A 115,343-nucleotide genomic window follows, 5' to 3' on the forward strand; every position below is an offset into this window, starting at 1 on the left:
CGGCTCCCAATGGCGCGCACTTTCCTCTCCGACACGCGTGAGAGGCATTTCAAGCCGAAACATATCAGGGCGATAAAGACCTGAAAGAAATTCAACTCCATTGTCATTTACATCGCGCACGACGCGTCGAAGCGAAAGCAAAGCAGACCCAACTGCTATGCCCAGCGCTTCGGCGACTTCAGGCCCGGCCAAAGTTGCGGAAACAGATTGGTGTGCATCCTTGATATGGACACCGCTTAGCTCAAGAAGTTTGAAGAGGGGCGTTGTTGCGAGATCGTTTTCAGAATAGTTGCTTGCAATTGCGGCCGGTACATAGGTAGTCAGGTGTGAGAAGGGTATTTCATCAGCGCTCCGCACACGAGTTGCAATTTGAACCTGTTCCTTCGGATCCAGTCTGAGAGCAGTGGCAACGAATTCTGGTGCGGCGCCATACGAAAAAGACAACAAACGCGCCGTTGTAGATTGTCCCATTTCGACGAGCTGGGGCATCAACGTTGCCAGGTTCATGGCCATCGGTTTTCCCGATTTGCCGGATGTGCTGACCGTCGTTCCGCTACCAGCGCGCCGGACGATCAGTTCGGCTGCGGCCAATGCATCAAGTGCTCTTCGAATTGTTACCCGTGAAACGGCATAAATCTGGGCTAGCTTTTGCTCAGGGGGCAGGTTTTCGCCATCTTCAAGGCGGCCGTCCGCGATTTGATCGCGCAGCGACAAATAGACCTGACGCGCTTTGGCTCCGTCGGGAAGCAGCGATTTTTCAGGTTTGTTCACGCCCTAAAGTCCTCCTTGCAACGCATTTAATGTGACAGCTGGTTTTAAAAAGATCAAGCTTCTGTACGTTCGGAGAGAAATTTTCTGTATTAACAAGAGAAAAAAATCTGTATTATAGATAGTACAAATTAGTTGCGGAGGCAGTATGCCAATTGTCGAGCTGCATGTCCTGGAAGGTTACGGTCCTGACGAAAAGCGTCGGTTGCACGAGGCATTGACCGACGCTGTTCGGCTCGTTGTTCCAGCCAATCCCGATGCCATCACCGTTATGATCCACGAATTGACCCCTGCGAACTATTCACGTGGCGGCAAACATCGAAAGGGTGCGCCTGCACTTGGTGATGCGGGGGAGATAGTGAGAGCGTTCCTTCAAGCAATGGAAGCCCGTGAAATTGAAACCGCCAGGGCGTTTCTGGCAGAACAATTTGCCATGTATTTCCCTGGTGCTCAGCCGATGTTTGACCTTGAAGCGCTGATAGAGTGGGCAAAGCAACGCTACCGTTTTGTCAAAAAAACTTATCTGGGCTTCGATGTAATGCAGAGTTCCGGACCTGAAGTCCTGGTCTATTGCCACGGGACGCTCTCTGGGGAATGGCTCGGCGGAACGTCGTTTGAAAGCATTCGTTTTATTGATCGGTTCGAGCTGGTGGATGGCAAAATCTACCGCCAGGACGTTTGGAATGACATTGCTGAAGTGAAGGCAGGTTTATGAGTGAGATTGACCCCATCACCTTGTCGGTTCTGGCTGGGCGCATGGAACAGATTGCTGACGAAATGGACGCAACGCTGTTCAGAGCGGCTTTCAACCCGATTATTGCCGAGGCACATGATGCAAGTCATGGCCTCTACCATTCCGTCACTGGCGACACATTGGTTCAAGGAAAGTCGGGTTTGCCGATTTTTGTTGGTGTGATGTCCTTCGCAGTCAAGGCGGTCATCGAAAAAGCGGCCGATGAGGGGGACTTGCAGGACGGGGACATTTTCATCTTCAATGATGCGCATATCGGTGGAACACATCTGTCTGATATGCGTCTCGTCCGGCCGTATTTCCGGGACGGTGAGTTGTTTTGTTATCTAGCTTCGGTCGGCCACTGGCATGACGTCGGAGGTGCCGTGCCAGGCAACTACAACCCTGCGGCCACCGAGGTATTTCAAGAAGCCTTCGTGCTTCCTCCGGTTCGGTTTGCTCGTGCTGGTGTCGTCAACCAGGACATCATAGACATCCTTCTTCGCAATACCCGCCTACCTCAATCCGCAATGGGCGATTTGAACGGCCAGCTCAGTGCGCTTGATCTCGGCATTAAACGCATGGATGAACTGATGGAAGAATATGGTGCCGAGACAGTTGGTTCGGCGCTTGATGCCCTGGGTCATCGCGCAGAAGCGCTCATGCGGTCTGAATTGAAGGAGTTACCAAACGGGTGCTGGGAAGCTGAAGACTATCTCGACAATGATGGCATTACGGATGAGCCGCTGGCTATTCGTGTTGCGCTTCAGATCAGCGACGACAGAATGACGCTCGATTTCACTGGTTCAGCGGACAAGTGCGCGGGACCGGTGAACATTGCGTTGCCAACCACTGTTGCGACTGCCTATGTCGCGATCAAGCATATTTTTCCAGAACTGCCGGCAAACGCAGGGGTGATGCGGCCCATCGACGTGATCGTTCCAGAAGGGTCGCTGCTTTCAGCCGAGTTCCCCAGCCCGACGGGTGGATATACCGAAACAATTCTGAGAATGATTGATGTCATTTTCTCGGCCTTTGCAAAGGCTGCGCCGGACCGTGTTGTCGCTAATGCCTATGGCACTATCAATGCCCTGTCGATCGCCGGAAAGAGAAGCAATGGACAGCCTTGGGTCATGTTCAGCTTTTACGGAGGGGGACATGGCGGGTCGCCGGAGGGTGATGGTCTCAATCATGGCAATGCACCAATTTCGACCGCGACCATCCCACCGATGGAAATCCTTGAAGCCGCTTACCCGGTGATGTTTCGAAAGTGGGCACTGCGACCGGACAGCTCCGGGGCTGGCAAACACAGAGGTGGTATGGGGGCTGTCTATGAGATCGAAGTCCTGGAAGAAAACGGCGCAGAGGCTTTCCTGTTTGGCGAAAGGGGACGTTTTGCACCCAAAGGAATAGCCGATGGCCAAGACGCAGCATTGAATAGGTTTTCCTTCGAGCAGGATAAGGTTTGGGACACACCGCCTTTGGCATCCAAGATGCGTGGCATCAAATTGCGCCAGGGCCAGGGCGTTCGCCTGGAAACCCCGGGCGGTGGGGGTTACGGAAATGCCTCGGAGCGCGCTGCGGAAAATGTCGCCCGCGATGTTGCCCGTGGCCTTGTAAATGCAGAAGCAGCCGACCGCGTCTACGGAGTTGCCTGGCGGGAGATCTCCCTATGAGTGCACGCATGATAGGCGTCGATGTTGGCGGGACCTTTACAGACGTTTTCGTCTTGAACGAAACGGATGGCAGTGCATCTGTCGCCAAGGTGCCGACAACGCGTCCGGATCAGTCTGGTGGTTTTCTTGACGGTATCGCCCGTCAGGTTACAGACCTTGCCGGGATATCTGTCGTGGTTCACGGTACAACGGCAGGGACAAATGCCTTGCTCGAGCGCAAGGGCGCAACGACTGGGGTCATATGTACCGAAGGTCTCCGGGATGTTCTGGAAATGCGTCGCCGAGACCGACCCCGTACCTGGGGTTTGCGTGGAGATTTCGAACCTGTTGTGGATCGGCGCAACCGATTGGAAGTGCCGGAAAGGACGCTGGCCGACGGTTCAATTCGCACATCGGTTGATCTTGATGCGGTCAGAGCCGCTGCGAAGCAACTGAAGGAACAGGGGTGTGAAGCGGTTGCCATCCTGTTTGCCAATGCATATGCAAATCCGCAAAATGAAACCGCCGCAGTCAACGCCGTTCGCGAAATCTGGCCGAACCCGCATGTCTCGGCATCTTCGGAAATTCTACCCGAGATCCGCGAGTTCGAGCGGTTTTCAACGACTGCCTTGAATGCCTATCTTCAGCCCGAAGTTTCCGGGTATCTGGATCGCCTGGAGAGTGCGCTCAAGTCCGGTGGTTTCGACGGCGAATTCATGATTGTGCAATCCAATGGCGGGGTCATGGCGGTGGATACAGCTTGCCGTCTGCCGGTGCGCACCGCTCTGTCGGGTCCTGCTGCAGGAGTGATCGCGGCTGGCTACATTGCGTCTTCAGCCGGGTTTGACAATGTGATCACGGGAGATATGGGCGGAACCAGTTTCGATGTGTCCCTGATCTCACAAGGCCAATCAATGCTGTCACCGCAAACCGCCATTGATTTCGGGATGGTGGTCCGCACTCCGATGATCGAAATTACGACCATCGGCGCAGGTGGGGGGTCGATTGCCTGGGTCGATAAGGGAGGGTTGCTCAATATCGGGCCGGAAAGCGCAGGCTCTGACCCTGGACCGGTCGCCTATGGCTTGGGAAACACGCGGCCAACGGTAACGGATGCTAACGTCGTTCTTGGGCGGATCGACCCTCAAAATCCAATTGGCGGCAAGCTTGCCAGGCTTGATGTAGACGCGGCGGAAAAGGCCATCGACAAACATGTCGGAAAGCCGCTTGGCCTTGACCCACTCGCGGCTGCCGAAGCCATTCTTCGCGTCGCCAATTCGCGCATGGCGGGCGCCATCCGGTTGGTGAGCATCGAACGGGGTTTTGATCCGAAACACTTCGCATTTATGCCATTTGGCGGTGGCGGGGCGTTGCATGCAGGAGCAATGCTCGCCGATGTCGGGATCGCCAAAGCCATTGTGCCCCGGTATCCGGGGGTGACGTCGGCCATGGGGTGCGTCATTGCGGATATGCGCCAGGACTTTGTTCAGACAATTAACTCCCTGGTTTCAGCGCTGGACAAGGATGCGCTCGGCCAGTTCATGCAGGCGCATTCCGATCGCGGACTGGCAATGCTTGAAGCAGCACGCACCAAATTCGAGGCCCGAGAATTCAACTTTGAGCTGGATATGGCTTATGTCGGCCAAACACACACGGTCTCTGTGCCGCTGGACGTTCAAGTCAAAAACGGGGTAATCACGCCGCCAACGCGGCTTGAAATTGAGTCAGCTTTCGATCGCGCTTATGCAGCCACTTTCGGAAGATTGTTGAAGAACGGTATTCGCCGGATTCTCAACCTGCGCAGCTCAATCACAGGCAAGCGCCCCAAGTTCGACCTGAAAACGCTTGCTCCGCCAGCTGAAGGGACCGTTTCTCCCAAAAGCAGCCGGCAAGTTCACTTTGACGACGCGTGGCATGATACGCAGATTTACGACCGACTTGCGCTTCCCGTTGGTGCCGTGGTCCATGGACCAGCCATTTTGGAGCAGCCCGACACAACAGTTTTGGTTGAGCCAAACCTTCAGGCCCGCGTCGATGCATTTGGAAACACCATTATCGAACCTACGGAGTCCCAATCGTGAATGAGCCGACAAACTGGGATCCGGTCAGAACGGCAATCCTGACGATTGATCTGCAGAACGACTTTCTTCATCCGGAAGGCGCTTATGGTCGTGCCGGTCAACGAGCGGACGCCATCGCCGCGCTTCCGGCGCGTATTGCCCCACTGGTCAAAGCATTGCGCGCGCGTGGAGGGCACTATATCTCGGCGCAGTTCACTCTTGTGCCTGATGCGCACGGCGAACCGCTCATCGCGCCTCACTTGAAGAAACTGCGTCCTTTCCTCGGCAAAGCAGATTTTGCGCCGGGCAGTTTTGGCAACACCTTAGTAGACGAGCTCTTCCCAGCGGATTTCGTCGTGGAGAAGGTGGCTTACTCGGCATTTTATCAAACCAGGCTTGAGTACATCATGCGAGCTGTCGGTATCGATAACCTTATTGTCGGCGGTATTGTTACCAACGGAGGCGTTGCTTCGACTTTGCGAGATGCGCATTTGCGCAATATCGACACGGTTCTTCTGACCGATGGAAGTGCGGCATTCAAGGATGACGTACACCAGGCAACGCTCTTGTCGCTTGAAACTGTCACGAGTCAGATGAGCTGCAAAGATGCGTTGGCTTGGTTGGAGGCATTGTCATGAGCCTCAAAACCCGACTGCAGCAAAGCAATATCCTCGTCGCTCCCGGCGTCTATGACGGTCTCACGGCTTCCCTGGCGGCCGCCGCAGGCTTTGAAGCGCTTTATTTGAGCGGTGCTGCTGTTTCCTATACCCGTCTCGGTCGACCGGACATCGGTCTGACGGCAGTCACTGAAATGGCTGACACCATGGCGTTGATCGCCGACCGGACGGAATTGCCGGTGATCATCGATGCGGACACCGGGTTTGGGAATGCGTTGAATGCGCAACGCACCATGCGCCTTTATGAGCGTGCCGGGGCGTCCGCGCTGCAGGTAGAGGACCAGACATACCCGAAACGGTGTGGCCACTTGGCAGACAAATCCCTGATACCGGCGGATGAGATGGCGGGTAAGGTGAGGGCGATGGCGGATGCCCGCAGCTCTCAAGAGACGCTCATAATTGCGCGTACCGATGCAATTGCAGTTGAGGGTTTCCAGGCGGCGATCGATCGCGCTGAAGAGTACCTTGAGTCCGGTGCGGATGTGCTCTTCATCGAGGCTCCGCAATCACAGGAACAGCTGACGGAAATCGCACGGATTTTTGCTGGTCGCGTTCCCTTGCTTGCCAACATGGTAGAAGGCGGAGCAACGCCGATCACCGGAGCTGACGATCTGGAAGCGAAAGGCTATTCGATCGTGATTTTTCCGGGGGGTATCGTACGCGCGATTGGCCGGACGGCAGTTGAGTACTATGAAAGTCTTCGACAAAACGGCAGCAACCGGCCCTTTGCGGACAGGATGTTCGATTTCAACGGGTTGAATGACGTGATCGGCACGGCTGACATGCTTGCAAAGGGTGTGGCCTATGACCGAAATGACAGTTGATGTCACCGCAGCGCCTGACGTCCTCGACCTTACCTGCGAGACCTTGATTGTCGGTGCTGGTGCAGGTGGATTGATCGCTGCTCTCGCAGCACATGAAACCGGACAATCGGTTTTGGTTGTCGAAGCCGACGTTGTACCCAGCGGTTCAACGGCGCTTTCCGCAGGTCTCGTTCCAGCCGCTGGTACCAAGGCACAAGCGTCCGAAGGGATAGACGATGATGCAGGGCTTTTTGCGTCCGACATTCAAACCAAGGCGAAACATCAGAATGAGCAGCAATTGGTTGAGCTGCTCACACAAAACGCAGGGCCCGCTATCGACTGGCTGAGTGAAAAATATCATTTACCGTTTTCAGTCATAACCAACTTTGATTATCCCGGACACAGCCGTCGCCGCATGCACGGGTTGCCGACACGATCCGGAGCAGAATTGATCGACGCTTTGAGGTCAACCTGCGAAGACAGCGAAATCGATATTATCTGCGAGCGCCGGGCAACGCGTCTTTTCTATGAAAACGGAAAGATTCAAGGCATTGCGGTCACACGTCCCGATGGCGGGACAGAAACAATCGGCTGCGAAAAGCTGATCCTTGCGTGCAATGGTTTCGGCGGAAATCGGGACCTGGTTCAACGGTTTCTGCCAGATATTGAGAGCGGACTCTGGTTCGGCCATGACGGAAACCGTGGGGAAGCGCTCCTTTGGGGGCAGGCAATCGGCGCTGAGCTAAACCACCTGGGAGCTTATCAGGGGCACGGCAATGTTGCCCACCCGCATGGCATTTTGATCACGTGGGCTGTGATTACCCAGGGCGGGATCCAGGTCAATCGCGGTGGTTCGCGGTTCTGGAATGAGGCGCAAGGCTACTCTGAAGCTGCTCGTGCGGTACTGGCGCAGCCGGAAGGAATTGCCTTCACGATATTTGACGGTCGTATTGCTTCAATTGCCAGGCAGTTTGAAGATTTCAAGCAGGCAGAGGCTGTTGGAGCGATCAAGGTAAGCGAAACGCTGGAAGGACTGGCACAAGATCTTGGTTTGCCCGTTGAGCCGTTTTTGCAAACGATGGCAGCACTTCCTGCAAGTGGGAAGGACGAATTCGATCGTGAATTCGCATCACAAAAACTTTCCGCTCCATTTTGCGGAGTACGGGTCACAGGTGCTTTGTTTCATACACAGGGAGGCCTGCGAACGGATGACGACGCACGTGTATACCGGACCGATGGAACAGTGTTTCCCAACCTTCATGCCTGTGGTGGCGCGGCCTGTGGTGTTTCCGGCCAGTCTGACAGTGGCTACCTTTCTGGAAACGGATTGTTGAGCGCTGTTGTCCTCGGTCGGCTCGCGGGGCAATCAGTCAGACACCGACTTTGAATCGACGAGCACGGCTTCGGCTTCAATTTCGACCCTGTGATCTCCAATAAGACCGGCAACAACGACGAGCGTATTGGCAGGTTTGATATCGGAAAACACACGGCCGTGTGCTTTTGATATGTCGAGGACATCGTCCTCGTCGACGATGTAGATACGGGTGCGGACAACGTCTTTTGCAGACGCCCCCAAGGCTGAAAGAGCAGCAAGGATCTTGTCGAGAATATAGGTTGCTTGAGCTGCCGCATCGCTAGGTGCAACTGCACGAGACAAGCCTGCAACAGCCGTGGTGCCAGAAACCAGAATTCGATCTCCGACCTTGTGCGCGCGGCAATAGCCAGCAATTTCCTCCCAGTCCGACCCGGTTAGAACGCGGATTGCACCGGGCCGGTGGTCAACGGGAGTTGCATCATGTGCCAAGGGCATATCCGCCAAATGATGGCTCAGATCACCTGACGCCGTTAAGAAAGGCGGGCGTCGGTATTCGTCGCCACAATCGCCGGGAACGTTCTGAGTGGTCCTGAATGCCTGATCGAGACGCCTTTGGTCTTCCACGTCCAGCGAGAAGGAAAACAGTTTGGCGTTGTCGGCAATGTGTTCACTTTCGCCAAGTCGGGCACCAACAATTACGCCTGCGACCGCGGGCTGCTCAAGTACCCAACGTGTGGCGACGTTTGCTAATGAAACTTGGTGTTTGCTTGCAACTTCTGCAGCTGCATCAAGAATACGTTGGAAACCGGCCCAGCCCCCGGTGGCGTCGATGAACCGTTTGTATTTCATCTTCGACCAATCCGTCAGATCCCGAGGTTCTTCCTTCCCTAGCCAGCGATCTGACAGGAAACCACCGCACAAGGTGCCGTAAGCCAGGAGCTTTACGTCTGAAGAAGCACAAAGTTCCGAAAGCTGGCCCAGCGCACGGCGATCGACCATCGAGAAGGAAACCTGATTTGTCGCGAGCGGGATGCCGTCAGCCAGAGCAAGTCGCAAATGTGCTGCGTCGAAATTCGTAACGCCGAGGGACCTTATCAAGCCTTCTTCTTTTAACCTGGTCATTTCGTGAAGCGCATCGAGCCATGCGGGGTGTTCGAAACTCCACCAGTGAAACTGCAACAGATCTACACAATCCGTTCCAAGCCGATCAAGCCGTTCCTGAACGCCTGTGCGAACGATTTCCGCGGTCATAGGACCGGGTTCCGGACACCATTTTGTGCAAATCTGCGGTCTGCGAGCGTTCTGGTGGCGGGCGAGCAGGCGGCCCGAAATAATTTCCGCACTGCCGTAGTGATCGGCCATGTCAAATGTCGAAAACCCAGCATTGAAATAGGTCTCAAGGTGGTCGGCAGCTTTTTCCGGATCCAGCAGGTCACCGTTCTTTTCGATATCGGCGACTTGCCACAGCCCGGTCACAAGACGGCTGATTTCCAGCTCATTCGAAATGGCATGGCGCAGCGGCGCAGCAGTCATTGAAATTCCTTTAGTTTTCCGGAAGCAGCAATTTGAAGCTTCGTTCAATATCCAGGGCGAGGGCCTTCTGTGCTGCCTTGCGGTCATTTTTGCGCAGGGCGGCAATGATCTCTTCGTGATGAATGTGTTCCGGTATCTCGTTGGCGGCCTTTTCCTTTACCACCAGGTTCAGGAAGGCTCCGTATTGCAGCCACAGTGCTTCGACCAGCGGCAGGATCACTCTTGACCCGGATTGCCGGTAGAGGCTGAAATGAAAGTCATAGTTTTGCTTTAGATCAGGCATGTCATCTGCTGATCTTGGAGCAACAAGAATGCGTTCAAGCGCGTCGATGGCGTCGTCGTTCAGGCGGTCCATTGCTTCTTCCAGCAAAAGAGCCTCTAGCGCCATGCGTGCCGATTTGAGTTCGCGCATTCTGTCTGCGTCAAAAGGGGGAACCTCCAGGGTCCGGCTTGGCGTATCAACGAGTGCGCCTTCGGCAACCAGGCGGCGGACAGCTTCACGAACCGGCGTCATGGAGGTGCCCAGTTGATCGGCAAGCGTTCTCAGACTCACCGTTTCCCCGGGTGCAAAAGCGCCGCGCGTGAAGGCTTCGTGCAAGGCTTCATAAGCGCTTTCCCTCAGTTTCGATTGATCGATCCGCGCGATTTTGGGTTGGCTCATCCCTGTTCCTTCGACCCTTGACGAGTTTCTTAACTTGACAACTTTGATTTGAGATATGGTATAAAATATCACAGATCACACGCAAGATGCCAAAACAAAAAAGTGAGGGGCGCGGTGACGGACGAAGGCGCCGACAAAAACGAATTGAAGACTGGTGGTGAGGCTGGCTTTTGGCTTTATGACCTGAAAGTCGAAACAGTTCTCGACGGTCGCACACCTGTCTGTCGTCACATTGAAGGCGAGAGTTTCAGCGTTGAGGGGGAGGCGCTCGTATTTTCAGAAGGGCAACACGTTTCCATGTACGCGCTTGCCGCCGTCCTCCCGCTTCTGCCAGCCAAGCAACGTGAAACCGATGCCAACGATTGGATGAGCACCGACGCAGAGGTGGCTTGTCCCGACCCACATTGTGGCGGCCGTTTTCGGATCAGCCGGACAAATAGAAGGTGGTTTAGCCATTCCGGAACCACGGGATTGCCGGATAGCCGCAGCACGCCGTATTGGCAAAAGGACAAGGCCAAATGACGGTCGAAACTGCAGAACTTCGTCCAGGTTACTCTATCTCGCGCGTCATCAAGGGCGGATGGCAACTGGCTGGAGATCATGGACCTGTCGTGACTGCCTCGGCTGTCGCAGACATGGAAGCTTTTCTCGACAACGGCATAACAAGTTTTGACTGCGCAGATATCTATACTGGCGTGGAAGAAATGATTGGGTCTTTCATCGCTGATGTGCGTCGACGCCGAGGGTCGGATGTTGCCGATCTTGTCCATGTGCATACGAAGTTGGTTCCGGATCTAGAAAGACTGGCAAGTCTTGCCCCCCATGAGATCGAAGCAATCGTCGATAGGTCACTCCAGAGACTGCAAATAGAACGGCTGCATTTGGTGCAATTCTATTGGTGGGACAGGAGCCTCGGGTCGCCGGTGCAGGCGATGGAGGTTTTGAAGCATTGCCAGGAAAAGGGCAAGATTGCTCATCTCGGCGTCACCAATTGGGATGTTGAAGAAACCGGCCCTTACCTTGACGCTGGTATCGATATTGTATCGACACAGGTCCAGTATTCCCTGCTTGACCGGCGGCCCTCAGTTGAGCTGTCTCCCTGGTGTGCCGCGCACGATATTAAACTCTTGTGTTACGGAACACTGGCAGGCGGGTTCCTGACCGATCGATGGCTTGGAGAGCCAGATCCCGGCTTCTCATTTGAAAACAGATCCCTGGTCAAATATCGCCTGATTATCGATGAATTTGGATCCTGGTCGACGTTTCAGAAGCTCCTTGGCTTGTTGAAGGACATTGGTGAGCGTCATGACACAACCATCAGCTCGGTGGCCACGCGGTGGGTCCTGCAGCAGCCACAGGTCGCCGCAGCGATCGTTGGTGCCCGATATGCACGGCATTTGCCGCAAACGCTTGAAGTGTTTCGATTCAAATTGGATGACGAGGATCTGAAGAGACTTTCGGAGTTTCTTCTACAAGCGCCAGGTCCGCAAGGCCCGGTATTTGCCCTCGAGCGCGATCGAAACGGAAGGCACGGTCGCATCATGAAATACAATCTCAATCATCGACCGAATGACGCTGTGATGGGTGCCGCAAATGGCTGAAGCAATTTTAAGCCTAGCGGAGATCAGTCGTTCCTTCGGCGACTTCAAGGCAGTTGATAACGTTGCGCTCGAAATTGAGACCGGATCCATCACTGGATTGATTGGTCCGAACGGTGCCGGAAAATCGACACTGTTCAATGTTGTTGCAGGAGAACTGACCCCGACTTCCGGTTCGATCGAGTTGTTCGGGAAGGATGTTACCAGACTGCACCCCGATCAACGTTTTGCGCTCGGCCTTGGGCGAACCTTCCAGATCCCCAGACCTTTCAAACGTATGAGCGTTCTGGAGAACGTCATGCTTGCACCGACAGGGCAGACAGGTGAGACGCTCTGGGGGGCAGTATTCGCCCGCGGACGTATCCAGACGCAAGAGCAACGCATTCGCAAAAAGGCGCTGGAAGTCTTGGACTTTCTGACGCTCAGACACTTGGCTGATCAGCCGGCAGGGAAGATTTCTGGTGGCCAGATGAAACTGCTTGAGCTGGCGCGGGTGCTGATGGGAGACCCGAAATTGATCCTGCTGGATGAGCCTGCAGCAGGTGTCAATCCCGTACTGACCGAAACGCTGATTGAAAAAATCGAAGAGCTGAACCGGGGCGGCAAGACCTTTCTCATCATTGAGCACGACATGGACTTTGTCATGCGCCACTGTGATCCGGTCGTTGCCATGGCCGAAGGAAAGATCGTCTTCAAAGGTACATCTTCCGAGGCGCAGACCAATCCGGTACTTCTCGATGCTTATCTGGGAGCGCCGGTCGATGCCTGAGGCTCTCCTGGATATCACTGCTGTGACCGCAGGTTACGTACCGGATCTGCCGATACTGAGAGAGGTGTCTCTTCTTGCTCACGAGGGCAAGCTGACAGTGATCATTGGACCAAATGGTGCAGGGAAATCGACCCTTATCAAAGCGGTTGCCGGATTGCTGAATGTGGACACCGGACGAATTTGCTTCGAGGGCAGGGACGTTACGGGCTTGTCGCCGGACCAGCTCACACGAAACGGCATCGCCTATGTGCCCCAGACGGACAACGTCTTTCGCACAATGACCATTCAACAAAATCTTGAGCTTGCGTTGTCAGCGCATCGCGACCCATTGGACAGGGTTACAGTTTTGTTCGACCGCTTTCCTGTACTCAAGGACAAAAGGCGCGAAAAGGCGGGATCATTGTCCGGCGGTCAACGTCAATTCCTTGCGGTTGCCATGGCGCTTGCCGTTGAGCCGCGTTTGATCCTTATGGACGAGCCTTCCGCCGGATTGTCTCCCAAGGCTTCAGAAGAAGTGCTGGATCACGTAAAGGGACTTACCCAACGAGGAGTTTCGGTGCTGCTTGTCGAACAGAATGTGAAACAGGCATTGAAACGCGGCGATCATTGTTACGTTCTGGCGGAAGGGCGCAACCAGATAGATGGACCTGCCCAAGATCTTCTTGAAGATCCGGCTCTTGGACGGATCTACCTTGGCGGTGAAAGGAGAGGGGCGGCATGATTCAGCATCTTGTCGACGGCATCCTGGTGGGTTCATTTCTTTCCCTGGGCGCCATTGGCCTGACCATGGTTATGCACATCTTGCGCTTCGCGAACTTTTCGCACGCAGAGTTGCTGTCGATCGGTGCCTATTGTGCGCTTGTCTTCGACAAACTTTTCGAAAGCCTGTCGCCTTTTTTGGCCGCCAAAATCGGCCCACTTTCGATGACAGCGGCGCTGGCCCTGTCGATCCTTGTTTCCATGGCATTGACTGGATTGAGTGCTGTCGTCATTGACCGTCTCGTCTTCAGACGTGTTCGAGAAAAGGGCGGCGAACTCTCCATGGTGTTTGCGTCCTTCGGCATGTCGCTTGTTATTCGAAACGTCATCGGGTTGATCTTCGGACTGTCCAGCGAGCTCTATTCACGTGACATCGCGTTTGCGATGGTGATTTCGCGCGACCCATTGTTGTTGGTGAAACCAGATCAGGTTTTTGTCCTGATCGCGGCGCTGCTCATCATGTTCGCGCTTTATCTGGTTCTGTCGAGAACGAGGTTCGGCTTCGCCTTGCGCGCTATTGCCGAAAACCCGAACCTTGCACAGGTGCACGGTGTGAACCTCAAACGCATGATCGTTGCGGTTTGGCTCATCGGTGGTTCGCTTGGTGCGATCGCGGGTGTATTCTATGGCCTCAGCTATCAAATCACACCCGTGATGGGGCGTGATCTGGTGTTGCCTATTTTCGCCGCGACAATTGTTGGTGGAATTGGCAGTGTTTATGGCGCAGTGCTTGGCGGGTTCATCGTCGGCGTCGCGTCAAACCTGGCGCTCGTTATACTTCCCTCCGGGTACAGCCCCTCAGTTCCGTTCCTGATGATATTGCTTGTACTTCTGATCCGTCCAAATGGTCTTTTTGGGGAGGCGCGCGCGTGATCGGTGTAGTTTCCTATCTTGTTTTTTTCACAACGGTAGCCGCCATTTTGGGCATTGCGGTCATGGGCTTGAATTTGCAGTGGGGCAACACGGGCCTGTTCAACGGCGGGGTCGTCGCGTCTTTCGGAGCAGGCGCATACGCGACGCTTATGCTTGGTGGTCCGCCGCAAGATGGGCATGTCGGAGGATTCGGCCTTGTCTATCCGCTTGCGTTGGCTGGTGGCATGCTTGCTGCTGGCATACTTGCCTGGATTGTCGGCAAGTTGACCTTGCGACTGCGCCACGACTATCTGGCGATTGCGACCTTCGGCGTAGCGGTTGCATTTGAAAACGTGATGCGAAATGCGACCACGATCACCGGTGGGGCGCAGGGCATACGGGGTTTCGAACGCCCTTTGCGGGCGATGCTGGGCGACGGATTTACCTATAATGTGGTGTTCCTGGTGGGCGTGCTTGTCACGCTTGTTCTGGTCTATGTGTTTTTAGAGCGATTGACCGTGTCACCCTTCGGACGAATGTTGCGTGCAATTCGGGAAGATGAAACTGCCGCGAGGTCCCTCGGCAAGGCACCGGACCGTATCCGTCTGATTTCATTTGTGACCGGTTCGGTGATCATCGGGCTTGCAGGAGGGCTCTATGGCACCTTTTACGCTTTTGTCAGTCCGCAGGATGTTCTTCCCATTCTGACTTTCCAAATTTGGGCAATGCTGATCGTGGGTGGTGCGGGAAACACCAAAGGGGCATTGGCCGGAGCGTTCATAATTTGGGGTGCTTGGACATTTTCGGGCTGGGCGTTGTCGCGCTTCGCACCCATCGAGGCACAGCTTTACACCGGATCGATCCAGTTTGTGCTGATCGGCCTGGTTATCGTCGGCATGCTGCTCTGGAGACCACAAGGTCTCTTCCCCGAGCGGCTGGTCGTTTCTCAACCCGGTCAGAACCGGGAAAAGACACAAGCAGAGGGGTTCACATGAAAAAGCTACTAACCTTAGCGGCGTTCGCGGCCGGCATGTCGGGTCTGAGTGTCAGTGCTCATGCACAGGACTGCACAACCAAGGTCGGTGCGGTGCTGCCGACTTCGGTTGATTGGGGACGACCCATTGCCGAAGTGGCACAATTTGCGGTCGACCAGGTCAATGAAGCCGGTGGAGCCGCCGGCTGCAAGATCGAGATGGTGTTGCGCGACACCCAGGTCGACCCGAAAGTCGGCGTGGACGCTGCCAAGGCCCTTGTCGACCTTGAAGGCGTGAATGTTTTGCTTGGCGCCGTTTCCTCCGGCGTTTCCATGCCGATCCTGACGTCTGTGACAGCCCCTGGCGGCGTTATGCAAATGTCCTGTTGCTCCTCCTCCACTGCATTCACCAAGCTCTCGGAAGAAGGCAAGACAAACGGCCTTTGGTTTCGGACCTTTGCAACTACCGCGGTCCAGTCCGCCATGGGGGCGAAGGTTGCTTCCGACAAAGGCTACAAGTCAGTCGCCATTCTTTATAAGAACGATGACTGGGGACAGGATATGGCACGATTGATCGCCGCTGATTTTGCAGCTGCCGGCATCGAAGTCACCGGGTCCGTTGCGATCAACGACGCTCAACCCTCTTATCGGGCTGAAGTTACCGAAGCCCTGGGTGGTTCTCCGGATGCTATTTATCTGGCTCTCTATCCGAACGAAGGTACTTCAGCGGTTCGTGAATGGATTTCGCTCGGCGGAACTCAAAACATGATCCTGGCGAATTCACTGAAATCGGATGAATTCAGGGACAATGTCGGGCTGCAATATCTTGAAAACGCACTTGGAACCGATACCGCATCGCCACGTGTAGCCAGCGCAGATGCTTTCAAGGCTGCTTATGTCGAAAAGTTCGGTTCCGAACCTAATGGGCCTGGCCTTGCAAACAGCTTTGATGCCGCGATGATCGCGCTTCTCGCCATGGAAGCAGCTGGTGCCAATGCATCAGGTGCTGATATTGCCGCAGCTGTGGCAAAGGTCACGGACCCCGATGGCGCACCCATAACGGCTGACGTTGCCGGCGTTACAGCGGCTAAGGAAACGCTTGCAGGCGGTGGAACGGTGAAATACCAGGGTGCAACGGGTGACGTCAGGTTCGATGCAAACGGTGACGTGTCTGCTCCTGCCGTAATCTGGAAGTTTACCGACAGTGGCACCGACGAGGTGGAATACCTCTCTCTTGGCGAAGTAGACGCTTTCATAGCATCGTTGAAAAAATAGAAAACGCGGCAGAACGCCCGGCGGATTGACGCCGGGTATTCTCTGTCCAGGTTTCGCTGGCAATTTCGAACTTGTCTTCCAAAAAAGAACCCGGCCAACAGGCCGGGTTTCAGTTGGCTGCTACAATAAGCAGCTTCCGGTTGGGGAGGAAGATCGCAAGAGAGCTAGTGAGTGAGTACTTGCTCCAGAAACAGTTTCGTTCTCGGATTTGTGGGATTTTCGAAGAATGAAATCGGATCGGCTTCTTCAACAATCTGTCCCGCATCCATGAAGATAACGCGGTCCGCGACACGCTTGGCAAAGCCCATTTCGTGTGTCACGCAGATCATGGTCATGCCCTCTTTTGCAAGAGTTTCCATGACATCCAGAACTTCGCCGATCATTTCGGGATCAAGCGCAGAAGTGGGTTCGTCGAACAAGAGAATGTCCGGCTTCATGCAAAGGGCTCTTGCGATTGCAACACGCTGCTGTTGCCCCCCGGACAATTGACCGGGGTACTTTTGAGCCTGATCCGCTATCCGCACTTTTTCAAGATATTGCATGGCATGTGCTTCTGCCTCAGCCTGACTTTCTTTGCGCGCAAGTACCGGAGCTAGCGTGCAGTTTTCAAGAATGGTCATGTGAGGAAACAGATTGAAATGCTGGAAAACCATGCCGACGTCACGGCGGAGCAATTCAATGTTGTGTGCGTCCGCGTATATCTCGTCGCCATGGATCAGGATCTCTCCCGATTGATGCTCTTCAAGCTGATTGATCGTTCTGATCATTGTCGATTTGCCAGAGCCGGACGGGCCGCAAACAACAATTTTTTCGCCTTTCGTGACCGATAGGTCGATATCTTTCAAGGCATGGAAACTTCCGTAGTATTTGTTCACATGCCGGAGTTCGACTGCAGGCATTTCCATTTTACGATTCCTCCTTGATGGCGGCGGTCACGATGATTTCGACTTTCAATACGTCCCTGGCAAGACGTGCTTCTCCGCATGCTCGAGCTGGTGCATGGCCTTCCGGCACCCATTCGTCCCAAACCGCGTTCATTTCCGAAAAGTCGGCCATATCTGCGAGCCAGACGATGGCTTGCAGGATGTGCTGCCGATCCGACCCTGCTTCGATGAGCAGGGCGTCGACTCGAGACAGACAATCACGTGTCTGGTCAGCAACCGTTTCGCCGGCACCGACTTGTCCGCACAGATAGGCAACACCGTTGTGCTTGACGATCTTGCTCATGCGCACGCCCGTATGAAGCCGTTCAATCATGTAGAAGCCTTTCTGTATCCGCGATTGGCGAGGACACCTGAAATTTCGTCCAGGATAGCTGGATCATCGATCGCAGCCGGCATCTTGAATGCCTCATTGTCGGCAAGCTTCTGCATGGTTCCACGCAAAACTTTGCCCGATCGGGTTTTCGGCAATCGTTCGACTTCCATTGCCGTCTTGAAGGCCGCAACCGCCCCGATCTTTTCCCTGACAAGAGCGACGAGCTCTCGCTCCAGCTCTCCGGGATCTCTGCCCGCACCATCGTTTTGGACAAAGAAGCCGATAGGCAGTTGCCCTTTGAGCGTGTCGGCTGCTCCAACGACAGCGCACTCGGCGATGTCTTTGTGAGCGGCGATGACTTCCTCCATTGCACCCGTCGAGAGGCGGTGGCCGGCGACATTGATGATGTCGTCTGTGCGAGCCATGATGAAAACGTATCCGTCTTCATCGACAATTCCGGCATCCGACGTGGCGTAGTAGCCCGGAAAGTCTTCCAGATAAGCTTTGTGGAAACGCTCTTCCGCATTCCAAAGAGTTGGTGTTCCTGATGGGGGCAACGGCAGTTTGCAGACAATGTTGCCAAGCATTCCAGCTGGTAACTGGCGCCCCTCATCATCCAAAACTTCAATTTTGTAACCGGGCATGGGGACGCCGGGTGAACCGGGTTTGACGGGAAGGGTGCCGAGGCCGACTGGATTTCCGGACATGGGCCAGCCAGTTTCCGTCTGCCACCAATGGTCGATTACGGGACGGCTCAATTTCTGCTGTGCCCATTCGATTGTTGCCGGATCTGAGCGTTCACCGGCAAGAAACAGGGTGCGGAAATGACTGAGATCGTATCGGTCAATCAGCGCACCGGAAGGGTCTTCTTTGCGTATCGCCCGAAAGGCCGTCGGCGCGGTAAAAAGAGCGACGACCTTGTGATCCTCAATAACCCTCCAGAAGGCTCCAGCGTCAGGTGTTCCAACCGGTTTTCCTTCATAGACAACCGTTGCACACCCATGGAGGAGAGGGGCGTAACAAATATAGGAGTGACCTACGACCCAACCGACATCCGATGCAGCCCAGAACACTTCGCCCGGATTTACGTCGTAGTGGTGTTCCATGGACCATTTCATCGCGACCATATGGCCGCCGGTGTCGCGAACAACGCCTTTGGGTTGTCCAGTGGTGCCGGATGTATAGAGAATATAGGCAGGGTCGGTTGCCTGGACCGGAACACACTCCGGCAACGTGCCTATTGTTGCGCGAACTTCCGTTGAATAATCGAGGTCCCGCCCATCAATCATATCGGCGGCCAACGCATCACGCTGCAATATGATGCATTTTTCAGGCTTGTCTTCGGACATCGCAATGGCGGCGTCAAGAAGTGGTTTGTAGGCAACGATCCGGTTTGGTTCTATGCCGCAAGAGGCCGAGATCATAACCTTGGGCTTCGCGTCTTCGATCCGCGTTGCCAATTCGGCAGCTGCAAATCCGCCGAAAACGACAGAGTGAATTGCACCCAGTCGCGCGCACGCCAGCATCGAAAAGATGGCTTCCGGAACCATCGGCATATAGATGATGACCCTGTCACCTTTTTCGACGCCGTTTGCCCGAAGAACTTCAGCCAGCGCTCCAATCTCTGCCTGAAGCTCAAGAAAAGTAAAACGCTTTACGGTTTGCGTGACGGGACTGTCATAGACCAAAGCAAGCCGATCACCGTGTCCGGCGGCAACATGCCTGTCGACCGCGTTCCAGCAGGTGTTGCAGACACCATCCGGAAACCAGCGGCCGTAGGCTCCCATTTCCGGGTCAAACGCCGTTTCAGGTGCCTTTATCCAGTCGATGTTCTGTGCCGCATTCATCCAGAAACTTTCCGGATTGGTGGACCAGTCAGCGTAGGTTTGCTTGTAACGGCTCATGAGATCAGACCGTATAGTTCAAGCCAAGGCGACCACCGTCGACATAGATTGTCTCCCCGGTGATGTAGCTTGCTTTGTCAGATGCAAGGAATGCGACAGTGTCGCCAATTTCACGAGCTGTACCGACACGGCCAATCGGCGTTCGAGACATGACCTTTGCGAGCGCTTCAGGATTGGCGTTTACACCGGCCATCATTTCAGTATCGATCGATCCTGGACCGACAGCGTTGACCCTGATGCCATGCGGCGCGAGGGAAAGCGCGGCAGCCTTGGTCAATTGCATGACGCCGCCCTTGGAGGCGCAATAAGCCGGAATTGCGGGGATTGCGACCTGTGCGTTGATAGAGGACATGTTCACGATTGCGCCACGAAGGCCTTTGTCGACCATCGTCTTTGCAGCACGTTGCATTGCGTAGAACACGCCGACAAGGTTGACGTCGATGACCTTGTTGAAGTCCTCAAGAGTGTATTTCAGAAAATCTCCAGGAAGCGCTATTCCAGCGTTGTTGACCAGCACCGAAATCGGTCCAACCTCGGCTTCTATTTTGTCGAACATGGCAGCAATCTGGGATGTGTCTCCCATGTCGCAGAGGTGGCCGTGGCCACCAAGTTTGGCGGCAGCTTCATGCACGCTTTCCTGGATGTCGGCCAGCACCACCTTGCAACCGTCTTCTACCAACGCCTCAGCGCAGGCAAAACCGATGCCCTGTGCCGCGCCAGTGATGAGGGCGATCTTCTCGCTCATGAATTTTCTCCAGAATATCCGTAGTCTTGCTTGGCCTGCGCTGCGGAAATCATTTCCGCTTCAACGTCGGCCGCAATTTGTGCTTTGTCCCGTTTTGAGGGATCGCCGTAACCGCCGCCACCTGGCAAACTGAGGCGCAGCCGTTGCCCGTTTCGGACTTGCTGTCTGCCTTTGGATTGCAGCTGGGTGCCATCTGTCAGCTCCACGCGACCGGCTGCGCCCGGTTGGCCGCCGTCGCGTCCCCGCGCTGGATTTTTGACGCGGTCAAACATGGCATTGAACCAGAAGTCATAACCCTCGCGCGCTTCGATCTCGATAACCTGACCGAGGCCGCCACGGGTTGCGCCGGCGCCACCTGAATCTTCTCGAAGATCCTTGCGCCAGACCGTAATTGGGCCGACATGCTCTGTTGCCTCGACGCTCATTGTCGAAACACCGGACGGGAATGCTGTCGCCGACAGGCCATCCACCTTGGGACGGGCGCCTGTTCCACCAGAATTGAACATCAGGATTTCGGCGTTTTCCAAGCCACTTTCCGGATTGGAAGAACGCGCTGAAATCTGAATGTTCCAAAGCGCCGAAGCACCTTCGGATGGCACCACTCCGGGCATTGCCTGATGAAGGGCTCCCAAAACGACGTCGGGTACGAGATGTCCCAGAACGTGCCTTACCGAAACCGGCGCAGGGCGTTTTGCTGCCAAAATGCAGCCTTCAGGAGCAGATATTTCAAAAGGCTCCAGAGACCCGGTATTGTTGGGTACGGCAGGAGCGATCGCACACTTTAACCCATAGCAGGCATAGGCTCTGGTATAGACTTCAGGAACGTTGACACCGAAGGCGCTCATACCGCTTGTTCCGGAGAAGTCAGCGGTAAGTCGATCTCCCTCAACCTTGAGCGTCACAACCATCTCTACCGGATTGTCATAACCGTCGACGGTCATGGCGTGTTGATAGGTGCCATCGGGCACTTTTTCGATGGCCTCTCTGGTCGCTTTTCGGCTTGCCTCCATCAGGAATTCGGACAATCCGTCAAGATCATCGATCGCGAACTCGTCAAGCATTGCCTGCAGGCGTCTGTCGCCAGCCTCATTGCATGCGGCCAGAGAATACATGTCCCCGACCGTTTGGTCCGGCGTGCGTACATTGGCTCTGATGAGCGAAATCAGAAGCGGATTGACTGTGCCGCGCTCGGCAAACTTCGTGATCGGTATGAGAAGACCCTCTTCAAAGACTTCTCCGGCATCCGGGCCGAAGCCACGCCCGCCAATGTCGACAACATGCGCCGTGCAGGCAAAAAAACCGATGTGAAGACCCTTTCGAAACACCGGTGTCACAACCGTGATGTCATGAAGATGACCTGTCCCGAGCCATGGGTCGTTGGTAATGAAGACATCTCCTTCGAAGATGTTTTGCATGCCGATTTCCCGAACGAAATGTGTAACGCTTTCCGCCATGGCGTTAACGTGTCCAGGCGTACCTGTGACCGCCTGTGCCATCATTCGTCCGTGGCGATCGAACAACCCGGCCGAAAGGTCACCAGCCTCGCGAACGGAGGTTGAGAAAGCCGTCCTGATGAGCGTGGTGGCCTGTTCTTCGACAACTGCGATCAAGCGATTCCACATGATCTGATAGTCAATTGCGCTCGTCATTATTTGACATCCTTCCGGATCAACAAGAGACAACCGTCGGATTGACCAACAGCCCTATAGGCCGAGGTCACAATCGTTGAAGTCTCCGCTTCGATGATGACTGCGGGTCCTTCCACTATGTGTCCCGTACTCATCGCGGTCCGTTTGACTTCTTTGGCCTCGACATCCTTGCGCAACGCGGCGTCAAATATCGTCCGTGTCCGAGAAATGTCCGCTTGAGCAGAACCCTCTTGCCGATGAACGGCATCAGGTTCAGGCAAGAGGGATTCAACAATCAGTGACCAGTTGGTAATTTCCGGGGCAAGACCGTCGATTGTACGGCCGAAAAGCGTGCGGTAGGCATCTTCAAAAGCGGCGAGGATTGCCGGTTCATCGCCCGCGGCGAATGGCTTGTGCGGCAACGGAACCGGTATTTCCCACCCCTGACCCGAATAGCGCATGAAAGCTGTCAGTTTGGTCGTTGTTTGTCCGCCCTGAATTCCGGCCTCTACAAAGTCCCTGGCTTCAACTTCCATGGCACTCAGTGCAGTGTTGACAGCTTCGGCATCGAACTCGGACAATGTTTGAAACAGGCCGCGCGTTGCCTCATAGCTGAACGGCGCACGCAAGAACCCGATCGCGGAGCCGACACCGGCTCCGGGCGGAACCAGCAAGGCTCTGATACCGAGTTTTTCGCAAAGCCGGCAGGCATGCAGAGGCGCGCCGCCACCAAAGGCAATCATTGTGAAATGCTCAATGTCACGCCCGTTCTCAACCGTATGAACACGTGCGGCGTTGGCCATGTTTTCATCGACCATTTCCGTTACACCGAAGGCTGCTTCGGCAACCGAAATACCCTGTGAACCGGCAATACGGTCAAAAAGTGCATTTTGGGCATTGGCCAATGACAGAGGAATTGCGCCGCCCGCGAAATTGTCGGGATCCAACCTGCCGAGGACGAGGTTTGAATCCGTCACCGTTGGCTCAACTCCACCGCGCTGATAGCAGGCGGGACCAGGTTCGGAGGCAGCCGAACGTGGGCCCACCTGAATGCGTCCCATTGTGTCGATGGAAGCGATTGAGCCGCCTCCCGCACCGATTTCGACCATTTCCACCACGGGGGTGGATACGGTCATGCCGGAGCCCTTCTTGAAACGATAGGTGCGTGCCACTTCGAAGGTGTTTGCCGTTTTCGGGGAGCCGTCTTCAATGAGACAGATCTTTGCGGTTGTCCCGCCCATGTCGAACGACATGACTTTGTCGATCCCATGAGCGCGCGCGAACTCGGCGGCAAAGATTGCTCCGCCCGCAGGACCAGACTCCAAAAGCCGAACGGGTTGCTCCGAAGCGGTCTCGACGGAAATCAGACCACCGCCGGAATGCAGCATGAACACTGGAGCTTCTATGCTGCTGGCCCGTAACTTTGAGACAAGCCGGTTCAGATATGCGGACACCTGAGGCTGGACGTAAGCATTTGCAATGACAGTGTTGAAACGGGGCAATTCGCGCATCTGCGGTGAAATGACAGACGACAGCGAGATGGATAGATCCGGCGCAAGCTCTTCAAGGGCTTCAGCCATCATGGTTTCGTGAGAATTGTTGGCGTAAGCGTGCATGAGACCCACGGCAACGGCCTCAAAACCACCGGCAACAATCCGTTCCGCCATTGCTCTGGCTTCCAGGCGATCGAGTGCCAGCAGGACTTCTCCCTGAGGTCCCAACCGTTCGTTCAATGTGAAACGATGTTTTCGGGGCACAAGAGGTTTGGGCAGTTCAAGGTTCAGGTCGTATTGCTCGAAACGGTTTTCTGAACGCATCTCGATGACATCGCGGAACCCTTCGGTGGTTATAAAGGCTGTCTTAGCACCGCGGCGTTCGATCAACGCATTGGTGACCAGTGTGGTCCCGTGAATAACCTGACCGATGTCTGACAGCGCGACGTTTGCCTTTTGCGCGGCAGTCTCGATACCTTGTAAAATCGCGCGTTCGGGTTCGGCGTAGTCGGTCAACACCTTACAGGTGGCCATGCCCCCGGCATGGTCGAGAGCGACATCGGTGAACGTACCGCCGATGTCCACGCCAACGCGAATGTCGGACATGTTCATACTATTCAGAACCCTTTGATGAATTGGTTGGCCGTGAAGGCAATATTGTAAAAGCGCGACATCAGTGGCGCGCTCGTAACCGCTGCAACATCTGTCATTGGAAGGGGCAGCTCCGCCGGGTCCATCCCAGTCAACAAGCCTGCAATGCCTTGTCCAAAGATGGTGCCTGTTGTAATTCCGCGGCCGTTGTATCCGATGGGGGTGTAAAGCCCTTCGTCAAGCACGTGAATTCTTGGCAGGTGGTCCGGGGTCATGGCAATCTGGCCATGCCAGGCTTCGACGAATTTGATGTCGCCAAGATCAGGAAAAAGTCGAGACAACTGCTTTCTTGCCCATCGCTGGGAAAGACCGCTGGACTTGTCGCCAAGGACTTTCCCCATCGACCCGATGATCAATCGGTCCTCATTGTCCTTTCTGAGTGAGAACATAACGGGCGCCGTGTCCCACAGGCCTTGCCGTTCCGGCAAAATGTGCGCCGCGCGCTCACCAAGAGGTTCGCTTGCCAGTTGGAAGTAGTGGATCATCGTGAAGGTTTGCTTCAAACCAGGCCACAGATCGTCTGTGTAGGCGTTGGTGCCAAGAACCACGGCTTTGGCGTGCAGGTTTCCCTTGTCGGTCAGAACGCTCCATCCGCTGCCGGATTTTGCAAGCGATGTTACTTTGACACCTGTAGATATCGTCGCGCCTGCTGCGGTGGCGGCCCGTGCAAGGCCACGGCAGTATCCCATCGGGTTGACCGTACCTGCACGATGATCGACAAGGCCGCCGTGAAATACGTGTGTTCCGATTTTTTCCGAGATTTCTTCCCGGCCTAGCAAATCGACCGGTTCACCCAATGAATTCCATTCTTTCCATCTGGCTTCCAGATCGCGAAAACCGGATGGCGCGTGTGCTGCGTGAATGGTGCCGTTGCGTGTTGCTTCACACCGTATTTGATATTTTTCGATCAGGTCGAAAACCATTGAAGGACCATCGCCAAACCGCTGCAAGAAGCGTGGTCCATAGGTTGCGCCAAGCTTTTCGCGCACTTGCGTTGGAGGCAGCCAGATGCCGGCATTGACGAGACCGACATTGCGTCCCGACCCGCCGAAGCCAACATGATTGGCCTCGATAACACAGGCGGACAGTCCAGCCTCAGCACAATGAAGCGCTGTTGAGAGCCCGGTGAATCCACCCCCTACAATGACAACATCGAATGTTTCGCCGTCCGGCAGGCGGCCTTCCAGGTCGCGCTCCTCGGCAGATACATCCCAAAGGGAAATCGGCATTGTCCGTGTCACAGCAATCGTCTCCTGTTTACGGCGACACAAAAATTTGCGCCTATAGGATTACTTGCAAACAACAATGCTGCGTGTCAATATAAGAAATAAATGTTTTATATACCGGAACAGTGAGTGAGATGAAAAAGCTTTCCAAAAATTCCGCCAGCATGGTCGCCGAAGCCCGTTCCCGCATTGAAGAAATCGAAATTCAAGACCTGATCAACATGCTGGACGACCCAAATGTCGTTGTGGTCGACATACGCGATGTGCGTGAGCGCCAACGGTCTGGATTCATTCCCGGAAGTGTACATGCACCCAGAGGAATGGTCGAATTCTGGGTCGATCCGGAAAGCCCGTATTTCAAGGAAGTTTTTGGAGAGGACAAGAAATTTGTCTTCCATTGTGCCTCCGGTTGGCGGTCAGCGCTGACAGTCGCCACGCTTCAGGACATGGGATTTGAAGCATCTCATTTGCGGGAAGGCTTCTCACAATGGGTAAAGCAAGAAGGTCCCGTCGAAATGCCTGAACCCAAATCTTGAATTGAAATTCAATTCAGACTTTCAAATTCGACGGAATAGGGCAGCGACCGGCAAAATGTCGGTCTCCTGTTCACGGGATAAACCTTAGAGAAACTGTAACTGTCAGACGCGCGTGAGCTTGCGAGAAACGGCCTCGGCAGCGTGCGCTGAAAGAGCGCCAAAGCGTTCCTCACCGTCATCGGGAAGATTGACGTTTGGTACCGAAATGCCGATTGCGGCGACCGCTTCGCCATCGGGCAGTTTGATTGCGGCCCCGAAACTCAAAATCCGGTCACGAAATTCTCCGGTATCATAAGCATAGCCGCGCATTCTCGTTGCTTCGATGTCTTCGTCCAGCTGGCTCAGGGTTGTCATCGTTCGACCGGTGAAGCCGGGCAGTGGCTCGGACAGCTTTTCTCGCAATCTTTCATAGTTGGCAGCCAGAATAGCTTTGCCTGTGCCAACGCAATGGATTGGCGCAGAACCGCCAATCGGATTCCAGGAGCGTATCGGCTTCTTGCTTTCAATCTTGTCGATGTAGACGACATTGAACTGTTCAGGCACGGCGAGATAGATGGTTTCACCGGTTTCATCGGCGAGATAGGCCATCTCCGGCGCGGCGAGTTCTCTAAGATTGAGACTGTCGACGGTCGAACGTCCGACTTGCCACATCTTGAGTGTGACAGCATACGCTCCGTCCTCTCTTTGAGTGACGTAGCCGAGCCGTGAAAGCGTCTGTAGAAGTCGAAAAGTGTTCGACTTGGTCAAATCCAGCGAACGTGAGATTTCAGTAACGCCGAGTGCGCTACGGGCTTCTGCCAGCTTTTCAAGTATCGCCAAGCCTTTGGAAAGTGTGGAATCTACTTTTGCTTCAGTCGCTTTTTTTTCTGACATTTTCACGTTTCGCTGGTCATTTTCGGCACTGTAGCCGACGCATCTGCAAAGGTAAATCGCGGTGGAGCGTGTGCTTCAACGTCAGGTGCCTGTCCTTCAATTGGCATGATTTCGACATATGCGGAGTGAGCAGCAGGGCTTTGAGTGAGTGAGGACGTCCTAAGATCATGGGTGAGGACATTGGGATTGCCGTGGCGGTCGCGATGGTGTGGGTGTTTGAACTCCGGATCATACCAGGCGCCAGTCCACAGGAAGGCGCAGCCCTGTCGAATGTCATCCGTGATCCTGGCCCCGGCCAGACACTTCCCACGGTCATTTCGCAATTCGACAATGTCTCCATCCTTGATTTGCCGCTTTGCAGCGTCTTCCGGATGAAGCAGGACCGGCTCGCGGCCATCTATTTTTGCAGCAAGGCTGGTCGCGCCGTTGTCAAGCTGGCTATGCAGCCGCGTGCCAGGTTGGCCGGAAAGGAGTGATAGCGGGTAGCGATCGTTCAATCCCACTTCTTTGTCTCTTGGTTCAAACCAGCTGGCGTGACCAGGACAATCCGGCAAATTCATTTCAGCAATTGCGTGTGAAAACAACTCAATCAGACCTGATGGCGTCGGCAGTGCATTGTCTTGAGGGTTCTCGCGAAACTCTGCCAGAAAAACCTGCTCGGGTGACGGGTCCGGCAATGTAACGATATCTCCGTCCAGAAAAGTGTTCCAGTCGGGTAGGTCAATGCCATTCTCAGTAGCTGCTTTTCTGGTTTCGTCCCAAAGACGCATCAGCCATCCTGCTTCATCAAGCCCCTCGGAAAAGTTCTGGTGATTTCCCAGCCGTTTTGAAAGGGTGCAAAAGATCTCATATTCAGTGAGAGCTTCTCCTGGCGGCGAAACAGCTGCCGGCATTGGAATTAGGGCGTTGTCAGATTTGCCCGCACCGAAGTCGTTTCTTTCCTGAGGTGCTGCAACTGGTAAAACGATGTCCGCATGCCGGGCAGTCGCAGTCCAGTTCATCTCATTGACGATTATTGTCTCAGGTCGTGAAAAGGCCTTGCGGAGCCTGTTGAGATCCTGGTGGTGGTGGAATGGGTTGCCGCCAGCCCACCAAACCAGTTTGATATCCGGGAATGTCCGCGTCTCGCCAAGGTACTTATACTGCCCAAGTGGATTGAGAAGCATTTCCGATATCATGGCGACTGGAATGCAGTCTGACACCGCGGATCGTCCCTGCGGCAGGGCGCCCGGTCGAAAGGGGCGTTCCATATTGCCGATATTGCCGTTCACGCCATATCCGATTGTGAAACCTCCGCCCGGCAGTCCAATCTGTCCAAGCATCGCCGCCAGAGAAATTGTCATCCAAAGCGGTTGTTCTCCAAAATCGGCACGCTGCAAGCTTGCAGCACAAGAAATCATGGTGCGTTTCGACGCCATCTCTCGAGCAAGGTTGCGCAAGCTTTCAGATGGAATGCCTGAAATGCCCGCTGCCCAACTAGCCGACTTTGCAACGCCATCCATTTCTCCAACCAGGTAGGCTGCGAGCCTGTCAAAGCCAGTTGTGTATTTGTCAAGAAATTCCCTGTCGTGAAGGTTTTCAGTCAAAAGCGTATGGGCAATTCCCATCATGACCGCGACATCTGTTCCTGGAAGCGGGGCGAGCCACTCGGCGGGAATGTCTGACGAAAGATCACTGCGTAACGGGCTGAAATTCACAAATCGGACACCTGCGTCTGCACAGGACTTAAGGTTTATCTTTATCCGGTGTCGGGATATGCCGCCGTCGCTGACTTGGGTGTTGCGCGTTGCGAGGCCGCCGAACAGCACCACAAGTTCGCTGTGTTTTGCCACAACGGTCCAACGCGTCGCCTGGGCGACGTGTTTGCGATAGTCGCCCAGAATAAACGGCATCAAGCTTAATGCAGCATTATAGCTGTAGTTGCCTTCGGATCGGACAAAACCGCCTAGCGTGTTCAGGAACCGCTTCAATTGGCTTTGCGCATGATGGAACCGGCCAGCGCTCGACCAGCCATATGAACCGGCAAAAATGGCATTGTTGCCATAGGTGCTCTTAACCCGACTGATCTCACCTGCCAGCAGGTCAATCATTTCGGGCCAGGAGAGTTCGACAAAGGCATCTTCGCCGCGCGCTGCGGAGCCTGGGCCATTCTCTAGCCAGCCTTTTCGCACAGCAGGTTTCAGCACACGCGCGCGACCGTTCAGGCTTTGGGCGATGTTTCCAGAAATTTGAGAAGGATTCGGATCGTCAGGGTGAGGAAGAACCGAGACAATGCGGCCGTCGGCGACATTAACGTAGCCTGGACCCCAATGATTTGACGTCAATTTCATATTGTTTCGCTAATCAGAACGAATTTTCCGTATATTGACACACATAATGTCGGGTGTCATCATTTCAACACGACACAATTTCTGGAGCCACCCAAAATGACAAAAACAAACCTGGCGGATGCCCTGGTGCATGGCGCCCGGCCAGGCGGGCCTGTCGGAAAACAAGTGAATTGGCCGGTCGAACTCGGTTCAACGGTGGTTTTCAGCACTCTTGAGGAATTTGAGATTGCAAAGGAGGCGCGATATGAAAACGGGACACCCTATTACGGCCGATATGGAAATAATGCCACGTTTTCGCTTGAGCGCCTACTCGCCGAGTTGGACGAGGCTCACGGGGCAACGCTGACGTCATCAGGCGTCTCGGCCATCACGTCGACACTGCTTGCTCTCGCCAGGCCCGGGGATCACCTCCTGGTGGCAGAAAATCTCTATGGCAATACACGAGCGTTCTGCGACGGCTTGTTGAGGTCAATGAACATTGACATCGAACCCTTTGATCCGATGGAAGCTATTGGTGAGAAGATCCGGCCCGGTACCTGCGCCATCATGGCTGAGGCTCCAGGTTCTGGAACTTTCGAAGTCTGCGATCTGCCGGAGATCGGGCGTCAGGCCAAAGCAAGAGGGGTACCGGTTGTCTTTGACAACACCTGGGGATCGCCGGTTTTCTGCAATCCACTAACCCTCGGTGCGGATGTCGTTGTCTATTCCGGATCGAAACACCTTTGTGGACATTCTGACGCGATGCTCGGTGTTATCGCGGCCACGGAGAAATACCACAGCAGAATACGCCGAACAGTCATGTCGCTCGGGGACAAGCCCGGCGCACAGGAGGTTTTCCTGGCGCTTAGAGGGCTGAGAACGCTCAAGATGCGTATGGAACATCAAAACAAAGCCGGCATTGAGATGGCTTCATGGCTTGCCGGCTTGCCAGAAGTGGATCGCATACTGCACCCGGCTTTTGAGAGCTGCCCCGGTCATCAGATTTGGAAAAGAGACTTTTCTGGTGCTGCGGGACTGTTTTCGGTCATTTTCAGGCCGTGTCCGGAAGTCCGGTTCCGTGCCTTTGTCGACGCGTTGACATGTTTCGGGATAGGCGTCAGCTGGGGCGGATATGAAAGCCTTGTTCTTCCCATGACAAGCGAACGTAGCCGCAAACTGGGGCAGGGTCCTCTGCTGCGGTTCAATATTGGTTTCGATGATCTTGAGACCCTGAAGGCAGATGTCACTCAGGCTTTAAAATTTCTCCAAGGATAGTTTAAAACATGCAAAACAAAATCGACCATATCGCTATTGGGTGCAAAGACCTCGACAGCGGCGCGGATGCGATGGAGACCATCCTCGATGTTGCGGTGCCGCTTGGCGGAAAACATGCGGCCATGAGTACGCACAACCGCGTTATGCAAGCAGGCAATGAAAGCTTTTTCGAGCTGATTTCAATCGACCCTGAGGCGCCAGAACCTGGACGTGTTCGCTGGTTTTCGCTGGACGACGCGAACACACAGCGCAGGCTGAACGAACGCCCACGTGCATTGACCTGGGTTGTGAACACCAGCGACCTTGATGCCGTCGTTGCAGGCAGTCCGGTCGATCTTGGTGACGTCGTCGACTTTGCCCGGGGCGACAGAACCTGGCGCTTAACGGTTCCAGAAGATGGAAGCTTGCCGGGAGAAGGGCTGCTACCTGCCTTTATCGAATGGTCTCCCGGACCGCATCCATCGACCGGGCAGCAGGATCTCGGAATTCGGCTTAAAACCGTCAGACTGTCACATCCCGAGCCCGAACAGTTGGTGTCTCTGCTAAAGGCGCTGAATATTGATCATCTTGCTGAGGTGGTCAAAGGAGAGCCGGGCCTCTCATTCGTTCTGAAAACACCCAATGGTACCGTCGAGCTAGACTAGATCCAGACTCGGACACAGCAACTTATCCATAATTCAAGTTTTGGGTGGGGCGCTCGCCCGCCTAAAGCTCGTTGACTGGAACCTTCAAAAAAGTACGGCCGGTGTCGTCCGAAGGCGGCAGTCGTCCGGCGCGCATGTTGACCTGCAAAGAGGGAATGATCAGTTTTGGCATTGCCAACTGGGCGTCCCGTTCGGTCCGGAACTTGACAAACTCTTCTTTGCTTTTGCCGCCGCCGACATGGATGTTGTGTTCTTTTTCCTCGCCGACAGTCGTCTCCCACTGGATCTCGCGGCCGTTCTGTCCATAGTCGTGGCACATGAAGAGGCGCATATCATCCGGAAGGGCAAGAACCTTCTGAATTGAATCATAGAGTGTTGCCGCATCCCCTCCGGGAAAGTCAGCCCGGGCGGACCCGCTGTCGGGCATAAATAGCGTGTCACCTGTAAAAGTGGCGTTCCCCATGACGTGAACCATGCAAGCGGGTGTGTGACCGGGTGTGCACATGATCATGGCGGTCATCTCACCGATCTTATAGGTGTCACCGTCCTTGAAAAGCATGTCAAACTGACTGCCATCGCGCTGAAACTCCGTACCTTCATTGAAGATCTTGCCAAAAGTTTCCTGGATGACGGTGATCTTTTCGCCAATGCCAAGTTTGCCGCCAAGCTGTTTTTGAATGTAGGGCGCACCTGAAAGGTGGTCGGCATGGACATGGGTCTCGATCAGCCATTCTAGCTCGAGCTCGTTGTCGCGGATGTGGGCAATGATCTCATCGGCATGATCATATGTGATGCGTCCTGCCGCGTAGTCGATGTCCATGACACTGTCGACCACGGCACAGGCTAAAGACGAGGGGTCCTTGACGACATAACTGATTGTATTCGTCGCCGGATCAAAGAAGGCTTTCACCTCTGGTTTGACGCTCAAGTCGACCGGGTAATTTGAACCGCTCATTCATGTCTCCTCATATGCCATTGCGCCAAGTGTGCGTTCCGGAACCCGCAGCGATCAAGTCTTGAACACGCGGAAATTCCAAATTTCTTCAGGGGCCGGTTTGCCTTCACCGCTTTCGGCGGTCATTCGATCACACCCTAAATCGGGTGGCCTGGATCAGTTTCAACCGCCCCTGCATGCCTAGTAATCATGCGTTCGTTCCAATTTTTGCTCATTTCCCCGCCAGTTTCGCAGAATTTCGATCAGTTTTTCCGCGATTTGGAGAATTCACTTGACTCATTTTTGAGTGTTCGTAACCTACTAAATGGAACAAGTGTTCTGATATATAAAACAGGGAACAGCTAAAATGGCAACCAGTATTGCAAAAATCGCCTGCGCGGTTGCGTTCGCAGCAGGTGTTGCAGCCCCGGTTACGGCGTTTTCGAAAAGCGCGACGGTGACGGAGATCGAAGAGCGGGGCACGCTCCTGTGCAGCGGCCACAACGGCAGCTACTTCGGGTTTGTGGAGGTGAACGACAAAAACGAATGGAAAGGGCTGGACATCGACATGTGCCGAGCCCTCACGACAGCGATCCTGGGGGATCCTGACAAGGCTCAAATCGTTCCCTTGAGCTGGGCCCAAAGGTTCCCCGCGCTGCAATCCGGGGATGTCGACGTCATCATCAAGGCAACCGGCTGGACCATGGGTCGCGACACTGAAGTCGGCTTGCAGTTCAGTTTGCCGTACTTCTTCGGTGGCACACAATTCATGGCACATGGCGACCTTGGCATAACCGAGGCCAAGGAACTTGACGGCGGGACGATCTGCGTTGAAGCCGGCACCACTATTGAAAGGCTCGCAGGCAACTATCTGAAAACCATCGGTGTCGAACACACTATGGTGTCCTACGAAAAGGCATCGGAACTGCGCGCAGCTTACCTCGCAAACCGCTGCGACGCCTTTGCTGCCTGGGGTCCGTTCCTGGCTGTTTTGCGTGCAACTGAGCTGGAAAAGCCCGATGCACACATCATCTTGTCAGACCAGCTCTCCAACGAACCGATTGCTGCTGCAATGCGCCAGGGCGACGAGGAATTCGTCGACATGGTCAACTGGATGATCGCAGCATTGCTGATTGCCGAAGAAGAAGGGGTGACTTCCGCCAATGTGGAAGAAATGGCTGCCAATCCGCCGAACCCGAAAATCGCACGGCTTTTGGGCGTCGACCCTGGCATGGGCGAACGTCTCGGCATCCGGGATACCTGGGCACGTGAAATGATTGCAGCCACAGGAAACTTTGGAGAAATCTACGATCGCAACCTGGGTGAGGGATCTCCTTACAAACTTGACCGTGGTCTGAACAACCTCTGGAGCCATGGCGGCGTACTTTACGCGCCTATTCTCGACTGATCCGTGTTCGCAAGACGGCAAGGCATTTTGTCTTGCCGCCTTTCTATTGTGTTGCGGCAAGGAGGATCCCGGAATGGATGCTGCGGCTCTCAAGACCAGGCGGAAACGCCGTGAACTTATTTTGCAGACCTTGCTGGTTGTTGCAGTTGCCCTGATCGTATGGGCCGCGATTTCAACGGCTCAGACGAAGCTGGACGAGCTCAACATGACGAGCGGTTTCGGATTTCTGGAGCGGGCTACTGGTTGGGCTTACTCGTTTTCACTGATCGACCGATCAATTGACGACAGTTACTCCAGAACGCTGTTGATTGGTTTCATGAACACATTGTTCCTCGGACTGATTTGCATCGTGCTGTCCACCATCCTCGGGTTTGCCATCGGCACTGCCAGGGACGCGCGGCAACTGGGCCTCAACGCGGTCGCAACCGTCTATATTCAGCTCTTCCGAAACTTGCCGCTGATATTGCAGCTTGTCTTTTGGTACGCGGTACTGATCCATATGCCGGGACCTCGGCAGGCATATTCGCTGGGTGACGCGTTATTTCTCTCAAACAGGGGAATGATGCTGCCTGCACTGAATGTTTCGCCGTTAGTAGTCCTCGGAATTTTCGCCTGCCTGGTTCTGCTCGGGTTCGCCATCTTTCGAATAAAGAGCCTTCAATTCCTTCACAAGCTTGGTCTCTGGCTGGTCGCCAGTATTGGTTTGACGTTGACCCTGGCATCCATGTTTGCACCGGCGGAATCTTCCATGTTCTCCCTTCCGGTGCAGAAGGGCCTGAGATTTCAGGGGGGGCTGACCGTTTCAATTGAACTTGTCGCAATGATCCTTGCGATCACGCTTTACGGGTCTGCCTATATTGCCGAAGTGGTTCGTGGAGGACTGCACGAAGTGCCGAGCGGATTGACCGAAGCCGGCAAGGCTCTCGGCCTCTCGTCTCGCTCTATCTGGTTTCACGTCAAGATTCCAATGGCGTTGCGCACGATCATGCCCCCGCTCGGCAATCAGTGGATCTTCATCATGAAGGCAACGACGCTCGGTGTCGCGATTGGATTCAGTGATCTCTTCTATATCGTGTCGACGTCAATCACCCAGTCTGGACAAACGCTTGAGCTGATGGGGTTGTTGATGCTGTTCTTCCTGCTAATCAACTATTCACTGGCTCAGATCGTCAACTTCATCAATGCGCGCCTTGCGCTGAAAGGGCACTGACATGGCGATTGCGAGCGAATACACCGGTTCTTCGGACAGGTGGGGCCAACTTGCCAAAACTCTGAAGAAACGAGCGTTTCGAAGCCCAAGCGACACGTTGACCAGCGTCTTCATTTTCGGGCTGATGCTTTATATGGCCTGGATGCTGGTTGACTGGGCGCTCTTCAGTGCTGTCTGGCGGGCTGAAGACGTTGAGCACTGTGCCGAAGCAGGGGGAGCGTGTTGGTCGGTTATTGCGGCGCGTCACCGATTGATACTGTTTGGACTTTATCCCTATGACCTTCATTGGCGCTCAACGCTGGCATGCATAGCAATCGTGGCAACGGTTGTTCTGTCTTGCCTGCCACACTTCTGGAGCACCAGCAAACTGGTTACCCTCTGGATTGTCGGTTTTGGAACCTACGTCCTGCTGATGGATGGCAGCCTTCTGGGCCAGGCTCAGGTTACCACCGATCAATGGGGCGGGTTGGCACTCACCCTTTTCATGTTTTCTGCAGTTGTTCTGCTTGGCATGCCGATGGGGCTTTTGCTGGCGCTTGCAAGGCGATCTCGATTGCCGGCTGTCAAGGGAGCGGCTTCTCTGCTGATCGATTTCATTCGCTCGCTGCCTTTGCTGACAACTCTTTTTGCTGCTGCTGTCGTGATACCACTTCTTCTGCCCGACTGGCTGAACGGCGACAAGATCTGGCGGGTCATCGTCGGTTTCGCGTTGTTTTTCGCGTGTTATCAGGCTGAGGTGTTTCGCGGTGGCTTCCAGGCGATCCCAAAAGGGCAATTTGAGGCTGGTAGAGCGCTGGGGCTGACATCGTTCCAGATCCTGTCCCGCATCGTGATGCCGCAAGTATTCCGGCATGCATTGCCGTCAACGATCAACATGGTTGTGGTTACGTTCAAAGAGACTGCGATCGTGATCATCATCGGTTTCTTTGATGTTCTCGCTTCCGCGAATGCCGCCTTCGGTACCGTGGAGTGGGCACCGTATTACATCGAGGTTTATGCGTTCGTCGGCGCGATCTACTGGATCTTCATCTTTTCGCTCAGCCAGTATGGCGAGTATTTGAAGGGGCGCATGTCAGTCGCCAAGCGTTAGTTCGGGACGCGGCATTGTTCCAATTGCGGACCGCAAACAGGCAGGGGCCGGTCAATCGACCCTTGCCGTTTCAGCCTGAACATACTCGCGCTTATGTGCACCGCTCAGACTGTGTTCGACGCGTGCATCAGAGCAGGAACTCTGGTTCGCACGGCAATCATAGTGGGCATTTAGACGCCCTTCGACGCCGCAAGATTGAAAGAGACCCATGCATTCGTCGCGCATGTTGCGTAGGTCTGCCTGAATTGGCGTTAAGGGGATCCCAGCGATTTCAAGAAGAGTAACACCAAGAAACTGCAGGTCCAGGCGTTCGAAAGACGGCACTGGTGCGGCAAGGTCCGTCTTGAGGGGCTGAACTTGGAAGGACGTCATGTAAGCGCCGGACTCTTTGTTGGCGAGCGGGGCCGGACCTTCGCGGCGACGCCAGTAATCCAAGGTCAGACCGGGTTGATGATCGCCGAATTCAAGAACGACCGTCGGTTGGCTGAGGGCTTCCACCTGGTTGGTGAATTCTTCCAGATCTTCACGGCTTATGGCAAGGCGTCTGAAATACTCATTGATTTCGCTGTCCGTGCTGAAAGGCTCTCCGGCGACTGTCCGGTCCGGCTCCATCCTGTAGTTCCAGGGTGAGTGGGCGGACATGGTCAGTACGAACATGAAGACCGGGCGGTCGTCGTTCTGCCGATGTTCCTTAAGAACGCTGAGCGCATTGTTATAGTAAAATGAGTCGGATTCTTGCGTCGACGGTGCCTTCATATCGTGCTGATCGATAAATGTTTCAAAGCCGATCGACTCCATAAAACGACCTTCATTGACGAAGGAGTAGTGGAGTGGTGACAGGAAAACCGTGTGGTATCCGCAGTCGGAAAGATACTGTACTAAAGACTGCCGGATTCGCCCTTCCAGAATGAAGTTTGAGTAGCTGGTCAACCAGCCAAGATCCGCTATCGGCAAGCCGGAAACGAAACCAGCAGTCGTAATCCAGGTCCCACCTGAAAAAGTCTCGACTTTAAGGGGCCTAAGCGTCTCGTCCGGACCATTGAACGCTCCCTCCAATTCTTTGGGAATTTCTCCATCGTAGAAAATTTCAGGCGGAACAATCGATTCTGCCTGAACAACGACAATATCGGGCTTCGACACGAGTTGTTTGCAAACTCCGTGCGTTTCCACGTCGCCATCCAAGGAGGCAACTTCCCGGTCTAGAAGTTCCAGAAGTGGAATAGGGTCTCTCAGATTTGCCAGGTGCTTCATAGATGTGAACACGGAGGTGATGTAGCGGAAGCTCATCAGGTCTTCGACACCGCTGAACGAGCGCGGTTGAAATGCAATTGCAAGCGCGACGCACAAGGGGAACGCAATGAGTGCTCTCCATCTGCTTTTCGAAGACGGTGTTTCGTACCAGCCAAAAACGAAAAGCGCTGCCAACGCCCCCAGAAACAACACGATCACGCCGACTACAAGCGGCAGGAAACCATCGAGTAGGAACGCCAATGTCCCGGGATTAAATGCAAAATAATAGATGTCCACGATGTTCGGAGCGACCGACATCCATTTGATTTTTGCGTAAGAGACAAATGCGATCAGCGCTACGACGGCCAGGCCGAAATAGATTGAAGTCTTGATCCGCCCAGTCAGCACTACTGATAAGGCAATTACGGCAAAAGTGATGAAATACGCCATTGGCAGGGTTACGACCATGCGTTCCGCCAACGCAACGCCTGCGATCCCGAAGAGCAACGTAAGACCAATAATTCTTCGGTCAAAAAAGAAATCTACCAGCCGCCGCATCTCATCCTCTGCAGGTGTTTTTCGTGGTTTTGTTAGCCTGCTAATCGCAAGCCTTGACTTATCTTGATTGGTTGATTTTTCAATGCCCGCGTCGGTTCAATGTTTCCTTAAGGTTAACCGGAGCACGTCAGCTTAATCGCCTGCCAAGTGCTTCACATACCAATTTGTTCGATGGAAAGTCTACGTGATACATGTATTAAATTTTGTTAATTAAGAACTCGTCAAAACAGGAAAACAAGAAAAATCAGTAAGATTTCGAATGACGGAAATTAATACTTTGAGCGATCAAAAAAATATATTCTGAGAACTGTCTCTGCATGACACAAACACCGCGTGTTCGCAACTTAAACGCATCTAATGGCACAGGTCCTGTTTTCCGGTTGTTCCTGTCATGTTTGAATAGAACGGCATCTAAGCAGCCAAAATTTTTTCGCGCGACAAGATGTACCCATCGGCAGGCATGTCTACATCCAAATAAGTCGGAAACAACTGCTCATCGAATGATCGCAAATCTGCCTTTGCGCGAGGTGGCACAACTTTAATGCCATCCGTTCCCGTCGCATGCTGCGAGGCAAAATCAAATATTTTCAGGAAGAAGGTGGATGGCTCCCCAGGCCGGACTCGAACCAGCGACCCAGCGATTAACAGTCGCTTGCTCTACCAACTGAGCTACTGGGGATCACCACGCTCGGGGCCAGCAGCGCTGCCCCGTCGATGGAGAAGCGTATATCAAAGGCTTGCTCCGTTTGCCAAGCCCCAAAGGCCTATTTTTTCATCGAGCCGTCATTTTTTTGTTTCTGGTGTGGAAAACCTCATATTTATCAGATGAGTAGTCGCAATAGCCACTTTTCATATTTCAGCCATTGACTGCCTGGCATCGTCATATTGGTTCAGCAAGGCCAACGATGTTCAAGAAGGTTGAGATATATGATGTCACGCCGGCTGGATTTGCTCATTTTGCGGAAGCGCCAACACCAGTGCTTGTGCCTTGAACAGGATAAGGCTAGGAAGGATCTGACGGTTCCGGAGAAGGTCAGGCCTGATCCGGATGAAACGGGAATCCGGTGCCGGCTATCTGCCTTAAACCGGAGCTGCCCCCGCAACTGTAAGCGGTGAGCGTTAGCGCGAAGATCCACTGGTGAAGAGACCGGGAAGGGGCGCAAAACGCGTTTAACCGCGAGCCAGGAGACCGGCCGTCAATGCTGCAACCCTTTGGCGCTGTCGGGCGGACGGCTGGGAGACTGGATTGACGAACAAAAGTATTTCCCGGGCCACCCTTGTCCTTGGCGGAGCACGCTCCGGAAAAAGCCGGTTTGCCGAGCAACTGGTTGCCGGAACCGGCATGGATAAGGTTTACATCGCAACCGGGGCAGCGTTCGATGCTGAAATGGAAAACCGGATCGCTGCCCATCGTGATCAGCGCGGACCATTGTGGAGGACGATAGAAGAACAAACGGATCTGACGTCCGTGCTTCAACGCGAAAGCCTGGCGAACACGGTTGTCCTCGTGGATTGTCTGACGCTTTGGCTTTCCAACCTCTATTTCGCTGAAAAAGACATTGTCGCCGAAACAGCATGTTTGTGCGAAGCCGTCGCGTCGCTGCAGGGACCGTGCGTTTTTGTGTCAAACGAAGTTGGCATGGGAATTGTGCCGGAGAACCGACTTTCCAGGTCGTTTCGCGATGCACAGGGACGTCTTAATCAGGATATTGCGAAAGTCTGTGAAAAGGTCGTTTTCGTAGCGGCCGGCCTGCCAATGGTATTGAAACCCAACTCTCAACCGGACATCAAACTATGACCACTTCCTTTGGAACTCCGGGCGCAAAAATCCCGGCCACAATCGTCACCGGGTTTCTGGGGGCCGGGAAAACCACGCTTATTCGAAATCTGTTGCAGAACGCCGGAGGCAAGCGAATTGCACTGATCGTCAATGAGTTTGGCGACATGGGTTTTGACGGTTCGCTGGTGAATGGCTGTGCGGATCCTGAATGCGCGGCTGATGAAGTGGTTGAACTGACCAATGGATGTATTTGCTGCACAGTTGCAGACGACTTCCTGCCCACAATGGAAATGTTGCTTGCGCGGGAAACGCCGCCCGAGCACATCGTCATTGAAACTTCCGGCCTGGCGTTGCCTCAACCGCTGGTGCGGGCGTTTTCCTGGCCAAGCGTCAAACCAAAGGTGACCGTCGACGGTGTTGTCACAGTGCTTGATGCTGCGGCCCTGGCAGAAGGACGAATCTCGCTTGACGAAGAAGCTCTGGAGGCGCAGCGCGCGGCTGACGAGGCCCTGGATCACGAGAGCCCGGTTGAAGAACTCTTTCATGATCAGTTGCGTTGCGCAGATCTGGTTGTGCTCAACAAGGCCGACCTTGTTTCTGAAACTGCACTTAACGACGTGCTTGATCGAATTTCGGAAGACGTGCGCCCGGCGGTTCACATCGTATCGTCTGAGAAAGGAACTCTTCCGATTGAAGTTCTTCTTGGACGTGGATCTGCTGCCGAAGATGACCTGTCAGACAGGCATGAGCATCACCACCACCACGACCACGACGACCATGACCATGACCATGAAGATGAGGATCACCATCATCACGATCATCACCACCATGATGATTTCGAAAGTCATGTCCTGTCGGTATCCACGTTCGGCAGTTTGAAGCAAGCTGAAGACCGAGTTTTGGAAGCAATGTCGCTGAAGGGGGTTCTCAGGATCAAAGGTGCCGTCGCAATTGAGGGCAAAGCAGCACCTGCCATGGTTCAAGCCGTGGGACCGAGGGTTGAAACCTGGTTCGCTGCTGGAGCCGAGAGTTCCGGGCGCCTTGTCGTGATCGGTCTGAAGGGGTTGGACTTTGATGCTGTCAGATCTGTTCTCGGCGGTTTGAAGGCCGCCGCTTAAGAGCCAAGAAAGTACGGGCCAGCCAAAAGAAATGCATATCCTAGCCAGCCAGACGCGCCGGATTGACGACGGTGGAGACGCGGTCGACCTTGGTCAGTCTCCAGCCGATATTCTTTTTCTTTCCGCGGCGGACACGGAATTGGGCAGTTTTGCTGCCGCTCATGCGCAGCTAAGTGCCGACAGGGCGACACTGAGGCTGGCGAACCTGATGGCGCTGTCGCATCCGTATTCGGTTGACCTATATGCGGAACAAACAGTGCGCGGGGCGCGCCTGGTCGTCTTGCGGGTTTTAGGCGGTGTCGAATACTGGCGCTACGGCCTTGAAAGATTTGAGGAAGAAACACGCTCGAGCGGCATAGAATTGATTGTCGTTCCCGGTGACGACAAGTGGGATGCCGATCTCAGCGGGCGGTCAACAAGACCTGTCGAGGACGTTTATCGGTTTTGGCGCTACTGCGTTGAGGGTGGCTCTGAGAACTATGCCAATGCCCTCCGCTATTGTGCGTTTCTCATTGGAAGGGCTGAGGAACCTGCGCAGCCGGTTCCTCTTCCGCGTGCCGGTCTCTATCTTCCAGGACACGCAACCCCGGACTTAGGCACCTTGAAGTCAACCTGGCATGATCAGGCCAGACCGTTGGCAGCCATTACGTTCTATCGCGCCCTTGTTCAGGGCGCTCAGACCGCTCCGGTTGATGCCTTGGTTGATGCTCTGGACAAAGCGGGCCTCAACGCGATGCCGGTTTTCGTTTCGAGCCTCAAGGAAGCGGAGTCCGTTGCTGTACTGGGCAGCCTGTTCAGTGAAGGGCGACCGGACGTTGTTCTAAATGGAACTGCTTTCGCAGTTTCGAAGGCTGGTGCTGCACATCAGTCCACGCCATTGGATCAACCTGGCAAGCCTGTCTTGCAGGTTGTTTTCTCGTCTTCTTCAAAGGAGGGATGGGATGAAAGCGATCAGGGTCTTTCAATACGTGATCTCGCCATGCATGTGGTTTTGCCGGAAATAGATGGACGAATCCTGAGCCGCGCTGTGTCTTTCAAGGAAGAAGGCATTTTCGACGAGGCGACGCAATCCACACCTGTCAAGTTCACACCTGTGCCCGATCGCATGACCTTTGTTGCAAACCTGGCAGCAAATTGGGCGAAGCTTGGCAAAATACCTGAAGCGGCGAAAAAGACCGCGCTGATCCTGGCAAACTATCCCAACAAGGACGGACGGCTTGCTAATGGCGTTGGCCTCGACACACCTGCGTCTTGCGTCACGGTTTTGGAAGCACTGAACATCGCTGGGTTTGATACAGGTAAAGCCCCAAAAAGCTCTGCTGCCCTTATGGAGACGCTGACGAGCGGGGTCACGAATTCGCTTGATAAACGTTCTGAAAGGGCAGGATTTCAGGAATTCGACCTGAGCAACTACCAATCGGCCTTCGCGGGGCTGCCTGATGACGTGAGGCGTTCAGTTCTGGACCGTTGGGGGCAACCTGAAGACGACCCGCATGTAATTGACGGCAAGTTTCGTTTGGGCTTGCACAGGTTCGGCAACCAGGTGGTCGGCATTCAACCGGCGCGCGGTTACAACATTGACCCAAAGGAAACCTATCACGATCCGAATCTTGTTCCACCGCATCACTATTTCGCTTTTTACTTCTGGCTGCGATGCTCTTTTGGAGCCGATGCGGTTATTCATCTGGGCAAACACGGAAACCTGGAATGGCTGCCTGGAAAGGCGCTTGCCCTCTCGGAAAACTGCTTTCCTGAGGCTGTGCTTGGGCCGGTTCCAAACATCTATCCTTTCATTGTCAACGATCCGGGTGAGGGCGCGCAAGCAAAGAGGCGGACATCTGCGGTCATTGTCGATCATTTGACACCACCTCTGACCCGGGCTGAAAGCCATGGCGCCGCGGAAGAGATGGAGACACTCCTTGATGAGTACTATCTCGCCAGTGGTGTGGATCCGCGTCGCTTGAAAGCGCTGACTGGAGACATTCTGGATGCCGCTGCTCGTCACGGTCTGGACAAGGACATCGGCCTTACCGACGAATTGGACGAAGAAACGCGTTTGGCGCGTTTAGACGCGCATTTGTGCGACCTGAAAGAGTTGCAAATCCGTGACGGGCTTCACATTCTCGGGGTGAGCCCGGTTGGAGAACAGTTAACGGATCTCCTCGCAGCTCTCGCCAGGGTTCCCCGCGGCACCAGCCCCGCCGATGAGAGCCTTCAACGTGCCATCGCCAAAGACCTCGGGTTTGGTAACTTCGATCCGCTTGATTGCGATTTTTCAGAAACCTGGAACGACAAAAAGCCCAATCTCCTGCAAGAATTGCAAGCATCTGCCTGGCGTTCCAACGGCGATACTGTCGAACGGATTGAGCTGCTTGCCCAACGCTTGATTTCCGGCGGTTCGGATGTGCCGGAAGACTGGACATCTACGCGCGCAGCTCTTCTTGAGGTCAACGAAACCCTTCGACCTTCTGTTTGCGGGTCTGGCAAAGCCGAAATTGCCGCTGTGTTAACGTCTCTCGCTGGAGGTTTCGTGGAGCCTGGACCGTCTGGTGCTCCTTCAAGAGGCCGGCCGGACGTTTTACCGACAGGCAGGAACTTCTATTCTGTTGATGTCCGCGCCGTGCCGACCGAAACGGCTTGGCGTCTTGGTCAGAAGTCCGCTCATCTGATTGCGGAACGGTATTTTCAGGAAGAAGGCGATTGGCCCACGTCCATGGTGCTGACCTGTTGGGGCACCGCGAACATGCGCACCGGTGGAGACGACATCGCACAGGCACTGGCATTGATTGGTGCAAGACCTGTGTGGGAAACCGGGTCGGGTCGCGTAACTGGATTTGAAATTTTGAAACTGTCAGAGCTCGGGCGTCCGCGTATCGATGTGACGTTAAGAGTTTCGGGCTTCTTTCGAGACGCGTTTCCGCACCAGATGGATCTGTTTGACAGTGCGGTTCGTGCTGTTGGCGCGCTCAATGAACCGGAGACCGCGAACCCAATCGCTTTGCGCATGAAGGATGAGACCAGACGCCTCCTTGAAGAAGGCCTCGACGAAGGTGCGGCGGCTCAAAGAGCGGGCTTCAGAGTGTTCGGGTCCAAACCAGGGGCCTATGGTGCTGGTCTTCAGGCACTGATTGATGAAGGCATCTGGCAGGAACGCGCAGATTTCGCAGACGTGTTTCTGAGCTGGGGCGGCTATGCTTATGGCGGCGGCGCGGAAGGAACAGGCGCACGCACAGATTTGGAAAAGCGCCTGCGATCCGTTGATGCCGTTCTTCACAATCAAGACAACCGGGAACACGATTTGCTCGACAGCGATGATTACTATCAGTTTGAAGGTGGCCTGGCAGCGACGGTTGAAACGCTTTCTCAAAAAGACCCCAAGATCTATCACAACGATCATTCGCGGCCCGAACGTCCGGTGGTTCGTTCATTGACGGAAGAATTGGGCCGTGTCGTGCGGGCCCGTGCCGCAAACCCGAAATGGATCCGCGGTGTCATGCGCCATGGCTACAAAGGGGCATTTGAGATGGTTGCCACGCTCGACTATCTCTTCGCGTTCGCAGCCACAACACATGCTGTTGGGGATCATCATTTTGATCAGCTTTACGACGCATACCTAGACGACGAAACCGTTCGAGATTTCCTTAAAGACGCCAATCCTGCAGGTTTCAATGAAATGCTCGACCGTTTTCAGGATGCAATTGAGCGCGGCCTCTGGACGCCGCGGCGCAATTCGACCCATTCTGCCTTGAGCGACATGAAATCCAATCTCGTGGAGACACCAGCACCGTGACTGAAGAAAACGACAAGCCAGGTCTGACCGAAGAAGAACTGAATGCCCGTCACGCCGAAAAGATGCGCAAGAAGAAGGCGGCGCGCGACAAGATCATGGCGACCAAGACCATCGAAAAGGGTCTGCTGATCGTGCATACAGGCAAGGGAAAGGGCAAATCCACCGCAGGTTTCGGTATGGTTTTTCGCTCGCTTGGTCATGGTCACAAAGTTGGCGTTGTGCAGTTTGTCAAGGGACGTATCGAAACCGGTGAACGTGCAGCACTCGAGCGATTTTCAGATCTGGTGACCATAAAGCGCATGGGCGAAGGTTTTACCTGGGAAACACAAGACAGACAGCGCGACATAGACGCCGCCCAACAAGCGTGGGATGCGGCCAAAGAGATGATCACATCCGGTGATTTCCGGCTGATCCTTTGCGACGAACTCAACATCGTTCTGCGCTACGATTATCTCGACATTGCTGAAGTGGTCGATTTTCTGAAAAACCAGAAGCCGGCTGATGTGCACGTTGTCATCACTGGTCGAAATGCCAAAGACGAACTGATTGAGATTGCCGATCTTGTGACCGAGATGACACAAATCAAGCATCCGTTCCGCTCAGGCGTGAAGCCACAAGAGGGCATCGAGTTCTAAAAGTGAGTTCGGGTGCAGGGTTCATGTGTCGTGACATCGGCTCAAGCTGATGATGCTGAAGAGATTGCAGAGGTTCTGAGACGTTCAATCGCGGAACTCTGTGTTGCCGATCATTTCGGAGAAGCTTCGAAACTCGAACCGTGGCTGGCCAACAAAACGGCGAGGAATGTGCTTCTATGGATTGAAGGACCGGACCTGGTCGTGACCGCTCACCGACAATCAAAAAACGCCAGTTTCATAGCTGGTGTCGGGATGGCATCGGCGACGGGCGAGGTTTTGTTGAATTATGTGCATCCGGACGCCCGGCTGACTGGTGTTAGCAAGGTGATCATGCTCTCGCTGGAGGACCATCTTAGAAAGCTCGGTCTTGCGAAGGCGCGATTGACGAGCACGGTTACCGCTGAACGGTTTTATAGATCGATTGGCTATATCGAGACTGGCGATGCCAGGTCGCACAGGGGTGTCGTCGTGCGGGATTTTGAGAAGGTGTTTTGATGATGAGCAGGCTCTTTGACCATTCGCTGCGGTCAGCCTCGGCAGATCACGCCGAGATTGTCCGCAAATATGAACTTTATCGAACCATTGTTGAATTCCTGGCGGCGGTGTTGTTCGTCATTGGCAGTATTTTTTTCTTCTATGAGCGTCTTGTATTTGCAGGCACCTGGTTGTTCCTGATCGGTTCAGTGTTCTTCGCTGTCCGTCCCACCATTCGGCTGCTGCTCGAACTTCGGCTTGCGAATCTTCCGGTACCAAAGGAATTCCGACCTTATGGAGCTGCTCCAGTGTCGGAAGAAACCTCGCCATGATTGAAACCAAGGTCGCCAGGAATTGCCCGGCGATAATGGTGCAGGGAACGGGCTCCAATGTGGGCAAAAGCCTGATCGTGGCAGGCTTATGCCGTTTGTTCGCCAATCGAGGCATTTCAGTAAACCCGTTCAAACCGCAAAACATGTCCAACAATGCGGCTGTGACCGTCGATGGCGGCGAAATCGGCAGGGCGCAAGCTCTTCAGGCTTTGGGAAGCCGGGTACCACCGACAGTGCACATGAACCCCGTACTGCTTAAACCCGAAACCGACACCGGCGCACAGGTTATCGTACAGGGAACCAGATACGGCACGATGCGGGCACGCGAATATGGAAAGCAAAAAAGCACACTTCTACCGAAGGTTATAGAGAGTTTCGAAAAAATTACTTCAATTTCTGACCTTGTCATCATTGAGGGAGCCGGCAGCCCGGCGGAAATCAACCTGAGGGCTGGAGACATCGCTAATATGGGGTTCGCGGAAGCTGCGGACCTGCCGGTCATCTTGTGCGCAGATATTGACCGTGGCGGCGTCATAGCATCGGTGGTTGGGACCCACGCGGTGCTTCTTCCTGAGGAGAGAGACCGTATCAAAGGGTTTTTCATAAACCGCTTCAGAGGGGATCCGAGCCTGTTTGAAGAAGGCATGCGCGAGATTGAAGGTCGCACGGCCTGGCGTGGCCTTGGTGTGGTACCCTGGTTTGCAGACGCGGCGAAATTGCCAGCGGAGGATGCCCTTGGGCTCGCAGATGGCTTCGGTGCAGGCAAAGTTAAAATTGTGGTTCCTGTTATTTCCAGGATCGCAAATTTCGATGACCTGGATCCCTTGCGGCTGGAACAGGACGTCACCCTTGAACTGGTTCAACCAGGTGTGCCGTTACCCGCCGACGCGGATGTCGTTCTACTTCCAGGCTCCAAATCAACTATCGGCGATCTTGCGTTTTTTAGGGCACAGGGTTGGGACGTCGATTTGAAAGCACACCATCGTCGTGGTGGGCATATTCTTGGCGTCTGTGGGGGATATCAGATGCTCGGCAAGACGATATCCGATCCGGAAGGCATTGAAGGGACGCCCGGTACTGTAGAAGGGTTAGGATTTCTGGATGTATCGACGACACTGACACCGCAAAAATCAACCGTTTCTGTATCTGGAAGCCACATTGCCAGCGGTGCCGCTGTGAAGGGGTATGAAATCCATATCGGGATCACATCGGGTCCGGATTGCGAGCGGCCGATGATGCTGCTGGAAAGCCACAAGCCTGATGGTGCTATCTCGGCAGATGGGCGCGTCTATGGAACCTACGTGCATGGGCTTTTTACGGGCGATGCCTTCCGAGCGGCCTATCTCGATGCTTTTGATGCCCGAGCTCTGGTTGCGTATGACAGGCGCATCGATGAAATTCTGGATGATCTTGCACTTCATCTGGATGAAGTGATGGATGTCGAAACGATCTTGGACATTGCCCAGCGCAGATAATAAGGGCTGGCGGTCAGGCGCGCCTAAACCACAACAAGTACGGCCAAGGTGACAACCAGAGCAGCCTGAAGCCAGCATGCACCTACCAGCAAGACGAGTGCCTTCGCAATATCGTCACCCGATGCTTGCTTGCGTCCGTTATCGTTCAAATAGCTGTCCTGAGCAGTGTATTCGGCATAGATCCTGGGCCCGGCCAGTGCCAGATCGAGCGCGCCAGCCATGGCAGCCTCCGGCCAGCCCGCGTTTGGCGAGCGGTGTTTGTTTGCGTCTGTGCGAATGCATCTGAGGCTATCGGCAACTTTTCCCTTTGCCATTGGTGCAGCAAAGGCGATGAAGAGACCGGAAAGGCGCGAGGCTGGCAGATTGATCAGGTCGTCAAACCTTGCCGACGCCCAGCCGAACGCGGCGTATTTTTCGTTTTTGTGACCGATCATGCTGTCGGCAGTGTTGACGGCCTTGTAGGCCAGCAATCCGGGAAGTCCCAGCACGGCAAACCAGAACGCGGGAGCAACGACGCCGTCTGAAAAATTTTCAGCGCAGGATTCAATTGCAGCGCGCGAAACACCGGCTTCATCGAGCTTGTCCGGATCGCGACCGACGATCATTGACACTGCTTTGCGCCCGCCGTGAAGACCATGATTTTTGAGCCCGTCCCGAACCGCGGCAACATGCCGGTACAGGCTGTTTTGTGCCAAGAATACAGCGGCTATGACAATCGTGAGTACGTCGCCATACGGCAATCTCTCCGCAAGTGCCTGAAGGCAAAATCCTGTGATAGATGACAGCACGATGAGCGTGATCAGCACCAGGACGCCATTTTGCTTGCGCGCGCCATTCGACAATGTTGTTTTGTTGAAACGTTGATCGAAAGCCGCAATCAGTTTGCCGAGCCAAACGACAGGATGCGGCAGACGGCGCCACAGCCAGTCAGGGTCACCAACAACTGCATCCAGCAAAAGCGCTGCCACAAGCAGCCAAAATGCATTTTCCAGCACCAGCATCGTTTCAGATCAACTCTCGGCCTGAATTTCAGCGAGCGCACCTGAAAGACGTTCCAGATTGTCTGCGCTTCCTGGCAGTCCGAACCGGATCCAGGTTGGAGCATAGTCAAAAATGCGCGTCCAGATATGTCGCCGCGCCAGCGCTTGATGCAACTGTGAAGCGTTACGCAGTCCAGCAAGTGCATAAAGCGGCGTTCCGCCAAAAACGCTCAAGCTGTGCTGCGAAAGACAGAGTGTCAGATCGGCCATCTCGTCTGCCAACTGACCTGACATTTTTTTCTGCCAGTCGATGTCTTTGAGCGCGGTCGCGCCGATTTCAAGCGCCGGACCGCTCAGGCTCCAGCTTTCCAGGATCGAGGACATTGTATCGGTGACGGTCTTAGGTCCCGCAAGATATCCGAGACGAAGTCCAGCCAGTCCGAAAAACTTGCCGAATGATCTAAGCACCACAACGTTTTCGCCACCAATGTGAGGCAAAATGCTGGAACCGGGCACCACATCGGCAAAGGCTTCATCCACGACCAGGAATCCGCCCCTGTCTGTGAGCGATCTCGAGATTTCCAGCATACTCTTCACGTCAATCAGTTGCCCGTCGGGATTGTTCGGATTGACCAACACCACAATTTGAGCGCTTTCCGGAACTGCATAGATGCTGGACAACTCGACCAAATCGCATTTTTCGCGAACCCAGACGGCTCTGTGGCTGGTGTAACTGGGGGAGGTGAGCGCAACCGGTCCGCCCGGTAGGACGGATGGCAAGAGGGATATGAGAAGTTGCGTGCCAGGTGCTGCAACAACACCCAGATGATCCGGAATGGCATAAGCGCGCCGCGCGGCCGTTGTCAGTCTTTCCTGTCCTGCCTTGGCCGGTAGATCCGTCCATGTCGTTTTGGCGATAGAGCCAGGCAATGGATAGGAATGGGGATTGATGCCGGTTGATAGATCCAGCCAGTCGGCACGTTTGCCGCCATACTGTTCCATCGCGCGTGTAAGGTCCCCACCGTGTTCCATCAAATCGTCCCTCGCCAATTGCTCCGGAATTGAGCATCCGAGCCAAACGCGTAGCCGATTTGCAGCGACAGGTCACCGCCGGAAACGACATGCCCTTGTCAAAAGCACAGATTGACAGTGAGAACACCCGGCAGATAAAAAGAACAAAAAGGGAACAATTGCACATTCACGTCCGGAGAGTTTTATGACAACAGGCCGTCGCAGCCAATCGAAAGCCAATGAAATTGACCGAGAAGCCCTTTTGTCAGCGCTTTCGGTTGCCAGAGCATCCCTGATCGAAGCGCAGCGCTGCATGCGTCCAAGATCCGGTTTGGCCAGATCTGCAAAAGCGGTCATTTCGGAAATTGACGAGTTTGCTTTTGTCCTTACGGGGACGGAGAACTACTTTTACACCAAGGCCCACGGCACGCCGCCTAGAAGTGTTTCAACACGGTGAAGTGCTTCTTTGGATCGCGCGCAGCCTGTTGAGCTAGGTGAGACCTGCCTGGGTTTCTGCAATCAGATGATCGACCATCCTGTCCAGAGTCTCTTGAGGCAACTGAATGTCTTCCGAGATTTCTCCGGCAAGCGCCAGCTGGCTATCGGCAGACGTTCCTCTGGTCGCTATTTCCCGAATGTGCATGAGGTCGGTCTCGCAACCGAAATACTCTGCGTCCGGCCAGACCAGTTCAATCATTTCGTCAATGAGATCAATGAATGGCACGGTTTCATTGCGTCCGAAATCGATCAGTCGGACAGCCGTTCCGTGACGTTGGGCCTGCCAACGGTTCTCCGACAAAAGAAAACGCGAATATCTGCGCCAGCTCTGGTTGGCACGACGCAGCCTAAACAGCATTCTGCACAAACAGCGATAAAGCGCAGCGATGGCAATGGCATCGTCCAGGCGCGGGCAGACATCCGTTACGCGCATCTCCAGTGTGGGAAACCGGTCTGACGGGCGAAGATCCCACCAGATCTTGGTTGCATCCTCGATAACGCCGGCGTTCGTCAGAATATCAACCGTATGCCGGTATTCGTAGTTGCTCTCAAAACGTGGCGGCAGACCGGTCCTGGGCAACTCGTTGAAAACGGACAGCCGGTAGGATTTCAAACCTGTCCTGCGTCCACGCCAAAAGGGCGAGGAGGTGCTGAGCGCAAGCAGATGCGGCAGAAAATAGGAAAGTTGATTGAACAGTTCGATCCGGAGCTCTTCATCCTCTATCCCGACATGCACGTGCATGCCGCAAATCAACATCCGTTTGGCGACCACCTGCATGGTCCTGGCGATTTCGTTGTAGCGTTCCTTGTTGGTGTGCGGTTGATCCGTCCATTCCGCAAACGGGTGCGTGGAAGCGGCGATCGGAGCCAGATTGAATTGGGACGCCTCCCGGGTGATCGTCTTTCGGAAATAGGAAAGTTCAGCACGAACTTCGGTCAATGTCATGCAAACGGGGGTTCCGACCTCGATCTGGCAGCGCAGGAATTCCGGACTGACCCGTCCCTCCAGTGCACTCTCACACGCCTGAAAGAGCTCTGGTGGCGGACTGCTCGCCAGTTTGCGGCTGGACTTGTCAACGAGAAGATATTCTTCTTCGACACCAATGCTGAAACTTGGTACTTTCATCAAGGAACCTTCCGAATATTTGTCTTGCCTCATCAAGGCAGAAAAAGTGCCTGTTTGGCAAACAAAGTTTCGGTTTCGGATAACCCTCGTCTTGCCTGAGGGCTACCAGATGTTTCCCGCTCCAGGCGTGTAGGCAGCTCCCATGACCGTGTTGGCTTTGAGGACGTCGCATTCTACGATACCGGTAAATTTGGCTATAGCAGTGCTGCTTTCCGAAATTGACGCCGCGAATTTGAGTTTGCTTCCAGCTGAAATTTCGACGGTATCCAGGCCCTGTATGAGAACGCTTTTCGGTGCGCTGATGATCACGTCCTGATTTTGCAGCGTGATGACGCTTTCAAGCTCGGCCAGCCTGGCTTCAAGATCATTGACCCGCTGACGAAGAGCCTCAACAACCTGATCGCTGCTGCTGGATTGCGATACGACCTGCGGGGTTTTTCTGGGGCGGGGGGGCTCCACGCGTTTCATGGTCGACGTTGAGACAGCTCGAGCCGGTTTTTTCATAGCGGATGCTGGATTGGAAGGCGGTTTCATTGGCTTTCCTCAATGTGTGGTAACAGAGGAAAAACGCTAACATGCCGTAAGGGAAATACACAAACAGCCACACTGCAGAAGCATTTGCGGTTGGCAGGTCGAAGAATGAGAAAAATTGGAGGCCCCGACCGGAAAAGCCAAGGCACTATTTTTCAATGACCTACAGAAAGTTGGTGCAAAATCGATGGTATTGGATATCAATATCTTAGCTTTTGAATTGCCCCACTTTTTTGGAATCCATAAGGCTCTTGACGCTGGATTCCGTCAGACGCCCGTGGTTTGCAGCTCAGATCTACCCTACAAGTTCGTGCCCGTAGTCCGTAAGAACACGATTAGTCGCTTAAAGTTTTCAAGCGTAGCCATCCTTAAAGCACCGATAAGATCGTTTCTTATCGCACGCGCGTTGACAGCACCCAACAAGACCGAGACACATGTAAATGTGGTGAGGAAATAGACCTGATGGCTGTAGTTCCAAAAGTACATTCGCAGTGCATCAAAAAACTCAGCATTTGGGTGTCTTGCAGTCGTCAGTGCATGGAATGGAATCAGAGCAAAAAGCAAATAGTATGTAGAGACTGCACATCCTAACATAGCAAAATATTTGAGTCCCAGTTTACTTAACGACGAGACGAGGGCTGTAGAAACAGCCGAAAATGTTACAATAGAAACAAGCAATAAAATCGCGACATAGACCCTCGGATAGTAAGTGTCGAAGTAAGGTTCGAGAGTTAGATGGAGATAGTAAGACGAGCCATACCAAACCAGTGTTGCTACCAGAAAAATATTTAGAAGTCTGATCATTAGAGCATCCACCCCAGTCAGATTGACCAATGTTGTCCCCCATTCTGTACTGTAACACGGGCCACGGAGAACATATTTCGTCGCTTCGCTTACCTACTCAGCTTCACCATAGAAAGTTCGAGAATTGTGCCCGAACCTGGGACCGTTACCTTGGAGCGACTCTAGGCCATCGCGCTGATCTTCACCAACTACATGAGCATAGCTGAGCGTGGGCGAAATGTTCGCGCGTTTGATCACTTTTTGTTCCTAAGGGGGGGTGACTCGGTCAATTGCGTTTGGAGTGAAACTGGAGCAAGAGTTTCCCACTTTTTGGATGTGCCTGAGCGCGGCACATTTAAACCTCAAAAAAGAAATAAAATCAGGAATTTATGAATTTTTGGAGGCCCCGACCGGAATCGAACCGGTGTACACGGATTTGCAATCCGCTGCGTCACCACTCCGCCACAGGGCCTCTTGGTGGTGTGCCGCGCCTTATCAAGCAGTTGCACGCATTGGTCAAGTCCTGAATTCCGGCGGCCGAATATATCCACCGGTCGCCGATTTGAATTCCCGAAGAAAAATGTCCACCATGAGAAAAGCACGCAAAACCTGGAAATGGCAGGGCATCCGCAGTTTCTGATACTTGTCAGCGCGCTTCCGCATCGCTAATGAACGACACTTGAGAGGCGCCGGACGCTCGGCGAGTCAAATATGAGGGCCGATATGACGGACTTTAGCCAGTCGCGCCGCAAAATGGTGGACAACCAGCTGCGCACAAACGATGTGACCGACCATCGAATCCTTGACGCGATGGAATTGGTCCCTCGGGAGCGCTTTGTTCCGGCCTCCAGGAAAGCCGTCGCCTACATCGATGAAGATCTGCCCGTAGGTGCGGCAGACAGTGGCCGGGTCATCATGAAGCCGCACATTTTCGGAAAACTGGTGCAGCTGGCGGAAATCCGGGAAGACAATGTCGTTCTGGTGGTGGGCGCAGGAACAGGCTACAGCGCTGCGGTTGTTTCCAAGCTTGCAGCTTCAGTTGTTGCGCTGGAAGAAAACGAAGAACTTGCGAAAACAGCGACGGAAATTCTCGTTGAACTTGGGATCGAGAACGCCGTGGTGGTTGAAGGCGCGCTGAACAAAGGGTTTGCGTCCGAAGGGCCTTACGATGTCATACTGATTGATGGCGCTGTTGAGGTACTGCCCGATGAACTGACCAAACAGCTTAAGCCCGGTGGACGGCTGGCGGTTGTCGAAGGACAGGGCGGTTCAGGAACTGCCAAGCTCTATCGAAATTCCAATGGTGTTATTGGCAGCGTGTTCGGCTTCAACGCTTCGGTCAGCCTGCTACCCGGATTTGAAAAAACGGAAGAATTTGTATTCTAGTGTTTTATGCGCTTTTTTACGAAATTGGCCCGCCTCATTTGGCGGGCTTTTTTGTTTCAGAACGAATTGGTCAGTCGCTGGACGTCCGACTTGTTGCACCAATGCCTCACTCGTCGAAAAACGGATTTTCTTGATCGCAAACAGTTGAAGAATAACACCCATCAGTTTACTCAACACTGTCGAGTAGGGTGACCCGGAAGGAGTACGGCGTGTCTGGTCGTTCAACACTGAAAGCAGTGGCCATAACTGTTGGGCTTATGGCGAGCGTATCCAGCGGATCCTTTATGGGGGGTATGCCTGAAGCGCAGGCAGAAACGATTCGCGAGTCTTTAGCGCTAGCTTATTCCAACAATCCGACGCTGAACGCCGCACGTGCGCAGCTTCGTGGTGTGGATGAAAATGTGCCTCAGGCACTGTCGGGGTGGCGCCCGACTGTTACCGCGTCCGGTTCTGCCGGACGCCTTGCAAATGGATCAGATGGCAACATCGACTACCGTAACAATGCCTCGATATCTCTGACGATCAGTCAGACATTGTTTCGCGGGTTCCGGACAATCAATTCCACACGCCAGGCCGAGGCCGTTGTGCGGGCACAGCGCGAAAGCCTGAGTTCAACAGAGCAGGACACGCTTTTGAGCGCTGCTACCGCTTATGTTGACGTGATCCGTGATACGGCGCTCGTGTCGCTTCAACGCAGTGACCTTGCCTTCCTTCAGGAACAGGTGCGCGCGGCGCGTGACCGTTTTGACGTGGGTGAGGGAACTCGTACCGATGTCAGCCAGGCAGAAGCGCGGGCAGCGGAAGCGCGCGCAAGCCTGAATACGGCACTGGCCAATTTGAACACCAGCCGGGCCATCTATCGTCAGGTCATCGGGATCGAAGCACGCAGTTTGTCAGCGGACACGTCGATCAACAGTGTTGTTCCGAAGTCGCTTGACCAGGCCATGCAGCTCAGTGAAACGCATCAGCCTCTGATCCGGCAGGCCCAGCATCTGGTTGATGCTGCGCTATTCAACATCAAGGCGATCGAAGGTGAGTTGCTGCCGACTGTGACGTTGGACGGCAGCATTTCGAGGACGTGGAATCCGTCAGCATTTGCTGATGAGAGCAACAATGCGCAGATATTCGGAAATGTCAGTATCCCGATCTATCAGGGCGGCGGAGTTTCGTCTCGCGTGCGTCAGGCGAAGGAAGAATTGGGACAAACCCGCCTTCAGTTGGACGTGACACGTGACCAGGTGCGCGCAAATGTGATTTCGGCCTGGGGTGTCTATCAGGCTGCCGAAGCGTCGATTGTTGCGGCGCAAGCCGCAGTGGAAGCGCAGCAGTTGGCACTTGAAGGCGTTATTGAAGAGCAGCGTGTGGGTCAGCGGACGACATTGGACGTCCTGGATGCACAGCGTGAACTTGTCACTCAGCAATCGAACCTGGTGACGGCGCAGCGCAACCGGATCATCGGCGGATACCAGCTTGTTTCAGCTGTCGGACGCCTTGATGCGGACAGCCTCGGGCTGAGTGTTGCCCGGTATAATCCCAAGCAGCATTACAAGGCCGTTCGCGATCAGTGGATTGGCCTGCGCACACCTGACGGTCGCTAGGTTATTCGGCAAACCTCATTGAAAACGCAGTGAAAGCTGCAGGACGATTAAGGCGTATGGGCGTACCGCACATGCGCCTTACCTCTCTGAATTGACGAATTCCGGATACGAAGTTGTCGGGAAATGGTCCCTCAAAACGCCTAAATCCGACTTAAGAGGGGAAAAGGCGTTGGTAATGGATGCGCTTGCTTTGCGCGTTTCTTATTGGCCCGCATAATTTCGATTAACGAATCATTCAGTAGTGACTGTGTGTTCGGTAGCGTAGCCGGCAAGTACGGGGGAAGGCATGGCACAGGCGAAAAAGGCTGACGAGCCGTCGATGGAGGAAATCCTCGCATCGATCCGCCGTATTATATCCGATGAGGATTCCCAAGGTGCTGACTCTGGTGAAGCCGATGCAAGTGAAGAAGTCGAAACCCCAGTAGCAGAAGAGGCGGCGGACGATATGGGCGATGCCTCCGAAATGTCCCAGGACGATCTCGACAAGCTGTTCGATATGAGCAGTGATGACGATGATATTGAAAGTGACGAAGAAGCTGGCGGTGAAGACGCCGACGACATGGCAGCGGCCATGGAAGCAGACGCGGCGGAAGACGATGACGAAGACATTCTTGAACTGACTGAGGAATTGGCGGTTCCCGACGAAATGGAGATGGTCGAGGGACTAGCCGAAGACCTGGAAGGTGCTGAAGGTGACCTTTCCTTCGCAGAAGCACCCGTTGAAGACACCGAGCCTGAGCCGGAAGATTTTCCAGAGCCGGAAATGGCAATGGACATGCCGATACCGGATGAGCTTCCAACGGTTGCCGATGACGCGCCTTTGACATCCAACAACACCGGAGAAGCCGTTCACGCTGCGTTTGATAACTTGTCGAACATGTTCGTCGGTTCACAAGCTCAGACCGTGGAGGAGCTTGTCAAAGAGATGCTGCGTCCAATGCTCAAGGCCTGGCTTGATCAACATCTGCCTGGGATGGTCGAACAGATGGTGCAGAAGGAAATCCAGCGCGTTACGCGCCGTCGATAGGGTTGCTGCACAGTTATGACAATCAATCAGGGGGCGCCAGATGGCACCCCCTGAATTTTTTTGCTGCGATGTTGGAACACAGTTCATACCACTCGCAGCCTTCGCACCCTGCACGAATGGCACCGTTTGCGAAGGCAGCCCTCAGTGCGAGGACCTGCGACGTCGTAAGACGCAACGCCATGTTGCCGACAAGGCTGGTCTTGAGAACAGCGCCAATTTGGCGCGCTGCCATTTCGTCTCGAACTCGGACGCTGTCATTGTGACAATGGCAACCGGCTTCCGCCAACATTGGTGCACAGATATCGTCCGGCCCGGTAACGAGACTCAAAGCTTCGCCTTTGTTCAGCCGTTGGATGATTTGATCATAATTCTTGACGAAATCGGGAGTGTACCCCCGACCAAGATAGGTCAGCATGCACAAGAGGTGATGCGGTCGGATTGAGACGGTCATGCATCGGTTATGGCAGGAAATAGCCGCCTGCCCAAGGCGACTTCTTTCAGCTGTTGCCAATCGGCCTGAAATGCCCGCCTTTGGACATTGTTTCGCATCCATAGGCTGTTGACTTGCGGCTGAGCATCAGATTTACACGGGTGCTCACGAATTTAGACATTTATCCTCCCAACGAGTGACCCTGATGCTGGATAAAACTTACGATGCGGCCAGCGTTGAGCCGCGGATTTACGAAACCTGGGAAAAGGCCGAGGCATTCAAGGCCGGAGCCGGTGCCAAAGATGGTGCTAATGCCTTTTCCATCGTAATTCCGCCGCCCAATGTGACGGGTTCTCTTCACATGGGACACGCACTCAACAACACACTCCAGGATATTCTCGTCCGCTGGAAGCGTATGCAGGGCTTCGATGTTCTTTGGCAACCAGGGACTGACCATGCCGGCATTGCGACGCAGATGGTTGTCGAGCGTGAGCTGATGGAAACCCAACAGCCTGGACGGCGCGAAATGGGCCGAGAGGCGTTCGTAGAGCGCGTCTGGGAGCAAAAGCGAAAATCCGAAGGGACGATTCTCGGTCAGCTGAAGCGGTTGGGCGCTTCGTGTGATTGGAGCCGCACCGAATTCACGATGTCGCCGAACCTGTCAGCTGCGGTACTGAAAGTGTTTGTCGACCTTTACAATGAAGGGCTGATTTACAAGTCCAAGCGGCTTGTAAACTGGGACCCGAAATTCGAAACGGCAATTTCGGACCTTGAAGTTGAGAATATCGAAACCGATGGCCACATGTGGCACTTCAAGTATCCGCTGGCCAGCGGTGAAACGTATGAGTATGTCGAAAAGGACGAGGAGGGGAATGTCACCCTTCGCGAGAACCGCGACTACATCTCTATAGCGACCACGCGCCCGGAAACCATGCTAGGTGATGGCGCAGTTGCCGTTCACCCCGACGATGAGCGCTACAAGCCGATTGTCGGAAAGCTTTGTGAAATTCCGGTAGGGCCGAAAGAGCACCGGCGCCTGATACCAATCATCACGGACGATTATCCGGATCCTGACTTCGGCTCGGGTGCGGTCAAGATTACCGGCGCGCATGACTTCAACGATAATGGCGTTGCACAGCGCAACAAGATCCCGATGTACCGCCTGATGGACACCAAAGGCGCCATGCGTTCCGACGGAGCACCTTATGTTGAAGAAGCTGCGAAAGCGCAGGCAATCATTGATGGTGCCGAGATGTCCATCAACGAAGTCGATCTCATCAACATTGTTCCTGACGACCTGCGTGGCCTGGATCGTTTCGAGGCGCGCAAGCGGGTCGTTGAACAGATCACGGCCGAAGGTTTGGCCGTCATGGTGCCAAGCGATCACCCTGAGGTCGCCTGGATGAAAGGTCAAGCGCCGGACTGGCATCCACTTGGCAGGGCAATCGTTCGCCCGCTTCAGGATGGCGACGAAGCGCCGGCTGAGCTGCCCATGGTAGAGTCCAAAAAGATCATGCAGCCTTTCGGTGATCGGTCGAAAGTTGTGATCGAACCCATGCTGACCGATCAATGGTTTGTGGATGCCAAGACCTTGGCGGCTCCCGCGCTGAAGGCGGTCGAAAACGGCACGACCAGATTTGTTCCGGAAAACTGGGACAAGACCTATTTCAACTGGTTAAACGACATCCAGCCCTGGTGTATTTCACGTCAGCTTTGGTGGGGACATCAGATCCCTGTCTGGTACGATGCCGAAGGCACGGAATACTGCGCCCAAACCGAAGCTGAAGCAGTTGAGATGGCGGGCGGAAAACCGTTGACGAGAGATCCTGACGTTCTGGACACCTGGTTTTCTTCCGCGCTTTGGCCTTTCTCAACACTCGGCTGGCCAAACAAGACCCCGGAACTGGAGCGCTATTACAAGACAGACGTGCTGGTGACCGGTTTTGACATCATCTTTTTCTGGGTCGCCAGAATGATGATGCAGGGCATCCATTTCATGGACGAAGTTCCGTTCCACACGGTCTATATCAATTCAATCGTTGTCGATAAGAACGGTAAGAAAATGTCGAAATCACTCGGCAACGTTCTCGACCCGTTGGAGCTGATCGACACCTATGGTGCGGATGCCACGCGCTTTGCGCTGGCAAGTCAGGAAGTTCAGGCACGCCGCACATTGCGTATGTCGGATCAGGCAGCAGAAGGCGGGCAGCGCTTCGCTACCAAGCTCTGGAATGCGTCCAGATTTGCAGAAATGAATGGCTGTGCTCGTGTTGAAGGGTTCGACCCTGAAGCCACCCGACATACTTTGAACCGCTGGATCGCAACCGAAATGGGCCGCTGCACGGCTGAAGTGACAGCCGCTCTTGAGGACTACCGGTTCAACGACGCCACCGGCGCCGTGTATCGATTCACCTGGAATACCTTCTGTGACTGGTATCTGGAGCTGGCCAAACCGATCTTCAACGGTGAGGACGAAGAGGCAAAGACAGAGACCCGTGCAACAACAGCCTGGGCGATCGACGAGATTTTGAAGGTTCTCCATCCCTTCATGCCGTTCCTGACGGAAGAACTGTGGGAACGCCTGGGCGATGAAGGTGTCAGGGCCGACGATCTGCTGATGCTGACGTCGTGGCCAAATACACAGGTTTCAGACAGCGATGCTGCAGCCGAAATCAATTGGCTGGTGACATTCATTTCTGAAATTCGCTCGGTTCGCGCTGAGATGAACGTTCCGGCAGGGGCAAAGGTCAACATCGTCGTTGCCGGCGCAAGCGATCAGACGAAATCTCGGCTGTCTACGCATGAAGCCGCCATATTGCGTCTTGCCCGCGGTGAAAGCGTGGAGCTTGCGGATGTGGCACCGTCCGGATCGGCTCAGATTATTGTCGGCGAGGCAACGGTAAGCCTGCCACTTGCCGGGGTCATTGACCTTGGCGCGGAAAAAGCGCGGCTTGAAAAAGAAATCGGAAAACTCGAGGGCGAGATATCCAAGATCGAAAAGAAGCTCGGAAATCCGAAGTTCGTTGAAAAAGCGCCGGAAGAAGTTGTTGAAGGCGAGCGGGAAAAGGTGGCCGAATCCTCTGAAAAGCTGGAAAAGGTTCAGATAGCCCTGAAACGACTTTCGGAAATTGGCTAAATGATCTGCGGTCCGGTCAAGTGTCGTCTTTTCCGGGCCGTAATTCGGTGCTAGCGCGGCTGAAGAAAACTTCGGTATGCTGGTCCAAGGGATTCGAATAGAAGCAGATGGTCACCTTGATTGACGCATTGAAAGCGGCGAAACATCTTCTGGCTGGTCTTGCGGTCGCTTCTTTGGCCATGTCTGCGTCAGGTGCCGCGGCTCAATCGGAAAAGATTGAAAACCCCGTCGCGGTGTTCTCTGGTCTCGACAAGATTACGGGCCGGATTATCTCATTCGATGTCTATATTGGCGAAACGGTCCAGTTCGGCGCTCTGCAGGTGACGCCGCGTGTCTGTCATACGCGGCCACAAACCGAGTCACCCCTGACGACAGGTTTCGTGCAGGTCGATGAGATTACGCTGAACAACGAGGTGCGGCGGATCTTTTCCGGTTGGATGTATGCTGCAAGTCCCGGGCTCCACGCCGTTGAACATCCCGTCTATGACATCTGGCTGACCAACTGCAAATTGGCCTCGACCGTGCCGCCGCCAGAAGACTATGACGGACCGCCAATCAAGGGTGTTGTTGCAGAGGGCGAAGATCCCTTGGCCGGGCCGGATGATGGTGTTCAAAGCGGTCCTGGTGTCCCCAGACCGAAGCCATTTCAGGGTTGATTGATTCCTATGGAACGCCAGTATCAGGTGATTTCGCGCTTGGGATACCCGTTTGCTCTCAGTTCAAAACCTTTTTTTGAAGTCTTGAAACCGAGGCTCTCATAGAACTTGTGGGCCTCGGTATTTTCGGACCCTGACATCAGCATGATCTTGAAACAACCAGCCTGCCACCCCAGGCGGATCGCCTCTGTCAGGACCTTCTTGCCAATTCCCTGACCACGCCAGTCTTCACGTGTGACGACATTTTCGATCAGGGCGTATGAGGCACAGCCACGCGTCATGTTAGGAACCACGACAAGTGTGCATGAGCCGACCGGGACGGCACCCTTCCAGGCAACAAGAACAGTCAGGCCTGGATGTTTCACAAGCTGTTCGAAGGTCTTTCGTTTCAGCAAGTCGTCTGCGGCAATATCTTTCGGATTGAGATGATGGAACAGCTCGGCAACGGCGTCAAAGTCGCTGACATCAGCCGCGCGGATTGTCAGGTTGCTGTCGCTTGAAACCATCTCAACACCTGAAAAAAAAGCCCGCCGAATGGCGGGCTTTGCGAAACGAAATCAGTCGATGTCTACATAATCGGCGGGTGTCAGGCCAAGCCGCCCGTCAACATATGTCCCACATCGATCCATCAGGTCATCCATATCATTTTCAAAGAAGTGATTGGCGCCTGGAATTGTTTCGTGATCGATCACAATACCTTTTTGGGTCTTCAGCTTGTCGACAAGCGTTTGAACGTCTTTTTGGGGCACCACCTTGTCGTTGTCGCCGTGGACGATCAGGCCGGAAGACGGGCAGGGGGCCAGGAACGAAAAGTCGTGCAGGTTCGCAGGTGGCGCGACTGAAATGAAACCTTCCACTTCCGGGCGCCGCATCAGCAGCTGCATGCCGATCCACGCACCGAAGGAGAACCCGGCGATCCAGCAGGCTCGTGCGTCGGTGTGGACCGTCTGCACCCAGTCAAGCGCTGCGGCAGCATCGGAAAGTTCACCCTGTCCGTGATCGAAAGTTCCCTGTGACCGTCCGACACCTCTGAAATTGAACCGAAGTACCGCAAAGCCGCGCCGGGCGAACATGTAGTACATCTGGTAGACAATCTGATTGTTCATCGTCCCGCCAAACTGCGGGTGAAGATGCAAAACCAGCGCGATAGGTGCGTTGCGTTTTCTCGCGGGGTGGAACCGGCCCTCGAGCCGGCCGGCGGGACCGTTAAAGATCACCTCAGGCATGAAGTGCGATGTCCTTGTCATTTGGCGCGCATTTATGCTGCTGCGCGGATTGGGGTCAGATACGTGATTACCCGTAAGTCTAAACTTGACTCTTAGCCTCCGAGTTTCTAGAACCTTGTTTAGAATTATTCGAAACTTCGCACCACCAACCAGCGGCGACAATGCTCGGGTCATCCGATTGGGGGGTGTTATCGTCACCGCAGCGAAAAATATCAAGGTTTTTCGCACATCTATCTGACGATAAAGCGAAAAATCGAACACGGAAGAATGCTGATTCAGGCTCTAGAGGTGTCATGCCGCGTCTTTCAGACCCAATCTATCTTGATCACAACGCAGGCGCTCCCATGCGCCCGGCGGTGTGCGAGGCCGTGATTGAGGTCATGGGGGAGGTCGGCAACGGATCATCCGTTCACAGTCATGGTCGCAAGGCGCGGGGCCGAATTGAGGATGCCCGTGAAAAAGTCGCGCAACTTTGCAACGCCAAAACACGCGCTGTGACATTCGTGTCTGGCGGTACTGAAGCCAACATGACTGCTCTCGCGCCTTCCTGGCAGGACCAGGGTGTACCTGTCTATTTGGACAAGGTGTTCATGAGCGCGGTCGAACACCCATCTGTCATGACCGGCGGGCGCTTTGCTGTGGCAGATCAGATGATTGTTCCGGTCAAGTCCAATGGTCAGATCGATCTTGAGAGGCTTGAGGAACTCGTTTCCGGCGCAGAACCCGGTCTGGTTTCCGTCATGGCCGCCAACAACGAGACAGGTGTCATTCAACCGCTCCCGGAAGTGGGGCGGATCGCGTGTGAATACGGACACTTTTTTCATGTTGATGCCGTACAGGCGGCAGGTAGACTGGAAATAGACCTCGACGCCTGGCAGGCAGATGCCGTTACGCTGTCGGCCCACAAATTCGGTGGGCCTCAGGGCGTTGGGGCCGTTGTCGTGCGCACGACCGGGCGGGTTCCATCACCGCTGATGGTTGGTGGTGGCCAGGAAAACTGGCGCCGCGGTGGCACAGAAAATGTAGCTGCAATCGTCGGATTCGGAATTGCCGCGACTGAAGCCCTTGAAGACCTCGCACAAGTGCGCCATTTCGCAGAAATGAAGACGCGTCTTGAGGCGGGTTTGCGGGCCACATGTCCGAAAACGGTGTTCTTCGGTGACCAGGCTGAACGTCTGGCAAACACAAGTTGTTTTGCTGTTCCAGGCATTTCAGCTGAAACAGCTTTGATCGCTTTTGATTTGGAGCGCGTATCTCTTTCGTCGGGCTCGGCCTGTTCGTCTGGAAAAGTGTCTGTTTCCCATGTGCTGACGGCAATGGGCGTGGATGAACATCTGGCCCGTTGCGCGCTTCGCGTCAGCTTGGGATGGAACACCAGCGAAGCTGACATTGATCGATTTTTGGCACTTTGGCCGAAAATCATCGACAGGCTGGACCCGCAAGCCCGGCATCGGGCGGCATGAAGTGAGAATTCGGGCCGTTGCCCGGCAAGTGAGATGCGGTTCAGGGATCCTGTCCTGAACTGCAGTGAAAATTGTAATGAGCAGACACAGGGTCTGCTAAATGGAGGCGCAGTATGCCAGCTGTACAGGAAACCATCGAACAGGTGAAAGCCATCGATGTTGACCAGTATAAATACGGCTTTGTTACGGACATTGAGTCAGAGAAGGGCGCAAAGGGTCTTTCTGAAGAGACTGTCCGCTTTCTGTCGGCCAAAAAGAACGAGCCGCAGTGGATGACCGACTGGCGGCTGGATGCGTTGCGTCGCTTTCAGCAGATGGATGAACCGGATTGGGCGCGCGTTTCCTATCCGAAGATCGACTTTGACGATCTTTATTACTGGGCTGCGCCAAAGTCCGTCGAAGGACCGAAGAGCCTGGACGAAGTTGATCCGGAATTGCTTGCGACCTACGCGAAACTTGGCATTCCCCTGGCGGAGCAGGAAATTCTCGCTGGTGTTGAGCCGAAGAACCGGGTCGCGGTTGATGCGGTATTCGATTCCGTTTCCGTCGTGACGACCTTCAAGGAAGAGCTGAAAAAGGCTGGCGTCATTTTTTGCTCCATTTCCGAGGCCGTGCGCGAATATCCGGATCTGGTCAAAAAGTATCTCGGTTCAGTTGTTCCAATTACCGACAACTACTATGCAACACTCAATTCCGCCGTGTTCTCTGACGGATCGTTTGTCTACATTCCCGAAGGCGTCCGCTGCCCGATGGAACTGTCGACCTATTTCCGTATCAACGAACAGAACACAGGTCAGTTCGAACGCACCCTGATCATTGCCGAAAAGGGATCTTACGTCTCCTATCTGGAGGGGTGTACAGCGCCGCAACGCGATGAAAATCAGTTGCACGCGGCCGTGGTTGAACTTGTGGCGCTGGATGACGCGGAGATCAAATACTCCACCGTTCAGAACTGGTACCCGGGTGACAAGGACGGCAAGGGCGGCATCTACAACTTCGTCACCAAACGTGGCGATTGCCGCGGCAAGAACTCCAAGATCTCATGGACACAGGTCGAAACGGGCTCTGCGATCACCTGGAAGTACCCATCCTGCATTCTTCGCGGTGAGAATTCGCGCGGAGAGTTCTATTCGATTGCGGTTTCCAACGGACATCAGCAGATCGACAGTGGCACCAAGATGATCCATTTGGGCAAGAACACCTCCAGTCGGGTGATCTCAAAGGGTATCTCCGCCGGCAAGTCGGAAAACACATACCGTGGTTTGATCTCAGCACACCGCAAAGCGTCGAACGCAAGGAACTTCACTCAGTGTGATTCACTGCTGATCGGACAGGATTGCGGTGCGCACACCGTGCCCTACATCGAAAGCAAGAATGCGTCGGCACAGTTCGAGCACGAGGCGACAACATCAAAGATTTCCGATGATCAGATGTTCTACTGCCTGCAGCGCGGACTGTCTGAAGAAGAAGCCGTTGCCTTGATCGTCAACGGCTTCGTCAAGGACGTGATCCAGCAGTTGCCGATGGAATTCGCGGTTGAAGCGCAAAAGCTTATCTCCATCAGTCTTGAAGGATCGGTGGGCTAACGAACCGCTTTCGAATTGAATATGGAATTTGGGGCTCTGCGCCCATGAGTTACGAGGAAACATCTCAATGCTTGAGATCAAAAACCTGCATGCCCGCATTGCGGAAGATGAAACTGAAATCCTTCGGGGTGTCGACCTGACAGTCAACGCCGGTGAAGTTCACGCCATCATGGGGCCAAACGGTTCCGGAAAATCCACACTGTCCTACGTGCTGGCCGGTAAGGACGATTATGAGATCACAGAAGGGGAAGTCCTCTTCAATGGTGAGAACATGCTCGATATGGATCCTGACGAGCGCGCAGCTGCGGGCATGTTCCTGGCGTTTCAGTATCCGATTGAGATTCCTGGCGTCGCCACGATGGAATTCTTGAAAACTGCCATGAATGCGCAGCGCAAGGCGCGTGGTGAAGACGTTCTGTCAATTCCCGATTTCATGAAGCGCGTCAAGGCAGCAGCATCACATCTCAATGTTTCAATGGACATGCTGAAGCGTCCGTTGAATGTCGGCTTTTCAGGTGGCGAGAAGAAGCGAGCTGAAATCCTGCAGATGTCTCTGCTTGAACCGAAGCTCTGCGTATTGGATGAAACAGATTCGGGCCTCGATATCGATGCGTTGCGCGTCGTATCCGACGGCGTCAACAAGCTTCGCTCGCCGGAACGGGCAATGGTCGTCATAACGCACTATCAGCGTTTGCTGGATCATATCGTACCGGATGTCGTCCATGTTCTTTCCAAAGGCAAGATCGTCAAAACTGGCGACAAGGATCTTGCGCTTGATCTGGAGAAGCATGGCTACGCCGAATACATCGATACAGCCGCTTGAGGGAGCAGGGCGATATGAACGCGACGGCACTCATCAAACACACGCAGGCCGAAAGCAACCTGTTGGATCGATACCAGAGCTCGAAAGACGGTCTGGCAGGATCCATCGCAGTATCTGAGCTGAGGGAAGCTGCGGTAGAACAGATCCGCGACAGGGGTCTGCCTCATCGCCGGGTCGAGGAATATAAATACTCGGATCTGCGTGCCTTTATGAAGTCCGCAGCGCCTCTTGCGGCTGCCGCCGATGAAGCCGTCGCCAAGGCGATTTTGGCAGATCAGAACAGCTACGGCGATCTTGAAAGATACCAGGTTGTCACCATCAACGGCGTATTTGCTCCCGATCTCTCTGATGTGGATGGGCTCACAGGCGAAGGTGTTGTTATTTCCGATTTCAACTCAGCGCTGAAGGGCGAGGCCGGTGCACAGTTGCTTCGCTCTCCGAAGTCCGCTGCAAATGATGGCGTCATTGCGCTCAACACTGCCTTCGTACAGGGCGGCGTCGTTATATCGCTGGCAGCCGGTGTTGAAGTCTCAAAGCCGGTCGAACTGGTGCAGATTGCAACATCTGAAGGCGCGCAGGTCAGCCGAACCAAAGTAACGCTCGGCGAAGGCTCCAAGCTGCGCCTGCTGGAAACATTTGCCGGTGAAACCGGAAACGGAGAATTGAACGCCGTTTTCGACTATGACATTGCCGACAAGGCGTCGTTGGCGACGACCCGTCTGATAGCCGGCAAGGTTGACGCGGCAAGGCTCTTCACAACGATTGCCACGATCGCAGGTGAGGCTGAGTTTAAGTCGCTCGGATTTATGGCGGGGCCGAAGTTTGCGAGAAATCAGCAGTTTATCGAGTTTACCGGCGAACACTCCGAGGCGAAAATCTATGGCGTGACAATGGCTGGTGGTGAAGATCTGGCTGACCAGACGCTTATCGTTGATCACGCGGTTCCCAATTGTAACAGCCGCGAGTTCTTCAAGACTGTCCTCGATGGCCGGGCGAAGGGTGTTTATCAGGGCCGGATCAATGTTGCGCAACATGCCCAGAAAACTGACGGTGAGATGATGACACAGGCTCTGCTTCTTTCAGAAGAAGCAGAAATGGCCAACAAGCCTGAGCTTGAGATCTTTGCCGATGACGTGATCTGTGCGCATGGTGCGACCAGCGGGCAGATTGACGAGGACCTGCTTTTTTACCTAAGAGCCCGGGGCATACCTGAAGACGAAGCGCGAACCCTGTTGGTTTTGGCTTTCCTTTCAGAAGCTATCGAAGAATACGGCGAAGATGATGTGACCGATGGGCTCGAGGAACGCGTGCGTGACTGGCTGGCCGGGCACTGACATCGGTTATGCTGAGTGGAACAAGGAGCAGCGGCGTATGACGGTCGCAACCGCAGAAACAATCATTGAAGATGTTGGATACGACGTCGATGTCATTCGCCGGGACTTTCCAATCCTGTCACGGGAAGTCTATGGCAAACCTCTTGTTTACCTGGACAACGGTGCATCTGCGCAAAAACCTCAGGCGGTGATCGATGCTGTGACAAAGGCGTACTCTGAAGAATACGCCAACGTCCATCGCGGCCTGCACTTCCTTTCCAATACAGCGACTGACAACTACGAAGCCGCACGTGAAAAGGTGCGCCGCTTTCTGAATGCAAAATCGGTCGACGAGATCGTTTTCACCAAGTCGACAACCGAGGCAATAAATCTCGTTTCCTATGGATTGGGACCAGATTTCTTCGGTGAAGGTGACGAAATCGTTCTTTCGATCATGGAGCATCACTCAAACATTGTGCCCTGGCATTTCCACAGGGAACGCAATGGCGCCAAATTGAAATGGGTTTACGTCCGCGAAGACGGCAGTTTCGATCTGGATGCGTTTGCAGATACGTTGACGGACAGAACAAAACTGGTCGCGATTACGCAGATGTCCAATGTTCTGGGCACCGTCGTGCCGATAAAGGAGATCTGCCGGATAGCGCATGAGCGCGGTATTCAGGTGCTGGTCGATGGCAGCCAGTCTGCAGTGCATTTACCGGTCGACGTTCAGGATCTCGATTGCGACTATTTCGTATTCACCGGGCACAAGGTCTACGGACCGTCGGGCATCGGTGTGCTTTGGGGAAAATCAGAGCGGTTGAACGCGCTCAGGCCTTTTAACGGCGGAGGAGAAATGATCCTTGATGTCACCGAAGACATGGTGACGTACAACGATCCTCCGCATCGTTTCGAGGCAGGTACTCCACCCATCGTACAGGCCATTGGTCTAGGCGCTGCGCTGGACTACATGGATGGGATTGGCCGAGAGAACATTGCGCGACACGAGGCTGATCTAAGGTCTTACGCTCACCAGAAACTGAAAGAAATCAACTCGTTGAGGATCTTCGGCGAGGCGCCCGGCAAGGGAGCAATCGTTTCCTTTGAGATTAAGGGTGCTCACGCCCATGATGTGGCGACGATCATTGATCGTGCAGGCGTTGCGGTAAGAGCAGGAACACATTGTGCGCAACCGCTCTTGGCAAAATATGGTGTGACGTCTACATGTCGAGCGAGTTTCGGTCTCTATAACACGCGTGCGGAGGTGGACGCGCTCTATGAGGCCTTGTTGAAAGCACAGAGCTTTTTCGGGTAAGGACGGACCCAAAAAATGGAAAATGCGACCACAATCGACACCAATGCGGATGGTGAAGCCCTACAGGCCGAAGTCTCCGCAAAGAGTGCTATTTCATCGGATGAACTGGATCGACTGACTACCGACATCGTCGGTGCCTTGAAGTCTGTCTACGACCCGGAAATTCCGTGTGATATCTATGAACTTGGCCTGATCTACAAGGTCGATATCGACGATGACAGATCAATCAACATTGACATGACCCTGACAGCGCCTGGTTGCCCGGTTGCTGGCGAAATGCCGGGGTGGGTGGAAAACGCGGTTTCAGCGGTCGCAGGCGTCGGGCCCGTCAATGTCGACATGGTCTTCGACCCTCCCTGGACACCTGAACGTATGTCCGATGAAGCGAAAGTCGCGCTGAACTGGTATTGAAGCTACACGGCGTAGTGACAAATACGACTACAGCCAGAACCTTTTTTCTTATAAGCTGAGACCTTATATCAGGTTTTGGACCGCCGGAACTGAATGAGGACAATATGGCCGCCGCCGCAAAATTTCAGGTCATTTCACTGACCGACGACGCTGCCGATAGAGTGAAAAGCCTTGTCGAGAATTCAGACAAGGGTGCCATCGGGTTGCGCGTGGGCATCAAGAAAGGCGGGTGCGCGGGCATGGAATACACCATGGACCTCGTGGAAGAGGCAAACGCTGGGGACGACGTCGTGGAAGACAAAGGAGCCAAGCTTTTTGTCGATCCCTCTGCGGTTCTCTTTTTGCTTGGCACGGAAATGGACTACGAAGTGACCAAATTCCGTTCTGGGTTCGTGTTCAAAAATCCGAATGAAGTTTCAGCGTGTGGCTGCGGTGAATCCGTTTCACTTCAGGAAGCAGATCTTGGTGCCTTTGCGCGCTGAGATGACTTCTGAATTTCCATATATTTCCAAGTAAGCGAATTTCATGAAACTGTTTGAGCGGATCAAGGCCGATGCGGCGCCGCAGTGGGCCGATTACACACACCATGACTTTGTCCAGCAGTTGGGAGAGGGCACACTCCCCTTGGACTGCTTTAAACACTATCTCGTTCAGGACTATCTGTTCCTGATACAGTTTGCGCGGGCCTATGCCCTTGGGATCTACAAGAGCCCAAGGGTCGCAGATATGCGAATGTCGCTTGAGGGTGTGAAGGCTATCCTCGATGTGGAGTTGGACCTGCATATCGAGCTGTGCGGGAAGTGGGGCATGTCCCGCGACGAGATTGAACAAGCGCCAGAAGACACGCCAACCATGGCTTATACGCGGTTTGTTTTGGATGCGGGGATGTCAGGGGATTTGCTTGACCTTCAGGCTGCGCTTGCTCCCTGTATCATCGGCTACGCCGAAATTGGTCGACAACTCAGCGCAAAGGGGTGCGGCAACGATGCCAACCCTTATCAGCGATGGATTCAGGAATACGCGAGCGAGGCTTACCAGGGCCTTGCAAATGACTTTTCCAACTGGATGGACAGTACCGCTGACGAAGTGATCACAGAACGTCGCTATCCAAGGGTCCTGTCGCTTTTTGAAAAAGCCTGCCGGTTGGAAAGTGATTTCTGGCTGATGGGCCTGAGGGCAAAGGTCTGAAGTTCTATTTCATCGACCACTTGAGGACCAGCAGGTCTCATTCGTAAGTCCAAAATCGGTTTAGGCGACGCTTTCCTGGCTCTCTGAAGACAAGTCCAACTCGGTCTTTACGAGATTGCGGCCTGCATTTTTTGCCGCATAGAGCGCTTCATCTGCACGGGCAACGATTGAATGTCCGCTGTCGTCGGGTCGGAACGTTGCAATTCCGACGGAAATGGTCACACGACCGAGATTTTCGCCCGTAGAGCGTTTCACAAGCTCCTTGGACATAACGGCATTGCGGATCCGCTCGCCAATCTCCGAAGCCTCCTCGAGGCTGGAATGGGGCAGGATGATGCCGAATTCTTCTCCTCCGTAGCGACAGGCAATGTCCTGTGCCTTGATATTCTGTTTAACGGATAAAGCGACAAGCCTCAGAACCTGATCCCCGGTCTGGTGACCAAAGGTGTCATTGAACTTTTTGAAGTGGTCAATATCGGTCATCAGAAGAGCAAATCCACGCCTGCTTTCCTTGGACTGTTCGATCACTCGTTCGATGGAGTTCTCAAAGTGTTTGCGGTTGTTGAGCGTTGTCAGCTCATCCGTGAGTGACTCGTATCGGATTGCTTCCAGAGAAGATTGAAGATTTTCAATGTGCTTTTTTGATTCCAGCAGTTGGCTTTCTAGCTTTCTGTTGGTGGTGACAGCGTTCTGGGTCGATTTCACGAGGTGGGTAATGTAGATCTGCAGCTTTTCCGCGTCTTTGACGGATTTGATCTTTTCGCCAGCCTGTTCCAGAGCGCTGCCATAATCTGACGTGGCGTCTGCGCTCAGCTTGAGCGTGTCGACAAGCTCTTCAACTTCTCGGGAAACCTTGGATCCGACTTCATCAAGGCGATCGCCGAGTCGTGTGGGGGACAGGAAACGGCCATAAAGCGTCAGCATCTCGTCCGTGCTAACGCGACCGCTCGCTTTGATCGTGTCGTTGATAGCCCGGTTCAGGCCTTGATTGTAGCCAGCGGAATATGTGTACCAAAGTTCATAGGACCTCGGGTACGCTGGCAGAACGTTCTTCTTGATGTAACTGATCGCGGACTCTCCATACTGGATTGTCCGCTTATGGTCGTCTTCATCCGCCATCAAGCTTCTCTCACTACACACTCGCGAATCCGCCCCACACGGACGCAAGTTCTAGGATCAAACTCGGATGTAAGATTTAAGGAGGCGTTAAGGTTATGAGGAATCTCACACGAACTTGACGTCAGGACGCTTTTTTTGGTCTGGGTTCGCGCAGAAGGAAAGCAGGAATGTGAACGCCGGCCCCAAACGCAGGTTCCATTTTATCGCTGCGAGTCTTTTTCCCGCTTGATTTGTGCGGAATGTTGGAAATTGGCAAGGTGTTCAAGGCGTCCTGTTGCTCCTCATTTCGATTGTCGCCGCCGTCTCGATTTTTTTGCTGTGACCGACGCCGGGAATTGGCTGGCTTTGGTTGATCTGCCTCGTTGTCGTTGCTCGACGCTGCAGTCTTGGCAGATTTCCCAGCCTTCCGACGTGCTTTCCGCTCTTTTGCAACGGCTTCGAAATCAATCGAGTCACCTGTCCAGTCGATCGACATCTTGATCAAAGCCTCAATGGCGTCCAGGTATTTCTGGTCTTCGCCGGTCACCAAGGTGTAGGCGGTGCCTGAGCGACCCGCACGACCTGTGCGTCCGATCCGGTGGACGTAGTCTTCCGCATTGCTCGGAACATCATAATTGAAGACATGACTGACTTCAGGAATGTCTAGGCCACGAGCTGCGACATCGCTGGCAACCAACAGCTTGATGTTACCCTTTCGGAAATTGTCGAGCATCATCATGCGGGTTCGCTGATCCATGTCACCATGCAAGGTGCCGACATTGTATTCATGTCGCTCAAGAGAGCGGAACAAGGTCGAGACGTCTCGTTTTCTGTTGCAGAAGACGATCGCGTTCTTGAGGTCTTCAGAACCTTCGAGAAGCTCACGAAGCGCTGCGCGTTTTTCGTAATCCTTGGAAGACGAGGCCTTGAGAAGCTGTGTGACGTTTTCTGCAGTGGACGACGTCGGTGCGACTTCAATACGTGCAGGGTTCTGAAGGAATGTTTCTGTCAGTCGCTGAATTTCCGGAGGCATGGTTGCGGAAAAGAACAACGTCTGCCGCGTAAACGGGATCAGTTTGCAGATCCGTTCAATGTCCGGAATGAAGCCCATGTCGAGCATCCGGTCGGCTTCATCGATCACCAAGATCTCGACACCCTGCAAAAGAAGCTTGCCGCGTTCGAAATGGTCTAGCAAACGGCCGGGCGTCGCAATCAGGACATCGGTGCCACGGTCGAGCTTTTTGTCCTGCTCTGCGAAAGATACACCGCCAATGAGGAGTGCCACATTGAGCTTGTGATTAGCGCCGTACCTTTCGAAGTTTTCTTCGACCTGCGCTGCAAGTTCACGTGTCGGCTCGAGAATGAGCGTCCTTGGCATACGCGCACGGGCGCGTCCCTTTTCGAGCAGGGTCAACATCGGCAGCGTAAAACTTGCTGTTTTACCGGTGCCCGTTTGGGCAATGCCAAGAATGTCGCGCCGCTCCAGAACCTGAGGTATGGCACCCGCCTGGATTGCCGTTGGTTCTTTATAACCTGCTGCATCAACTGCAGAGAGGACCTTCTCGCTTAAACCGAGAGTATCAAATGCCATGGAGCGGTGTGCCCGAATGTTGTGATGGTTAGCAAACAGCGCCTTGGACGGACCACGCGCCGATTTGGCGCACACCCTACATTTATGCGCTCAGGTGTCAATGCGTCGTTGAGGTAATTTGCAAAGAAACTCGAGTATTTCCATTAAAGTTTTGCCATCTCAGTTAATAAAGGAAATGGACGTGTCCGCGATTTCTGTTGCATTGAGCAGTTAGAATTACTCGGATTGAACGTTTTGACAGCAGTCAATGCGTCTTCAGGTCGACACATGCGAGCTGAAATCGAGGAATGAAATCAAGCAGAGGATGTCAGGCGTAGGCTGCTTCTTCGGCATAAAAGAGTTCATAGTCGGCGTGGTAGCGCCGTTGCAATTTCCGGCGAATGCCTTCGTCTTCAAACGAGCATAAAGTGCTGTCGGAGACGAAATCAGAAATACGATACCGTGATCTCGGCACGTTTCGTATCGCAACCGTGCTTTCAGAGAGGAAAGCGGCGAGCGAACGTTCAAACTGCTCTACCTGCAAGACAACGTCTGCTGTCAGCGTACCTTTGTGTGTCAGAGCTGCCGACTGGCTGCGGAAAAGGTTGTCAGCTTCCAGATCCGAAATTGACGAAATGTGATCGACGAATTCTTGTGGAGACATAAGCTGATCAAAGCCGCTTTCGCTGTAGTAGGACGGCAACGCATTTGGAGACAGAATGACACGCTCATAACAGTAGGAAACACGTTGAACCGGATCCTGGACCCAGGCGATGACCTTCGTGTCGGGGTATCTTCGCTTGAGTTCACGGGCCGTCAGCAATTCGACGTCGCCATGAAATAGAAGTTGCTCGTTGCGTTCACTCAAATGTGGATCATGTCGGATTGACCGTAGCGAACGGTTGTTGCCCGCCAGATGATTGAGAACTCCACCAAGGGCCTGAAAAGCAGGCTCTGCAACGCGAGCGTAAGCGATGTCGTGTCCTGGAAATACAAGATAAACGTGATTGCGCAACGGTCGTAGCCGCCGATCGAAAACTGAATAAACCCGGTTTAACATTATACTTGTCCGGCACCTGAAAACGGATGCTATGCAAAAAGGCCCAGCCTTCCAAACAGCTCCCAACTAGAAAAACTGTCTTAAACTATCCGTTTTCGGCCCTAAATATCAAGGTCCTCTGCAAATTCTGCATTGTCTTGAATAAAACGGAATCTGGCTTCGGGTTTATTGCCCATAAGCCTTTCAACGGCATCATTGGTATCCCCGATTTCGCTCTCATCGACGTCCACTTTCAGGAGCGAACGCTTCGAAGGATCCATCGTGGTTTCTTTCAACTGGGCTGGAAGCATTTCTCCAAGCCCTTTAAAACGGCCGATTTCGACCTTGGATTTGCCTTTAAATGCTGTCTCAAGAAGCTCGTCTTTGTGCGTGTCGTCGCGGGCATACAGTGTTTTGCCCCCTTGGCTGAGACGGTATAGAGGCGGAACTGCAAGATAAAGGTGACCGCCGCGAATGAGTTCCGGCATTTCCCGGTAAAAGAACGTAATCAAAAGTGAAGCGATGTGCGCGCCATCCACATCGGCATCTGTCATGATCACAATCTTCTCGTAGCGAAGATCTGTCTCGCGATATTGAGACCTGCTGCCGCACCCAAGTGCTTGAATGAGATCTGCCAGTTGCTGATTGGCCACGAGTTTGTCACGGCCAGCATTGGCAACGTTCAGAATTTTTCCACGTAACGGCAATATGGCCTGGTTGGATCTGTTGCGCGCCTGCTTTGCGGAGCCGCCCGCCGAGTCGCCCTCGACGATAAAAAGCTCGGTGCCATCTGCCTGGTTCGCAGAACAATCTGCAAGTTTGCCAGGAAGCCGAAGTTTTCGGACGGCGGTTTTGCGAGCGACGTCTTTTTCCTGCCGGCGGCGAAGGCGCTCTTCCGCACGGTCGATGACCCATTCAAGCAGTTTGTTGGCCTGATTGGGCGAAGCTGTCAGCCAATGGTCAAACGCATCTCGCACCGCCGCTTCTGCAATTCGAGTTGCTTCATTGGACGCGAGCTTGTCCTTGGTTTGGCCGACAAACTCAGGTTCCCGGATGAAGACGGAGAGCATGCCACCTGCTGACGTGAGCACATCATCGCCAGTGATGATGGAAGCCTTTTTGTTGCTGGTCAGTTCACCGTAGGCTTTCAATCCGCGAAGCAGCGCATAGCGGAAACCTGCCTCATGCGTTCCACCTTCGGGTGTCGGCACCGTATTGCAATAGGAATTGATGAACCCGTCACCGGCAAACCAGCTTACAGCCCATTCCACGGAGCCATGTTTACCAGCATTGTCTGTTCGGCCGGAGAAAACCTCGTCAACTACTCTACGTTCCTTGGTCAACCGTTCGGCGAGAAAGTCCTTCAAGCCACCAGGAAAATGGAAAACGGCCTCTGCAGGCGTCTCATCCTTGTCGAACAAGAGGTTGGGTGCACAGTGCCAGCGGATCTCTACGCCACCGAACAAGTAGGCCTTTGACCGCGCCATCTTAAGCAGCCGTGCCGGTTGGAATCTTGCGCCTTTTCCGAAAATCTGGGCATCGGGTTTGAAGCGCACTTGTGTTCCACGGCGGTTTTGGGTGTCGCCAACCAGCTCCAGTGGACCATCCGCCTTCCCACGACGAAAGGTCTGACGATAAAGCTTTCGACTGCGTGCAACTTCGACGACCAGTTCCTCTGACAAAGCGTTGACGACAGAAATACCAACGCCATGGAGACCGCCGGATGTTTCATAGACTTTGCTGTCGAATTTTCCGCCCGCATGCAGCGTGGTCATGATGACTTCCAGCGCGGACTTGTCCTTGAATTTCGGATGGGGGTCTACCGGAATGCCGCGGCCATTATCCGTGATCGTCAGGTAGCCGTCGTCCGCAAGCGTCACATCGATCCATGTTGCGTGTCCGGCGACCGCTTCATCCATGGAATTGTCGATAACCTCAGCGAAAAGATGGTGTAATGCCTTTTCATCCGTTCCACCGATATACATGCCTGGCCGGCGGCGCACCGGTTCCAGACCTTCAAGAACTTCAATGTCAGCTGCAGAATATTCATCGGAAACGGCGGCAACAGCAGGCATGGAGCGCGGTTTCTGCGGCGCGCGAGATCGCGTTTCCTGCTCCACTGGAGAGGAAACCGCGGCATTGCCGGCAAATAAATCGTCTTTCGCACTCATTCCATATCGCCTGGTTGGTTTTAGATCTTCGTCGATTGTGTCTTAGCGGGCTTTACCTACACCGAATCGCTTTCCAGTTTGAAGGACAAACATAGAACGGCAAGGCGATTTGGCCAAAAGCCCCCGTTTTCAACAGTTGCGCAAGGTGCCGCATGCGCTGGAAACACATCATCAACCAGACTGTGCGCATTATTGTTCAGCGTGTGGGACGGGGTGAGGGGTCAAATTGTGCCAATTTCGCAACACTTGAACATAGAGTGGCAACCGGGTTGCTCGAATGAAGACATTGCCCACGTTCGGCCATGTTTGCCATTCAACCGTTGCGTTACTATCAGCCAACAAGCCGGTTGTACTTCGTGACGGCTATGAGGCGGATTGCGACACAAATAATCTGCAAATGGTCTTAATTGGGCGGCAAACGGCCCAACTTAGGCCGAATTGATTGGCCATTTTTGGCCATATCAAACAACGGGGTCCGGCGAGCACTTCTCGACAGGACACAGTGAAATCAAATGCGCATGGCGCGGATAAAAAACAAGACCGTCCGTCGGAAAAATAAATTCTGTCCGGCGGATAATAGTGTGAATGGGATGCAAAAGAAGAGTTCATTGATTCAACGCCTAGGAAAAACCGGAACTGTGCTCGGTGCGTTGATGATTGCGGTCATGGCAGGCGAGGCGCTGGCGTTTGATGGACAGCCGGCGGCCCCGAGAACTATTGGTCCGCAGGATCTTTCTCCCAGCGAAGCTTTGCGCGCTGGAGCGCGTCAATATTATTCCGGCGACAAGGCTGCTGCGCTCAGCTCTCTACAATATGCTGCGGAAAACGGTCAGCCTATGGCGGCTTGGAAACTTGGCGAGATGTACGCCAAGGGCGACGGCGTCAAGGAAGACGACCTGAAGGCTTTCGAGTATTACAGCCAGATCGTTCGTGAGCACGGTGAAGATAGACCTGACGCACCAGACGCGCCATTTGTTTCCAGCGCATTTGTCGCACTCGGCTCATACTACCTGACCGGAATAGACGGTGCGGTTCCGCAAAGTGAAAGCCGTGCGCGTCAGATCTTTACACACGCTGCATCCTATTTTGGTGACGCAGCCGCTCAATACCAGCTTGGTCGAATGTACCAGAACAACAACAGCCGCATGGCCGTTCGTTGGTATAATCTGGCGGCGCTCAAGGGACATGTCGGAGCTCAGGCGCGCCTTGGCGAAACACTTTACGAGATCGGCAACTCCGAAAAGAAAAAGGCCCGCGGGTTGATGTGGATGACGGTGGCACGTGCGCAGGCCTCAGGCGGCGATGCGAGCTGGATCAACGCCATGCACGAACAGTATTTTGCGGTTTCTCCGGAAACCGTGCGCCAGCAAGCGCGTTCTCTCGCCGACGGTTGGATTGAACAGAACCGTCCGGACATCCTGGCCTCGCAGCAGGTACCCTCTCAGTAATCCAGCGTTACGAGTGATGTCGGCCCGACAAGGGGGGGGATCGCACCGGCTGCTTTTCCGTTTCCGGTGTTTTCGGAGTCATAAGCTTCGAAAGCGGGCAAGGGGCACTGCTGAAATTCCATGACGTATTGTTGAGAACCATCTGGCATGTGGCCACTCGCATGCCATCGGGACTTTTCAAGCATATGGATTCGCCGACGCCATAGTCTTCACCTTTGTACCGGCAGGTGCAGGAGATGGATTGTGAGTATGAGGGCGCGATGTTCATCAAAAGAAAGACAACGAAAACCGTTGTGACAGGCATCAAACGTGCGCGTCCGGCCATTCTGCTCATCGCCGGAATGAAAGGTCCGCACTTTTGAAATGCGGACGGATATGTTTGATCCGTTACCCCATGACCTCAAAAGACTAGCACGGCTTTGGAACACTGCAAGTCCCGACGTCAACCGCATTGCTTTCGGCCCAGTTCAACTGGCCGAAACACGAAAGCTGTGTGGATTATGAAAGAGAATCAGGCTGCGAGATCCACCCAGACCGGAACATGGTCCGACGGTTTTTCCCAACCGCGAACGTGTTTGTCGATGCCACATCCGGTCATCCGATCGGTCGCCTGCGCTGACATAAGTATATGGTCAATGCGGATGCCATTGTTCTTCTGCCATGCACCAGCCTGATAGTCCCAGAAAGTGTAGGTCTCAGGAGCTTCTGTACAGGAACGGACTGCTTCCGTAAGGCCGAGGTTTAAAAGTGTTCTGAAGCGCCGTCGGCTTTCCGGCTGATAAAGCGCATCCTCAAGCCATCCCTCGGGGTTTTTCGCGTCAACGGGGTCTGGAATGACGTTGTAGTCGCCAAGCAGCAAGAACGGGGTTTCGTCTTTCAGCCGTTCTTTGGCGTGCGCAATAAGTCGGTCCATCCATTCTATTTTATATGGAAACTTTTCGGTGCCCAAAGGATTGCCGTTGGGAAGATAAAGGCAGCCGAAACGAATGGCGCCGCTTTCCGTTGATACGCTTGCTTCAATGTAACGTGCTTGTTCGTCAGCATCGTTTCCGGGAAGCCCCCGTTGAACGTCTTCCAGCGGCGATTTGGAAAGCAGGGCAACACCATTAAAACCCTTTTGCCCATGGGTCTCTACATTGTAACCGAGGTCCTCAAAGGGCTGGCGTGGAAAATTCTCATCAACCGATTTGATTTCCTGAAAGCAGGCAATATCGGGATTTGTTTCTTTCAGCCAATCCTGGACCGTATCAATGCGCGCCTTAACTCCATTGATATTCCAGGTCGCAATTTTCATGGCTGAGTTGCCTCCGTTTCGAAAGGGTCGGGGCAACAGCCCAGTTAGAGTGCCTTGCGGGTTCTAGATGGTGAAGCTGGTACCGCAGCCGCAGCCAGCCACCGCATTTGGGTTGTTGATTTGAAAGGACTGACCAATCAGATCGTCAACGAAATCAATCTCCGACCCACCCATATACTGTAGGGATATCGTATCGATCAAAACCGTCGCGCCCGGGTTCTCAATGACGAAATCGTCGTCTTCGCTTTCGCCGACAACGTCGTATTTGTATTGCAAACCGGAACAACCGCCGCCTTCCACACTGACCCGAAGCATACTGCCCGCAGGTTCATTTGATAAAATGGACGCAATTCGCTTGGCTGCGCGCTCGCTGACTGTTACTCGATTTTCAAGTGTCTCGGTCATGTGTAGCCGACTCGCTGAGTTCTTGGAGCATTCAAGAGCATTAAACCTGATGTATCGAGATAAGTATGTTTTGAAGTAGCCCGCGTCAATGGAGTGGGTATCTCGCAGCTTCGGGAGATGGTACGGGACAACGCAGTGAGCGAAGGTTGGCAACTGATGAATGCGGATATCGGATTTGGAGCGCAATCGCGAGCGGTTTACGCGGAAAACCCGTTTCGCAGCCGCGGTCGTCTGTTTCCAGAAGCCGAGAGTCCGACCAGAACACCATTTCAACGGGACCGGGACAGGATAATTCATTCTTCGGCCTTCCGGCGCTTGAAGCACAAGACCCAAGTCTTTGTGTATCATGAAGGCGATCACTTCCGCACGAGGCTGACGCACACGATTGAAGTTTCGCAGATTGCGCGATCACTGGCCCGCGCACTGCGTTTGGATGAGGATCTGGCAGAGTGCCTGGCGCTGTCGCACGACCTCGGACACACCCCATTCGGGCATGAAGGTGAAGACGTCATGCATGAATGCATGGCACCATTTGATGGTTTCGACCACAACGCGCAGTCCTTGCGCGTCGTGACGCACCTGGAACAGAGATATGCTGACTTTGATGGATTAAATCTCGCTTGGGAAACTCTCGAGGGTCTCGTTAAACACAATGGTCCTTTGGTGGGCTCGGACGGAAAACCGATCGGGAAGTTTCAGGGCTCAGTATTGCCTTTCGCGATAAGGGACTATGCGGATAAACAGGACCTTCTGCTCGACACCTGGCCCGGCGGAGAGGCGCAGGCCGCGGCAATTGCGGATGACATTGCCTATGACGCACACGACCTGGATGACGGATTGAGGGCGGGTTTGTTTGCGATCGAAGATATGCGCGACGTTCCGTTTCTGGCAAATATTCTAGCCGAAGTTGACGCTAAGTACCCGGGTCTTGAAGAAAGCCGGCGCATTCATGAAATCGTTCGCAGATCAATAACAAGAATGGTGGAAGACGTTATACGGGAAGCGGTGCGCAATTTGTCGGAACTGGATCCTCAGAACGCGCAGGACATCCGCATGGCCGGTAAATGTCTGGTCGGGTTCTCAACCGGCATGACCCAAGCGGAACGCGAAGTGAAGGATTTTCTGTTTGCACGTGTATATCGGCATGAGGATGTTCTTGCCGTTCGAAAGCTTGTGGCCCGCGTCGTTCGGGACCTGTTTGGCAAATTCCATTCGGATCCGGGGCTGATGCCCGAACCCTGGAACATCGGCATGAATGAATTGAGCGATGCAGAAATTGCGCGGCGAATTTGCGACTACATCGCAGGTATGACCGATCGATATGCAATTGAAGAACATCGCAGATTGTTTGACGATACTCCTGATTTGGGGTAGGCGCTGAGGCAGTCTAAGAGCCGGTGACGCCGGAGGTGAAATTCTCTGCAGCGCGACGGTGCTTGGAAACCAAAATTCGAAACCAGATCGGTGCTCTATGAACATCTTCGCTGACTTTACGCAGCGCGTTAAAAAAATAACTCAAACATTTGACCTTAAAGACGCAAATGGGAATGAGCCGAACCTTTCTCGAGTCGTCGTGGAGGCTCCGCGTGATCCTGCCCACGGTGATCTGGCGACAAACGCCGCAATGGTTCTGGCAAAGCCTCTTGGTTTGAAGCCCAGAGATCTTGCAGAGCAACTTGTTGAAAAGTTGAGCGCTGATCCGGACATTGTCGAAGCGACGATTGCGGGGCCCGGATTTATAAATTTGCGGGTGGCACCGGTCGTATGGCAGCGCGTACTTGGCAGTGTGCTGGAATTCGGCAAGAAATATGGAAGTATCCATCCAGCCGAAAATCGAAAAGTAAACGTGGAATATGTGTCAGCCAATCCCACCGGCCCGATGCATGTCGGGCATATCCGCGGTGCGGTTCTCGGCGATGCCCTGGCCAATCTTCTGGCTTTCGCCGGGTGTGAAATCGTCAAAGAATACTACATCAATGACGCCGGATCTCAGATCGATACGCTCGCCCGCAGTGCCTATTTGCGGTATTGCGAGGCGCTCGGCGAGAACATCGGCGACATTCCGGCCGGATTGTATCCTGGCGACTACCTGAAACCGATCGGCGCTCAGCTAAAGGACGAATTCGGCGACAGGTTGAAAACGATGAATGAAAGCGAGTGGCTTCCGCTCGTGAAAGAGCGTGCAATGGCTGCAATGCTCGAACTTATCCGGTCCGATTTGGCTGCGTTAGGTGTTGAACACGAGATCTTCTTCTCTGAAAAAACCCTGCACGAACGGGAAGGGACCAACGCCTCAAAAATTGACTTCATGCTCGACACCCTGCGTGAAAAGGGGCTTGTTTACGAAGGGACGCTGCCACCTCCCAAAGGACAGGTGCCGGACGATTGGGAGGATCGGGAACAGACCTTGTTCCGTGCCAGTGACTTTGGCGATGACACAGACCGAGCGTTGAAGAAGTCAGACGGTTCCTACACATATTTCGCGGCAGACGTTGCCTACTTCCAAGACAAATTCCTGCGGGGTTTTCAAGAGGCGATCTACGTGTTGGGCGCTGATCATGGCGGCTATGCCAAGCGGCTTCAGGCCGTTGGAAAGGCTGTTTCTGACGGCAAAACGGACGTGGTGGTCAGGTTCTGCCAGCTTGTAAAGCTCATGCGCGATGGTGAGCCGGTCAAGATGTCAAAACGCTCCGGTGAGTTCATCACGCTCCGAGAAGTCGTCGATGAAGTTGGCCCGGACCCAATTCGGTTCATGATGCTATTCCGCAAGAATGATGCACCGCTTGATTTTGATTTCAAGAAAGTCACGGAACAATCGAAAGACAATCCGGTCTTTTATGTTCAGTACGGCCACGCTCGTTGCTGCTCGGTGCTGAGGCAGGCGACCGAAGAACTCAAGGGTCTCGATATTGGCGACGACGCTCTTTCAGCAGCCGACTATGCACTCCTTGATGATGTTGGTGAGCTGGAACTGATCGCGAAGATGGCAGAATGGCCAAAAGTGATAGAAGCGGCTGCCGAAACACATGAGCCACACAGAATCGCTTTTTACCTGCATGAGTTGGCGAGTTCACTGCATGGTCACTGGAATAGAGGCAAGGAAATGCCGCATTTACGCTTTATTGACACTGGTAACGCCAAATTAACCCTAGCACGTCTTGCATTGGTTCGTGCAATATCTTTGGTGCTTGCTTCAGGATTGTCGATTCTCGGCGTAAATGCCCCTGAAGAAATGCGCTAGATTCTTTCTTGGCCGCTTGACACACAGTGTTGGCATCGTAGCGGCACAACTGGACCGGTTTTCGTAAGGCTCATGTCAGAAGATTACGAACCAAAGCGAACAGACTTGCATGCGGCCGGGCAGAGTGCGGACGCAGAGCGTCCGGCTGCGGAGGATCCGCTGCTCGAGCTGGCTCGCATTGTCCAGAAAAACAAGCAATCGGGGGCAGATGTGAGTAGTGGTCGTGTTGGTAGTACCGACTATTTTGCAGGATTGAACGATTTCGCCGAGGATCCACAGGAAGAAGTGCCGACTTCTCAGTCCTCCGGTCGCATCGAGCCCTCATTTGTAGCTGTACAGCCCGTTGCGGACAATCAGAACCAGGGTGGAGACGCGTCGCCACTGGGAGATCAGCCAGGTGTTGCTTCGGTTTCGCAAGCTGCAGCGCCAGCGCCGGCCGTCTTTCCTAATGCTGCTCAGTCGCCGACCGAAACCGTGCCTTCAACACATGTTTCTTCTTTGTGGCCCAAAGTTCCGGAAAGCGAACCGTCGGAAGAGGTGGCATCAGTCATTCCGGCACAGGAAAGAATTGCCCCTGTTCTGCAGAGATCTGTCGAACCCCAAGCTTCAACGTTCGACCAGCCGTCAAACCAAGCGCGCGCAACCCAGGAACCAGAAACGCCCGCGCCTTTGACACCCACGGTGGCATTGGATCTGGAACAAAATCTAACAGCGGAACTTGAAGACGAATTGATCGGTGCGCTTCGGCAATCAGTAGATGATACGCCGGAGCCAAGTGTTACGCCGGTAACCGTTGATCCAGCAATGACCGCGGCGATCGAGACACCAACCCAGGATTTCTCAGTTCCACACGTTGATCCGATTTCGCAGACTGAGGCCGTCGTCAGACCGAAAGTTCGGGACCTCGATTTCGAACAGGCAATCGCAGTTGATCCGGAACCCGTTCGCGCGCCGGACGTTGAAGCTCAGCCGGCACTCTCGGTAAAAGGTTACAACAGGGACGATTTTTCGGTGAACCTGTCTGCAAACCCGGCACGGGAAGCAGAGCAGAAAGTTGCAGAGCAAGAACCAGACTTCGGCACGCCTGCTGTCAGCGCGCAATTCGATGATGATAGGCGGCCAAGGATCGACGAAAGCGATCTTTTTGCAGCTCTTAACCCGGCTGAGGCAGAGCCGGCTCCTGTTGTCAGGCCCGCAGGTTCTGCCGCACTAAGCGATGCAGAAGGCATCGAAGCGCTGTTTGCCGACCTTGAATTTCCTGATCCCGCTGAACGTAAAGCGCAAATTTCTGCTGACGAAGCAGCAAAGGAAGTTCAGACCGCTGCTAACGAGCGTGCCTCTACGGCAGACATTGACGAAATGAGCTGGCCGGCTGCTGCTGGTTCTGTTCCTCGTCTTGAAGATGATGAAACCCCGCCGCCACCTGAGGGATATGATCTCGACGCGGTTGCAAGGGCCATGCAAGAAAGTGACCCAAGCCTGAGCGGTGAGGGCGTGTTGCCGCCACATCCGGCAGCGGAAAAGCAAGCTGTACCACAGGCTCAAGAGCGGTCGCGCCGGGGACTGTTTGTGGCCGGTGGTATTCTTGGTGTTGCGGTTTTGGGAGCTGCCGGATTTTTCCTGATGGACGGAAGCTCGGTGCAGGTGCCAAGCGGACCGCCGCCGATTATCAGCGGCTTGCAGGAACCACTGAAGATTTACCCGGAGCAAAGTCAGGCACCAACTGACAATCAGTCGGCCAAGCTTATCTACGATAGAATTGATGGAACGGGGGAAACCGGTCCAGATCAATTGGTGAGGCCCGAGAGCCCGCAACCGGCTGAGTTGCCTCCTGCACCGGCTGGAGCCAATGGCAATGCCGATCTTCTGCCGGGAGCGCCAAAACGGGTTCGCACACTTGTTGTGCGTCCGGACGGCTCAATCATATCCGGCGGTGAAGCAGGGGCACCCCCGGTCGCAACTCCAGAACCGACTGTTGCCGCAGTTGAACAGCCCGTTGTTCCTGCGCCTGCAGCACCTACGCCTGCGCCAGCCGCGCCTTCGGTTGCTGCCAACAGCGAAACTCCAAGGGTCGTCTCAACAACTCCTGTCGTCCCTGGATCTGTTTCTGAAACACCTGTTGCAGCTGCTCCCGCGTCGTCACCGGCACAAGCCACTCAGGCAGAGACACCGGTTGCCGCGACGCCAGATGCCGCAGCGCCGACAACACCTGCGATTGTTGCCGGAACTGAAACGCCGGCTGCGGTTGAACCGGTCCAGCCTGTCCCGACCGTGTTGCCGCGCAAGAAACCGGCCGCACCCGTTCAAGTGGCACGTGCGCCAGCCGCGGCAACAACTCCGGCACCTGCAAGTCAAAACGATGGGCCGCTTAATCTGGGTCAGCAAAACGCAGCGGCACCGGCGCCTGCAACAACTGCTCCTGCAGCAGCCCCGGCAACCAATTCTGGAAGCATCCCTGCTGGAACCTACATAGTTCAGGTGACCTCTCAACGTTCTGAGCAGGCTGCCAGCAACGCCTATTCAGGCTTGCAGCGTCAGTTCCCGGGTATTCTTGGAAATCGCGATGCAGTAATTGTGTCTGCAAATGTTCAGGACCGAGGTGTTTTCTACCGTGCCCGTATCCCCACAGGCTCCCGTGAAGAAGCGATTTCACTCTGCGAAAGTCTCAAAGGCGCGGGCGGTGACTGCTTTGTACGCAGGCAGTAAGAATTCAGAGTTTGAGAGATTTTGATTGGATTGAATGCCGGGCAAAGACCGGCCTTCATTCCGCGGCAATAACGACGGCGTCCTCTTCGGCACCTTCCAGCCGGCAGGCCATTGATTTATAGACAGCAGCAATTGCGTCAATCGCCCGGCGAACAGCAGGTTCGCGGCGCAAGTCCCGGTGCACGATTATATGCTCAGGGTTCGTTAGCTCCGGAATGGGTTTTGTAAGCCGGACAAGGTCCTGATGATCATCACCCATGAACACCGGCAACAATGATAATCCAGCGCCGGCAGCTGTCATATTCATGAGCGTTGTCATTGTGTTGGTGCGAAGTAAAGGCGGTTTGTCGAGGCGTTCCTCCAACCATCTGGCATGGGCTGGATACCAAAGATCGTCAGGCGTGAAACCCAGCCAGGAGCAGGATGAATAGGCCAGTGGGTCGAGGGCTGACGGATTGTTCGCGACAAAAGACTTGGATCCGTAAACCGCATAGGCAAGTTCGCCTACCTTTCGCGCGATCAGTGTATCGGTTTCAGGAAGGCAATTGCGGATTTGAAGTTCAATGCTTCGGCTCTGATGGTTGACGGACTGGTGGCTTGAAATCAATTCAAGTTCTACACCGTCGAGCATTGCAGTGAGGTCACCAAATTGATCTGTGAGCACACGAGCGCGAACTTCATCAACGGCCACTCTTACAACTTTGAGCGTTGAGCCTGACAAATCAGGCAATATGCGGCATGCGGCCTCGGCCTTCTTTCTCATATCCTCGGCAAGCGGTATCAGGCGCAATCCGGCTTCTGTGGGTTTCAATCCCGCCGGCGTTCTGTCGAACAGGCGGGCGCCCACTCTGTCCTCAAAGCTCTTGAGCCTCCGGCTCAATTGAGGTTGGCTGATATCAAGCGCTTTGGCAGCGCCGGACAGAGAACGCATGCGCGCTGCGGCATCAACTAGTTTCAGGTCATCCCAATTCATGTTGGAAGTATACAGTTTCGCACAGGAGGCAGCAATGCGATGCAAATATGAATACCCGCCATGGCAATTTAGAGCCTGACAATCTGCTGATGGGCCTCTTATGTCTGGTTGGTGAAGTTTGGGATTGAAAACGGTGTATTCAGCTTACCGAAGAGAACAGCATACGGGACTGGCGTTTGTCCTGGCTATTGCCGGGATGTCTGCATTTACTCCGATTTTTGCTGCCGGCAAGATTGCAGATGGTCTGCTTCCGGTGATTGTTCTTGTCTGGCTACGATACCTCGGCGGAGCCATGACTATCCTCGGGGTATCCGTTGTAAAGCGCGTGTCTCTCACCGGCGGGTTAAGCCCATTGTGGAAATTGCATGTCCTGCGTGCGTGTTGCGGCATCGGTGGCCTTGGATGCTCGATTTATGCCGCCAGTGTCCTGCCACTGGCTGATGCGACGGCGATCGGTCTTACAAAGGGTATCATCGCGATCGGGCTGGCCGGTTTGATCCTGAAGGAGATCATTACCGGAAAGCACTGGATCGCAGGCGCATTTTGTGCCTTCGGAGCCTTGCTTGTGGTGCGTTCCACGGAAACGGTTGGCACTTACGATGGTCTGGCAGTTGCAGGCATCGGCGCTGCCTTGTTGGGAGCGGTTTTCATGGCGCTGGAAACACTCATTATCCGCTATATTTCCCAACGTGAGAACACGGTAACAATCCTGGCCTACGTAAATGTGCTCGCTGCGTGCGTTCTGACAGGGCCGGTTGTCTGGCTGATCGTGAATGAAGGGATTTCTCTGGATTCACTCATGCTTTTTGCCTGGATGGGCCCGCTTGCAATCATAGGCCAGTCTCTCAACGTCTCGGCATACAGACGTGCAGGGGCAGCAACGTTGGCGCCAATCTATTATGGAACGGTTCTGTTGTCCGCGCTGTTCGGTTTCGCGGTCTGGGGAGAGATCCCGACACCCATCGCAGCGCTTGGCGCTTTGTTGATTATCATGGGTGGTGCAGTTTTGACGCTGCCGCAGTCATTTTCAATCAGACGTCGTCCCTAGGAACTGGACCTCCAAACAGGCATCAAACACTGCAGCAGCTTCTAGCACCTGAGAGCGTTCGACAAATCAGGTCTTCGCTATGCGGGATTTACGGCCGCTTCTTGCAAAGCTGAGGGGGCATTTCACCCGCAGCAATGCGTGATCAGGCTTCGATGATCGCCAGAAGATCTACATTCACGAGATCAGGATGGGAAGCGAAGAACACGTGGGACAAGTCTTCATATGTCTTCAGCGTGCATTTCCAGAACCGGCAGGTCGATTGCCTCGAGGTCTTCCGTCTGATCAGTCTCAGAAAAGACCTTTATGGACTGATAGTGAGCCGATGCACTGCCCATCATACCCTGACGCTACCTGTTTTGAATCTGGCCCTCGTTCACCTCCGCACCTTCTCGATTGAAACCGAAGAAAGGGCCCGTCGGCACATCAAGATAGAACTGAGCACGGTTTGCTAAAGCCCTTGGCGGCGAAGAACAGCATCTGGTTGTCGCAATCGTCGCTGGACAGCGGCCAACCGTGACGAAACACAATGGGCTGCGCGTTTTTTGGACCCCAGTCCTTGAAGAAGGTCTCGGTTCCGTCTGTGGTTGCGAAGGTAGACAATTCTCTTCGTCCTTTAAATTCGCTTGGCGGTTGAGCGGAAGCAACGCGCGCCAGTAGGGCAACTGATGAAGCGGCGGCAGCCGCTAGCAGCAATTCGCGCCGGTTTGGCCCCGTTTGGGAAGAGATGGCAGGTTTCATACGTATGACTTTTGTTGGGGGCGGTCAGGAGGCGACCTGCACCACCATTTCTACCTCGATCTGTAGGTCCGGCCCTGCCAGAGCCGCTACGCCGATACCGGTGAGGCTTGGCTGTGCGCCATTGAGGAAGCGCGTGAGTTCGGTCATGGCGATCTCTTGCGTCTCAGCCTGCAGGTCGGTCATATAGACGCGCATCTGAACGATGTCGTCAGTCGTCGCCTGAAGCGCATCAAGGGCGCCTTGCAGGTTCCCGGTGACGATAGCAGCCTGCTCGGCAAGCGATGCCGGAACAGGTGTTCCGTTGGCGCACCACGCAACCTGGCCCGACACAAAGGCCAATGGGCCAGGTTGGACAATCGATATTTGTGAATAGCCGACCTTGCCGGCATCCGGCAGAACTGGGGGGTTCATACGATCAATTGAAGCGGACATCTCTGTTTCCATTGCTGAGTTTCACGGCTACAGAGTTAGAGGCTCGTAATAACGATTTTTGTTCGCTTCAGTCCCGATCCATTTGCTACAATTGGGTATGATTGGTTCGAAGGTGAACGACATCCTCCTGTTTCTCTCGGTTGTTGAGACCGGGAGCTTTGTTGCTGCGGGTAAGATGTTCGGTCTTTCCCGTTCTACGGCTGGCAAAGCCATCGCACGATTGGAGGAAGGCTATGGCGCTCGGCTTTTGAATCGAAGTACGCGCGCACTGGACCTGACAGAGGAGGGAAAGCGCCTCTACGAGCACGGGTTGGCCATCCGTGAAGCGATTGAAGCCGCTGACAACAGCATCGCAAGTGACAGCGGTGTCCCCCGCGGCGTCCTCCGCATCACGGCGCCAGATGCCTTGGGGCGCAGATTGTTGCTACCCACCGTGCGCCGGTATCTGAATGCATGGCCCGAGACCCAGATCGAGATGTCGCTGTCCGACCGCGTCGACAACATCATCGAGAAGGGCTTCGATCTTGCCATCCGTATCGGCGTGAGTGCGCCGGATCAGGGTTTCATCGCACGAACACTCTTGCGGGACGAAGCGATCTTGTGTGCGGCCCCAGCCTATTTTGACGGGCGTGAAAGACCTCTAAATATCGAACAGCTCACGCGCCACGACCTAATTCAGTTTGCAAGCCGCAGTGAACGACAAGGATGGCATTTGCAAGAGGAAGATGGCAGCTGGGTTCGTGCCCAAGGTGAGGTTCGTCTGCGCTTTGACAGCGCTGAAGCATTGCGGGCAACGGCATTGGATGGCCTCGGTATAGTCTTGCTACCGGGGCTACTGGTCAGTGCTGATATTGCGGAGGGACGGCTCGAGAGGGTGTTGCCGCGGCTCACTCACGGGCAAGTTCCGATCCTCGCGCTTTACCCCCATAAGCGTTTGCTGGAACCGCGCGTTCGCCGCTTCATTGATATGTTGAGCGAAGATCTTACGGCGCTACGTTCTGGCAAAGCAAAATAAAGCAGGCGTTGGGGACCTTCGATGCAATACATTGTTGAGGAATTCTCGGCTCGTAACAGACCTTTGACGGAATTTGTCGAATGAAAGGTTTGTCCCAGGATGCAGGTATCATCCGTTTGTTTCCCTTGAAGGCACCAACGTGGCTCAAGGGCAGCGGAAAGTTCGTCTACGCCGCATCTGTTATGGTTTGACGCCGAGCGTCTCGAACACATCAAGCAACTGTTTCTGAAGCCGCGCCAGATGCTCTTCAACCGAAGCCCGGATGGGCATCATCGCGAATGGCGTCAAAATTCATCTTACCTGCCACAAAATTGAGAACAGGTATGGTCGACTGAAAAACTGATGCTGTGTCACTAGCCTCCACAACATGCGCCCTGTTGTGTTCTTGTCTAATATCGTCCTCGCAACAACAGTGTTGTTCTGATTATGAGTCCGCAGCCTCGTTGATTGACGCAAATCCTATGACGTCAATCCAGCAGACTGTTCACAAGAAACGGCAAGCTTTCATCCATTCGGTAGTCGATGGACGAGTGTGTATCGTTGAACTCCTGATACACATGGTCAATTCCGGCGGCTTCGAGCTTCCTGTGAAAGCGGCGTGCACCGTAGACAAGATTGTACTGATCAATATCTCCACACTCGATCCAAAGACCCTTCATGGACCTTAGAGCGTCGGCATGATCCTCAACGATTTGGACAGGATCCCATTTCAGCCAAGCGGCCCATCGTTCCTCGATGATTTCACACGTATCCGGGTCTACCGGAAGCCTGATACCGCAAAAGACCTCCGGATCCGGGTCGGGGTCATAGGTGGCAGCCATCGCAAATGTCATCAAGTCATGAAGAGCGTTTCCCGGAAATTTCGGTCCTTTTTCGAAGTTTTTTACGAAGGCTTCAATCGAACCGGCCTTTGCTATCGCGCGAAGCGCGCTCGGCATTTCCGGAAGGTAACAAAGCTCGAAAGCCATATCGCCGGAATGACAGGCCGCAGCGGACCAGACATCCGGATACTTCATTGCGTGAATGATCGCGCCGTAACCGCCGGACGACTTTCCGAAAAGGCCTCTTTTGCCTTTGCCGCCGCAGTGAAAGCGGTTTTCGACTTCTTCCAGCATCTCTGTCGTGAGCCAGGTGCCCCAAGGGCCCATGGCTGAGCTGTCAATATACTGGTTGCCTCCAAGGCGGGTGAAACAGTCGGGAAAGGCGACGACAACCGGCTTGAGAGCACCGTCGAAAATGAGTCTGTCCAGGCGCTCAGGAACGTTTTCTCCGAAGTTTTTCCAGTTGACATGTGCTGGACCGCCCGCTGTGAAGCCAACGATATCCACCAAAAGCGGAAGGTCGCTTCCGTCATGTCCATGCGGCGTATAAACAATGATGTCTCGCGTTGCGGTGTCGCCAAGCCGGTTGCTGCCAAGAATTTCAGATCTATGGGAAATCCGGTGCAGCTGGCCGGCTGGAATATCAAGTCGCGCGCGCATGCGTGGCTCCAATCTTGGCGGTGTGGGTCGGCACAGTTTGCAAGTTCGCCGATCTGGTGCAAGAGCCACGAATAGCCTTTCTTGACGGACTTGAGGTGGACCGCTAATCCGGTTCCATGACCAAAGCCTTTGTTTCCGGCTGTTCTGGGCCGACGCTCACACCAGAAGAAATGTCTTTCTTCAGAAAAGAAAACCCCTGGGGATTGATATTATTCGCCCGAAACATCGAAACACCGGATCAGGCGCGCGCCTTGACGTCAGCCTTTCGAGAGGCGACGGGCAGAAAAACGGCACCGGTCCTTATCGATCAGGAGGGGGGGCGTGTGCAGCGCATGAGGCCCCCGCATTGGCCGAAATACCCAGCCCCCAAACTATTCGGAGACTTGTTTCAAACCAACGAAAAGGCAGCAACCAGAGCAGCCTGGCTTGGGGCAAGACTGATTGCCTACGACCTGGAAGCTGTCGGCATTACCATTGGCTGTTTGCCATGCCTCGATATTCGTTTTCCGGAAACCGTTGATGCAATCGGTGACAGGGCAATTTCAGGCGACCCCGAAGTTGTTGCTAAACTTGGAAACGAGATGGTCAAGGGAGCAGTTGCGGGAGGCATTCTCCCTGTCATAAAGCATATACCTGGACACGGCAGGGCTCAGGTTGACAGTCACTTTGAGCTTCCGAGGGTAACAGCAAGCAAATCTTCGTTGGAAAGCGTGGATTTTCGCCCGTTTAGGGCACTTTCCCACGTGTCATTGGGAATGACAGCTCATATTGTATACGAAGGCATTGATGCTGAGAGGGCGGGAACCCAAAGTGCGGCGGTTGTTCAGGATGTCATCCGCAAGGAGCTTGGATTCAATGGGTGCTTGATGAGCGACGACCTATCGATGAAAGCGCTTGGCGGTGATTATGAATCTCGGTCACGGAAGGTCATTGAGGCAGGTTGCGACATTGTTCTTCATTGCAACGGAGACATGGAAGAGATGCTTGCTGTTGCCAAGGCGGTTCCCGAACTGGCAGGCGAAGCCAGAAACCGGTGCGAGACAGCACTGAATGGCTTGAAAGCGCCGGAACCCGGGTTTGACCGGGACGAAGCCTTGAATGAGTTTGTGGAACTGACCGGCTGGCAGGCCGTTTGACCGGAGCGGGAATGGCGGAATTGGAAACTACGGAAAAGATCGCCGAAGATGGCTCATATGATCTTCTGAGTTCGGTCCATTCCGCCGAAGAGCGAGCCACGTCGGATCCGCAGCTGGTGGTGGATGTCGAAGGTTTCGAGGGACCTCTCGATTTGCTATTGGGTCTGGCCCGAACTCAAAAAGTGGATCTAGCACGGATTTCGATCCTTGAACTCGTCGAGCAATATCTGGAATTCGTGGCTGAAGCACGCCGGATGCGTCTTGAACTGGCTGCCGACTACCTTGTCATGGCCGCCTGGTTGGCGTTCCTGAAATCCAAGTTGTTGCTCCCCGAACAGCGCGATGAAGACGAACCCACTGGCGAAGAGCTTGCCGCTGCACTTGCCTTCAGGCTCCGCCGGCTTGAAGCCATGCGAGACGTCTCGGAAAAGCTGATGATCCGCGACCGCCAAGGGCGGGAAGTGTTTCATCGGGGCGCACCGGAGACAATGTCTGTTCAGCAAAACAGCATCTGGGAAGCATCTGTTTATGATCTCCTGTCTGCCTATGCGACGCAGCGGCAACGACAGTCCGTCACGTCGGTCAGGGTCCTGCGGCGCTCGGTCTGGTCATTGCAAGAAGCCAGGGAGTTGTTGACCAAGCTTGTCGGCAGGATAAGTGAGTGGGCGCCGCTGAACAGTTACCTGCGTGAGTATCTATACGACAACAAAGACTGGGCAACGATTGTTGCCAGCACATTCTCCGCCAGTCTTGAGATGGTGCGCGAAGGAAAAGTTGAGATCCGTCAGGGTGAACCATTTTCACCTGTCTATATCCGCTCGGTTGCCAAGGAGCCCGAGCATGACATTTGAGCCGGACAGACTGGATCTTGAACCCCCGGTGCAAAAGGGGAAGAGTGCCTCAACTGACCTTGCTGGCCTGCGCATGGTTGAAGCACTTCTATTTGCCTCGTCGGAACCACTATCGCTGGAAGAGTTGACGCTCCGGTTGCCGGAAGGAGCCGATGTTTTGTCCCTTCTGGAGGACCTTCAGCAGACCTATGCTTCTCGTGGCGTCAATCTGGTACGTGTGGCGGGAAAGTGGTGTTTCAGAACTGCAGAAGATCTGGCCTATCTGATGCACCGAAATGTCGAGGAACAACGCAAGCTCTCGCGCGCTGCTTTGGAAACACTCGCGATTATTGCCTATCACCAACCGGTCACTCGTGCGGAAATTGAAGAAATCCGGGGTGTGTCCACCTCAAAAGGCACTCTCGATGTACTTCTTGAAACCACCTGGATCCGCATGCGCGGGAGGCGGCGCACACCGGGCAGGCCTGTGACATATGGAACCACAGAGCAGTTCCTGATTCATTTCGGCCTAGAGAATGTCAAGGATCTGCCTGGACTTGAAGAACTTAAAGGGGCCGGTCTTCTTGACAGCGCGGTTCCCGCGTCGTTCATGGTGCCGACACCTAATGATGATGCGGCATTGATGGAGGACGAAGATCCTCTTGAAGACGGTTCGCTCTTTGACGGAGATACGGACGAAACCGCCGAAACCTGATGTCTCGACAAGATCCAACTCTATTTGAAAATGGCCGTCCGCGAAATTGGGGAGCGCCGGGAACGGCTGGCGCAACGATTGCGGCTGGTCTCGTGTTTGAAAATGTGTCTCACGACTATGACGGTGTCGTCTCGGTGAGAGACATGAACCTGTCGATAGCTCCCGGGGAAATTCTGTGTCTGCTCGGCCACTCAGGCTGCGGCAAAACCACTTTGATGCGCATTGCTGCCGGCGTAGAACGTCAAAGCCATGGCAAGGTGCTTATCAACGGGCATGAGATTGCCGGCGACACAACGTTCCTTCCGCCGGAAAAGCGCGGTGTCGGCTTGATGTTCCAGGATTACGCGCTTTTTCCGCATATGAGCATTCTCGCCAATGTCATGTTCGGATTGACGCAATTGCCCAAATCCGAGGGCAAGACTGCCGCCTTGAGCGCATTGGGCCGCGTCGGCCTCGCTGATTATGCCGAAGACTATCCGCACGCCCTGTCGGGTGGTGAACAACAGCGGGTTGCTCTTGCAAGAGCACTTGTTCCGCGCCCGGGCATCTTGCTTATGGACGAACCCTTTTCCGGGCTCGACAAGCGGCTGAGGGACAGTGTCCGTGATGAAACCTTGGCGGTGATCCGGGAAACGCGGGCAACATGCATCATTGTTACCCATGACCCGGAGGAAGCGATGCGCATGGGAGACAAGATTGCGTTGATGCGGCAAGGAAGGTTGATACAGCACGGCACGGCAGCTGATCTTTACAAGAGCCCCGCCGATCTTTTTGCGGCGCGGTTTTTTTCGGAATTGAACCAGCTTCAGGGGCTCGTCACATCGTCCGGTGTGGAAACACCGCTTGGAATTCTGCCTTCAGAGGAATTGGAAACAGGACAGAAAGTCGATGTTTGTGTCAGGCCGCAGGGTGTCATCTTGAGCACTGCCGGACTATGCGGAGTACCTGGACGCATCCGTTCAAAACGATTCGTCGGAGAAGTGGATTTGCTGTCCGTTGTCGTTGAAGGCATCGACCAGCCGCTTCAGGCGCGCGTGCGTGCGGGCAGCAAGTGGGAGACGGGCATGGACGTGGCAGTAACCACTGATCCGAAAGACGTGCTTGTTTTTCCACGGCCTGCGCCCCAAGTCTAGGGAATGAGTATCCGATTAATCATTGTGTCTAAGTGCATTAAATGATCATGTCGGACATATTGCAGGGAGGTGGCCCTTTTTGTAAGAAGGGCCCAAGGGCTTTAAAGCCGGTTATCAGGAGTTTGGCGTATGGGCATTAGTATTTGGCAGATCTTGATCATAGCAGTGGTCGTGGTTCTGCTGTTCGGACGTGGAAAGATTTCCGAACTCATGGGCGATGTTGCCAAGGGGATCAAGAGCTTCAAAAAAGGCATGGCTGAAGACGATACAGCCGATACCCCGAAGACCATCGACCATCAGAACAGCGAAGCGGCTCCAGCCGCCAAAGCTGAAGATCAGACCAAAGCGAGCTGATCTTAATCTGCATCGCGTCTCCTTAAGGGACGAGACATCTCATGTTCGATATCGGCTGGACCGAACTCTTGGTGATTGCCAGCGTGGCAATCATCGTTGTGGGGCCAAAAGACCTGCCGCGCATGCTGCGCACGCTCGGGCAGACGATGGGCAAAATGCGCCGCATGTCGCGCGAATTCCAGTCCACGTTCAACGATGCACTGCGTGAGGCCGAACAGCAGGCCGATATCGCGGACATGAAGAAACAGGTCGAGGACGTCGCCAACTTCAATCCCTTGGGTGACTTGAAGAAGTCCATCGAAGAGGACGCCGCAAAGGCAACCGGCAAATCAAAAGACGCTGAACCTTCTGAAAAAGCCGAAGCCGAGCCATCCAAGGCCGAGGTTGAAGCACCAACCAAACCTGCAGAGACGACCAGCAATGCTCCTGTCGCTGAGGCAACAGCCAAGTCGGACAGTAAGCCCGCGACGGAAGATGTGAAGGCATGAGCCAGGAAGATATCGACGACTCCAAAGCGCCGCTGATTGAGCACCTGATCGAATTGCGCCAAAGATTGATGTGGTCAATCGGTGCGATTCTGGTGATGTTCGTAATCTGCTTCTACTTTGCGACAGACATATACAACATCCTGACCATTCCCTATATTCGCGCAGCGGGAGAAGGGCATCCGGTTGAGATGATCTTCACTGCACCTCAGGAATGGTTCTTCACGCAATTGAAGCTCGCGCTCTTCGGCGCTTTGTTTCTCGCGTTTCCTGTCGTTGCCAGCCAGATTTACATGTTTGTGGCACCAGGCCTTTACAAAAACGAGCGCGGCGCGTTTCTGCCGTTCCTGATCGCGACACCAATCCTGTTTCTGATTGGTGCCTGTCTGGTCTATTTCCTCATCATGCCAATGGCGATGGGTTTTTTCCTCTCGCAGGAACAATTGGCTCGCGAGGGGCAGGTTGCCATTCAGCATCTTGCCAAGGTCAGTGAGTATCTTGGCTTGATCATGATCTTGATCTTTGCGTTTGGTCTGGTCTTTCAGCTGCCGGTGGTACTGACGCTGCTTGGCAGGGCAGGGCTGGTTTCATCTGCTTCGCTGAAAACGAAACGCAAATACGCGATTGTTGGTGCGTTCGCTGCGGCTGCAATTTTGACGCCTCCTGACCCGATCTCGCAGATCGGTCTTGCGCTGCCAACGTTGCTTCTCTACGAAGTCTCCATTCTGTCAGTCAGGCTTGTGGAGAAACAGCGCGCTCAGCGTGAGGCGGAACGAGAAGCGGAAACCGCCTAACCTTCGTTCCCGATATTCAAGCCTTTCCGACGGAATGAGTGTACAACGACCGTCGTTCGGAAAGTGAAGATGTTTGATATCAAGTGGATCAGGGAAAACGCAGACGCATTTGACAAGGCTTTGGCAAAAAGGGGTTATGAGGCCTCCGCTGCCAAGCTGATCGCGCTGGATGATTCCCGCCGTTCCCATATCACCAAGCTTCAGGAAGCCCAGGAACGACGCAACGCTGCTTCAAAAGAGATCGGCAAGGCCAAGGGTTCAGGCAATGAGGCCCGGGCGCAAGAGTTGATCGACGAAGTGGCCCAGATCAAAGCGTTCATCCAGTCTGGTGAAGAAGAAGAGCGCACACTTGTCGGTAATCTGGAAGCTGCCATGGCGGTTATTCCAAATCTGCCGCATGAAGATGTGCCCGTTGGGTCAGACGAAAAAGACAACGTTCTCCTCAAAACCCACGGTGAACGCCCAACCTTCACCTTCAATGAAGCTCCGAAAGAACATTACGAACTGGGCGAAGCTCTCGGAGACATGGATTTTGCCGCGGCAGCGAAGCTCTCAGGCTCTCGCTTTGTGGTGTTGAAGGGACAAATTGCGCGCCTGGAGCGGGCTCTTGGCCAATTCATGATCGATCTGCACACACAAGAGAACGGATACACGGAAGTGTCCCCGCCGCTCCTCGTCAATGCGGACCCTCTTTATGGAACCGGCCAACTCCCCAAGTTTGAAGAAGATCTCTTCAAATCGACCACGGATCACTATCTGATCCCGACAGCTGAGGTTCCGCTGACGAACCTGGTTGCTGGTGAGATCCTAAGCGATGACCAGCTGCCGGTGCGTGTTACGGCTCTTACCTATTGTTTCCGGTCAGAAGCTGGATCAGCAGGGCGCGACACAAGAGGCATGCTCAGGCAGCACCAGTTCCTCAAGTGCGAGTTGGTTTCCGTTACCCGGCCTGAAGAGTCTCTGGATGAGTTGGACCGGATGCTGGGCTGTGCGGAACTGATCCTGCAAAAACTTGGTCTGCACTACCGCGTCATGACCTTGTGCACGGGAGACATGGGATTTGGCGCTCGAAAAACCTACGATATCGAAGTGTGGCTTCCAGGTCAGGACACTTACCGAGAAATTTCTTCCTGTTCGGTCTGTGGGGACTTTCAGGCGCGCCGAATGAACGCAAGGTATCGGCCGGCCGATTCCAAACAGCCGCTTCATGTTCACACTCTGAACGGATCTGGTATTGCTGTCGGGCGCGCATTGATTGCAGTGCTTGAGAACTACCAGAACGGCGACGGGTCCATCACGGTTCCCGAAGTGTTGCGTCCTTATATGGGTGGCCTTGAAAAACTCGGCTAGCATCGCGCATGAACTGAACGGTTTGGGTTCGGTACACGACGATTTCATTCCCGGCCGGCATCCCCCGGGGTGTCGACCGGGATATTTTTTGCGGCCGAATTTGACCTGAATGGAGTAGGGCGGAAATGCGGATTTTGATCACCAATGACGATGGCATTCTGTCTGAAGGCCTGACGTCACTTGAGAGAATTGCCAGGACCTTGTCTGATGATGTCTGGGTGATCGCTCCGGAAACGGATCAAAGTGGTGTCGCCCATTCGCTAACACTCAATGATCCACTGCGACTTCGCCAAATTGATGAGCGTCGGTTTGCCCTAAAGGGAACACCGACCGATTGCGTGATTATGGGTGTTCGTCAGGTTCTGTCGGAAGCGCCGGATCTTGTGCTTTCTGGCATCAACAGGGGCCAGAACCTTGCAGAGGACGTGACTTACTCGGGGACTGTTGCTGGAGCAATGGAAGCCGCCATCCTGGGCATTCGTTCCATTGCTGTTTCACAGGCCTATGATTGGGGTTTTTCTTCTCAAATTTCGTTTGCAACGGCGGAAGCCCATGCACCGGCGTTGTTCAGGAAACTGATCGACTTTGACCTGCCGCCATATTCTCTACTTAACGTCAATTTTCCGTCATGCGATGCTGACTCGGTCAAAGGTGTAAAGGTGACCGTGCAAGGCCATCATGAACAGAGCGGACTTTCGATAGATGCGCGCACAGATACGCGCGGGGCCCCATACTACTGGTTACGGTTTCAGGACAGGGGTAACTCGGTTCTTGATAATTCCGACCTGCAGGCAATTGCCGATGGATATGTTTCCGTTTCACCGTTACGCATAGATCTGACAGCCCACGACTTGGTGAGTCGCCTGGCTGGGGCACTTCAGTAATCCCGTATCGGGGAGCAATGCATGGCCGGACATCCGACCGGCGGAGAAGCAACGTCAGGGTCAAGGGCGCTACCGGACGAGTCAGAGGCTCGCGCAGCGCTGGCCCTCGCTTTGAGACGGCGCGGTATCAGCGCAACAAACGTTCTAGCTGCCATCGAGAGAGTGCCGCGTCGTTTGTTTCTGTCAGCACGGCATCACAGTCTTGCATACGAAGATGCTGCCTTGCCGATAGAATGCGGTCAGACCGTTTCAGCTCCTTCGTTGGTTGCCTTGATCATGCAGGCTCTTGACCTTTCCCAAGAACACGCAGTCCTGGAAATCGGGACGGGGTCAGGATACCAAGCTGCAATCCTGTCTCATCTTGTTGGCCGTGTCGAAACTCTGGACCGCTTTTCAACGCTTATCGACCTCGCAACACGCCGCTTTGCCGCCTTGAAACTTGAAAATGTCAAAGCGCGTCATGAAGACGGTTTCGAGGGACTTCAAAAACAGGGGCCCTTCGATCGCATCGTGGTCAATGCTGCAATCGAAGCCGTACCTGATCCCTGGATACAGCAATTGAAACCAGGTGGCATATTGATTGCGCCTGTCGGCAAGACTAAGCAGCCGCAGCCTCTGATCAGGTTCCAAAAGACGGACAACGTGATGACTGCTGAAACACTCACCACTATCCGCACAGTGATGTTGCAGCATGGGTTGGCCAAGAAGCTTTAAGAGAATGGAATCAGAAGGCCTCCTGGCCATCCTGAATTGCGAATCTTGGAACAGCTTTTGGCTCAGATTTACTATGTCAGCGCGATTTGAGTTTTTATGTACAGCTCGAAATACTGAAGAAACAGCGTTTTCCGCGACCTTTCTGCCCGGTCTTTAGCCTTTATAAACCTTACTGCCTTCTACTCTTAACCATAACAGTCATTGTTAGCAGTCAGAGTTTAGGCGATGAAAAAGCGGATGCGTACCCTCCGCGGGGATCTTTTGAGCAAGGTAGCGACGGCATCACTCCTTGCTGCCGTATTGGCGGGATGTTCCGGCGCGGTTGAGCGGTTTGGTGAACCTCCGTTTTATACCGGAAACACACAGAATCAGCGGAACATTCTGAACGGTGGCCAAAAGCAGCCTACCTATCAGGATATCGCCAATGGTCCGGGGGGAACGAGTGCGGGGCTGCCACAGTCAAGCACAGCTCCCGTGACGACGGGTTCCGTGACTAAGAGCACGTCGCAGATAAGCTCGGCGCCTTTGCCTGCACCTGCGCAGTCTGGATCTCTTCCGATCAAACCATCACCGATCGCGGTAAAACCTGCCCCTGAAATTTCGAGTGCCCCGGTTGTAGCCGCTGCTGCAGGGCAGGCGAAAAGCTGGAAAGGCTGGACCTCTACGGGTGGTACCAGAGTGCAGGTTCGTCAGGGCGATAGTGTGCAGTCCATGGCCCGTCGATTTGGTGTTCCGGAAAAAGCAATTCTGGCTGTAAACGGGATCAGTAACCCGAGCCAGGTGCGTCCCGGACAGAGCATTATCATTCCGACTTATGTTTATTCGGAGCGGAATGGGTCGACCAGCGTTGCCGCAGACAAGGTGCAATTGCCGAAAGCAGTCGCAAATGAGCGCGTTGTTACGGGATCCGTACCGACTTCAGCTGCTGGGATGCCAAAGCCTGACAGGAAGCCCTTTAGTCAGCCGACTTTTGCCGATATCAGCCAAGGCGAAACCGTTGTTGAAGAAGTTGAAATCATTCGTGTAAGCACTTTACCCAAAAAGAAGCCTTCAGGCTTTGGTCAATCGCTTACGACAGCTTCGATCAAGAGCAATTCAACAGACGGAGTGCCATCACCGCGGCGCCAGCCTGGCGATGCGGCGGTCAATCCAACGGCGGTTGCAGCAGCACCTTCCGGTGCAGTGGACAAAAACAGCTTACCAGCACCGGCGTTGACCGAAGAGGCAAGGCCGACGGCACCGATCAAGACACCGACCCAGGTTGCCAGTGTTCGTCCTGACGCCAACGCTTCTACAGAAAAGTTTCGGTGGCCGGTACGCGGCCGGATCATTTCCGATTTCGGCAGCAAACCTGGTGGTGGCAAGAACGAGGGTGTGAATCTGGCGGTTCCAGAAGGTACACCGGTAAAAGCCGCAGACGGTGGAACCGTTATCTACTCAGGTAACGAACTTAAAGGGTACGGAAATCTTGTACTCGTAAGACACGACGAAGGCTGGGTTTCCGCCTACGCGCACAATAGCGAACTGAAGGTCAAGCGCGGCGATACTGTCCGCCGCGGTGATGTAGTCGGTCTTGCCGGTAAGACGGGTTCGGTCAACCAACCGCAAGTTCATTTTGAATTGCGCAAAGGCAACAAGCCTGTCGATCCGCTTAATCACTTGCCTCGCAGATAACTTCTCGATTGCGGAAAAAAAGCCCGGCCAATTTGCCGGGCTTTTTTGTTAGCTGAGCGACTTGCCGAGCCGTCCGGCCAGATCCTGGATGAACTGGTAAGCGACGCGGCCAGAGCGGCTGCCACGTGTCGTTGCCCATTCCAGGGCCTCCGAACGCATACGGTCTTCAGCAATTTCCAACCCATAGTGTGTTGCATAGCCACGCACCATGTCCAAATAGTCGTCCTGGCTGCACTTGTGGAAACCTAGCCAGAGGCCAAACCGGTCTGAGAGTGACACTTTTTCCTCTACGGCTTCGGCCGGATTGATGGCTGTAGATCGTTCGTTTTCGATCATGTCACGAGGAAGCAGATGCCGGCGATTTGATGTCGCGTAGAAGATAACATTGTCTGGCCGGCCTTCTATCCCGCCTTCCAGGACGGCTTTCAACGATTTATAGGACGTGTCGTCATTGTCGAAACTCAGATCGTCACAAAAGACGATGAATCTGAGAGGGGACTTCCGGATTTCTGTCATGAGTTTGGGAAGTGATTCTATATCTTCTCGATGAATTTCAATGAGTTTCAGAGATGACGAACCGTTTTCCGCGTTGACGGACGCATGTGCAGCCTTGACCAGCGAAGACTTTCCCATGCCCCTTGCGCCCCAAAGCAACGCATTGTTGGCCGGCAGTCCGTTTGCAAACCGTCTTGTATTCTCCAACAACAGGTCACGGACATGTGAAACGGCGCAAAGAAGTGCGATATCGACACGATTGACCGTCTTCACGGGCTGCAGTTCACCGGGTTCTGGAACCCAGACAAAGGCGTCGGCAGAGTTCCAGTCGGGTTGGCTGGCTTTTGCCGGGACCGCTCTGGCGATGAGCTCAATAAGGGAATCGAGTTTGGCACTAAGCGCGGCGATGTCGTTTTGCGTGTTCATTCTTCTTGCAAGCCCTGTCAAAAAGGCCCATGTGAGGCCCTGAAAGTACCGGCGGTTGGAGTAACACGCAGACTGAAACACGAAAACGTCAGTTATTCCCATACCGGTACGCCGGAAACTGCTTGGAAAGCTTGAAAAGAAGCGCGCCACCGTTATAGTCCGCGCCACCAGAATGAGAGCGTTTTTGCCGGGGGTAGGGTTTTCCCGAGCAATGAATAGCGCCACCTTAGGAGAATTGAATGTTCATCACCCCAGCCTATGCGCAGACCGCCGGAGCAGGTGGAATGGAGTCCCTTCTTTACGGTCCGATTCCAATGATGGTCGCGCTGTTTGCGATCATGTACTTTCTGATCATTCGCCCGCAACGGCAACGTATGAAACAGCACCAGGAATTGGTCTCGAACCTGCGTCGCGGCGACACGGTCGTTACCACGGGCGGTTTGATCGGCAAGGTGGCAAAGGTCGTTGATGACGGCGAGATTCAGCTGGAGCTGTCTGAAGGTGTGAAAGTACGCGTTGTTCGCGGCATGGTTCAGGAAGTTCGCTCAAAGACTGAGCCTGTCAAAGACAACGGCTAGGAACCCGTTCCGCCGTTCAAAATATTATTGCCGGGCCGGTCTGATGTCGGCCCGGGCGCTTTTAAGGCTTGACTATGCTCTATTTCGCTCGCTGGAAAATCGCGCTGATCGTGATTGTGGTTGCTGCAGGCATCCTGACCACGCTGCCGAATTTCTTTTCCCAAAAACAGCTTGATAGCTGGCCAGATTTCCTGCCGAAGAGCCAGATGGTTCTGGGGCTTGATCTTCGAGGAGGCGCATATCTCCTCTATGAAGTCGATCAGCAGGATTACATCCAAAAGCGCATGAAAGCGCTTGTCAGCGATATCCGGGCAACGTTGAGGGAAAACCCCAGAATTGGCTACACCGGTCTTGGTGTGCAAGGGGAAACGGCCCAGGTCCGAATTCGCGATCTGACCCGCCTCGGCGAGGCGGAAGAGCGGCTTGAACCTCTGGTCAATCCTCTAGTATCCAACCTTTTTGGCGGTCAACCGGTCAATGAATTCGCGATGGCTGTCTCCGATGACGGTCTGGTTCGGTTCACCTACACCGAACAGGGTCTTGAAGACCGCATGACCAACATTGTTCAACAATCCATTGAAGTCATTCGGCGACGCGTTGACGAACTCGGCACAACGGAACCGAGCATTCAGCGACAAGGTGCGGACCGCATTCTGGTCGAGGCTCCCGGCGAAGATGATCCCGAACGCCTGAAAGACGTGATCGGAACGACCGCGCAACTGACGTTCCATATGGTCGACACATCCATGTCCGGCGATCAGGCGCTTCAGAACCGCCCTCCAGTCGGAACCATTGTGCTGATGTCGGTGGACGACCCTCCGATACCCTATTTGCTTGAAGAAGTACCGCTGCTCGCCGGCGAGGACCTGGTGGATGCGCAGGTCAGCTTTGATCAACGCAATAACGAACCTGTGGTCAACTTCCGCTTCAATCAGTCCGGTGCGCGTGAATTTGCCCGGATTTCGACGCAGAACGTGAACAGGGCGTTCGCGATCGTACTCGACAATGAAGTCATTTCAGCGCCGGTCATTCGGGAGCCGATCACTGGAGGTTCAGGTCAGATTTCCGGAAACTTTACCGTCGATAGCGCCAACAATCTTGCCGTTCTGCTGCGCGCTGGTGCGCTTCCGGCTCAGTTGACCGTGATCGAGGAGCGCTCCATCGGTCCTGGTCTTGGTGCGGATTCGGTTGAAGCTGGCCGGATCGCCTCAATCATCGCTGGAGCTGCTGTGATCGTCTTCATGATCCTGGCGTACGGCCGGTTCGGTGTGATCGCCGACCTCGCTCTAACGGCCAATATATTCCTGATTTTCGGTGCGCTCACATTTCTGCAGGCGACGCTAACCTTGCCGGGGATTGCCGGGATCGTTTTGACAATCGGTATGGCTGTGGACGCCAACGTGCTGATTTTTGAGCGAATACGAGAGGAAGCACGAGCTGGACGATCCGTCATATCAGCCATTGATGCCGGATATAGTCGGGCACTCGGCACAATTCTTGATGCCAACATCACCACGCTTATCGCAGCCGTTATCCTGTTCCAGCTCGGATCTGGACCGGTGCGCGGTTTCGCAGTGACGCTGGCGATCGGGATTTTCACGACCGTCTTCTCAGCTTTCACCTTCAGTCGGCTATTGGTGGCTCTTTGGATCCGCCAGCGTCGTCCGTCGAAATTGCCGATCTGATCCGGGAGAAATACCATGTTGCTGAGACTTGTTCCGGACAACACAAACATCAAATTTATGTGGCTGCGGAAAGCCAGCTTCCCGCTGTCCATCGTTCTCGTCATAGCCTCACTGGCCGGGTTTTTCCTCGTTGGTATGAACTACGGCATCGACTTCAAAGGCGGAACAATTATCGAGATCAAGACCGATGGTCCGGCAGATATCGGTGCAATTCGTTCCGAACTGGGTGAGCTTAACCTGGGCGACGTTCAGGTACAGGAGTTCGGTGCGTCCGACGACATCCTGATCCGCGTGGAAGAACAGCCTGGCGGCGAACTGGCGCAGCAATCCGTTGTCCAGCGCATCCGTACTATTTTTGAAGACGACAATGTCGACTTCCGCCGGGTGGAAGTCGTGGGTCCGCGTGTATCCGGAGAACTGGCACAGGCAGGTGCGATCGCGGTGATCGCTTCCTTGCTGGCCATCATGTTCTATATCTGGTTCCGCTTTGAATGGCATTTTGCCATTGGTGCAATCCTGACCACGGCCAATGACGTTGTGATTACCATTGGCTTGTTCGTGCTGCTACAGCTGGATTTCTCATTGTCGAGTATCGCTGCGGTCCTGACCATTATCGGTTATTCGCTCAACGATACCGTCGTGGTCTATGACCGGATCCGCGAGAACCTTCGAAAATACAAGAAGCGTCCGCTGGCAGATATTCTCGACCAGTCCATCAACGAGACGTTGTCCAGGACGACCATGACTTCCGTGACGACCCTTTTGGCTCTGATATCGCTCTATGTCTTTGGCGGCGAGGTCATTCAGTCCTTCACGCTTGCCATGATTTTCGGCATTGTCATCGGAACCTATTCGTCCATCTTCCTGGCGGCGCCGTTCCTGATCCTGCTGAACCTGCGGCCGGACGCGCTGTCGTCTAAGGATGATGATGGCAAAAAGGGTTCGGATGCCGAGGCGACCGCATAAGGCCGGCTGGTGATGGAAATCCGGGACGCGCATTTTCCGGGGCGGGCGCCGCTGGATGCCTATGGCGAAGGCGGCTTTCGCTTTGCCGAGATGTCTCATCGCGGATCACTGCTGTGTGTCCCGAGCGGAATATACGGCTGGAATGTCTGCGAACCTGAGAGCTTCTCCCAATTCGCATTCGAAAGAGTGTTCCAGGAACAGGACGATATTGAGGTTCTGCTGATCGGTACAGGCAGAGAACTGCGTCCTTTGCCACAAGACCTCAAGGTTTTGTTTCGCGAGGCTGGCATTCTGGCGGACCCGATGTCGACAGGCGCCGCCGTGCGCACCTTTAATGTTCTTTTGTCGGAAGACAGAGCAGTTGCCGCGGCGCTACTGGCGGTGGACTGACAACCGAACCGGACCATATGTGCAGATATGACCACTGACTTTGATCACGCGGCCGATATCGCACGCCAATTCGACAAGGATCGCTATCTAAGCGCTCTGCTTGCGCCAGAGAAATCTCGCCCAGGGCTTATGGCACTCTATGCCTTCAGCGCTGAACTTGGTCGAATTCGCGAGTTGGTTTCCGAGCCATTGCCAGGGGAAGTTCGGTTGCAATGGTGGAGAGACCTTCTTGAGGACAACGAACATGGTGCAGCCGCCTCCAATCCCGTCGCAAATGCACTCCTGGAAACGATTGCTCAGTATCAATTGCCAAGGCAAAGTCTCATCGCCATGACAGAGGCTCGAATTTTCGACCTCTACAACGATCAGATGCCATCTCTGAATGATCTTGAAGGTTACGCGGGCGAAACCGTCTCCGGTCTCATTCAATTGGCTTGCCTGGTCCTCAATGACGGCAAGGACCCGGGGACGGCAATCGCTGCAGGTCACGCCGGAGTTGCCTACGCGCTGACGGGCTTGATGCGAGCATTGCCCTGGCACGCCGCTCGTCAGCAAATGTACCTGCCCAAAGATCTGCAGGCGCGACACAATCTTGATCCGGCAACTGTATTCAAAGGCGAAACGACGCCGGAACTGCGCGCGGTTCTCACAGAACTTCGTGCGCATGTACGACATCATCTAGAGCGGGTGCGGTCTGCATCCGTGGAGGTGCCAAGTTGCTGCACTCCAGCATTCCTGCCGCTTGTTTTGGTTGAACCCTTCTTGAAAAAACTGGAAGCAACTGGTTTTGATCCGCTGAAGCAGAGCGCCGACCTGTCGCAAGTGAAGCGTCAATGGATCATGTGGCGTGCCAGTCGAAACCTTTTTGATAAGCTCTAAGCGGGTTGGAAAGATCCCTGCAAGCGACTATTCGGCTGCTGTTTGTTCCAGATCCAGACCCGATTTCCAGGCAAGAAAGTCGACTTTTGCACGGTCGGTCAGGGCCCTTTTTTTCGCCCTGGTCTTGTCTTTGCCCTTCAGACGTTTGCCGTTCTCATCTTTTGTCGGCGGTTCAATGGGTGGAAAGAGGCCAAAATTGACATTCATCGGCTGGAATGAACTTGGTTTTCCCGCTCCGTCCTCTCTGCTGATGTGGCCGCCGGTAATGTGTCCGAGCAGGGCACCCATTGCCGTGGTGTCAGGCGGCGTGAGAATGTCTTGGCCGCGCACCTCTCGAACTGCAAACAGCCCGGCCATGCAGCCGACGCTTGCCGATTCAACATAGCCTTCACAGCCTGTTATCTGACCGGCAAACCGCATGCGCGGATCCGCCTTGAGACGTAGCGTCTCGTCGAGAACCTTCGGAGAGTTCAGAAAGGTATTGCGGTGCAGGCCACCCAGTCGGGCAAATTGCGCATCTTCAAGACCGGGTATCATTTTGAAAATGTCAGCCTGTGCACCGTATTTAAGTTTGGTCTGAAAACCGACCATGTTGTACAGCGTGCCCAGGGCATTATCCTGCCTCAGCTGAACCACAGCATAGGCTTTGACGTCAGGATTGTGAGCATTGGTCAGCCCCATTGGCTTCATAGGGCCGTGCCGAAGTGTTTCACGCCCTCGTGCAGCCATGACTTCGATTGGCAGACAACCGTCGAAATAGGGCGTGTTGGCTTCCCATTCCTTGAAATCGGCGGTATCCCCGGCAATCAGTGCATCAATGAACGCCTCATACTGGTCTTTGTCCAATGGACAATTGAGATAGTCTTTGCCCGTGCCACCCGGTCCAACCTTGTCATATCGCGATTGGAACCAGGCCTTGGAAAGATCGACTGAGTCAAAGTGAACGATTGGGGCAATAGCGTCGAAAAACGCCAATGAATCCTCACCGCTGAGGCCCAGTACTGCCTGCGACAGGGCTGGGGAGGTGAGCGGACCAGTTGCGACAATCACTTTTTCCCAGTCTTCGGGTGGAAGTCCGTCGATTTCGGCGCGGTCGATTGTAATTCTTGGATGACCTTCGAGCGCAGTTGTCACCGCGTTCGAGAAACCGTTGCGATCGACAGCCAACGCGCTGCCTGCAGGTACCTGATTGGCATCCGCTGATGCCATGATCAGTGAACCGAGTTGACGAAGTTCATGATGTATCAGGCCAACGGCATTCTGTTCGTTGTCGTCGGAACGGAAAGAGTTGGAGCAGACGAGTTCCGCCAACCCATCGGTCTGGTGTGCGTCTGTTTTTCTGACCGGACGCATCTCGTGCAACACAACATCAATTCCGGCCTGAGCGATCTGCCATGCGGCTTCCGAGCCGGCAAGGCCGCCGCCAATTATGTGAATGGGGCTCATTTGTCTTCCCTGGGGGCAATGCCGGCAAACTCAGGCTATTATGCACCTGTCTCCGGTTCGAACATTTAGGTAGTGATTATCCACATTCAGCGCCAATCGCAATTGTTTCCCGGCACTAAGGTCTTTCCAAAGCGAGGATGTGTTGGCTATCCGTCGGGCTTGATTGCAATGTCTTGGTCTTAATTGCAGCTTTCGAGCGTCAAGGTCCGAATATCGTTTCTGTCGATCAAAGGAGAAAACAGTGTATAGGGGCTCTTGTCACTGTGGTCGGGTCAGCTTTCTTGTCGATGCAAAAATCGATCACGCTCGGCAATGCGATTGTTCAATTTGCAGCAAACGAGGGCTCTTGACGTTCAGAGTGCCTAAAGCGGCACTCAACCTGAAAGGCGATTTGGAGGACTTGATCCAATATCGCTGGGGAACGAGGACTGCTGTCGACTACTTTTGCCCCACATGCGGAGTTTTGCCGTTTCGGCGTCCCAGTCAACCGACGCCTGAAGAGCAGGAAGCCGGTCTGGATTCGTTCGACGGCTGGTCCATAAATCTCAGGTGCCTTGATAATTTGAATCTCGACGATCTACCGAAGCGCCGGATATTTGGCAGTCGCCTGCAAATCCGAAGCAGACCAGCGTAGCCTGGGTTGAGAACCGCAAGCAGTCACTCGTCCGAACCTGCCGGCTGCGAATTCGGCAAGGCGTCGTCGATTGCATTGGAGGTTCCGTCTCGAAAAGAGACACAAAAAAACGCCAGCCGGTGGGAGGAGGATCCGGCAGGCGTTTTTTTAAACCTGCGCTGTTGGCGCAGGGCAGCAATCAGGAACTTGGGAGGAGAATAGTTCCAGACTGCATATTCTTATTTTGCGGACATACGCGCGTAGTGGCTGATGTCAGCACGAGCAATGCCAAGGTCATTCAGTTCCCGGTTGCTCAAGTTGGACAGCTCGTCGTAAGTCTGACGGAAGCGTTTCCAGTTGTTGTATTTGCGAACAACGTTATCGATCATTTTTAAGGCCTTTCGCTATATCTGTGGCCATGGCACCGCGGATCGGCGTCTGGCCCGTTCATCTCTTACGGTTTTGAAGATAGTGTTATTGTGCACTGCGAGGTAGAGGTGAAATCGCGTAACAGGTATGCGATTTTTGCAAAGCAAATTGCCTTTTAACCATTTGAATACCCAGCGTGCGCCCAGTCCACGCATGGCTCTCGTCGCCTTATTTCGCAGTTGCGAAGAAGCGAGGAGTGAGTGTTTTTATGAGTGTGCGGGATACAGGGTGCCAAACAAACGAACGCCCGCCAGCGGGAGGAGGTGCTGGCGGGCGTCGTTTCGACGTGACAGGGCTGGGAGGAGGATGCCCTGCGTGTCACACGTCCGTTGGCTGGGAGGAGGATGCCTCGGGACGCGATTCTAAATTGTGTTAGCCGTAGTTGCGGCGAGCGACGAATTTGATGTCGCTACGGCTGATGCCGAGGTCGGTAAGTTCGCGGTTGGATAGACGAGACAGCTCATCCACCGCACGGCGGTAACTCACCCAGTTGCTGTACTTCTGTCGCACAGTGTCAAACATCTTCTTGTTCCTTATTCGGCGAGAAGCCTGAACCGCTCGCTCCGTTGTTGATCCATGATATAATTCACCGAGTAAAATAAAAGAAGTGCAATCTCTGCATGACAGGCATGCGTTTGATGCAATGCAGCAAATTCTACTCGAAGAATTCAGTGTGATCTAAAAAACACACTGCAAATCAACAAATTAAAACATAAGGTGCAGTGCACACTTTTCAAGAGTGCGCAGCGCAAATCTTCTAATTGGGTATTATTCAGCTGCGTCGGAGGTCTGCTGTGGGCGCCGATGCAGCAATTCGCGCAAAAACTGCCCGGTGTAGCTTTGTTCAGCTTCTGCCACATCCTCGGGTCGACCGGTCGCCACAATTGTGCCACCTCCGTCTCCACCTTCCGGCCCCAGATCGATGATCCAGTCCGCAGTCTTGATGACTTCCAGATTGTGCTCGATCACAAGCACCGTGTTCCCCTGGTCGACCAACTCATGCAAAACATCCAAAAGCTTGGCGACATCATGGAAATGCAAACCGGTTGTCGGCTCATCCAATATATAGAGCGTGCGGCCTGTGGAACGTTTCGAGAGCTCCTTCGCAAGCTTTACGCGTTGCGCTTCGCCGCCTGATAGCGTGGTTGCCTGCTGACCAACCTTTATATAGCCAAGCCCGACCCTTGCCAGTGTTTCCATTTTATCTCGTACAGCTGGTACGGCCGCAAAAAACTCTGCCGCCTCTTCAACGGTCATATCGAGCACATCGGCTATGGATTTGCCCTTGAATTCGACTTCCAGCGTTTCGCGATTGTACCGCTTGCCTTGGCAAACGTCACAGGTGACATAAACATCTGGCAGGAAGTGCATTTCAATTTTGATGACACCATCGCCCTGACAGGCCTCGCAGCGGCCACCCTTGACATTGAACGAAAACCGACCGGGTTGATAGCCGCGCGCTTTTGCTTCGGGCATGCCCGCAAACCATTCCCGTATGGGTGTAAATGCGCCGGTATAGGTGGCCGGGTTCGATCGTGGTGTTCTTCCGATTGGCGATTGATCGATATCGATCACCTTGTCCAGCACCTCCAGCCCCTCAATCCGGTCATGTGGGGCAGGGTTGTCACGTGCACCATTCAGGCGACGGGCAGCGGCCTTATACAAGGTGTCTATCAAGAAGGTCGATTTTCCACCTCCAGATACACCCGTGACGCAGGTGAATGTGCTGAGCGGCACGTCCACATTGACGTCCTTCAAATTATTCCCACGCGCGCCTTTGACCGAAAGTTGCCGCTTCTTGTTTATCTTGCGCCGTCCATCAGCTCTGGAAATCATGCGCGCGCCAGACAAATACTCACCGGTAAGAGACTTCGGATTCGCCATGACCTCGGCAGGCGTGCCCTTTGCGACCACCTGGCCGCCATGAACACCAGCACCCGGTCCGACATCAACCACGTAGTCCGCTGTAAGGACAGCGTCTTCATCGTGTTCAACCACGATTACGGTATTGCCAAGGTCACGCAGATGTTTCAGCGTTTCCAGAAGTCTGGCATTGTCTCGCTGGTGCAGGCCGATGGAGGGCTCATCCAGCACGTAAAGAACACCCGTTAGCCCAGAACCTATTTGTGAAGCGAGCCGGATGCGCTGGCTCTCGCCGCCGGAAAGAGTGCCGGAAGCGCGGGAGAGTGTCAGATATTCCAATCCGACATCATTCAGAAACTTCAGTCTCTCACGGATTTCCTTCAGGATTCGACCGGCAATTTCGTTCTGTTTTTCATTCAATTGTTCTGGAAGTTTTTCATACCATTCGCTTGCAAGCCGAATGGAGTTTTCGGTTATTTCACCGATGTGCTTTCCGGCGATCTTGACCGCCAATGCCTCAGGTTTCAGGCGAAATCCACTGCATGCCGGACACGCATGGTCTGACTGGAAACGGCTCAGTTCCTCACGTACCCACGTGCTCTCGGTTTCGCGCCAACGTCGTTCGATATTGCCAATTACGCCTTCGAAGGTCTTTTCGGTCCGGTAGCTTCGCACACCATCGTCATAGACAAATTCGATCGCATTCTTTCCCGTCCCGTGAAGAATAGCGTCCTGCACCTCGGAAGGGAGGTCTTTCCAGGGGGTCGCCATTGAAACTTTGAAGTGCCCGCAAAGTGCCTCAAGCGTCTGAGTGTAATAAGGCGACGTCGATCCTGTCTTTGCCCAAGGCAAGACAGCACCTTCTCGCAGCGAAAGAGAGTGATCGGGAACAACCAGGTCTTCCTCGAACGCCAGTGTGGTGCCAAGACCGTCGCAGGTCGGGCAGGCGCCGAAAGGGTTGTTAAAGGAGAAGAGGCGCGGTTCGATTTCCGAAATGGTGAAGCCGGACACCGGGCAGGCAAATTTTTCAGAAAAGATCAGCCGCTTTGCATCACCATTATCTTTAACCTGATCGGCGAATTCCGCGATTGCGATGCCGTCGGCGAGTTTCAGCGCGGTCTCCAGAGAATCGGCAAGTCGCCCCGCGATATCATCGCGCACGACTATACGGTCCACGACAACATCGATGTCGTGTTTGAATTTCTTGTCGAGAGCCGGGGCGTCTGCAATTTCATAAAAGGTGCCGTCAATTTTGACGCGCTGAAACCCCTTTTTCATAAGCTCAGCCAGCTCTTTACGGTATTCACCCTTTCTGCCGCGCACCATCGGCGCAAGCAGATAAAGTCTCGCGCCTTCCTCAAGACCCATGACCCTGTCGACCATCTGGCTGACGGTTTGACTTTCGATGGGAAGACCGGTCGCCGGCGAATAGGGCACCCCAACTCGCGCGAACAACAGTCGCATGTAGTCGTAGATTTCCGTGACCGTACCAACGGTCGAACGCGGGTTACGGCTCGTTGTCTTTTGCTCGATCGAGATGGCAGGTGAAAGACCGTCAATCTGGTCCACGTCGGGCTTCTGCATCATTTCCAGGAACTGGCGTGCATAGGCGGACAAGCTTTCGACGTAGCGCCGCTGTCCTTCAGCATAAATCGTATCGAATGCAAGCGACGACTTGCCTGATCCCGATAGACCGGTCATGACGATCAGCCTGTCACGAGGCAAGTCCAGGTCTACGCCTTTTAGATTGTGCTCACGGGCACCCTTGACGCTGATCACCTTGGTCGGGTCATTTTTCCAGCTATTGTCCGACTTGGGTGTCTTGGGCTTGGTCATTCTCGTGTTTCCTGAAGGTCTGCACAGGCGATGATATTGGCAAGTGCAGGGAACTTTGATGTCGGTGTGGCAAATCTTGCCTGCCCGGATATAACAGTTTCCGCCGGTGCTTCCAGTGGGCCAAAGTCACGTTGCTAAAAGACCGGCAACTTTCTTGGGTGTTCGATTGAATCGGTTTTACAGAAATGATAAGAACAAAACAAGTACATGTAATTGGCTACGTCAGGAAGCTTGTGCTGTTTTGGCCTAAATCCAGATGGGTGCAATTGTATCTTCCTGACAGTCTTTGGCGTATTCGATGGCCACAATGCGCCGTGCGGTCAGGTCTCCTGCTTTTAAAGTCCGCTGGGGCGATAAGGCAGATGAACAAGAACGCATCCATGCCACGTTAACCGGGGTTGGCCTGTGGAAAATGAGTGCTTGTGCGGGAAAAAGCGCGCGAAGCTGTTGGCAGGCCGTTAGGGTTCTGGTTCAAGCCGCGGAGCCGGTAGCACGGTTGGACATCAACAAGTTTGCCGACGAGCGAACCGACTGGTGAAGTCGAACCGCAGAATGAAAAACAGGAGAGCAGAATGGCGGGCAGCGTCAACAAGGTAATTTTGGTTGGAAATCTGGGGGCAGATCCGGAAATCCGCCGGACTCAGGACGGTCGGCCGATTGCCAATCTGCGGATCGCAACTTCGGAATCCTGGAGAGATCGGAGCAGTGGTGAGCGTCGGGAGAAAACCGAGTGGCACCGGGTTGTCATCTTCAACGAAGGTTTGTGCAAGGTGGCAGAACAGTATCTGCGCAAAGGATCCAAGATCTATCTTGAAGGCCAATTGCAGACCCGCAAATGGCAAGATCAGTCCGGTCAGGACCGCTATTCCACCGAAGTCGTGCTGCAAGGCTTTAATTCAAACCTGACAATGCTCGACGGGCGCGGCGAGGGCGGTGGGCAACCAGGTGGACTGCCTGACTACGGAAATGACCAGGGCGGTGGCTTCGGCGGCGGTTCAAGTGGCGGTGGCGGCTATGGCGGCGGTCAGAGCGGCGGCGGTTTCGGTGGTCCTTCTAGCGGTGGCGGTGGTGCTGGCCCGATGGATGATGAAATTCCATTCTAGTCAAACGACAAAGGCACGAGAGGCCCTGTTTAGACAGGGGCCTCGTGTGTCATTTTGTTATCCGCCGACATGCGGATCATACGGTGTGCTTGGATCGTCAACGCCGTCATAATATTCTTTCGCAGTTCCCAGACCGCAATGATATACGGCCTCTTCCGCGCGTGTATCTCCACCCGTGATTGGCGCGCCGTTGTGGTGTGCCATTTCGTGAATAATGGTCGCCAAAACCATCCAGCGCCCCGTGTTGAACGCCCGATCACCGATAGCGATTTCGCCGGTCGGCACATGGATCTCTCCATGCAATGGAGAAATCGTAGGACCATAATTTACCCAGATCGAGCTGTCGTTGATCATGTCCGACAAGCTGCGGCCTTTGGGCAGGGTACGGAAATAGGCGTTGCAGGATGGATTGTTTTTTACCATCCGGAACAATTTGCTCCTTGCCCATTTGCACTTCGAGTACTGAGAAGAATCGAAGCTTGTGTATTTCCAGATCGGCGAGGAATGGTCACCGACATTGAATTGGAACGGCATTAGGCCTTCTCCCTTTTGCTCACTTTTTCGTGAGTTCTTATAGGAGAGAGCCGGATTGGATATCGTGATAGCCATCACGCAAGAGCTGAATGCATCGGTTAGCGCACCCATAAAGAGAGTATGGGTTTAGCTGCATCTTCTGGTGGGTGAAATCGAGGCAATAACGTCACACTGAATTGAATTCAAAATCTGTGTACGACGCGCGCTCTTAACCATCTTCAGAAGCCTGATATAGTATCAACGGATTGAAATGAGGTGATTTGCAAAGGCTGTGCAGCGAAAAATGCCCTGCTTTTGCCTGCAGATCACACCAAACGCGACATAATTTCCCGGCAGAACGAACCGGGTGGCGTTTTTCCTTGGCAGGGAATGAGAACATCCGGTCTCCGTGGGCGCGTTGCCGGACCAAAATAAATTTAGTTTTCGGGTTGGAACAATGCGAACAGACACATCAACAAACAGCAAGCAGGTTAGCGCCAAAGGCAAGGACTCAATTAAGAGCCGCGCCGGAACCTTTTTCGGCACATCCTTGAAAACCGGCCTTATGGCGTCGGTGCTTGCTACAGGTTTTGCCATTGCGCCTGTGGAACCGGCGACCGCCCAGAATTTCTTTCAGCGCATCTTCAATCCGGAGCATCAGCGACGCGAGCAGGAGCGGCTTCGTCAGGAAGAGCTCCGAAAGAAGGTGTCGAAAGTTCGGGTCTCTGCTCCTCGCTATTTGAACTACCGGCCCGATGACTGGAAACAGCTGCCGCTCGGTGAATTGTCTGAAAAGAAAACCGCAGAGGTTCGGCCAGCGACCCAGAGTGTCGAGGCCGGCGACGCAGCAACTCTGGACGCTGAACCAGCCTCTGTTGCCCCTGTTGTACTCACTGCCTTTGACGAAGCGCGCCCCGCCTTGAAAGACATGACCCTGATGGGGCTTCCAGAGGTTGGGCAAGCGCTTGTTGCCTTCTATCGTGAGCACCCTAATTTTGTCTGGACTGAGGACGGACAACCGACTGCCAAGGCGAAGCAACTTCGCGATGCACTCGAAAAAGCCGGTGACTTTGCCCTCAATCCGGCAGACTATTTTGTGCCGCTTCCGGCAGCATCAGGCGCGGAAGAGGTTGAGCAGGACGCCGCGACAATGCGGTTTGAGATGGCGCTCAGCGCTGCCGCGCTGACATATGTTCTGGATGCCAGGCGTGGCCGCATCGACCCTAACCGAATTTCCCAATACCACGATCTGCCTCGCCATGAAGTTGATCTGGTTGCTGCGCTCGAAGAATTGAAATCTGCAGCGAACGTCGCAGAGAGCCTTCAATCAAACCAGCCGCAGAATGTACATTTCAAAGAGTTGACGGCTGAACTTGCACGTTTGAAGGCTGAAGACGAAGCAACCGATCAAATCGTGATTGCACCTGGAACATTCCTCAAGGCAGGAAAATCCAGTCCGGAAATGAAAAACATCGTTGCTGCGATCCAGAAGAACGGATCGGAGGAACTGAAGACTGTCCACTCAGAAACACTCGAGACGTATGAAGGTGACGACCTTTATTCTCCTGAACTTGTCGCGTTGGTCAAAGCCTTTCAAAAGGAAAACAAGCTGACGCCTGACGGTATCGTCGGCAAGAACTCCATCAATGCTATGGTCGGTGAGACCAATGCGGCCAAGATTGCCAAGGTTGAACTGGCAATGGAACGCAGCCGTTGGATGCCGGAAGAGCTTGGTGAGCGGAAGGTCTTCATCAACCAGCCTGCATTTACCGCAACCTACACAGCCCCCGGGGAAGATCCCTTGTCGATGCGGGTCGTGGTTGGCAAGAAGTCAAACCAGACCAATTTCTTCTACGACAAGATTGAGATCGTGGAATACAACCCTTACTGGGGCGTGCCGTAT

Annotated in this window: 101 protein-coding genes, 2 tRNA genes, 1 pseudogene and 1 riboswitch (2 of these 105 cut by a window edge); of the genes and pseudogenes, 64 read left to right on the forward strand and 40 right to left on the reverse strand. The window is 54.1% G+C overall.

The features are described 5' to 3' along the window. On the reverse strand, window positions 1-771 hold the 5' portion of the coding sequence (locus tag Q0835_RS21025; protein WP_298964061.1) for a GntR family transcriptional regulator. It extends 33 nt beyond the left edge of the window; the window shows 771 of its 804 coding nt (coding positions 1-771); it begins with the start codon at window positions 769-771; its stop codon lies beyond the left edge, outside the window. A 145-nt stretch (window positions 772-916) separates the two neighbouring features. Between Q0835_RS21025 and Q0835_RS21030 the strand changes: the two genes are divergently transcribed. Genes Q0835_RS21030 through Q0835_RS21055 form a run of 6 tightly spaced genes read left to right on the forward strand, consistent with a single transcriptional unit; the run spans window position 917 to window position 8,080 of the window. Continuing rightward, window positions 917-1,483 carry a tautomerase family protein gene (locus Q0835_RS21030; protein WP_298964062.1) on the forward strand — a complete coding sequence of 189 codons (567 nt, stop codon included), beginning with the start codon at window positions 917-919 and terminating at the stop codon, window positions 1,481-1,483. Further along, window positions 1,480-3,174, forward strand: a complete 1,695-nt coding sequence (locus Q0835_RS21035) for a hydantoinase B/oxoprolinase family protein (protein WP_298964063.1) — start codon at window positions 1,480-1,482, stop codon at window positions 3,172-3,174. The genes Q0835_RS21030 and Q0835_RS21035 overlap by 4 nt, the downstream gene beginning before the upstream one ends. Continuing rightward, complete coding sequence (locus tag Q0835_RS21040; RefSeq protein ID WP_298964064.1) at window positions 3,171-5,234, forward strand: hydantoinase/oxoprolinase family protein; 2,064 nt, start codon at window positions 3,171-3,173, stop codon at window positions 5,232-5,234. Before Q0835_RS21035 ends, Q0835_RS21040 begins: the two co-directional genes overlap by 4 nt. After that, window positions 5,231-5,851, forward strand: coding sequence for an isochorismatase family cysteine hydrolase (locus Q0835_RS21045; RefSeq protein ID WP_298964065.1), 621 nt, complete (start codon window positions 5,231-5,233; stop codon window positions 5,849-5,851). Before Q0835_RS21040 ends, Q0835_RS21045 begins: the two co-directional genes overlap by 4 nt. After that, a complete protein-coding gene (locus Q0835_RS21050) occupies window positions 5,848-6,714 on the forward strand; it encodes an isocitrate lyase/phosphoenolpyruvate mutase family protein (RefSeq protein WP_298816454.1) in 867 nt (288 codons plus the stop codon). The genes Q0835_RS21045 and Q0835_RS21050 overlap by 4 nt, the downstream gene beginning before the upstream one ends. Then, a complete protein-coding gene (locus tag Q0835_RS21055; RefSeq protein WP_298964179.1) occupies window positions 6,704-8,080 on the forward strand; it encodes an FAD-dependent oxidoreductase in 1,377 nt (458 codons plus the stop codon). The genes Q0835_RS21050 and Q0835_RS21055 overlap by 11 nt, the downstream gene beginning before the upstream one ends. Here the strand turns inward: Q0835_RS21055 and Q0835_RS21060 are convergent. Next, window positions 8,060-9,541: an aldo/keto reductase gene (locus tag Q0835_RS21060; RefSeq protein WP_298964066.1), complete on the reverse strand. Its 1,482-nt coding sequence runs from the start codon at window positions 9,539-9,541 to the stop codon at window positions 8,060-8,062. The two genes, Q0835_RS21055 and Q0835_RS21060, sit on opposite strands and share 21 nt — an antisense overlap. Window positions 9,542-9,551: 10 nt before the next feature. Further along, window positions 9,552-10,202: a GntR family transcriptional regulator gene (locus Q0835_RS21065; RefSeq protein WP_298964067.1), complete on the reverse strand. Its 651-nt coding sequence runs from the start codon at window positions 10,200-10,202 to the stop codon at window positions 9,552-9,554. A gap of 114 nt (window positions 10,203-10,316) precedes the next feature. On the opposite strand from Q0835_RS21065, the gene Q0835_RS21070 reads away from it, so the two are divergent. From Q0835_RS21070 to Q0835_RS21100, 7 genes are read left to right on the forward strand one after another with little or no spacing between them, the layout of a single operon-like run. Next, entirely contained in the window at window positions 10,317-10,724 is a 408-nt protein-coding gene (locus Q0835_RS21070; protein WP_298964068.1) for a TIGR04076 family protein, read from the forward strand. Continuing rightward, window positions 10,721-11,803: an aldo/keto reductase gene (locus Q0835_RS21075; protein WP_298964069.1), complete on the forward strand. Its 1,083-nt coding sequence runs from the start codon at window positions 10,721-10,723 to the stop codon at window positions 11,801-11,803. The genes Q0835_RS21070 and Q0835_RS21075 overlap by 4 nt, the downstream gene beginning before the upstream one ends. Continuing rightward, on the forward strand, window positions 11,796-12,569 hold the full coding sequence (locus Q0835_RS21080; RefSeq protein ID WP_298816464.1) for an ABC transporter ATP-binding protein: 774 nt from the start codon (window positions 11,796-11,798) through the stop codon (window positions 12,567-12,569). The genes Q0835_RS21075 and Q0835_RS21080 overlap by 8 nt, the downstream gene beginning before the upstream one ends. Further along, window positions 12,562-13,290: an ABC transporter ATP-binding protein gene (locus Q0835_RS21085; protein ID WP_298964070.1), complete on the forward strand. Its 729-nt coding sequence runs from the start codon at window positions 12,562-12,564 to the stop codon at window positions 13,288-13,290. The genes Q0835_RS21080 and Q0835_RS21085 overlap by 8 nt, the downstream gene beginning before the upstream one ends. Continuing rightward, window positions 13,287-14,201 (forward strand): branched-chain amino acid ABC transporter permease, encoded by a 915-nt coding sequence (locus tag Q0835_RS21090; RefSeq protein ID WP_298964071.1) that lies wholly within the window; start codon window positions 13,287-13,289, stop codon window positions 14,199-14,201. Before Q0835_RS21085 ends, Q0835_RS21090 begins: the two co-directional genes overlap by 4 nt. Beyond that, a complete protein-coding gene (locus Q0835_RS21095; protein ID WP_298964072.1) occupies window positions 14,198-15,175 on the forward strand; it encodes a branched-chain amino acid ABC transporter permease in 978 nt (325 codons plus the stop codon). Before Q0835_RS21090 ends, Q0835_RS21095 begins: the two co-directional genes overlap by 4 nt. Next, window positions 15,172-16,428, forward strand: coding sequence for an ABC transporter substrate-binding protein (locus Q0835_RS21100; RefSeq protein ID WP_298964073.1), 1,257 nt, complete (start codon window positions 15,172-15,174; stop codon window positions 16,426-16,428). Before Q0835_RS21095 ends, Q0835_RS21100 begins: the two co-directional genes overlap by 4 nt. Window positions 16,429-16,592: 164 nt before the next feature. Here Q0835_RS21100 and Q0835_RS21105 read toward each other — a convergent pair whose 3' ends face one another. Genes Q0835_RS21105 through Q0835_RS21135 form a run of 7 tightly spaced genes read right to left on the reverse strand, consistent with a single transcriptional unit; the run spans window position 16,593 to window position 25,347 of the window. After that, a complete protein-coding gene (locus tag Q0835_RS21105; RefSeq protein ID WP_298964074.1) occupies window positions 16,593-17,333 on the reverse strand; it encodes an amino acid ABC transporter ATP-binding protein in 741 nt (246 codons plus the stop codon). Window position 17,334: 1 nt separating this feature from the next. Further along, window positions 17,335-17,685, reverse strand: coding sequence for a RidA family protein (locus Q0835_RS21110; protein WP_298964075.1), 351 nt, complete (start codon window positions 17,683-17,685; stop codon window positions 17,335-17,337). After that, the gene (locus Q0835_RS21115; RefSeq protein ID WP_298964076.1) at window positions 17,682-19,589 is read right to left on the reverse strand and encodes a propionyl-CoA synthetase; all 1,908 of its coding nucleotides are present in this window, start codon (window positions 19,587-19,589) and stop codon (window positions 17,682-17,684) included. The genes Q0835_RS21110 and Q0835_RS21115 overlap by 4 nt, the downstream gene beginning before the upstream one ends. A gap of 4 nt (window positions 19,590-19,593) precedes the next feature. Further along, on the reverse strand, window positions 19,594-20,334 hold the full coding sequence (locus tag Q0835_RS21120) for an SDR family oxidoreductase (RefSeq protein WP_298964077.1): 741 nt from the start codon (window positions 20,332-20,334) through the stop codon (window positions 19,594-19,596). Then, window positions 20,331-21,983, reverse strand: a complete 1,653-nt coding sequence (locus Q0835_RS21125) for a hydantoinase B/oxoprolinase family protein (protein ID WP_298964078.1) — start codon at window positions 21,981-21,983, stop codon at window positions 20,331-20,333. The genes Q0835_RS21120 and Q0835_RS21125 overlap by 4 nt, the downstream gene beginning before the upstream one ends. Then, window positions 21,983-24,067: a hydantoinase/oxoprolinase family protein gene (locus Q0835_RS21130; protein ID WP_298964079.1), complete on the reverse strand. Its 2,085-nt coding sequence runs from the start codon at window positions 24,065-24,067 to the stop codon at window positions 21,983-21,985. Before Q0835_RS21130 ends, Q0835_RS21125 begins: the two co-directional genes overlap by 1 nt. Before the next feature lie 5 nt (window positions 24,068-24,072). Continuing rightward, on the reverse strand, window positions 24,073-25,347 hold the full coding sequence (locus tag Q0835_RS21135) for an FAD-binding oxidoreductase (protein ID WP_298964080.1): 1,275 nt from the start codon (window positions 25,345-25,347) through the stop codon (window positions 24,073-24,075). A 119-nt stretch (window positions 25,348-25,466) separates the two neighbouring features. Here Q0835_RS21135 and Q0835_RS21140 point away from each other — a divergent pair, with 119 nt between their 5' ends. Continuing rightward, window positions 25,467-25,868 (forward strand): rhodanese-like domain-containing protein, encoded by a 402-nt coding sequence (locus tag Q0835_RS21140; RefSeq protein WP_298816488.1) that lies wholly within the window; start codon window positions 25,467-25,469, stop codon window positions 25,866-25,868. Window positions 25,869-25,970: 102 nt separating this feature from the next. Here the strand turns inward: Q0835_RS21140 and Q0835_RS21145 are convergent, their stop codons facing one another. Further along, window positions 25,971-26,741, reverse strand: coding sequence for an IclR family transcriptional regulator (locus Q0835_RS21145; RefSeq protein ID WP_298816490.1), 771 nt, complete (start codon window positions 26,739-26,741; stop codon window positions 25,971-25,973). Between the two features lie 2 nt (window positions 26,742-26,743). Next, a complete protein-coding gene (locus Q0835_RS21150) occupies window positions 26,744-29,071 on the reverse strand; it encodes a molybdopterin-dependent oxidoreductase (RefSeq protein WP_298964082.1) in 2,328 nt (775 codons plus the stop codon). A 96-nt stretch (window positions 29,072-29,167) separates the two neighbouring features. On the opposite strand from Q0835_RS21150, the gene Q0835_RS21155 reads away from it, so the two are divergent. Continuing rightward, window positions 29,168-30,325 (forward strand): PLP-dependent aspartate aminotransferase family protein, encoded by a 1,158-nt coding sequence (locus Q0835_RS21155; protein ID WP_298964083.1) that lies wholly within the window; start codon window positions 29,168-29,170, stop codon window positions 30,323-30,325. Window positions 30,326-30,333: 8 nt separating this feature from the next. Beyond that, window positions 30,334-30,969, forward strand: a complete 636-nt coding sequence (locus Q0835_RS21160) for a VOC family protein (RefSeq protein ID WP_298964084.1) — start codon at window positions 30,334-30,336, stop codon at window positions 30,967-30,969. A gap of 61 nt (window positions 30,970-31,030) precedes the next feature. Here Q0835_RS21160 and Q0835_RS21165 read toward each other — a convergent pair whose 3' ends face one another. Then, entirely contained in the window at window positions 31,031-31,924 is an 894-nt protein-coding gene (locus Q0835_RS21165; protein ID WP_298964085.1) for an MBL fold metallo-hydrolase, read from the reverse strand. A 346-nt stretch (window positions 31,925-32,270) separates the two neighbouring features. On the opposite strand from Q0835_RS21165, the gene Q0835_RS21170 reads away from it, so the two are divergent. The 3 genes from Q0835_RS21170 (at window position 32,271) to Q0835_RS21180 (ending at window position 35,611) form a co-directional block, all read left to right on the forward strand. Beyond that, complete coding sequence (locus Q0835_RS21170; protein WP_298816500.1) at window positions 32,271-33,311, forward strand: amino acid ABC transporter substrate-binding protein; 1,041 nt, start codon at window positions 32,271-32,273, stop codon at window positions 33,309-33,311. A gap of 73 nt (window positions 33,312-33,384) precedes the next feature. Beyond that, a complete protein-coding gene (locus tag Q0835_RS21175; protein ID WP_298964086.1) occupies window positions 33,385-34,521 on the forward strand; it encodes an ABC transporter permease subunit in 1,137 nt (378 codons plus the stop codon). 1 nt (window position 34,522) lies between these two features. Next, complete coding sequence (locus Q0835_RS21180; protein WP_298964088.1) at window positions 34,523-35,611, forward strand: amino acid ABC transporter permease; 1,089 nt, start codon at window positions 34,523-34,525, stop codon at window positions 35,609-35,611. Between the two features lie 51 nt (window positions 35,612-35,662). On the opposite strand, the gene Q0835_RS21185 is transcribed toward Q0835_RS21180, so the two are convergent. Together Q0835_RS21185 and Q0835_RS21190 are read right to left on the reverse strand one after the other, a co-directional pair. Beyond that, the gene (locus Q0835_RS21185) at window positions 35,663-37,399 is read right to left on the reverse strand and encodes a sulfatase-like hydrolase/transferase (protein WP_298964089.1); all 1,737 of its coding nucleotides are present in this window, start codon (window positions 37,397-37,399) and stop codon (window positions 35,663-35,665) included. 603 nt (window positions 37,400-38,002) lie between these two features. Next, window positions 38,003-38,078, reverse strand: a tRNA-Asn gene (locus Q0835_RS21190). Between the two features lie 322 nt (window positions 38,079-38,400). Next, a riboswitch (cobalamin riboswitch) is annotated at window positions 38,401-38,612 on the forward strand. A gap of 33 nt (window positions 38,613-38,645) precedes the next feature. On the opposite strand from Q0835_RS21190, the gene cobU reads away from it, so the two are divergent. Genes cobU through Q0835_RS21225 form a run of 7 tightly spaced genes read left to right on the forward strand, consistent with a single transcriptional unit; the run spans window position 38,646 to window position 47,003 of the window. Further along, window positions 38,646-39,197 carry a bifunctional adenosylcobinamide kinase/adenosylcobinamide-phosphate guanylyltransferase gene (cobU, locus tag Q0835_RS21195; protein ID WP_298815104.1) on the forward strand — a complete coding sequence of 184 codons (552 nt, stop codon included), beginning with the start codon at window positions 38,646-38,648 and terminating at the stop codon, window positions 39,195-39,197. Beyond that, a complete protein-coding gene (cobW, locus tag Q0835_RS21200; RefSeq protein WP_298964090.1) occupies window positions 39,194-40,297 on the forward strand; it encodes a cobalamin biosynthesis protein CobW in 1,104 nt (367 codons plus the stop codon). The genes cobU and cobW overlap by 4 nt, the downstream gene beginning before the upstream one ends. A 31-nt stretch (window positions 40,298-40,328) precedes the next feature. Then, on the forward strand, window positions 40,329-44,087 hold the full coding sequence (gene cobN / locus Q0835_RS21205; RefSeq protein ID WP_298964091.1) for a cobaltochelatase subunit CobN: 3,759 nt from the start codon (window positions 40,329-40,331) through the stop codon (window positions 44,085-44,087). Next, window positions 44,084-44,722, forward strand: a complete 639-nt coding sequence (gene cobO / locus Q0835_RS21210; RefSeq protein ID WP_298964093.1) for a cob(I)yrinic acid a,c-diamide adenosyltransferase — start codon at window positions 44,084-44,086, stop codon at window positions 44,720-44,722. The genes cobN and cobO overlap by 4 nt, the downstream gene beginning before the upstream one ends. Before the next feature lie 30 nt (window positions 44,723-44,752). Next, window positions 44,753-45,217, forward strand: coding sequence for a GNAT family N-acetyltransferase (locus Q0835_RS21215; protein WP_298815117.1), 465 nt, complete (start codon window positions 44,753-44,755; stop codon window positions 45,215-45,217). Next, a complete protein-coding gene (locus tag Q0835_RS21220; RefSeq protein ID WP_298964094.1) occupies window positions 45,217-45,528 on the forward strand; it encodes a YrhK family protein in 312 nt (103 codons plus the stop codon). The genes Q0835_RS21215 and Q0835_RS21220 overlap by 1 nt, the downstream gene beginning before the upstream one ends. After that, entirely contained in the window at window positions 45,525-47,003 is a 1,479-nt protein-coding gene (locus tag Q0835_RS21225; protein ID WP_298964096.1) for a cobyric acid synthase, read from the forward strand. Before Q0835_RS21220 ends, Q0835_RS21225 begins: the two co-directional genes overlap by 4 nt. A 23-nt stretch (window positions 47,004-47,026) precedes the next feature. Here the strand turns inward: Q0835_RS21225 and cbiB are convergent, their stop codons facing one another. Next, a complete protein-coding gene (gene cbiB, locus Q0835_RS21230; protein WP_298964098.1) occupies window positions 47,027-48,004 on the reverse strand; it encodes an adenosylcobinamide-phosphate synthase CbiB in 978 nt (325 codons plus the stop codon). 9 nt (window positions 48,005-48,013) lie between these two features. Then, window positions 48,014-49,015, reverse strand: a complete 1,002-nt coding sequence (gene cobD / locus Q0835_RS21235; RefSeq protein ID WP_298964100.1) for a threonine-phosphate decarboxylase CobD — start codon at window positions 49,013-49,015, stop codon at window positions 48,014-48,016. 184 nt (window positions 49,016-49,199) lie between these two features. On the opposite strand from cobD, the gene Q0835_RS21240 reads away from it, so the two are divergent. Further along, on the forward strand, window positions 49,200-49,451 hold the full coding sequence (locus Q0835_RS21240) for a hypothetical protein (protein WP_298815135.1): 252 nt from the start codon (window positions 49,200-49,202) through the stop codon (window positions 49,449-49,451). A 33-nt stretch (window positions 49,452-49,484) separates the two neighbouring features. Here the strand turns inward: Q0835_RS21240 and Q0835_RS21245 are convergent, their stop codons facing one another. The 3 genes from Q0835_RS21245 to Q0835_RS21255 all read right to left on the reverse strand — a co-directional run bounded on the left by Q0835_RS21245 (window position 49,485) and on the right by Q0835_RS21255 (window position 52,404). Then, window positions 49,485-50,618, reverse strand: coding sequence for a carboxylate-amine ligase (locus Q0835_RS21245; protein ID WP_298964102.1), 1,134 nt, complete (start codon window positions 50,616-50,618; stop codon window positions 49,485-49,487). A gap of 102 nt (window positions 50,619-50,720) precedes the next feature. After that, window positions 50,721-51,152, reverse strand: a complete 432-nt coding sequence (locus tag Q0835_RS21250; RefSeq protein WP_298964104.1) for a hypothetical protein — start codon at window positions 51,150-51,152, stop codon at window positions 50,721-50,723. A gap of 1,178 nt (window positions 51,153-52,330) precedes the next feature. Continuing rightward, window positions 52,331-52,404, reverse strand: a tRNA-Cys gene (locus tag Q0835_RS21255). A 251-nt stretch (window positions 52,405-52,655) separates the two neighbouring features. Between Q0835_RS21255 and Q0835_RS21260 the strand changes: the two genes are divergently transcribed. From Q0835_RS21260 to Q0835_RS21270, 3 genes are all read left to right on the forward strand, one after another. Next, the gene (locus tag Q0835_RS21260) at window positions 52,656-53,318 is read left to right on the forward strand and encodes a protein-L-isoaspartate O-methyltransferase (protein WP_298964106.1); all 663 of its coding nucleotides are present in this window, start codon (window positions 52,656-52,658) and stop codon (window positions 53,316-53,318) included. A gap of 209 nt (window positions 53,319-53,527) precedes the next feature. Further along, window positions 53,528-54,916: a TolC family outer membrane protein gene (locus tag Q0835_RS21265; RefSeq protein ID WP_363324429.1), complete on the forward strand. Its 1,389-nt coding sequence runs from the start codon at window positions 53,528-53,530 to the stop codon at window positions 54,914-54,916. A 286-nt stretch (window positions 54,917-55,202) separates the two neighbouring features. Continuing rightward, window positions 55,203-55,943: a DUF2497 domain-containing protein gene (locus Q0835_RS21270; RefSeq protein WP_298815146.1), complete on the forward strand. Its 741-nt coding sequence runs from the start codon at window positions 55,203-55,205 to the stop codon at window positions 55,941-55,943. 22 nt (window positions 55,944-55,965) lie between these two features. Here Q0835_RS21270 and Q0835_RS21275 read toward each other — a convergent pair whose 3' ends face one another. Beyond that, window positions 55,966-56,394: a DUF1284 domain-containing protein gene (locus tag Q0835_RS21275; protein ID WP_298815149.1), complete on the reverse strand. Its 429-nt coding sequence runs from the start codon at window positions 56,392-56,394 to the stop codon at window positions 55,966-55,968. Window positions 56,395-56,578: 184 nt separating this feature from the next. On the opposite strand from Q0835_RS21275, the gene Q0835_RS21280 reads away from it, so the two are divergent. Both Q0835_RS21280 and Q0835_RS21285 read left to right on the forward strand, forming a co-directional pair. Beyond that, window positions 56,579-59,509: a valine--tRNA ligase gene (locus tag Q0835_RS21280; protein ID WP_298964107.1), complete on the forward strand. Its 2,931-nt coding sequence runs from the start codon at window positions 56,579-56,581 to the stop codon at window positions 59,507-59,509. Between the two features lie 179 nt (window positions 59,510-59,688). Continuing rightward, the gene (locus tag Q0835_RS21285) at window positions 59,689-60,165 is read left to right on the forward strand and encodes a DUF2155 domain-containing protein (RefSeq protein WP_298815554.1); all 477 of its coding nucleotides are present in this window, start codon (window positions 59,689-59,691) and stop codon (window positions 60,163-60,165) included. A 23-nt stretch (window positions 60,166-60,188) separates the two neighbouring features. On the opposite strand, the gene Q0835_RS21290 is transcribed toward Q0835_RS21285, so the two are convergent. Both Q0835_RS21290 and Q0835_RS21295 read right to left on the reverse strand, forming a co-directional pair. Continuing rightward, window positions 60,189-60,671, reverse strand: a complete 483-nt coding sequence (locus tag Q0835_RS21290; RefSeq protein ID WP_298964108.1) for a GNAT family N-acetyltransferase — start codon at window positions 60,669-60,671, stop codon at window positions 60,189-60,191. Window positions 60,672-60,722: 51 nt separating this feature from the next. Further along, complete coding sequence (locus Q0835_RS21295) at window positions 60,723-61,391, reverse strand: alpha/beta hydrolase (protein WP_298815158.1); 669 nt, start codon at window positions 61,389-61,391, stop codon at window positions 60,723-60,725. A 293-nt stretch (window positions 61,392-61,684) separates the two neighbouring features. On the opposite strand from Q0835_RS21295, the gene Q0835_RS21300 reads away from it, so the two are divergent. The 8 genes from Q0835_RS21300 to tenA all read left to right on the forward strand — a co-directional run bounded on the left by Q0835_RS21300 (window position 61,685) and on the right by tenA (window position 69,490). Then, window positions 61,685-62,854 (forward strand): cysteine desulfurase family protein, encoded by a 1,170-nt coding sequence (locus Q0835_RS21300; RefSeq protein WP_298964109.1) that lies wholly within the window; start codon window positions 61,685-61,687, stop codon window positions 62,852-62,854. Window positions 62,855-62,967: 113 nt separating this feature from the next. After that, on the forward strand, window positions 62,968-64,440 hold the full coding sequence (gene sufB, locus Q0835_RS21305; protein ID WP_298815164.1) for a Fe-S cluster assembly protein SufB: 1,473 nt from the start codon (window positions 62,968-62,970) through the stop codon (window positions 64,438-64,440). A 67-nt stretch (window positions 64,441-64,507) separates the two neighbouring features. Further along, the gene (gene sufC, locus Q0835_RS21310; RefSeq protein ID WP_298964110.1) at window positions 64,508-65,263 is read left to right on the forward strand and encodes a Fe-S cluster assembly ATPase SufC; all 756 of its coding nucleotides are present in this window, start codon (window positions 64,508-64,510) and stop codon (window positions 65,261-65,263) included. 14 nt (window positions 65,264-65,277) lie between these two features. Continuing rightward, on the forward strand, window positions 65,278-66,597 hold the full coding sequence (sufD, locus tag Q0835_RS21315) for a Fe-S cluster assembly protein SufD (RefSeq protein WP_298964111.1): 1,320 nt from the start codon (window positions 65,278-65,280) through the stop codon (window positions 66,595-66,597). A gap of 37 nt (window positions 66,598-66,634) precedes the next feature. Continuing rightward, window positions 66,635-67,891, forward strand: a complete 1,257-nt coding sequence (locus Q0835_RS21320; RefSeq protein WP_298964181.1) for a cysteine desulfurase — start codon at window positions 66,635-66,637, stop codon at window positions 67,889-67,891. A 15-nt stretch (window positions 67,892-67,906) separates the two neighbouring features. Beyond that, window positions 67,907-68,302: an SUF system Fe-S cluster assembly protein gene (locus Q0835_RS21325; protein WP_298815170.1), complete on the forward strand. Its 396-nt coding sequence runs from the start codon at window positions 67,907-67,909 to the stop codon at window positions 68,300-68,302. A gap of 104 nt (window positions 68,303-68,406) precedes the next feature. Continuing rightward, window positions 68,407-68,784: a Fe-S cluster assembly scaffold SufA gene (gene sufA, locus Q0835_RS21330; RefSeq protein WP_298964112.1), complete on the forward strand. Its 378-nt coding sequence runs from the start codon at window positions 68,407-68,409 to the stop codon at window positions 68,782-68,784. Window positions 68,785-68,827: 43 nt separating this feature from the next. Then, entirely contained in the window at window positions 68,828-69,490 is a 663-nt protein-coding gene (gene tenA, locus Q0835_RS21335; RefSeq protein WP_298964113.1) for a thiaminase II, read from the forward strand. 60 nt (window positions 69,491-69,550) lie between these two features. Here the strand turns inward: tenA and Q0835_RS21340 are convergent, their stop codons facing one another. The 4 genes from Q0835_RS21340 to parE all read right to left on the reverse strand — a co-directional run bounded on the left by Q0835_RS21340 (window position 69,551) and on the right by parE (window position 75,368). Next, window positions 69,551-70,609, reverse strand: coding sequence for a GGDEF domain-containing protein (locus Q0835_RS21340; protein WP_298815179.1), 1,059 nt, complete (start codon window positions 70,607-70,609; stop codon window positions 69,551-69,553). A 121-nt stretch (window positions 70,610-70,730) separates the two neighbouring features. After that, complete coding sequence (locus tag Q0835_RS21345) at window positions 70,731-72,179, reverse strand: DEAD/DEAH box helicase (protein ID WP_298964114.1); 1,449 nt, start codon at window positions 72,177-72,179, stop codon at window positions 70,731-70,733. A 307-nt stretch (window positions 72,180-72,486) separates the two neighbouring features. Continuing rightward, a complete protein-coding gene (locus Q0835_RS21350; RefSeq protein WP_298964115.1) occupies window positions 72,487-73,218 on the reverse strand; it encodes a sulfotransferase family 2 domain-containing protein in 732 nt (243 codons plus the stop codon). A gap of 101 nt (window positions 73,219-73,319) precedes the next feature. Beyond that, the gene (gene parE, locus Q0835_RS21355) at window positions 73,320-75,368 is read right to left on the reverse strand and encodes a DNA topoisomerase IV subunit B (protein WP_298964116.1); all 2,049 of its coding nucleotides are present in this window, start codon (window positions 75,366-75,368) and stop codon (window positions 73,320-73,322) included. Window positions 75,369-75,976: 608 nt separating this feature from the next. Here parE and Q0835_RS21360 point away from each other — a divergent pair. Beyond that, complete coding sequence (locus tag Q0835_RS21360; RefSeq protein WP_298815190.1) at window positions 75,977-76,816, forward strand: tetratricopeptide repeat protein; 840 nt, start codon at window positions 75,977-75,979, stop codon at window positions 76,814-76,816. Here Q0835_RS21360 and Q0835_RS21365 read toward each other — a convergent pair. From Q0835_RS21365 to Q0835_RS21375, 3 genes are all read right to left on the reverse strand, one after another. Next, window positions 76,810-76,965: a hypothetical protein gene (locus Q0835_RS21365; protein WP_298964117.1), complete on the reverse strand. Its 156-nt coding sequence runs from the start codon at window positions 76,963-76,965 to the stop codon at window positions 76,810-76,812. The genes Q0835_RS21360 and Q0835_RS21365 overlap by 7 nt on opposite strands. Before the next feature lie 362 nt (window positions 76,966-77,327). Further along, a complete protein-coding gene (gene xth, locus Q0835_RS21370) occupies window positions 77,328-78,110 on the reverse strand; it encodes an exodeoxyribonuclease III (protein WP_298964118.1) in 783 nt (260 codons plus the stop codon). Between the two features lie 63 nt (window positions 78,111-78,173). After that, complete coding sequence (locus Q0835_RS21375) at window positions 78,174-78,515, reverse strand: iron-sulfur cluster assembly accessory protein (RefSeq protein WP_298815199.1); 342 nt, start codon at window positions 78,513-78,515, stop codon at window positions 78,174-78,176. 156 nt (window positions 78,516-78,671) lie between these two features. On the opposite strand from Q0835_RS21375, the gene Q0835_RS21380 reads away from it, so the two are divergent. From Q0835_RS21380 to Q0835_RS21390, 3 genes are all read left to right on the forward strand, one after another. Continuing rightward, the gene (locus Q0835_RS21380; protein ID WP_298815558.1) at window positions 78,672-79,889 is read left to right on the forward strand and encodes a deoxyguanosinetriphosphate triphosphohydrolase; all 1,218 of its coding nucleotides are present in this window, start codon (window positions 78,672-78,674) and stop codon (window positions 79,887-79,889) included. 97 nt (window positions 79,890-79,986) lie between these two features. Then, entirely contained in the window at window positions 79,987-81,756 is a 1,770-nt protein-coding gene (gene argS / locus Q0835_RS21385; RefSeq protein ID WP_298964119.1) for an arginine--tRNA ligase, read from the forward strand. A 72-nt stretch (window positions 81,757-81,828) separates the two neighbouring features. Further along, window positions 81,829-84,462: an SPOR domain-containing protein gene (locus Q0835_RS21390; protein ID WP_298964121.1), complete on the forward strand. Its 2,634-nt coding sequence runs from the start codon at window positions 81,829-81,831 to the stop codon at window positions 84,460-84,462. Window positions 84,463-84,517: 55 nt separating this feature from the next. Here the strand turns inward: Q0835_RS21390 and Q0835_RS21395 are convergent, their stop codons facing one another. Continuing rightward, window positions 84,518-85,435 carry a LysR family transcriptional regulator gene (locus tag Q0835_RS21395; RefSeq protein ID WP_298815208.1) on the reverse strand — a complete coding sequence of 306 codons (918 nt, stop codon included), beginning with the start codon at window positions 85,433-85,435 and terminating at the stop codon, window positions 84,518-84,520. Between the two features lie 133 nt (window positions 85,436-85,568). Between Q0835_RS21395 and Q0835_RS21400 the strand changes: the two genes are divergently transcribed. After that, window positions 85,569-86,483, forward strand: coding sequence for a DMT family transporter (locus Q0835_RS21400; RefSeq protein ID WP_363324433.1), 915 nt, complete (start codon window positions 85,569-85,571; stop codon window positions 86,481-86,483). 142 nt (window positions 86,484-86,625) lie between these two features. Here Q0835_RS21400 and Q0835_RS21405 read toward each other — a convergent pair. Both Q0835_RS21405 and Q0835_RS21410 read right to left on the reverse strand, forming a co-directional pair. Further along, a pseudogene (locus Q0835_RS21405) lies at window positions 86,626-87,083 on the reverse strand (alpha/beta hydrolase). Window positions 87,084-87,245: 162 nt separating this feature from the next. Next, window positions 87,246-87,653 carry a RidA family protein gene (locus Q0835_RS21410; RefSeq protein WP_298964125.1) on the reverse strand — a complete coding sequence of 136 codons (408 nt, stop codon included), beginning with the start codon at window positions 87,651-87,653 and terminating at the stop codon, window positions 87,246-87,248. Window positions 87,654-87,750: 97 nt separating this feature from the next. Between Q0835_RS21410 and Q0835_RS21415 the strand changes: the two genes are divergently transcribed. Further along, window positions 87,751-88,668 carry a LysR family transcriptional regulator gene (locus Q0835_RS21415; protein ID WP_298964126.1) on the forward strand — a complete coding sequence of 306 codons (918 nt, stop codon included), beginning with the start codon at window positions 87,751-87,753 and terminating at the stop codon, window positions 88,666-88,668. Between the two features lie 467 nt (window positions 88,669-89,135). On the opposite strand, the gene Q0835_RS21420 is transcribed toward Q0835_RS21415, so the two are convergent. Further along, the gene (locus Q0835_RS21420) at window positions 89,136-90,149 is read right to left on the reverse strand and encodes an alpha/beta hydrolase-fold protein (protein WP_298815222.1); all 1,014 of its coding nucleotides are present in this window, start codon (window positions 90,147-90,149) and stop codon (window positions 89,136-89,138) included. Between the two features lie 116 nt (window positions 90,150-90,265). Between Q0835_RS21420 and nagZ the strand changes: the two genes are divergently transcribed. The 11 genes from nagZ (at window position 90,266) to Q0835_RS21475 (ending at window position 100,218) form a co-directional block, all read left to right on the forward strand. After that, entirely contained in the window at window positions 90,266-91,285 is a 1,020-nt protein-coding gene (gene nagZ / locus Q0835_RS21425) for a beta-N-acetylhexosaminidase (protein ID WP_298964128.1), read from the forward strand. Window positions 91,286-91,296: 11 nt separating this feature from the next. Then, entirely contained in the window at window positions 91,297-92,136 is an 840-nt protein-coding gene (locus Q0835_RS21430) for a ScpA family protein (protein WP_298815226.1), read from the forward strand. Window positions 92,137-92,209: 73 nt separating this feature from the next. Continuing rightward, entirely contained in the window at window positions 92,210-92,830 is a 621-nt protein-coding gene (gene scpB / locus Q0835_RS21435; RefSeq protein ID WP_298964183.1) for an SMC-Scp complex subunit ScpB, read from the forward strand. Further along, window positions 92,830-93,963 (forward strand): ABC transporter ATP-binding protein, encoded by a 1,134-nt coding sequence (locus Q0835_RS21440; RefSeq protein ID WP_298964130.1) that lies wholly within the window; start codon window positions 92,830-92,832, stop codon window positions 93,961-93,963. Before scpB ends, Q0835_RS21440 begins: the two co-directional genes overlap by 1 nt. A gap of 129 nt (window positions 93,964-94,092) precedes the next feature. Then, window positions 94,093-94,317, forward strand: coding sequence for a twin-arginine translocase TatA/TatE family subunit (locus tag Q0835_RS21445; protein ID WP_298815231.1), 225 nt, complete (start codon window positions 94,093-94,095; stop codon window positions 94,315-94,317). A gap of 41 nt (window positions 94,318-94,358) precedes the next feature. After that, window positions 94,359-94,805, forward strand: coding sequence for a Sec-independent protein translocase protein TatB (gene tatB, locus Q0835_RS21450; protein WP_298815236.1), 447 nt, complete (start codon window positions 94,359-94,361; stop codon window positions 94,803-94,805). After that, complete coding sequence (gene tatC, locus Q0835_RS21455) at window positions 94,802-95,596, forward strand: twin-arginine translocase subunit TatC (protein WP_298815238.1); 795 nt, start codon at window positions 94,802-94,804, stop codon at window positions 95,594-95,596. The genes tatB and tatC overlap by 4 nt, the downstream gene beginning before the upstream one ends. Before the next feature lie 69 nt (window positions 95,597-95,665). Beyond that, window positions 95,666-96,946 (forward strand): serine--tRNA ligase, encoded by a 1,281-nt coding sequence (serS, locus tag Q0835_RS21460; RefSeq protein ID WP_298964132.1) that lies wholly within the window; start codon window positions 95,666-95,668, stop codon window positions 96,944-96,946. 125 nt (window positions 96,947-97,071) lie between these two features. Next, entirely contained in the window at window positions 97,072-97,830 is a 759-nt protein-coding gene (gene surE / locus Q0835_RS21465; RefSeq protein WP_298964133.1) for a 5'/3'-nucleotidase SurE, read from the forward strand. Between the two features lie 21 nt (window positions 97,831-97,851). Continuing rightward, window positions 97,852-98,544 carry a protein-L-isoaspartate(D-aspartate) O-methyltransferase gene (locus Q0835_RS21470; RefSeq protein ID WP_298815248.1) on the forward strand — a complete coding sequence of 231 codons (693 nt, stop codon included), beginning with the start codon at window positions 97,852-97,854 and terminating at the stop codon, window positions 98,542-98,544. Window positions 98,545-98,781: 237 nt separating this feature from the next. Beyond that, complete coding sequence (locus tag Q0835_RS21475; protein ID WP_298964135.1) at window positions 98,782-100,218, forward strand: M23 family metallopeptidase; 1,437 nt, start codon at window positions 98,782-98,784, stop codon at window positions 100,216-100,218. 48 nt (window positions 100,219-100,266) lie between these two features. Here Q0835_RS21475 and Q0835_RS21480 read toward each other — a convergent pair whose 3' ends face one another. Further along, a complete protein-coding gene (locus tag Q0835_RS21480) occupies window positions 100,267-101,139 on the reverse strand; it encodes an ATP-binding protein (protein ID WP_298964137.1) in 873 nt (290 codons plus the stop codon). Between the two features lie 239 nt (window positions 101,140-101,378). Here Q0835_RS21480 and yajC point away from each other — a divergent pair, with 239 nt between their 5' ends. From yajC to Q0835_RS21505, 5 genes are all read left to right on the forward strand, one after another. Then, a complete protein-coding gene (gene yajC, locus Q0835_RS21485; protein WP_298815256.1) occupies window positions 101,379-101,717 on the forward strand; it encodes a preprotein translocase subunit YajC in 339 nt (112 codons plus the stop codon). Between the two features lie 74 nt (window positions 101,718-101,791). Continuing rightward, window positions 101,792-103,402: a protein translocase subunit SecD gene (gene secD, locus Q0835_RS21490; RefSeq protein WP_298815562.1), complete on the forward strand. Its 1,611-nt coding sequence runs from the start codon at window positions 101,792-101,794 to the stop codon at window positions 103,400-103,402. 15 nt (window positions 103,403-103,417) lie between these two features. Next, entirely contained in the window at window positions 103,418-104,368 is a 951-nt protein-coding gene (secF, locus tag Q0835_RS21495) for a protein translocase subunit SecF (protein ID WP_298815259.1), read from the forward strand. A 12-nt stretch (window positions 104,369-104,380) separates the two neighbouring features. Continuing rightward, complete coding sequence (locus tag Q0835_RS21500; RefSeq protein WP_298964139.1) at window positions 104,381-104,758, forward strand: Mth938-like domain-containing protein; 378 nt, start codon at window positions 104,381-104,383, stop codon at window positions 104,756-104,758. Between the two features lie 27 nt (window positions 104,759-104,785). Then, complete coding sequence (locus tag Q0835_RS21505) at window positions 104,786-105,637, forward strand: phytoene/squalene synthase family protein (RefSeq protein ID WP_298964141.1); 852 nt, start codon at window positions 104,786-104,788, stop codon at window positions 105,635-105,637. Window positions 105,638-105,664: 27 nt separating this feature from the next. Here Q0835_RS21505 and trmFO read toward each other — a convergent pair whose 3' ends face one another. The 4 genes from trmFO to uvrA form a co-directional block, all read right to left on the reverse strand. After that, complete coding sequence (gene trmFO, locus Q0835_RS21510) at window positions 105,665-107,083, reverse strand: methylenetetrahydrofolate--tRNA-(uracil(54)-C(5))-methyltransferase (FADH(2)-oxidizing) TrmFO (protein WP_298964144.1); 1,419 nt, start codon at window positions 107,081-107,083, stop codon at window positions 105,665-105,667. An 852-nt stretch (window positions 107,084-107,935) separates the two neighbouring features. Then, a complete protein-coding gene (locus tag Q0835_RS21515) occupies window positions 107,936-108,085 on the reverse strand; it encodes a DUF1127 domain-containing protein (RefSeq protein ID WP_152501844.1) in 150 nt (49 codons plus the stop codon). Between the two features lie 412 nt (window positions 108,086-108,497). After that, the gene (locus Q0835_RS21520) at window positions 108,498-108,647 is read right to left on the reverse strand and encodes a DUF1127 domain-containing protein (protein ID WP_298815284.1); all 150 of its coding nucleotides are present in this window, start codon (window positions 108,645-108,647) and stop codon (window positions 108,498-108,500) included. Between the two features lie 246 nt (window positions 108,648-108,893). Continuing rightward, a complete protein-coding gene (gene uvrA / locus Q0835_RS21525) occupies window positions 108,894-111,824 on the reverse strand; it encodes an excinuclease ABC subunit UvrA (protein WP_298964147.1) in 2,931 nt (976 codons plus the stop codon). A gap of 572 nt (window positions 111,825-112,396) precedes the next feature. Here uvrA and Q0835_RS21530 point away from each other — a divergent pair. Continuing rightward, window positions 112,397-112,927, forward strand: a complete 531-nt coding sequence (locus Q0835_RS21530; protein WP_298815289.1) for a single-stranded DNA-binding protein — start codon at window positions 112,397-112,399, stop codon at window positions 112,925-112,927. A 57-nt stretch (window positions 112,928-112,984) separates the two neighbouring features. Here Q0835_RS21530 and Q0835_RS21535 read toward each other — a convergent pair whose 3' ends face one another. Next, window positions 112,985-113,461 carry a hypothetical protein gene (locus Q0835_RS21535; RefSeq protein ID WP_298964149.1) on the reverse strand — a complete coding sequence of 159 codons (477 nt, stop codon included), beginning with the start codon at window positions 113,459-113,461 and terminating at the stop codon, window positions 112,985-112,987. A gap of 436 nt (window positions 113,462-113,897) precedes the next feature. On the opposite strand from Q0835_RS21535, the gene Q0835_RS21540 reads away from it, so the two are divergent. After that, on the forward strand, window positions 113,898-115,343 hold the 5' portion of the coding sequence (locus Q0835_RS21540) for a L,D-transpeptidase family protein (protein WP_298964153.1). Its footprint extends 552 nt past the window's final position; the window shows 1,446 of its 1,998 coding nt (coding positions 1-1,446); the start codon lies at window positions 113,898-113,900; its stop codon lies off the right edge, out of view.

It is taken from the genome of uncultured Roseibium sp., from assembly GCF_947499295.1.
Taxonomy (GTDB): domain Bacteria; phylum Pseudomonadota; class Alphaproteobacteria; order Rhizobiales; family Stappiaceae; genus Roseibium.

Bases quoted from the DNA above. Each gene is read 5' to 3' on its own strand.
- surE (WP_298964133.1), top strand. From the start codon at position 97,072: ATGCGGATTTTGATCACCAATGACGATGGCATTCTGTCTGAAGGCCTG.
- Q0835_RS21180 (WP_298964088.1), top strand. From the start codon at position 34,523: ATGGCGATTGCGAGCGAATACACCGGTTCTTCGGACAGGTGGGGCCAA.
- Q0835_RS21150 (WP_298964082.1), bottom strand. From the start codon at position 29,071: ATGAAATTGACGTCAAATCATTGGGGTCCAGGCTACGTTAATGTCGCC.
- Q0835_RS21350 (WP_298964115.1), bottom strand. From the start codon at position 73,218: ATGTTAAACCGGGTTTATTCAGTTTTCGATCGGCGGCTACGACCGTTG.
- secF (WP_298815259.1), top strand. From the start codon at position 103,418: ATGTTGCTGAGACTTGTTCCGGACAACACAAACATCAAATTTATGTGG.
- Q0835_RS21515 (WP_152501844.1), bottom strand. From the start codon at position 108,085: ATGATCGATAACGTTGTTCGCAAATACAACAACTGGAAACGCTTCCGT.
- Q0835_RS21185 (WP_298964089.1), bottom strand. From the start codon at position 37,399: ATGCGGCGGCTGGTAGATTTCTTTTTTGACCGAAGAATTATTGGTCTT.
- yajC (WP_298815256.1), top strand. From the start codon at position 101,379: ATGTTCATCACCCCAGCCTATGCGCAGACCGCCGGAGCAGGTGGAATG.
- Q0835_RS21165 (WP_298964085.1), bottom strand. From the start codon at position 31,924: ATGAGCGGTTCAAATTACCCGGTCGACTTGAGCGTCAAACCAGAGGTG.
- Q0835_RS21100 (WP_298964073.1), top strand. From the start codon at position 15,172: ATGAAAAAGCTACTAACCTTAGCGGCGTTCGCGGCCGGCATGTCGGGT.
- Q0835_RS21035 (WP_298964063.1), top strand. From the start codon at position 1,480: ATGAGTGAGATTGACCCCATCACCTTGTCGGTTCTGGCTGGGCGCATG.
- Q0835_RS21410 (WP_298964125.1), bottom strand. From the start codon at position 87,653: ATGTCCGCTTCAATTGATCGTATGAACCCCCCAGTTCTGCCGGATGCC.
- Q0835_RS21325 (WP_298815170.1), top strand. From the start codon at position 67,907: ATGGAAAATGCGACCACAATCGACACCAATGCGGATGGTGAAGCCCTA.
- cobD (WP_298964100.1), bottom strand. From the start codon at position 49,015: ATGGAACACGGTGGGGACCTTACACGCGCGATGGAACAGTATGGCGGC.
- Q0835_RS21285 (WP_298815554.1), top strand. From the start codon at position 59,689: ATGTCTGCGTCAGGTGCCGCGGCTCAATCGGAAAAGATTGAAAACCCC.
- argS (WP_298964119.1), top strand. From the start codon at position 79,987: ATGAACATCTTCGCTGACTTTACGCAGCGCGTTAAAAAAATAACTCAA.
- Q0835_RS21245 (WP_298964102.1), bottom strand. From the start codon at position 50,618: ATGAAAGTACCAAGTTTCAGCATTGGTGTCGAAGAAGAATATCTTCTC.
- Q0835_RS21275 (WP_298815149.1), bottom strand. From the start codon at position 56,394: ATGACCGTCTCAATCCGACCGCATCACCTCTTGTGCATGCTGACCTAT.
- Q0835_RS21250 (WP_298964104.1), bottom strand. From the start codon at position 51,152: ATGAAACCGCCTTCCAATCCAGCATCCGCTATGAAAAAACCGGCTCGA.
- Q0835_RS21130 (WP_298964079.1), bottom strand. From the start codon at position 24,067: ATGAACATGTCCGACATTCGCGTTGGCGTGGACATCGGCGGTACGTTC.
- Q0835_RS21220 (WP_298964094.1), top strand. From the start codon at position 45,217: ATGATGAGCAGGCTCTTTGACCATTCGCTGCGGTCAGCCTCGGCAGAT.
- sufC (WP_298964110.1), top strand. From the start codon at position 64,508: ATGCTTGAGATCAAAAACCTGCATGCCCGCATTGCGGAAGATGAAACT.
- Q0835_RS21105 (WP_298964074.1), bottom strand. From the start codon at position 17,333: ATGGAAATGCCTGCAGTCGAACTCCGGCATGTGAACAAATACTACGGA.
- Q0835_RS21140 (WP_298816488.1), top strand. From the start codon at position 25,467: ATGAAAAAGCTTTCCAAAAATTCCGCCAGCATGGTCGCCGAAGCCCGT.
- Q0835_RS21375 (WP_298815199.1), bottom strand. From the start codon at position 78,515: ATGACCGAGACACTTGAAAATCGAGTAACAGTCAGCGAGCGCGCAGCC.
- Q0835_RS21065 (WP_298964067.1), bottom strand. From the start codon at position 10,202: ATGAGCCAACCCAAAATCGCGCGGATCGATCAATCGAAACTGAGGGAA.
- Q0835_RS21480 (WP_298964137.1), bottom strand. From the start codon at position 101,139: ATGAACACGCAAAACGACATCGCCGCGCTTAGTGCCAAACTCGATTCC.
- Q0835_RS21175 (WP_298964086.1), top strand. From the start codon at position 33,385: ATGGATGCTGCGGCTCTCAAGACCAGGCGGAAACGCCGTGAACTTATT.
- Q0835_RS21225 (WP_298964096.1), top strand. From the start codon at position 45,525: ATGATTGAAACCAAGGTCGCCAGGAATTGCCCGGCGATAATGGTGCAG.
- trmFO (WP_298964144.1), bottom strand. From the start codon at position 107,083: ATGAGCCCCATTCACATAATTGGCGGCGGCCTTGCCGGCTCGGAAGCC.
- Q0835_RS21155 (WP_298964083.1), top strand. From the start codon at position 29,168: ATGACAAAAACAAACCTGGCGGATGCCCTGGTGCATGGCGCCCGGCCA.
- cobN (WP_298964091.1), top strand. From the start codon at position 40,329: ATGCATATCCTAGCCAGCCAGACGCGCCGGATTGACGACGGTGGAGAC.
- tatB (WP_298815236.1), top strand. From the start codon at position 94,359: ATGTTCGATATCGGCTGGACCGAACTCTTGGTGATTGCCAGCGTGGCA.
- uvrA (WP_298964147.1), bottom strand. From the start codon at position 111,824: ATGACCAAGCCCAAGACACCCAAGTCGGACAATAGCTGGAAAAATGAC.
- sufA (WP_298964112.1), top strand. From the start codon at position 68,407: ATGGCCGCCGCCGCAAAATTTCAGGTCATTTCACTGACCGACGACGCT.
- Q0835_RS21420 (WP_298815222.1), bottom strand. From the start codon at position 90,149: ATGCGCGCGCGACTTGATATTCCAGCCGGCCAGCTGCACCGGATTTCC.
- cobW (WP_298964090.1), top strand. From the start codon at position 39,194: ATGACCACTTCCTTTGGAACTCCGGGCGCAAAAATCCCGGCCACAATC.
- Q0835_RS21085 (WP_298964070.1), top strand. From the start codon at position 12,562: ATGCCTGAGGCTCTCCTGGATATCACTGCTGTGACCGCAGGTTACGTA.
- Q0835_RS21430 (WP_298815226.1), top strand. From the start codon at position 91,297: ATGGCGGAATTGGAAACTACGGAAAAGATCGCCGAAGATGGCTCATAT.
- Q0835_RS21390 (WP_298964121.1), top strand. From the start codon at position 81,829: ATGTCAGAAGATTACGAACCAAAGCGAACAGACTTGCATGCGGCCGGG.
- Q0835_RS21380 (WP_298815558.1), top strand. From the start codon at position 78,672: ATGAATGCGGATATCGGATTTGGAGCGCAATCGCGAGCGGTTTACGCG.
- Q0835_RS21170 (WP_298816500.1), top strand. From the start codon at position 32,271: ATGGCAACCAGTATTGCAAAAATCGCCTGCGCGGTTGCGTTCGCAGCA.
- Q0835_RS21300 (WP_298964109.1), top strand. From the start codon at position 61,685: ATGCCGCGTCTTTCAGACCCAATCTATCTTGATCACAACGCAGGCGCT.
- Q0835_RS21415 (WP_298964126.1), top strand. From the start codon at position 87,751: ATGATTGGTTCGAAGGTGAACGACATCCTCCTGTTTCTCTCGGTTGTT.
- Q0835_RS21520 (WP_298815284.1), bottom strand. From the start codon at position 108,647: ATGTTTGACACTGTGCGACAGAAGTACAGCAACTGGGTGAGTTACCGC.
- Q0835_RS21240 (WP_298815135.1), top strand. From the start codon at position 49,200: ATGACAACAGGCCGTCGCAGCCAATCGAAAGCCAATGAAATTGACCGA.
- Q0835_RS21145 (WP_298816490.1), bottom strand. From the start codon at position 26,741: ATGTCAGAAAAAAAAGCGACTGAAGCAAAAGTAGATTCCACACTTTCC.
- Q0835_RS21395 (WP_298815208.1), bottom strand. From the start codon at position 85,435: ATGAATTGGGATGACCTGAAACTAGTTGATGCCGCAGCGCGCATGCGT.
- Q0835_RS21505 (WP_298964141.1), top strand. From the start codon at position 104,786: ATGACCACTGACTTTGATCACGCGGCCGATATCGCACGCCAATTCGAC.
- tenA (WP_298964113.1), top strand. From the start codon at position 68,828: ATGAAACTGTTTGAGCGGATCAAGGCCGATGCGGCGCCGCAGTGGGCC.
- Q0835_RS21110 (WP_298964075.1), bottom strand. From the start codon at position 17,685: ATGATTGAACGGCTTCATACGGGCGTGCGCATGAGCAAGATCGTCAAG.
- nagZ (WP_298964128.1), top strand. From the start codon at position 90,266: ATGACCAAAGCCTTTGTTTCCGGCTGTTCTGGGCCGACGCTCACACCA.
- tatC (WP_298815238.1), top strand. From the start codon at position 94,802: ATGAGCCAGGAAGATATCGACGACTCCAAAGCGCCGCTGATTGAGCAC.
- Q0835_RS21260 (WP_298964106.1), top strand. From the start codon at position 52,656: ATGACGGACTTTAGCCAGTCGCGCCGCAAAATGGTGGACAACCAGCTG.
- Q0835_RS21060 (WP_298964066.1), bottom strand. From the start codon at position 9,541: ATGACTGCTGCGCCGCTGCGCCATGCCATTTCGAATGAGCTGGAAATC.
- Q0835_RS21030 (WP_298964062.1), top strand. From the start codon at position 917: ATGCCAATTGTCGAGCTGCATGTCCTGGAAGGTTACGGTCCTGACGAA.
- Q0835_RS21075 (WP_298964069.1), top strand. From the start codon at position 10,721: ATGACGGTCGAAACTGCAGAACTTCGTCCAGGTTACTCTATCTCGCGC.
- sufD (WP_298964111.1), top strand. From the start codon at position 65,278: ATGAACGCGACGGCACTCATCAAACACACGCAGGCCGAAAGCAACCTG.
- Q0835_RS21080 (WP_298816464.1), top strand. From the start codon at position 11,796: ATGGCTGAAGCAATTTTAAGCCTAGCGGAGATCAGTCGTTCCTTCGGC.
- Q0835_RS21440 (WP_298964130.1), top strand. From the start codon at position 92,830: ATGTCTCGACAAGATCCAACTCTATTTGAAAATGGCCGTCCGCGAAAT.
- Q0835_RS21470 (WP_298815248.1), top strand. From the start codon at position 97,852: ATGGCCGGACATCCGACCGGCGGAGAAGCAACGTCAGGGTCAAGGGCG.
- Q0835_RS21345 (WP_298964114.1), bottom strand. From the start codon at position 72,179: ATGGCATTTGATACTCTCGGTTTAAGCGAGAAGGTCCTCTCTGCAGTT.
- Q0835_RS21475 (WP_298964135.1), top strand. From the start codon at position 98,782: ATGCGTACCCTCCGCGGGGATCTTTTGAGCAAGGTAGCGACGGCATCA.
- Q0835_RS21340 (WP_298815179.1), bottom strand. From the start codon at position 70,609: ATGGCGGATGAAGACGACCATAAGCGGACAATCCAGTATGGAGAGTCC.
- Q0835_RS21115 (WP_298964076.1), bottom strand. From the start codon at position 19,589: ATGAGCCGTTACAAGCAAACCTACGCTGACTGGTCCACCAATCCGGAA.
- Q0835_RS21365 (WP_298964117.1), bottom strand. From the start codon at position 76,965: ATGCCAGATGGTTCTCAACAATACGTCATGGAATTTCAGCAGTGCCCC.
- serS (WP_298964132.1), top strand. From the start codon at position 95,666: ATGTTTGATATCAAGTGGATCAGGGAAAACGCAGACGCATTTGACAAG.
- Q0835_RS21530 (WP_298815289.1), top strand. From the start codon at position 112,397: ATGGCGGGCAGCGTCAACAAGGTAATTTTGGTTGGAAATCTGGGGGCA.
- Q0835_RS21090 (WP_298964071.1), top strand. From the start codon at position 13,287: ATGATTCAGCATCTTGTCGACGGCATCCTGGTGGGTTCATTTCTTTCC.
- cbiB (WP_298964098.1), bottom strand. From the start codon at position 48,004: ATGCTGGTGCTGGAAAATGCATTTTGGCTGCTTGTGGCAGCGCTTTTG.
- Q0835_RS21055 (WP_298964179.1), top strand. From the start codon at position 6,704: ATGACAGTTGATGTCACCGCAGCGCCTGACGTCCTCGACCTTACCTGC.
- Q0835_RS21120 (WP_298964077.1), bottom strand. From the start codon at position 20,334: ATGAGCGAGAAGATCGCCCTCATCACTGGCGCGGCACAGGGCATCGGT.
- Q0835_RS21040 (WP_298964064.1), top strand. From the start codon at position 3,171: ATGAGTGCACGCATGATAGGCGTCGATGTTGGCGGGACCTTTACAGAC.
- Q0835_RS21320 (WP_298964181.1), top strand. From the start codon at position 66,635: ATGACGGTCGCAACCGCAGAAACAATCATTGAAGATGTTGGATACGAC.
- Q0835_RS21270 (WP_298815146.1), top strand. From the start codon at position 55,203: ATGGCACAGGCGAAAAAGGCTGACGAGCCGTCGATGGAGGAAATCCTC.
- Q0835_RS21125 (WP_298964078.1), bottom strand. From the start codon at position 21,983: ATGACGAGCGCAATTGACTATCAGATCATGTGGAATCGCTTGATCGCA.
- secD (WP_298815562.1), top strand. From the start codon at position 101,792: ATGCTCTATTTCGCTCGCTGGAAAATCGCGCTGATCGTGATTGTGGTT.
- scpB (WP_298964183.1), top strand. From the start codon at position 92,210: ATGGTTGAAGCACTTCTATTTGCCTCGTCGGAACCACTATCGCTGGAA.
- sufB (WP_298815164.1), top strand. From the start codon at position 62,968: ATGCCAGCTGTACAGGAAACCATCGAACAGGTGAAAGCCATCGATGTT.
- Q0835_RS21160 (WP_298964084.1), top strand. From the start codon at position 30,334: ATGCAAAACAAAATCGACCATATCGCTATTGGGTGCAAAGACCTCGAC.
- xth (WP_298964118.1), bottom strand. From the start codon at position 78,110: ATGAAAATTGCGACCTGGAATATCAATGGAGTTAAGGCGCGCATTGAT.
- Q0835_RS21280 (WP_298964107.1), top strand. From the start codon at position 56,579: ATGCTGGATAAAACTTACGATGCGGCCAGCGTTGAGCCGCGGATTTAC.
- Q0835_RS21500 (WP_298964139.1), top strand. From the start codon at position 104,381: ATGGAAATCCGGGACGCGCATTTTCCGGGGCGGGCGCCGCTGGATGCC.
- Q0835_RS21445 (WP_298815231.1), top strand. From the start codon at position 94,093: ATGGGCATTAGTATTTGGCAGATCTTGATCATAGCAGTGGTCGTGGTT.
- Q0835_RS21050 (WP_298816454.1), top strand. From the start codon at position 5,848: ATGAGCCTCAAAACCCGACTGCAGCAAAGCAATATCCTCGTCGCTCCC.
- parE (WP_298964116.1), bottom strand. From the start codon at position 75,368: ATGAGTGCGAAAGACGATTTATTTGCCGGCAATGCCGCGGTTTCCTCT.
- Q0835_RS21290 (WP_298964108.1), bottom strand. From the start codon at position 60,671: ATGGTTTCAAGCGACAGCAACCTGACAATCCGCGCGGCTGATGTCAGC.
- Q0835_RS21535 (WP_298964149.1), bottom strand. From the start codon at position 113,461: ATGCCGTTCCAATTCAATGTCGGTGACCATTCCTCGCCGATCTGGAAA.
- Q0835_RS21295 (WP_298815158.1), bottom strand. From the start codon at position 61,391: ATGCCTGAGGTGATCTTTAACGGTCCCGCCGGCCGGCTCGAGGGCCGG.